The sequence below is a fragment of the bacterium genome, from assembly GCA_004299235.1.
GTDB lineage: Bacteria > Chloroflexota > Dormibacteria > Dormibacterales > Dormibacteraceae > SCQL01.
This window is the reverse complement of sequence record SCQL01000031.1, coordinates 285,650-394,163: the sequence shown is the minus strand read 5'-3', so window position 1 is coordinate 394,163 and position 108,514 is coordinate 285,650. Positions and strand designations below refer to the sequence as shown.

The window sequence follows — 108,514 nt, the reverse complement described above, 5'->3', positions numbered from 1 at the left end:
TCTTCGACGAGCGAGACCGAACACAGATCGCCCGTCAGGCCGTGCGCCGGCTGGAGCGCCTCGGCTACACCGTCGAACTCAGCGAGGGCGCTGCCTAGTCGAACTCACTTTTCGGGTTAAAGAGCGAACCGCCGATGAAGGAGGTGGCGCGCTTGCGGGCGGTCCACGGCGTCGCCGATCGCCGCCGCATCCGCCTGCAGCCGCCGCCCCCGCCCAGGCAGCTGTCGTTGCTGCTGTAGCCCGGGCGGCGAGAGCCTTACGATTCTTCGTGACATGCGGAGCCCGATGGACGTGCTGGCGGGACGGGTCGGCGGCTTCAGCAAGATGGAGATCGCCCGCCGGACGGTGCCGTGCTTCAAGCACGTGGTCGAGAAAGATGGCGAGAAGCTGGCCGTGTGCCTCCTCGTCGATTCGGGCAAGCTCTACCGCTTTCCTTTCGAGGACGCCAAAGGGATCAAGGGCCTCGGGATCAAGGCGCGCTATTTGCGCGGCGAGATGGAGCATCTGCGGCTGCGGGAGTTCCAACCCGGTCTGTGTCGCTATGTCGAAAGAGCCGGCCAAGCCGTCTGAGTCGCTGGTCCAGGAACTGCTTGCGGAACGGCGAGAGCTGAAGGTCGCGGTCGAGCGCTTGCGGATCGAGCTGGCGGAGGCGAAGTCAGGCGCCGACGGCCCCGACCCGCGACTGCGTGAGCTCCAGGCGGAGGTCGAAAGGCTCAGGTATCAGCTGGCGTCGACTCGAGCCGAAGCCGGGTTGATGCGCGAAGAGCGGGACCAGCTGCGCCTGGGAGTTGAGCGCGCGCTCGACCAGATGGCCAAGCTGTAAACCAAGAAAAGGCCCCGCGGAGCGAGGCCTTTGGCGAGCCGCGCGGCGATTACTTGACGGAATTGGCCAGCTGGTCGACGTATGGGTTCAAGAAGCTGCTGAGGCCGGGGGCCGGGATCCGCTGCCCCGTGCCCTGCAGGGACTGAATGAGGAAGATGACCCAGAAGATGAAACCGACCAGCCACAACGGGATCACCAAGAGCTGGACGACTGGGATCAACCCGACGATGAAGATGATGATCGAGAGCCCGCCGAAGATGATGATCGACTGGGCGGCATTCCACTTGACGTCAGGGTCGTCTTTGCCGACGAAAAGGAAGATCAGCCCACCGATCCAGCCCAGGACGTAGGCGAGGATGGTGAAGGTCTTTTTGTTGCTCCCCGCGCCGCCCGGCGTCCCACCCATGGGGGCAGGCTGTCCGGGGGGCGGGGGTGGCATCTGCGACATGGGCTCTCTCCTCCTAATCGGTGGCGGGCTGCGGCCCGATTATGGGTTCAACGTCGCCAAAACACCATAGCCTGGCCAGGTTGTTTGGAGGTCGGCGCTGAGGTCGACCCCAACCCCGCCAGCCGCCCCGGCGCGAGAACCTAGCCGGCAGGCGGCCCCTGGCCGGCCGGCGCCTGCCCGGCAGCCTCGCCGGCGCGGATGTCGCCCGATCCCGAGCTGCCGGCCGCGATGACCGCTTGCTGCGCGTACTGCTGCGTGAACGCCTGGTGTGCCTGGGTCGCCATGTCCGTCGGGAACGGGACCCAGGGCGAGGTCGGGGTCTCGCGGATGGCGGTGACGCGGTAGATCCGGAAGGTCTGGGCCGACTTGCCCTTCAGTTCCACGCCCGGCACCGTGTCGACCGCGATGTGGTCCTGGCACAGGTCGTAGGTGGGCTGGCCGATCAACAGGTGATAGGCCGGGGCGGTGGCGCAGAAGCGGGCGGCGGTGTTGACGGTGTCGCCCAGCGCCGTGTACTGGATGCGGCTGCGCGAGCCCATGTTCCCGACCACCGCGGGTCCGGTGTTGATGCCGATGCCCCAACGAATCGGGGGCAGCCCCTTGGCGAGCAGCCTCTGCTGCAGTTCCGGTGCCCGGTTGATCAGGTCATAGGCGCATCGCACCGCCAGCAGGGCGTGGTTCTCCTGGAGGCGCGGGGCGTTCCAGAAAGCGACGATCTCGTCGCCGACGTATTTATCGACGGTCCCATCCCAGCTGAAGATGATTCCGCTCAGGTGGTCCAGGTACATCTGGACGAGGTTGACCACGTCGCCGGCCGCCATCGACTCCGACATGGAGGTGAAGCCCCGCACGTCGACGAACAGCAGTGTGATGTCGCGGCGCTCGCCGCCACGCATGATGTCCTCCACCCCGCGGCGCTTCCTGGCGAGCTGGGTCACGATCTCGGGCTTCAGGTACTGCCCGAAGATCGCTGTCACCTTGCGCTTCTCGCGATCCTCGTAAAGGAAGCGGTAGGCGGTCACGCCCGTGTAAGCGAGGGCGATCGTGAGCAACGGATGGAAGACGTCGGGCACGAAGCTGTGGTTGGCTGCCAGGTACGCGACCGCGGACGTGAACACCGCCATCGCCACGACGGTGGCGAGAAGGCCCCAGAGGATGGAGAGCCGGGCGACGGCCAGCGCCATCAGCAATCCCAACCCCAGGATGGTCATGAAGATGAGAATCGGCGGCTCCGGGGTCAGGAACGCCGAGCCGGCTGCCGCGGCCGGGACGGCGCCGAGCAGCATCCGGACCACGTTGGCGTGAATCTCAACGCCCGCCATCGGCTGCGTGCCGTTCGAGCCGGCGCTGGTGGTCACCAGCTGCTGGTCGTTGACGCCCGTCAGCTGGTAGTAACCCACCAGGACGATCCGGCCTCTGATCGCGTCGGGTGAGGCGGTGCCGTTCACCACGTCGGCCAACGGGATGTAATGGCCGTACTTCTTGAAGTTGCCGGGCGGTCCCGAGAAGTTGATCCAGATCGATCCGGTCTGGTCGACCGGAATGCTCCAGGCCGCGCCGAACGTGGCCGAGCCACCGGAGTGCTGCAGCGAAGTGCTCTTGAAATCCGTCCCGAGCGAAGCCGCGCCGTAGGCCGCCACGCCGAACGAATTGATGACCTGCGAATCGCAGGCGCCGGTGGCGAAGCAGGCAGGCTGGACGAACAGCGGGATCCTGCGCACGACACCATCGGCATCGAGCACGAGGTCGGTGGAGGCAAGGATGACATTCGGGTCCGGGTGCCGGCAGGGCGCTGAAGGATCGGGGTTGGTGTCCGTGCAGCGGAATTCCTTCAACGGGATCTCGTCAATCCCCGGAGGCTCGCTGTTAGGGCTCGTTTGGATGAGCCTGCCGTCGCCGATGAGCGTGTCCTGGGCGCTGTAGGAGAGGACGACCGGGATCGCGCTGCCGGCCAGGGCCTGGGCGAAGAGGCCGTCGGTGGCCGGGTCCCGCCGGTCAGGAAAGTTGACGTCGAACGCAACCACCGTCGCGCCGTCTATCTCGAGGTTCCGCAGCGCTGTTGCGTACACGTCACGCGGGACGGGGTATTGGCCGATGGTCTGCACGCTCCGGTTGTCGATGCCGACGATGACCACGCCGTTGCCGGGGTCCGTCTGGCCGGCGAAGCGGTCCTCCGGGTGGACGGACACGTTGACCACGCAGCCGGTGTGCGCGTCACAGGCGATTTGCTGGGTGTAGAGCCACGACACGGCGGCGCTGAGGGCGAGCGCAATCACGCCCGCAACCGCGGTCCGGTAGGTGTACCAGTAGCGGAGGTGGCGGCCCACGGGCGGTCGGATCATAACCCTGGCTCAATTGAGTTGTGACACCATCGATTTGAGGTGCGGTGCGGCATTGCCGGCTGGATCGACAAGTCGCTGATCGATTCCAAGCTGTTCTACCCGATGAACGCCAGGTCATCGGAGGAGCGGCTGCACTTCTACGCGACCCAGTTCTCGCTCGTCGAGGTGGATTCCACGTACTACGGGATGCCGAAGCCGGAGAACTCCGAGCTCTGGGTGGCGCGGACGCCCGAGGGATTCACCTTCGACGTCAAGTCGTTCTCGCTCTTCACCCATCACCCGACCAAGCCGGTGGCGCTGCCCAAGGACATTCGGGACGAATTGCCGGAAAAGCTGCGCGACAAGAACATCTACCTCGAGCAGACGCCGGATGAGCTGGTGGACGAGTCGTGGGACCGGTTCCGCGCCGCCCTGGAACCGCTGCGGGCTGCCGGGCGCCTGGGTGCGGTGTTCTTCCAGTTCCCCCCCTGGTTCCTGCCTTCGTCGCGCTCGCTGGCCTACATCGAGCAATGCCAGGAGCGAATGTTCGGCTTCCAGGTCGCGGTGGAGTTCCGGAAACCGGAATGGTTGGATGCCCGGCATCGAGACGGCACGCTGGCCTTCCTCCGTACGCGCGACATCCCCTATGTCGCGGTCGATGTCCCCGCGGGCCACAGGACGAGCATGCCTCCGGTCTTCGAAGTGACCTCGACGAAGCTCGCCGTGGTGCGCTTCCACGGACGCAATCACCAGACGTGGGACCTGAAAGGAGCGCCCCCGAATGTGCGCTTCCGGCACGACTACACGGACGGGGAGCTCCAGGAATGGGTGCCGCGGATCAAGGCGATGGAGCGCTCGGCCGCACAGGTGCACGCGATCATGAACAACAACTACTCGAACTACTCGGTCAAGAACGCGCAGCAGCTCGAAAGGCTGCTCCGGGCCTGGCAGAAGTGAGGCTTACGGGCTGGCCGGCCTCGGCCCGCTGCCGCTGAGATCGGGAGACCGCCGCCGCCGGATCTCGCCCAGGCCGTGGTCGATCAACCCGCCGAAAAACGGCTCGGCAAGCTGGCCCAGGCGCAAGGGCAGCACCATCGCGTCGCGACGCGGGAAGCGCGCGGTGCGAACGATGAGGTTCGCGACCCACCATGCCGGGAACTGCGGCCCGGCGGCTTCCTCCGTCGTGGCGAAGAACTCGGTGCCCGAGGTCACGCCCGGATAGACGACGCAGACCTTGACCCCGGTCCCGGACAGCTCGCCGCGGAGCGCGTGCGACAGGCCGACGACGGCGTGCTTGGTGGCGGAGTAGACCGCCGAGTATGGCGAGGCTCGGAAACCGACCACGGAGGAGACGTTGATGATCACCCCTCGCCGCCGTTCCAACATGGACGGCAGCGCGGCCTGGGTCGTCGCGATCACTGCCTTCAGGTTGGTGGCGACCAGCTCGTCGACCTTCTCGTCGGGCATCTGGTGCAGGCGGCCCATCCAGCCGACGCCCGCGTTGTTGACCAGCACGTCGACGCGCTCGTGGTCGCGAAGCGCCGCGGCGACAAACGCCCGCGCTTCGACCCGGCGGCCGACGTCGAGCCGCCGCACGTTGACCTCGGGCGATCCAACCTGCCGGCATCTCTGCGCCACCGCGTTGAGGCGGTCCAGGCGGCGCGCCCCCAGCTCGAGCCGGGCACCCCGCCGGGCGAAAGCGACGGCGGCCGCGGCCCCGATCCCGCTCGAGGCGCCCGTGATGACCACGACCGCTCCCTTCAGCCGCACTGCCGTAGCTTAGGGGCGGCATAGAATCGCCGAATGAAAGCGCTGACCTTCCAGGGCCAGGGCGACGTCAAGGTGATCGACGTTCCCAAGCCCGTCATCAAAGGCTCCGGCGAAGCGCTGGTCAAGGTTTCGCTCGGGTCCGTGTGCGGCTCCGACCTTCACATCTATCACGGGCATACGCCGATGAACCAGGGAGCCGTGCTCGGCCACGAGTTCGTGGGTGTGGTCGAGGAGGTCGGCTCGGAGGTCAAGCGCTTCCGGCCGGGCGACCGGGTGGTGTCCAGCTTTTTCACCTCCTGCGGCCATTGCGCGCTGTGCCGGAAAGGCTGGTTCAGCCAGTGCGTCGACAAGGCCACGTTCGGGCACGGGGAGTATTTCGGCGATCTCGGCGGCGGCCAGGCCGAATACGTCGTGGTGCCCCTCGCCGACCACTCGATGGAACCCATCCCGGCCGGCATGACCGACGAGCAGGCCATCTTCGTCGGCGACGTCCTGGCCACGGGGTTCTTCGGCGCGGAGCGAGCCGAGATCAAGCCCGGGGACGTCGTCGCCGTGGTCGGAGCCGGTCCGGTCGGGCTCATGGCCACCATGTGCGCCCAGCTCTTCGGCCCGGCGCGCGTCTTCGTCGTCGACATGGTGGACTCCAGACTCGAAACCGCCCGGGACCTCGGCGGCACCCCGATCAACGCCTCTCAGGTCCATCCCGTGGAAGCGATCGAGGGCCACACGGGCGGCATCGGCGCCGATTCCAGCATCGAGTGCGTCGGCCTGCTGTCCGCCGTCGACACGGCCATCCACTGCGTTCGTGGCGGGGGCACGATCTCGATGGTCGGCGTCCCGAGCGCGGTCCTGGGCGACTTCCCCTACATGCGCATGTGGCTGAAATCGCTCAGCTTCCGGTGCGGCTGGTGCAACGTGCAGGCGTACATGAGGCCGCTCCTGGACCTGATCGCCGCCGGTCGGTTGCAGCCGCAGAAGATCATCAGCCATCGGATGCGGCTGGACGAGGGCGAAGAGGCCTACCGCATGTTCGACGCGCGCGAAGCGACGAAGATCGTTCTCAAGCCGTAATCGACCGAGCATCCCGCCTCCTCTGGGGGCAAGGCTCAGGGTGAGTCGCTTGAGCCACCATCCCGATCCAGGGCCATCAGATAGCCCCGGGCTCGCTCCGTGAGCGGGTAGCGGTTGGTCATCTCGTGGAACGCCGGGCCGTGGTCGCTGTGCTCGAGGTGGGCCATCTCGTGCACGAGCAGGTAATCGAGCACCCAGCCCGGCAGCGAGGCGGCGCGCCGGGCGATCCGGATCGCCCCCGTCGTGAAGGTGCAGCTTCCCCACAGGTGAGCCATGTCGGCGAAGGCGATCGAAGTCCAGCGCAGCCGCCCGCCGAAGTGGCGGTCGTTGAGCGTGCGTGCGCGCTCGTCCAGCCGTTGATCCGTCGGCCGCGAACGCTCCATGCGCCGCAGCAGACGCCGCCGCATCTCCTCACCCCACCGCTCGCGCTCGGCACGGGGCATCGATTCGGGGACCAGCAGCTCGAGGACGCCTGAACGGAGGCGGGCCGCGACCGTCCTTCGCCGGCGCCCGGAGGCGACGATTCGAATTGGCGGGCTGAACTGGTTGTGATTCGCTTCCAAGACGCAATGCTCCGATGTTGCTGGATTGGTGTGCTGCGATTGTAGGCAGCCCGTCTCGGGCTGGGAACCCCGCCCGTTAACGCACCAGTAGGGGTGCAGGCCATCCAGACCGCCGCCGTCACCGTCGACTACGATTGGCTCCAGAAGGTGCCTAGAAGCCTGGTCATCGGAAATGGCAACGTGCTCGTGGGCTTCGATGCCACCTACACGGTCCGGGACCTGTATTTCCCGCGGGTCGGCGACGCCAACCAGACGATGGGCAACGACTGCCGCACCGGGTTCTTCATCGACGGCAAATTCGCCTGGCTCGACGACGCGGGCTGGGATCGTCGCCTGGGGTATGCCGTGGACTCGCTGGTCAGCGACGTCACCCTCAAGCACGCCGGCCTGGGCATCACCGTCAGGTTCGAGGACTACGTCGACCTCGCGCGCAACTGGTTCATCCGCAACGTCGAGGTCACATCCGACAGAGGATTCACCACCGGTCGCGCCTTCTTCCACTACGACTGGTTCATCGAGGGTTCGGACATCGGCAACACCGTGGCCTTCGACCCCCGGCACCGCGGGATCATCGCCTACAAGGCCAATCGATACTTCCTCATCGGCGGCCGCTCCGGCCAGGATTTCGGGATCAGCACCTGGGCCAACGGCAAGAAGGGCAACGGCCTGGCCGGGACGTGGGTCGACGCCGAAGACGGCATTCTCGGCAAGAACCCGATCGAGCAGGGCTCCGTCGACTGCACGGTCGGGTTTGACTTCGGCCCCGGCGCCCTCGGCCAACCGAGCTCCCTGACGCATTGGGTCTGCATGGGGACGCGGCTCAGCGAGGTCACGACCTACGGGCAGGACCTGATCGTCGGCCGCGGGCCGGACACCTATCGCGGCCGGACGATCACCTACTGGCGGGTGTGGTCGGAGAAGGACCACCGGCATATCGACGAGGAGCTCGGCCCTGAGGTGACGCAGCTTTACCGCCGCAGCATCCTGACCGCACGCACGCACGTCGACAACCGTGGCGCCATCATCGCCGCGACCGACTTCGACATCACGAAGTTCGCCCGCGACACGTATGCGTATGCATGGCCTCGCGACGGCGCGCTGGTCGCCAACGCGCTCGATCGCGCCGGGCACGAGGACGTGACCCGCCAGTTCTTCACGTTCTGCCAGCAGGCTCTGGTCGAAGAGGGCTTTTTCCTGCACAAGTACACGCCCTATGGACAGCCCGGAAGCTCGTGGCTGCCGTGGATCGACGCGCACGGGATGCGCACGCTGCCGATTCAGGAAGACGAGACGGGGCTGGTGCTGTGGGCGTTGTGGCAGCACTATCGGATTCACCAGAACCTTGACTTCGTGGTCGACCTCTACTCGACGCTCATCGTGCCCGCGGCCGACTGGATGGTCTCCTACGTCGACGAGAGAAACGGCCTCCCGATGCCCTCGTGGGACCTGTGGGAGGAGCGCTGGGGCGTCCACGCGTTCACGGTCGGCGCGCTCTGGGGTGGTCTCGATGCGGCGCGCAACTTCGCCGGCCTCTTCGGCGACACCGCCGCGTTCGCGCGCTATCGGGACGCCGCGGACCGCTTGCGCGAGGCGGCGGACACGCACCTGTACAGCTCCGCGCTGGGACGGTTCGTGCGCCGCATCGCCGTCGAGGACGACGGCACCATGACCGTGGACATGGTCCTCGACAGCGCGATCCATGGGCTGTGGCGATTCGGCATGCTCCCGCCCGACGAACCGCGGATCAGGGACACGATGATCGCGATTCGCGACCAGCTGGCCAACCAGGCGGCCGCCGGCGGGATCGCGCGCTACAAGGACGACTATTACTTCAGGGTCGAACCTGACACCAAGAAGGTGCCGGGCAATCCCTGGTTCATGTGCACGCTGTGGATGGCGCAGTGGTACATCGCGACGGCCACGACCGCCCAGGACCTCAAGCCGGCGCGCGACATCATCAACTGGGTGGTCGCGCACCAGATCGCCAGCGGCCTGCTGTCAGAGCAGCTCGACCCCAACACCGGCGCGCCCCTTTCCGTGTCGCCGCTGACGTGGTCTCACGCCGAGCTGATCGTCACCGTCGACGAGTTCTGCCGCAAGGCCGAACGCGTTCGCCGCTCGGCGAAATCCGCGAGCTCGCCGGCATCGAGCACCGCTTCCTAGCTCAGCGGGCCGGGTCGTACCTCACAACGGGATGTTGCCGTGCTTGCGCGCGGGTCGTTCGATCGTCTTGCGCAGGCAGAGCTGCAGGCCGCGGACCAGCTCGCGCCGGGTCTGGCTCGGCTCGATCACGTCGTCGATGTACCCGCGCTCTGCCGCGACGTATGGGTTGGCGAACCGGGCGGTGTACTCCGCCACCAGCTCCTTGCGCCGGGCGGCGGGATCTTCCGCCGCCGCCAGGTCGCGCTTGTAGATGATGTTCACGGCCGCCTCCGGCCCCATCACCGCGATCTCGGCCGTCGGCCAGGCCAGGTTGAGGTCTGCCCCCATCTGCTTGGGCGACATGACGCAGTACGCCCCGCCGTAGTCCTTGCGGGTGATGACCGTCAGCTTCGGCACCGTCGCCTCCGCGTACGCGTAAAGCAGCTTGGCGCCATGGCGGATGATCCCGCCGTGCTCCTGGTCGCGTCCGGGCAGATAGCCGGGCACGTCGACGAAGGAGACGATCGGGATGCCATACGCGTCGCAGAAGCGGATGAACCGCGCCGCCTTGACCGAGGCGTTGATGTCGATGGCGCCGGCCAGCACCTTGGGCTGGTTGCCGACGATGCCGACGACGTGGCCGCCGAGCCTGCCCAGCCCGACGACGATGTTGGGCGCGAAGAACGGCTGCACCTCGAAGAACTCGCGGCCGTCCAGGGTCCGCGACACCACCTCGCGCATGTCGTAAGGCTTGTTGGGGGACTCCGGGACGATCGTCTGCAGCTCGGGGTCCGCGCGCTCGAGGTCGTCGGTGGTCGGGACGAACGGCGGGCGTTCATTGTTCGAGGAGGGCAGGTAGGACAGCAGCTTGCGCACGCCCGCAGCGCATGCCTCCTCGGTGCGCGGCAGGAAGTGTGCGACGCCTGAGGTCGCGTTGTGGACGTCGCCGCCGCCCAGCTCGTCAAACGTCACGGCTTCGCCGGTGACGACCCGGATGACCTCCGGGCCGGTGATGAACATGTACCCCTGGCCGGCGACGATGAAGATGAAATCGGTGATCGCCGGCGAATAGACGGCTCCCCCGGTGCAGGGGCCGGCGATGACGCTGATCTGCGGGATGACCCCCGATGAGCGGACGTTGCGCAGGAAGATGTCGGCGTAGCCCGCGAGCGCCACGACGCCTTCCTGGATGCGCGCGCCACCTGAATCGTTGATGCCGATGATCGGGACGCGATTGCGCAGGGCGAGCTCCTGGACCTTGACGATCTTTTCGGCGGTGACCTCGCCCAGCGAACCGCCGAACACGGTTGCGTCATACGCGTAGATGGCGACCGGGCGGCGGTCGATCTCGCCGAACCCCGCGACCACCCCGTCACCTGGGATCCGCCGCTCTTCCATGTCGAATCCGTGCGCGCGGTGCGTCGCGAAAACGTCGAGCTCGACAAACGAGCCTCGGTCGAGCAGCATCTCGATGCGCTCGCGGGCGGTCGCCCTGCCGCTCGCGCGCCGCTTGTTGGCAGCCGCCGTTTCCGCGTGCAGCGCCTGGTAGCGGCGCTTGCGGTACTGGTTGATCTTCTGCTCGGAGACGGTGGTCGGCGACCGGACCGGCGCCTCGACCCCTTCGAGCGACGGCGTCGTGCGGCGAACCGGCGTGAGGGACTTTGGCTTACGAGCGGCCATACCGCATATCGTAGGCGCGTGCCCGAATACGGCCCTCCGCTCGACATCGATCGGACGGTGACGCTGCGTCAATTGCGAACGTTCAAAGCGGTCGCCGACCTCAACAGCTTCAGCCTCGCGGCGCAGGAGCTGCGCCTGAGCCAGCCGTCGGTCTCGTATCAGGTCAAGGAGCTGGAGGAGGCGCTTGGCTTACCGCTGCTGGATCGGCTGGGCAAGCGCGTGCGGCTGACCGAAGCAGGTTCCGTCCTCTACACCTACACGCGCCGCACGCTCGACGTCCTGGACGAGGCCGCGCTGGCGCTCGAAGAGATGCGGGGGATCAAGCGCGGCCATCTTCGGGTCGGCGCCAGCACGACCGTGGGCATCTACCTGCTGCCCGCCGCGCTCGGAGCATTCAAGAAGCTCCATCCGGGCATCGTCATATCGCTGGAGATCGGCACGCGCGCGCGCGTCCAGGAACAGGTGCTCCGCAGCGAGCTCGACCTCGCGGTCGTCGGCCCGGCGCTCAAAGACGCCGACCTGGCCATCCTGCCGTTCGTCAGCGACGAGCTGGCGGTGGTCGCGCCCGCCGGCCACCCGATTGCCGGCCGGCAGGGGCTCACGCTGAAGGACCTCGCGGACCAGCCGTTCGTCATGCGGGAGCCGGCGTCGGGCAGCCGCTGGTCGCTGGAGAAGGCGGCGCGCAAGGCGGGAGCCAAGCTGCAGGTGGCGATGGAGCTCGGATCCAACGGCGCCATCAAGCACGCCGTCGAGTCAGGCCTGGGACTCGCCGTCATCTCGCGATACGCATGCGCGCTCGAGCTGTCGAGCGGGCGCCTGGTCGAGCTGGACGTAAGCGGCTTTCCAATCCGCCGCGACTGGCACATCGTTCACCTCCGCCGCCGCCGCCTGCCGGCGTCGGTGCTGGCCTTCATCGAGTTCTTGAAGGACACGAGCTGGCTGTCGCGCGACGGCGCGCGCGGCCGCTTCCGCCCGCCCACGGATTGATCCGCAGATTTCGCCGAGCGGCCGCCGACCTGCTGTCGCGGCCGGCGCTTTACTGGACGATTGCGGCCGCGTTCTGGTTTCGGGTGGCGGTCCTGACCGTGCTCACGCCGCGGCGCCCGGACACGGAGACGATGTGGGAGGGCGCCCACGCGTACCTGACCGAACCCGGGCACATGTACGACGCGGCCGCCGCCTACCTGTCCCGGTTGCACATCATCGCCCCGCCCGGTGGGCTCGATGGGTTCGTGAGCCCGCCGCCCATGGCCGCCCTTGCGCTCCCGGTCGCGCTTTTGCCCAAGAGTATCGGGGTCCAGGCGTGGACGTTGATCGACGCCGCCGCGCTGCTGATCGCGCTCGCGCTCCTGTATCGGGTGCTCGCGACCCGACATCCGCTGGCCCGGCCGATGTTCTGGCTCGTGGCCGGGTACTTTCCACCTCTGTTCGCGGACGTCAGCGCAGGGCAGCGTGGCGGCGTGCTGCTGATCGGCGCGATGGCCTCGATCTGGCTCGAGTCACGCCGACCGGCCCTTGCCGGCGCCGTCGGCGGGCTGACGGCCGCGCTCAAGTACTACCCGGCGGCGATGGTCATCGGGCCGCGTCCGAGCCATCGCGTGCGATACGCCCTCGTGCTCGCTGCCGTGCTGCTGGTGGCGACCACAGCCAGCTTCATCCCGCTCGGTGTCGGTGGCGCCGCCTTTTACTACCAGCACGTGCTGGGGTCGTCGTTGGCTTCGCACAACCCCGACTGCGCTTACGACTCGGTGCGGACGCTGTTCACCCGGACCATCGGGGGCGAGCAGTACGCGCAGCCGTGGGGGACGGGATACGAGCTGGTGACCTCACCGCTGCGGCTGCCTGCGGTCGCGCTGTTCCTCTCCTATCTGAGCGCTGTCCTCTTTGCTTCCGGCGCGGCATGGGGAGCGTGGCGGAGCGGGTGGAATCCGGCCTACGGGATGTCGCTTGGCTTTGCGCTCGGAGCGCTCATCCCCAACGAGGTCTGGCCGTACCAGTGGCTGCCGATGTTGCCGCTGGTCCTGCTGCTGGTGGTACGCGGCATCGAGCGGCGCCGGTTCGGCACGCTCGCGCTCCTGGGCGTCTTGCTGCTGGGTTTCTACCGCCAGCCCTGCGAGCTCGTGTTCCCGAACCTCTGGACGGTGGCCGCCATCGGGGTCTTCGTTTTGGGGCTGTGGGAAAATCGCCTTTTCATCGCATCACGGGAGGGAACACATGGCGCTCGATGCTGAGGTCAGCTTTACCTGGGTGGGCCACGGGACCTGGAAAGCTCGCAGCGCCAGGCAGAAGGAGATCCTGATCGACCCCTGGGTCATGAACAACCCGGTGGCTCCGGAGAACCTAAAGAAGATCGACCGTTGCGACCTGATGCTCATCACGCACGGTCATTTCGACCATCTCCAGGACGCGCTCGAGATCGCCAGGGCGACCAAGCCCACGATCGTGACCAATTTCGAGATCGCATCGTGGCTTGGCTCCAAGGGCATCGAGGCGTCGAGCATCGTCGGCCTGAACCAGGGCGGCACGATCGCGGTCGACGGCGTCAAGGTGACGCTCGTCCACGCCGAGCACTCCAGCGGCATCTCCGACGGCGACAGGACGGTCTACGGCGGCCACGCGTGCGGGATCGTGATCGAGTTCGAGAACGGCTTCACCGTCTACTTCGCGGGCGACACCGACGTGTTCGGGGACATGGCCCTCATCGCCGAGCTGAACCAGTTCGACGTTGCCTTCCTGCCCATTGGCGACTTCTACACCATGGGGCCGAAACGGGCCGCCAAGGCGGTCTCCCTCCTAGGCGTGAAGACCGTCGTGCCCATGCACTTCGGCACGTTCCCGCCGCTGACGGGCCGCCCGAGCGATCTGCAGGCGCTGGTCGGGCCTGGCGTCAAGGTGCTGGACATCAAACCGGGCGACACGGTCTGAGGCGGGAGCCCGCGGCAGCGAGAAGGCGCCGACCGGCTGGCGGCCTGCTAGCGTGGTCGGATGAGGTTCCGCTACTCGCGGTGGGACGGCACTCAGAAGCTGGACGACCTCGACGCCGGGGATGTCCTGGACGCGCTTTCGGACGACCTCATGAACTACGGCGATCTGAACGCCGCGCTCCAGCGCCTGTTGCGCTGGGGGTCGCCGAACATGCCTGGGCTGGAGCAGCTCCTCAAGCAGCTGCGTGAAGCGCGTGAGCGCGAGCTGGGCCGGTACAACCTGGACTCGACGGTCGAGCAGCTGCGCGAGCAGGTGCAGGACGTCATCGACACCGAGAAGGGTGGAATCGAGCGCCGACTGAGCGAGTCGCGGTCACCTGAGGCCCAAAAGCTCATGGAGCGAATCGCGCGTCAGCGCCAGGAACAGCTGGAACGCCTGCCCGACGACCTCGGCGGTCGCGTCAAGGGGCTGCGCGATTACGAGTTCGTCGACGACGCGGCGCGGCAGAAGTTCGAAGAGCTGATGCAGAAGCTGCAGCAGCAGATGGTCGATCAGATGTTCCAGGGCCTGAAGGGCTCGATTCAGTCGATGCGGGGTCAGGACCTTTCCCGTGTACGCGAGATGGTCCGCGAGCTGAACAAGATGCTGGAGCAGCGGATGGAGGGTCGCACACCGGACTTCAACCGCTTCATGGAGCGCTTCGGCGACATGTTCCCGCCCGGCATCAACAGCCTGGACGAGCTGCTCGAGCACCTGCAGCGCCAGATGGCGCAGATGCACTCCCTCCTCCAGAGCCTGAGCCCGGAGGCGCGTGAAGAGCTCCGCCAGATGATGGACGCGCTCCTGCAGGACGACTCCCTCCGCCTGGAGCTCGCGAGGCTGTCGGGTTTCATGCAGGCGATGATGCCGCCCTCTGAGCTCAGCGAGCGGTATCCGTTCTTCGGCGAGGACCCGCTGAGCATGGGCGAGGCGATGGGGCTGATGGAGCGCCTCCAGCAGATGGATCGCCTCGAGTCACAGCTCGAGCGCGGAAGCTTCCGGCCGGACGACGTCGACCGCTCGCTGGCGCAGGAGCTCCTGGGCCACGAGGCCCGCCAGGCGCTCGACCAGCTGCGCAAGTTGACCGAGATGCTCGAAAAGGCGGGCTACGTCGAGCGCAAGGGCCGGCGGATGGAGCTGACCCCGCGCGGCATGAGGCGCATCGGCCAGTCGGCGCTGCGCGACATCTTCGACCAGCTCAAGAAGACTCGCATGGGCCAGCACCAGCTGTGGCGGGGTGGACTCGGCAACGATGCGTCGGATGAGCTCAAGGCCTACGAGTACGGCGACCCCTTCCTCCTTGACTTGAAGGAAACGCTCTTCAACTCCCTGGTCCGTGAAGGCCCGCGGGTGCCGGTTCGGATGGCGGCCAAGGATTTCATCGTTCACCGCACCGAGCACGTGACCCAGGCCTCGACCGTGCTCATGATCGACATGAGCCGGTCGATGTTCCTTCGCGGCTGTTTCCTCGCCGCCAAGAAGGTGGCCATCGCGCTCGACTCGCTGATACGCAGCCAGTACCCGAGGGATTCGCTCTACGTGGTTGGCTTCTCCAACTATGCGGTCGAGCTGAAGCCGCAGACGCTGCCGCAGCTGGCGCTCAACGACTACGTCTACGGGACCAACATGCAGCACGGGTTCCAGGTCGCACGCTCCCTGCTGGCGAAGCACCGAGGCAATCGCCAGATCATCATGATCACCGACGGCGAGCCCACGGCCCATCTCGAGGACAACGGCCGCGCCTACTTCGCCTACCCGCCGACCTTCAAGACCATCCAGCAGACGCTCCGCGAGGTGAGGCGCTGCACGCGCGATCGCATCGTCATCAACACCTTCATGCTCGAGCGCGGCCCCTATCTGACCGAGTTCATCAACCAGATGACCCGGATCAACAGGGGGCGGGCGTTCTTCGTCTCGCCCGACCGCCTGGGGGAGTACATCCTGGTCGACTACGTCAGCGGGAAGCAGCGCCGGCGCGCGAGCAGCCGCCGCTCGCGCATCGCGTAGCCGCGCCCGGCAGCCGTCCGGGCCGGTTCTCTATCCTTGTCGCGATGCCCGCCAGGGACAGGCCTGCGCCCGAACGTCGCAACCTCAGCCCCGCCGCCCTCTACGAGCACGCCATCCGGCGCGGCGAGGCGGCGATCGTTTCGACGGGGGCCCTGACCGCCGCCACCGGCAGACACACCGGCCGCTCGCCGAAGGACAAGTTCTTCGTCGAAGAAGCCACCAGCGAGGGCGCCATCTGGTGGCATGCCGGCAACGTACCCATCTCGCCGGCGAAGTTCGACGGCCTGCTGCGGCGCATGGACGAGTTCTGCGACACGCATGAGGTCTACACCCAGGACGTGTTCGCCTGCGCCGATTCCCAGCACCGCCTCCGCGTGCGAGTGATCACGGAGCTGGCATGGCACAGCCTGTTCGCCCGCAACCTCTTCATCCGCCCCACCGCCGACGAGCTCCTCGGTTTCGAGCCCGATTTCACGGTGATCTCGGCGCCATCGGTGAAGGCCGATCCCAAGGTTGACGGCGTGCACAGTGAGACTTTCATCCTCGTCGACCTGGGCCGCCGCATCGTGATCATCGGCGGCACCGAGTACGCGGGTGAGATCAAGAAGTCGATCTTCACCGCGCTCAACTACCTGCTCCCGGCGCAGGGCGTGTTGCCGATGCACTGCTCGGCCAACCTCGGCAGCGGGGGCTCCGACGTGGCTCTGTTCTTCGGGCTGAGCGGCACCGGCAAGACGACCCTTTCCGCCGACCCTTCGCGCCGGCTCATCGGCGACGACGAGCACGGCTGGAGCGATGCCGGCGTGTTCAACTTCGAGGGCGGCTGCTACGCGAAGACGATCCGAATCCGCGAGGAGTCGGAACCTGAGATCTACGCGGCGACCGAGAGCTTCGGCACCGTCCTCGAGAACGTCGTGTACGACCCCCGCACGCGCGTACCTGACTACGACTCGGCGGAGAAGACTGAGAACACGCGTGCCGCGTATCCGGTCGACCTGATCCCGAATGCGGTCCTGTCCGGGACCGGGAAGCATCCGAGCAACGTGATCTTCCTCTCGGCGGATGCGTACGGCGTGCTGCCGCCGGTCGCCCGCCTTGACGAGGACCAGATCCGCCACTACTTCCTGTCGGGTTACACGGCCAAGGTGGCGGGCACGGAGCGCGGCGTGATCGAGCCGGAGCCGATCTTCAGCACGTGCTTTGCATCGCCCTTCCTCGTCCTGCCGCCTGAGCGGTACGCGGACATGCTGATCGAGCGGGTCAAACGGCACCACGCCGAGGTCTGGATGCTCAATACCGGGTGGGTCGGCGGACCGTACGGGGTGGGACAGAGGATGTCGATCGCGCACACACGCGCCATCGTCCGCGCGGTGGTGCAGGGGAAGCTGCACGGCATCTCGACCCATGCCGACCCGGTGTTCGGGCTGCAGATCCCCGACCACGTGCCCGACGTGCCTCTCGGGGTGCTGGATCCACGCGGCGCCTGGCCCGACCCGGCGGACTACGACCGCCAGGCCGTGAAGCTGCGAGAGATGTTCGAGCAGAACATCCACACCATCGGCAAGAGCGCCTCGACCGCAGGCTAGTTGACATTGCGTGTAGCCATCGTTGGAAGCCGGCGCTTCTCAGAACCCGCGCGAGTCGGCGATTACGTCAGAACGCTGCCGCCTCGGGCTTCGATCATCACGGGGAGCGCCAGCGGCGTCGATGCCGCCGCCACCAAAGCGGGCCGCGACCAGGGCATCCCGGTGCAGGTGATGCCGGCATCGTTTGAGGAGCTGGCGGACGCCGGCAAGTCCGCGGCCCGGAACCAACGCCTGATCGACGCGTGTGACGTGCTCGTCGCGTTCTGGGATGGGAGCTCGAAGGGAACTCGCGCCACGGTGGAGCGAGCCCTGGACTCGGGCAAAGAGGTGCATGTCTTCATCGGTGTTCGAGCGCCCCATCACTAATATGGGGTGATGGCGGTTGCCATCGCCGTCCGCGCCAGGCTCTTCGCCCGGCTGCGCGAGCAGGCCGGAACCGAGAGCCAAACCGTCGAGCTCCCCGCCGGCTCAACCCTGGCTGACGTGTACCAAGCGCTGCGGCGCTCGCACCCTGCCCTCGAGCCCGATCGCGCCGCTGTTCGAGCCGCGCTCAACCAGGAGTTCGCGGACTGGAGCGCGGAGGTCGCGAACGGGGACGAGGTGGCGTTCATTCCGCCGGTGAGCGGAGGTGCGCATGGAGGCGTTCTCTTCGAGCTCACGAACCGTCCCCTCGACGCGCGCCGCATGGAGACGGCCGTCGCGCACAAGGGCGCGGGCGCGATCTGCACATTCACCGGCGTCGTGCGGGACAGCTCGCGCGGCCGCTCGGTGACTCACCTCGACTATGAGGCCTATGCCGAGATGGCGACGTCGCAGATGCGGCGCATCGGCGACGAGATCGCCGAGCGCTGGCCGCAGGCGCGGGTCGCGATGGCCCATCGCACCGGCCGCTTGGAGATCGGAGAGGCGTCGGTGGTCGTGTCGGTGTCGTGCCCGCACCGCGCCGAGGCCATCGCCGCGTGCCGGTGGGGCATCGACCGTCTCAAGGAGACGGTGCCGATCTGGAAGAAGGAGCATGCCGCCGACGGCACGTACTGGATCGAAGGGGACGAAGCCCAGCCGGCGGGTGATTAGTCCTTCACGCGGGCGACGGACAGGCCGTCTCGGATCGGGATGACGACGCTCTCCAGGCGCGGATGCCTCGACACCAGCGCGTTGTAGAAGGCGACGTTGCGCGCCTGCTGGCCCCTCGGCTGCAGCACCTCGCCTTGGCGCAGCGCGTTGTCGGCCATCAGGAGCGCTCCCGCGTCCAGCCGCTCGAGACACAGCTCGACGACCAGGCGTGTCACCTCCTCGGACGGGAATGAGTTCAAGAGGTCGATGAAGCACGCGTCAAACCTGGCGTTCAGCTTCTCCAGGCCGGCGACCACGTCCTGCTCGAGCACCAGGGCCTGCTTCCCCAGTCCGGCGTCGGCGAGGTTGGCACGCGCCCGCTCGGCTCGCCTGTGGTCCACCTCGAAGGTCGTCAGCGACCCGCCGCCGGCGCCGCGCAGCAGCCAGATGCCGCTGTAGCCGGTGGCCGTCCCGAGCTCGAGGATCCGCTTCGCGCCGGACAGCCTGACGAGCAGGCGCAGCAGTGCGCCCTCGTGCGCGTCGACGATGGGGATGTTCTCCCGATGGGCCTCGTCCTCCATGCGTGCGAGCACGGCGTCGCGCGGCGCCAGGAGGCCGTCCAGGTAGGCCTGCAGCTCTTCGGTGACCTGGACCGTCCTCATCGTGACGCCTGCTCCGGCAACAGGGCGCCGAGCAGTGGCTGCAGGGTGGTGATGTACGCGGCCAGGCGTTCCACGGCGGCTGCGAGCACGAAGTCGTCGAGCTCTGGGGCGGGTAGCGTTTCATAGAGTCGCGACCAGCCACGATCCCAGGGTTCCAGCTCGGCGCGGGGCAGCTGCGCTTTGATTTCGACCATGCGCGGCCGGAAGAAATCAAAGGCGGCTCGGTTCTGGTCGGCCGGCCCTTCGAAGTGAAGCCCGATCTCGAGTCTGCCCGCGCCGGTGTGGTGCCAGGCCTCGTAATGGAGCTCCGGATGGCCGTAGTGCACCTTGACGAGCCGGCCGCGTCCGCGGGCGGACTGGAAAGCGCGAAACGGCTGTGGCAAGGTGGATCTCAACTCCTTGCGCAACCCGGCGAAGAAGTCCCCTGAAGTCAGTACGAGGCCGCTTGCCAACGCCCGGAATATAGCCCTTCGAAGCCCTGGTAAAGTGCCTGCAGTGGCCTACATACCGACCGTCACGGAAAACGAGGGCGGCAACCGCGAGCGTACCTTCGACATCTACTCACGGCTCCTCAAGGACCGGATCATCCTCATCGGGCGGCCCATCGATGACGTCGTCGCCAACCTGGTCGTCGCCCAGCTCATCTATCTCTCGGCCGACGACCCCGAGAAGGAGATCCAGATTTACGTCAACTCGCCGGGAGGTGCCGTGAGCGCCGGTTTCGCGATCTACGACACGATGCAGTACGTCCAGTCGCCGATCTCCACGGTGTGCATCGGCCGCGCGGCGAGCTTCGGCACCGTGGTGCTCATGGCGGGCGCCAAGGGCCGCCGGTTCTCGCTGCCGAGCGCGACGATCCACATGCACCAACCGCTCATCGGCGGCCGGGGTCTACAGGGTCAGGCGAGCGACCTGGACATCCACGCTCGAGAGATCGTGCGCATCAAGGGCGTGCTGAACGAGCTCATCGCCAAGCACACCGGCCAGCCGCTTGAGCGCGTCGACCGGGATACCGACCGCGACTTCTTCCTCAACCCGCAGGAGGCGGTCGAGTATGGGTTGATCGACGGGATCATCGAGCAGACGCCGGTACCGGTGCTCGCCGCCACCAGCTGACGCCGGCGATCCGCAGGCACAGCCAACCCACCACCAGCACCCCGACGGCCGCCGGTGCCGGCGCCGGTGTGAGCGCCGCGATCGCCGCGCCGGCTGACAGCAGCAGCCAGTCCGCCCATCCGGCTTCGCCCCAGATCGCCATCGCCACCGCCACGAGCACGAAGTCGGTCGGCAGGGCGTGCGGCGCCACCAGGACACCGCCGGCGACCAGCACGGCGGCGGCGGGCCGGAATTCGGCGCGGCGATGGTTCGCGAGGGCCACGATCGCGACCAGCGTGGCGAGGGACAGCACCGCCACGGCGTAACCCCCAAAGGCGGGCAGCACGGTCCCGAAATGGGGAAGGTCGATCTCGCGGCTGCCCGGTCGCACCGGGCCGTTGAGCGCCGGCAGCCAGTCGAGCACCCACCGTGGGTTGAGGACGGCGGCGGCCGCGCACATCAGGGCTCCGGCCGCCGCCCAGCCCGCCAGGACTCTCCACCGCCGCGTCAGCAAAAGCGCGGCGCCGGCCGGCAGCACCAGCTGCGGCTTGACCAGGGTCAAGCCCAGGCACAGCCCGGCCAGGTAAGGGCGCGACCACAGGGCGATGGCGCCGCCGAAGCCGAGCGCGACCAGGCCGTCCACCTGGGCGTTGAGCAGCAACAGCGCCGTGGGCATGCCGGCAAACGCGGGCAGGATGGCCGACGGAGGTCTCGGCCGGACGGCGAGCAGGAGGCCGAGCGCAAAGCAGCCGAGCCCGAACAGGATCCACAGCCTGCCGCCCAGGTTCGTCCCGAGGAGTTCGAAAGGCACCGCGAAAAACGCGACCCAGGCCGGGGCGACGAAAGGAAGGATGCCGTGGATGCCGAGGCTGACCAGGGTCCGGCCGCCCGTGACTTCGAACTGGACGCGACGCTGCACGTCCAGGTCGTAGAGGTGCGCGGGATCGCTGACCAGCACCCGGGCGCCGGTGGCGAACGCGGGCCAGTCCGAGTTGATGACGTCGTTGCCGGTTTCGATGAGCGGGTAGATGACGAAGCCGACCGCCACCGCCAGCAGCGCCACCTTCCCCCGCCACCGCCAGGCGTTCATGCCGGAATCTCGAGACGAAGGCCGCGCGTGATCGGTGTGATGAGGGCGCCCTGCACGAGGAGCGAGAGCAGGACCACGCCGTAGGCGATCAGCGAGACGCGGCTGTCCACCCCGGTCACGCCTGCGACCGAAAGCGCCAGCGCCACAGAGAGCGCGCCGCGCAGCCCGGACCAGAAGGTGAGATGCCGCCACCGCCAGGGTATGGCCGGCGGCCGCAGGGCCGCCGCTCCGAGCAGCCCGTAAACCGGGATCGCGCGGGTGACGAGCATGATCACGAACGCCACGGCCACCATCCCGGCCACGGGCAGCAGCTTCCACGCCGGCAGCGCGGCCCCGACCAGGATGAAGAGCATCGCGTTGAGGACGAAAGCGAGCAGGTTCCAGAAACCGAGCAGCTGAGGGCCGTGCAGGCGGCCGATCGCCGAGCCGTATCGGGCCACCACGATGCCCGCGACGACGGCGGCGACGATCCCTGACGCGTGCATGACGTCGGCGACGAGGTAGCTGCCGTAGGCGATGACCAGCGTGGCCAGGATCTCCAGCGGCGCGTCCTCCGCGAATCGAAGGAGGGCGAGCCCCAGAAAGCCGGCGCCCAATCCCAGCGCCGTGCCGCCGACGGTGATCTCGAAAAAGCGCAGCGTCGCGTCGCCGGCCGATGGCGCGCCGCTGAGAATGGTGGCCAGCACGGCCGTGAAGACGGCGACCCCGGTGCCGTCGTTGAACAGGCTCTCACCCTCGAGGATGGCAGCCAGGCCGGCCGGCGCCTTGAGGCGGCGCAGCAACGTGATCACGGCAATCGGATCCGTGGCCGCGAGGATCGCCCCCAGCAGCATGCCGCTCGCCCAGCTCAACCCGAGGATGAGGTGAGTCAGGGCGCCGATCAGCAGCACGGTGAGGGCCACGCCGGCGCTGGCCAGGAGGCCGACCGAGACGAACTGCCGGCGCAGCTCGCCCAGGTCGAGCGTGAGCGCGGCTTCGAAGACCAGGCCCGGCACGAACGCCAGCAGGATCACGTCCGCGCCGACGCGCGGGAACCGCCCGCCGGGAAGCAGCCCGATCGCGATGCCGGCCGCCGCCAGCACCACCGGATAGGGCAGCAGCCGGGCGCGCCTCGAAACCAGGCCGAGGACGGTGGCGAGGGCTCCGACCAGGATCAGCAGGAGGAGGAATCGCTGCTGCGGTGTCATCGCTCAGATCTCGACGCGCATCCCGTCACGCGCGGCTTTGACCTCCGTCCCCAGTCTCTGCGTCAGGTCGGCGGCGAGCTCCCACGGATGGGCCCGCCAGACGGTCATCCCGAAGTGCGTGAGGATCGCCAGGCGCGGCTTGGCCTCACGGATGATGCGTTCGGCGTCCTCGAGGCACAGATGCGGCAGCTCGGGCCGGCACTGCATCAGGACGAGGTGGATCACCATCACCTCGGCCCTGTGCTGTTCGGCGATGCCGTCGTAGTAGGCGGAGTCGGTGACCCAACCGAGCTTGTCGCCGAAACGGAACCCATACGTCTCGGCCTGGTGGATGTGTCGCGGGCTCGTGGTGAAGGAGAGGCCGTTGACGGCGTACGAGCTTTCCGGCTGCAGGCGCACCACCTCCTGCGGAAACCGGCGGAGATAGTTGAGCACCACGGGGTCGTCGTCGAGGGCGTCGGACGGGCAGAAAAGCCGGCCGCGGCGGCGGAAGCCGCCCTCGGTCATCGCCTCGATCATCACGTTGACGTCGCCGGAGTGGTCGAGGTGACGGTGGCTGAGGACGATGGCGTCCAACTTGGTCAGGTCGACCTTGCGCTTCGCATACTGCACGATGGCCCCCGGCCCGGGGTCGAGGCTGATGCGCGCGTCCCCGTCTTCGACGTAAAGACCGCCGGACGCCGCGAGCTGCTTGGCGACCATGAACCGGGCGCCGGCCGTGCCCATGAAGGTGAGCTTCATGTCTCTGCGACCTCCGACAGCGAGACCTCGGTCTTCTCCCCGAAATAGCGGTCATACAGCTCGGCGACGCGCTCGAGCGTGTCGATCTCCTCCACCGGCTTGTCGTCGCGGATGCGGACGATGCGCGGAAAGCGAAGCGCATAGCCGCTCAGGTGGCGGCCCGAGTGCTGGATGGAATCGAATGCGACCTCGAGCACGACTTCGGGGCGCACCACGCGCGCTCGGCCGAGGTTTTCGATGGTGAGGGCGAGGAACCGCTCGGTCATGGTGGCGATCTCGGCGTCGGTGAGGCCGGTGTAAGCCTTGCCGACGTTGACGAGGCGGTCGGCGCCGGCGTCCTTGACCGCGAACGTGTAGTCGGAGAGAACCCCCTTGCGTTTGCCGTGTCCCCACTCGACCGCGGTCACGACCACGTCGAGTGTCGCCAGCGGCCGCTTCAGCTTCAGCCAGGCCAGCCCGCGGCGCCCCGGCGTGTAAGGGCTCAGCGGGTCCTTGACCATCAACCCTTCGTTGCCCCGCGCGCGAGTCTCGGCGAAGATCCGCTCGAGGTCTTCGGGGCCGGTCGCCTCCTCCACCCTGGCCAGGAGGAAGGGATGCTCAACCCCCAAGCTCTCGAGCAGCTTGCGGCGCCGGTCGAGCGGCTCGTCCAGCAGTGAGCGGCCGTCGAGCCACAGCAGGTCGAAGATCACCAGCGCCACAGGCACCTCGCGCCTCAGCTCGGCCGCCACCTGCTTGCGGCCCAGGCGGTGCTGGAGCTCGAAGAAGCGCAGCACACGACCGGCGCGGTGTGCCAGCACCTCGCCGTCGAGGAGGACGTCGTGGCCGATGCTCTGAGCCTTCTCCGCCAGCTCCGGGAACGCGGTGGTCGTCTCCTTCAGGTCACGCGAGAAGAGCTCGACCCGAGCGCCCTGGCGATGGAGCTGGCAGCGGACGCCGTCGTACTTCTCCTCCGTCCAAACCCTGTCCGCGCCCATCCGGTCGAAGGCCTCGGCGGCGGTCTCGACGGGGCTGGCGAGCATGAAGCGCACCGGCTGGAACAGGGTGACCGCGGTGGTATCGAGCGTTCCAAGCTTGCACCGCACCGCCGTCTCGCCGATGTCGCCGGTGATGAGATGGACGCGCTTGACCTGCGTGATCGGGACCGCGAACGCTTCGGCGACCGCGGCCTCCACCAGGCCCTCGCTCAAGCCGATGCGCAGCTCGCCCGCGATGATCTTGATCAGGAACCTCGCCGCCTCCGGATCGAGCCGTCGAACGAGGTGCTCGAGAGGCGCGGTTTTCGCCCCCCCGCGCGCGGTCCGGATCGATTCGAGCGTTCCCGCCACCTCCTCCAGCGACACGTGAACCGGCTGAGTCCGGCCGGTGAGCGCCTCGCCCGCCCAGTCACCGAGGTCGGAGTGCTTTTGAAACAGCAAGTCGAGCTCCTCGGGCGCTCGGCCCGAAATCCTCGACACCACCTTGCTCACGGCCGACCAGCCGAGTCCGAGCGTGCGTCGCTGGGATGGGCTGAAAGCACGCCCGGTCAGGAACACCGCGGCCCGTCGGAGGTCGTCGGGGTCGAGGGTTCGCAGGTAGGCGGCGAGGAGGCGTGTCTTCTCGAGCGTGGCGGAGGTGGCTCCGACCGCCGCGGCGGCTCGCGCGAAATCAAGCATGTCCGAGCACGGTGGCCTATCGTAATTCTCGATGCGTCGCTGTCCGTTTCTCGAGGAATACCTGAAGGAACGGCGCTCGGTGCTGCGCATCTATCGATTCGACTGTCATGTCGACCGGCGCTCGAAGCGCAAGTACGCGTTGAGCGACAGCCCGCCCATCTGCGTCCGCAACTTCGAAGACTGCCCCCTGTACCGGTCCGAGAAGCGGCGTGAGGACCAATCGATCACGCGCTACACGGATTGAACTGCTCCGTCTGCGGGGCGCCAACTCTACCGCTCGAGGGCGCCTGCGTCTTCTGCCACGTGCCCACGAGTGAAGAGCGGGATTCGACCGAGCTGCTCGACTACCTCGTCGAGCGGGTCCCGATCGCCAAGGTCAAGCGCGGTCATCTCAACCGCGGCCCGATCACCGAGGTGATGATCGAAGCCGCAGGCAGGAGCTTTCGCGCCAGGGTCAAGAGCGAAGGGTTGGAACTGGTGCCTCCGGTCGACCTGACCGCATGGGTCGACCTGCTGCTGACCGGGCTCAGCGACGCGGCGGCGGTCGACGCCGACCTGCGCCGGGCGGTCCTGCGCTCCGGTTGGGCTTTGCGCTGAGTCTCCGGCCCCTAGAGCGCGAGAGCCAGCTGTTCAGTCGCCTCGAGGGCTGAGGCCCGGATGCCGCGCTTGCGCAGGTGACGCGCGAGGTCCTCGGTGTAGCCGTGCACCGTGTAGACCTGGTCGGCGCCTGAACGCTCGACGACCTCCATCAGCTCATCGAAGTCGCAGTGGTCGGACAAATCGAAGGTGGCGTCCGCGCCGAAGAGGCGGGCGAACTCGGCGTCCTTCGCCCATCCGGACACCAGCGCCGTCCGGTAGCGATCGAGCCTGCGGACCTCGTCTTTGCCCGCGGGCGGTGCGATCACCACACGCCCGGGCTCGGCCTGCCCATCCAGCTCCACCCATTGGGGCAGCGGCCGCCCGGCCGTCGCGTACTCGCGCGCATACGGCGCGCATCGCTTCTCCAGCGCGAACGTGAAGCCATAAGGCGACAGCGCGAGCATGACCTCCTCGGCCTTGCCGAGCGCGTGGCACAGCAGCACCGGCGTCACGCGGCTGTCGATCGCTCGGCGGCACCATCGCGCCATGGCTTCGACAGTCGAGTCCGGGTCGCCAAAGCGGAAGTGCGGCCGCCCGTACGTGCTCTCGAGCACCAGCACGTCCGTCCTGGGCACGAAAGTGGGCGCGTCCCCGCCCGGCTGGCGCAGCTTGATGTCGCCCGTGTACAGCAGGCTCGTCCCGGCGTGCTCGAAGCAAAGCTGTGCCGATCCGAGCATGTGGCCCGCCGGGTAAAGCGTGACGGTGGCCTGTCCGCGCCGCATCGGCTCCCGGTAGCCGAGCATCCGCCACCCGCGCGGCCGGCGGGCTTCGGGGATCAGGGCCAGCGTCTGGGGTGTCAGCAGCGCCTCTTTGTGCCGGCGTGCGTGGTCGGTGTGGGCGTGCGAGATGAAGGCGAACGTGCGCACCACCAGCGGATCGAGCCACAGCCGGTGTCCGGGGAGCGAGACGCCCCGATCCCAAACCACCTCGCGGGTCATCGGATCGCGTCCAAACGCACCCGATCCTGGGCCGAGAAGAGGTGAGGCGGGACATCCAATCCCAGCGCGGCGTAGGCCTCGAACGGAACGCCGATATCCGCCACCCAGACCTCGCCCGCGAGTCCGGGGCCGTCTCCCTTGAGTAGGCCGGGTTTGGGCAGCCCGAGCGTGACCGTCGTCGAAGCCTTCACAGTTGGAGCGTAGGCGACGCCGGAGTCGGCGTCGAGCCCCGACGGCAGGTCGACCGCAAGCACCGGCAGACCCGATGCGTTGATCGCCTCGATGCAGGCGGCAAAACGGCCTTCCGGCGGCCGGGAGAGCCCGGTCCCGAAGATGGCGTCGACGACCATCTCAGCGCCATCGAGCCGGAGCTCGCCGGAGACGGCGACCCCGATCCTGCGCAGGCTTTCGAGCTCCCGGCCGGCGGCCTCGCGCAACCGGCCCGTATCGACGCAGCAGACGCTCGCGAGCCTGCCCCAGCGGTGCAGGTGACGGGCGGCCGCCAGGCCGTCACCGGCGTTGTTGCCGACGCCGCAGACGACGGCCGCCGGCACCGGGCAAGACCGCGCGACCTGCCAGCCGGCCGCCTCCATCAACCAGTCGACCGAGATGCCGAAGCGCTCCCACGCGAGCGCGTCGACCTCCTTGACTTGCCGGCTACTGAGCGCCGGAAGGCCGCTGGACGACAAACGAGCAGTAGGGGTCGTGACGGTGGATGGAGTCCGACTGCGAGACCGCTGTGCCCAGCAGCTGCGACATGAGGTGGGGCGTGATGGCGCAGACCTGGGGGAACTTGAGCGCGGTGTTGCGGAAGGGGCAGTTGTGAATCATCACCTTAACTCCTTCCGCAGTCTCGGTCTGCTCGGCGAGCGTCCCGGCCCGCCCGATCCACGCCACCACCCGGCGCAGCTTCTCGTCAAATTCGAGGCCGTGGAGGTCGGGCGCGATTGCGGCCGCGTGCCGGGTGGCGACGCGCTCGAAGACCTCGTCGAGGGCCGCTGGGCCGCCCATCTCCTGGACCTCCTGCAGCACCATGGTCGCGAGCTGGCCGTAGCGCTTGGGAAAGACCGAGTCGGCGCGCTCCGTCAGCGAGAAGAGGAGGGCCGGCCGCCCGCGGCGGCTCCGCTCGGGGTGGCTGACGACGAAACCGTCTCGCTCGAGGTTGGTCAGGTGCTGGCGCACCGCGTTGGGCGTCACGCCAAGGTCCGCGGCCATGGTCTCGGCGCTACAGCGGCCCCTGCGCCGGAGCAGCTCCAGGACTTCCATGCGGGTCGAATGGCCGGCGATCATGTTGGGCTCATCCGCTCGCTGGCGCGCCATGCTACCACACCCTTGGGCATTTATTACATATGGTCCTTGACAAAAGGCTGTGAGGCCTTAAAATGGCTGAGGAGAAAAGAACCGTGACCATGATCAAGCAGGCCAGCCGCGCCATCGAGCACATGACTGCACGCGAGCGTCGCGTCCAGCGGGCCAAGTATGCGCGGCGGAACAAGATGCACCACATCGACAAGCTCCTGAACGAGCTCGAGATGCTGAATCTCGCCGACCAGCGGCAGATGCCGCCGGTGCTCTCGGTCGCGATCAACAAGGTGATCGAGGACTCGCCGGAGGTCATCGTCCTGGCGCAGGCCAAGCCAGCCTCGGTGATGGAGGCGATGGACGCCCTCTACGAGATCCAGGACAGCCTGATGTTCAACCAGATCGAGGACGAGTAGAAGCCTTACCAGGCCGGATTCGAATACGATTCCGGCCTTTCCTTTGCCTAGATCTGGTTCCCGCTGCATGCTCCAACCAGATCGGTTTGTGGAACCTGGACCGCATGAGGTCGTGTAGTAACCAGATCGGTCTGTAACGGATCTCGTGACAACCAGATCGCTCTCAGGCGCCGCGCAGCCTCAATCCAGGTGCAGTTCGCGTAGTCGTCGGTCGACCTCCTCGAGGGCGGTGTCGAATGGCGGCAGCTGGTTTGGATCAATCCACGAGAGAAGGTTCTCGTCCCAAGCCTTCTCGATGGCGGCGATGTTATTGCGCCACAGTCCAGCGCGCCAACGACGGTATCGAGTAAGTGCGAGTTTGGCATCGACGGCTTTTCGTAGGTCTCCCGCGTCGAGATGCCAACCCGACTGAACCAGGTAGAACCTCAGGTCGAACAGATCCCGAGGTTGAGCCCGCTGGACTACGGTACGGATCTTCTCCGCGACCAGCTCCACTTGGGCCACGGCAGGCACCTCAAACGGCGACAGCCCGAATGCGGACACGTCGAAGAAGGCGTCGCGGACTGCAAAGATGAGGTCCTCGCGAACGCTGACCTCGAGTTTGGCCGAACCCGCATCGGTGATCGAGTCGAATCGAAAGTGGACGATCAGACCTCCAGGGGTGCGCTCCGGCTCCCCGTCCGGTCGCACGTTGAATGCACGACCAGCGCGCCGCAGGTCGCCGATCACCTGATCGGCCTCGAGCCGCTGCATGTGTCCGGTCGTGGCATCGATGTCAGCGGACGATCGTGGCGAATGGAGTTCGCCGGCCATCAGGATTCCGCCCTTGAGTGCGACGCCGTGGATAAAGCTCGATTTCTCGGTGGCGAGGCGCTCGAGGATGGCCAGCAAGACAAAGCACGCTTCTTCGTTCTGAAAGCGCCGCATCGCATTCACATCGCGGGCTGCGCGGGCGCGCCTGTAGTCGGCCGCGATCTGTTCTTGGTCGCGTGAGTCAGCCATACACGCGCCAACGCGTCGAGTACGGTCCACCGGTCCGATGACCGGGCCGTAGCCGGACGGCCCGCACCGGGCGGAGGCTCGCAAGCGAATCGGCCACCGGGCGGCCGGCATCCTCGAGCAGGTAACCCAAGCGTTGCGCGGCTGCCTTAGACCGGGCCGTTGCGGCGGATGCCGTGCGTTCAATCTCATCGACGGTGAATGTGGCCAACACCTCGGCGAGGAGGTCTCCATGCACCATCCAGGCGGGTTCTGTCAGGGCGTCGACCACGGCTTGATCGCGGGTTGCCACCCTGATCTTGAAGCCCTCAGTGGTGGTGTCGTAGGCATCTGAAGTTGTGAATCGATCCGCCCTCATCGTGACCGGTCGAACCACTGCTGGACCGGCGTCGATCGCGCGTCGGCTGTGAGTAAGCACGACCGCGATCTGTCGGATTGGCTGGTCGATAACCCCGTGAAAGGCAAGAGCCGCGTCGGTGGTCACGTAGTGCGGCTCGTCTGCAAACAGAGTGCTGGCTATTGCGATGGGCGGGGTCTCGCGCACCGGATCGATAAGGACATACAGTCCACGGCCGATCCGTCGGACTTTCCCGGCCTTAGCCAGTCGGCGCAAACATTCGTCGGCGGCGTAGCCCGGCGGTACGACCTCAGCTCGGGCCTTGCGCCATGTTGCGGAGCCCAGGTCGACGACGGCGATTCGCCGCGAAAGGTACCAGTCGGGAACTTCGGAGCATGCCATGGTGTCGTCTGTTCGCTGCTACCATACACTTTTGTAGGGTTCCGGGCAATGCACGACACCGCCGATTCATCCCCGGTGACCGGTCAGTCTTCGATGTCGAGCGGCTCCGTTGGCAGTGCGCCAACGTGTTCTGGCCGCGCGGCCTTAACCCTCAGTGGCGTGCAGCGTGCTCACAGTGACTGGGGGCCCGCTTTCTTCTTCTCGTCCAGGAACTCCTGGTAGCGGCGGTACGCTTCCTGCTTGCGGCTGTCGACGATCTTGGTGTAACCCTGCAGGGTGTTGAGGTTGGCGTGGCCCAGGACCTCCTGGACCAGGCGCACATCACCTCCAGTCACCTCGAGCAGGGTCGTGGCGGCAGTGTGTCGCGCCACGTGCGGCGACTTGAACGACCAGGCGCCGAGCTCGCGTCGAATGCGGCGCACGATGTAGCGCGCACCCGCCGCGGTCAGCCGCCGGCCGCCGTCGTCGGCCGCGGACCGGTCGAAGTTGACGAAAAGCGCCAGGCAAGCGTCGTCGCGCACCGCCAGGTAGCCCTCGAGCGCCGTCCGCGCGTCGGCGGTGAGATAGACCGCGCGCTGCTTGGCACCTTTGCCTGTGACCACCAGCCTGTTGCCAGAGCGCGGGAAGTCGGTGCGATCGAGCGCCAGCGCCTCGGAAATACGGCATCCGGTGCTGACCAGGAACTGGACCAGCGCGCGGTCGCGCTTCTCGTGCACGGTCTCGGTCGGCAGGGCCGCGAGCAGCCGTGCCAGCTCATCCGGGTCGATCGGCTTGGGCAGGCGCTGCTCGAGCTTGGGGAGCGTGATGCCGTTGGACAGGTCCCGCTCGATGAGTCCCTCCTTCGCGATCCAGCGCAACCACGAGCGGATGGCGACGAGCGCGCGAGCGCGTGACGCCGGGCTCTTCAACCGGCCCGCCAGGTGGCGCTGATAGGCGCGCAGGTCGTCGTGCCGAAGTTGGTCGAGCGAGAGCGAGTGTTCGTGGCCGGCCAGAAAACCGATCAGCTTTCGCAGCTCGGACCCGTAGGCCCGGACCGTGTTCGGGCTGCGGTTCGCTTCCAGTTGAAGCCAGCCGAGGTATTCAGTGGCGGCGGCCTGCAAATCGAGTGGCATGTCGAGGCCGACTGCATGTTGCCACAACGCCCTTGCCGGAGGTGCACGGCTTCGGTCCGGGCGCTGCTAGCCTTCTTTGATGGTTCGCAAATCCTTCGCCGGACTGGTCGTCGCCCTGATGCTCTTCGCCTGTGGCGGCAAGGGGTCGAACCCGGTCCAGGGGCCGACCCCCTCCAGCGTGTCCGTCCAGCCCGCCGACCTCCCCGCCGGGATACAGAAGTGCGACCTGTCGGGCGACATCGACACCTTCCTCAACAAGGCCAAGGCGAAAGATCCGAACACCTACACATCGACCAAGGGCGAATGGGATGCGGCCAGGAAAAACGGCGCCACCGCCGCCTACACCGCGTTCTACACGGACAGCGCCGCGCACTGTTCGACGATCGAGTCGAACAGCTCCGACATCAGCTCCGCGACCTACAAGCTCGTGGTCAACTTCGCCATCCAGTTCAAAGACGAGGCGACCGCGTCAAAGGGATTTACGAGCGAGTCGATATTCGGCTTCAGCGCGAGCTCGCTGAAGGGGGGAGGGGCGCCGGTGCTCGAAGGCACCCAGACCGGCCTGACCGCCAATTCGATCGTGCTCAGCATCGCCATCGCCACTCAGTCCTTCTACGTGGCGGTGTGGCAGAACAAGGCGTTCATGGTCATCCTGGCGATCCTCAACATCGATCCAGCGGCCTGCAAGAAGGCGGCCCTCGCGGAGAACAGCCGGATCAAGTAGCTATTCGGCCGAGATCCGACTCGGCCTAGAATTGCCGGGCCGATCGCAAACGCCCGCCACGTCCCACTCCGCACTCGGCGCCGGCGGGGCCCTTCGCCCCTGCTTCGCACAGCGCTAGCCGTGGCGCTCTTGGTCGCGCTCGCCATCGTGGCGGTACGCGTGATCGGCGTGACCCGGGCGGCGAGCGCGATCACCGCCAACCTCGGCTCATTGGGCGGCCTGACGCCGTCGCTGGCCGCCAGTCAGGTCCCGTTGAGCGGCCTTGAGTCGGGAGCATGCATCAGCTATCCACCGACTCATGGGAACTCCGTCAGGACGGTCTTCCTCGATGCGGGCCACGGCGGGCTCGACCCGGGTGTCGTCGGTGCGGCCGGAGGTCACCAGGTGTTGGAGAAGGATTCCGCGCTCGCCGTGGCCACGCGCCTGAGCACCCTTTTGCGTGCCGACGGCTATCGCGTGGTCATGGCGCGAACGCAGGATTCAAGCGTGATCAAGCTGTCGGCTTCCGACTCCGCGACCGGCGCCCTCACCGATGACGCCGAGCATCGGGATCTGCTGGCCCGGGCGGCTTGCGCCAACGCCGCCGGTGCGTCCGTTCTGCTGTCGATCCATTTCAACGGCTTTGACGACCCGTCGGTCGGCGGCACGGAGACGTTCTATGACGTTGCACGCCCCTTTGCCGCGGCCAACAAGCAGCTGGCCGCTGACCTGCAGTCGGCGCTGGTCGCTGAGCTGGGGACATCTGATCGCGGCGTGTGGACCGACGACCAGCTGGCGGCGCCCACGCTGACGAACGCCGGCAGCGCTTACGGCCATCTCATCGAGCTCGGTCCGACGGCCTCGGGCTGGGTCGACAACCCAAGCCAGATGCCCGGAGCGTTGGTCGAGCCCTTGTTCGTGACCAACCCGGCGGACGCCCAGCTGGCGGCCGACCCGGCCGGCCAGCAGCGGATCGCGGGGGCGTTGGCGTCCGGCCTCTTGAAGTACCTGAGCGCCGCCGGCTGAGCGGCGGGTGGTCACCTGCTCAGAGCCCGTCACGGGGTGGTGCGCCTGGCAAGAATCGAACTTGCTGCCTCTTGCTCCGCAGGCAAGCGCTCTATCCGGTGAGCTACAGGCGCGCGAGCGGTTCAGCGCAGCGCGCCACTCAGTTTAAGCGAGCATCGACGGCGGCCGTCGCGGTCTTGAATGCGGTCGCGTCGAGGTTGCTCACCGCCACCAGCGCGACAAAGACCGACCGGTGCCAGCAGGCCAGCCGAAGCGGTGCGTGATCGTAAGTCCACGAGCTGAGGCCGAGCCCGGTGACGGTGCCGCGGTTGAGTCCCGGCGGCAGCTCGCCACGGGCCGGTGGGACGAGGCCGAACACACCGGATTCCCAAGCGCGCTCGGCCTGCCCAGCGTCGGCGAAGACGGCGACAAAACTGGCCGCCGCCTTGATGTCGGGCGTCGCGGCGAGCTCGACATTGCAGGCGGAAGGGTTGGCGGCGAAAAGCGAGATCGCCGCATCGAGCGCGCCCGCGGCGCGCAGGTGCAGCCACTGCACCTCCACCCTGGTGGCAAGAGGCGCATCGCCGGCCGCCAGGTTCGTCAGGTACACATCGATCGGCCCCGATCCCAGACAGGCGTTGAGGCCGGTGGGTACGTCGCCTGGTTGAAGGCTGGCGACCGACGGGGATGTGTGAGGCGTCGGGCTCGGACTTGGGGTGGGCACTGGCTGCGCGGCGGCCTCGCAGGCGACGAGGAGCGCGCTCAGGACGATGATGGAGGTCAGCCGGGTCACGGCGGCCCGCAGTTTAGACTGCTGGAGACATCACGCGCCTGTAGCTCACCGGATAGAGCGTTCGGCTCCGGACCGAAAGGCAGCAGGTTCAATTCCTGCCAGGCGCACCACTCTTGACAGAACGCGAACCTTTTGGGTGGGCACGATGAACGACGGCTGGATCGAGTGCCGGCCCTCTACCCGTGTCGGCCCGACAAGGACTGAGGTGACAGCCTCATGGTCCTCTCTGGTTCCCGACGCGATCATGTCGCAGACTTCGGCAAGAATGGTCTCGATCTCGTCGCGAGACGGAAGGCTTGTCCAGGTCGATCGCATTCTGCAGTCCGACCCGATCGCATCGCAGGTCGCTGAGCTGCCTTGTGAGGGCCTCGGTATTCAAAGGGGTCAACCCTGTGCGCGTGGCCATGTGAAAGTACGCGTCTGTGGCCAGCGAAAGTCCGCACCTTCGACCGTCTGATTTAGCCATCGGGGGTGTCCCCCGGGCCGGGCAAAGTGGAGACGTCTCAATCCCACCAGCCCAGCCGGAGGACCCACCTATTGAAGACGACGAGGGAGCACTTGAACATCATCGATGCGTTTCACCAACTAGGGAGCTACCGGGCGGCCGCGCGGGCCTGCGGCACCACCGACAAGACGGTCAAGCGTGCAGTCGAGCGACACCAGGCCGGCGGTCCGTGGATCCGGCGGCCGCGTCCGCTGACCAAGAACACGGATGCCGTGATGGCAGTCATCGCCAAGAAGGTAGAAGCCACCGACGGTCGCATCTCGGCGAAGCGATTAGTGCCGGTGGCGAGGGCGGCCGGCTACAGCGGCTCGGCGCGCAACCTGCGCCGCGCGGTGGCGAAGATGAAATCGGACTGGCGACAGAAGCGCCGCCTGTACCGGCCCTGGGTGGCCACGCCGGGCCAGCACCTGGTCATCGACTGGACCAAGATCACGGCCCGGCTGCACATGTTCTGTGCGGTGTTGGCCTGGAGCCGATATCGGTTCGTGCGCTTCGCCAACAACGAGACCAGGGAAACCACGTTGGGGCTGCTGGCCGAGTGCTTCGAGGAGCTCGGGGCGGTGACGGCGGTGGTGCTCAGCGACCGCATGGCCTGCCTGAAGAACGGAATTGTCGCCAACGTCGTGGTGCCGCATCCCGAGTACGTCCGCTTCGCCGCTCACTACGGTTTCCGGCCCGACTTCTGTGAGGGCGGCGACCCCGAATCCAAGGGCGTGGTCGAAAACCTGGTCGGCTATGCCCAGCGCGACCTGGTGGTCCCGGAAGGCAACTTCGGCGGCGACATCGCCAAGGGCAACCGTCAGGCCAAGCTGTGGGGAATCGAGGTCAACGGCCGACTTCACAGCGAGACCCAGGCGGTGCCGGCTGAGCGCCTCGAGCAGGAGCGTCAGCTGATGCGACCGCTGCCGTCACTGCGGCCGGCGCTCTGCCGCGGCGAGCTGCGCAAGGTGAACAAGACCCAGACGATTCGCTTCGGCTCGGCGCGCTACTCGCTGCCGACCGAGTGGGTCGGCAAGGTGGTCGAGGTTTCGGTCGTCGACCACGAGATGGTGTTGGCGTATGACGGTCACCAGATCGACCGCCATCCGCTGATGGCGCCAGGCGAGGTCTCTATCAAGGACGAGCACTACAAGGGCAAGCCCAGAGTGCCGGCGCGGGCGATTCGTGTCCGCACCGGAACCGAGCCGGCGTTCATCGCGTTCGGCCCTGCAGCCGAAGCCTTCCTCCGCTCAGCAGCGGCGACTGGCAGCTCGCGCCTGGCCGCTGAGCTGGCCGACATCGTCAGCCTGGAGCAGAGCTGGGGCCGCGACCAGCTGCTCACCGCCTTGGAACGAGCGACGCGCTTTCGCCGCTTCAAGGCCAAGGACGTGCGCGACATCCTGGCCGCGGGTTGGCTCGCACCCAACCCCGCACCTCCGGGCAAGACCTTGAAGCTGAATCTGCCTGAAGTTCCCGTGCGACCTCTGAGCGCCTATGCCTTGGAGGAGGTTCGATGACCGCGCCGGCGGCCGCTCTGGCGCCCGACTTGGTCGCCGGACTGCGTCGACTCAAGCTTGCCCGCGTCAGGGTCATCGCGCCCGAGGTCTGCCAGACGGCCAAGACTCAACGCTGGGCGCTGGATGAGTTCTTGCGCACGCTCATCGAGGCCGAGATTGTCGCCCGCGACGAGTCCAACCTGCGCGGCCGCATCAAGCAGGCCGGCTTTCCGGTGCTCAAAAGCCTGGACGACTTCAAGGTCCAGGCCTCGTCGGTGCCGCAGGCAACATTCAACTACATCGCCAGTCTGGAATGGATCCGCGCCAAGGAGAACCTCTGCCTGGTCGGTCCCGCCGGCACCGGTAAGTCTCACCTTCTGGTTGGCGTCGGTCACGCCGCCGTGCAGGCCGGACTGCGTGTTCGCTATTTCACCGCATCCGACCTCGTCGAGACGCTCTACCGCGGTCTGGCCGACAACTCGGTCGGTCGGGTAATCGACAACCTGCTCCGCGTCGACCTGGTCATCCTCGACGAGCTCGGCTTCGCACCGCTCGACCCGACTGGAAGTCAGCTCTTCTTCCGCTTCATTGCCGCCGCCTATGAGCGACGCAGCCTGGGCCTCGCTAGTCACTGGCCCTTCGACCAGTGGGGCCACTTCCTGCCTGACGAGACCACGGCCGTTTCCATGATTGACCGCATCCTCCACCACGCGGTCGTGGTCGTCACCGAGGGCGAGTCCTTCCGCATGAAAGAGGCCAAGACCAGGGGGGGTGAGCTGGCTAAAAAGAAGGCCTGAGAAGCCTCACAGGGTGCGGACTTTCAGTTGGCCAAAACCGCGGACTTTGAGATGGCCATTGACACCCTGTGGCAACAACCACCGGCCGGATCATCGCAGTATTCAAAATCGTCGATTCCAGGGGTTGTCTTGAGTCGACGGCGCACAGCCGGGTCACAATTTCCCGCGCAGAGTCGCCAAAGTAGGAGGTTCCGTGCCGTCTTGAGCGTTGATCAATTCGGTCGGTCAACCGGACGCAACGCGGACTTTGGCCGTCTTTACTAAAGTTCATTGCCCGCTGTTGAATGACAGGCAACTATCACTTAACATACCGGACGGCTGCGGCGGTAAGGGCGAGGCATCTTGGCCTCGAACAAAGTGTTGGACAGAAACGTCTTGAAACCAGGGTGGTGACCACATGACCTTAAGGCTCTCGGGCCGACAGCGCGAAGTCCTTGCTCTCATCATTCAGGGCCTATCGGACAAGGAAATCGCGGGACAGCTCGGCCTTTAGACTTCAACCGTCAAGACGTACCTCGGCCGAATTTACCGGCAACATGGCTTCAAGAATCGAGCGGAGGCGGCAGCGGCCTGTGCGATCGCCGACGTGGTGATTTCCCTAGCGACTGGGATCGCTCCAGGATCGGGGGGATAGGCAGGTGTCAATCGATCAATTGACAGCCCAACGATCGACTTGTCGCTTTGGTTTCGCGCTGACAGACTTCGCCGGAAGCGGATTCCGGAATGCGGAGGCATAACTGCGATGAGATTCGAGACCGCCCGGCCGGGCGCTCGGAGCCCGAAATGATCCCAACGAGCGCTAAACACATGCTTCTCGGCCTGACGCTGATTGTCGTGGCTATTTTGAGTTTGGCTCAGACCGGGATTTCCGGTGCGGCAGCCCAAAGCCAGCCGCCAACCGATTGGTCTTTCTACGTCAGAACGACAAATACCACGACGCTCTATAACCTCGGCTGCAACCAGGGCAACGCTGACCGCAACGCAGGCAATGTGAACAGCGAAGTCATCCTGGACTTCGGTGGTCAGGCCTACTACAACAACGGGACTTACCTCACGGGCAGCAATGCATTCGTGTCATACGCCACAATCGAAAGCCTCGCCGAGAACTTTGCCCTCGGCTATTACTACTGCACGGGGAGTGATTTCACGTCAGTGGTCACGATTGGGATCGGCACCAATAACTCCGCCTATCACATCGATTCGGCCGGTGGATCGGCATGGGCGGGGGTCGCAAACACGGTCAAGAATTGGGTCAGCAGCAACAACTACCAAAGCCAGGTAAACGTTGACGGTGCGAATGACATGGAGCCCTCGTGGGACACATATTCGGCGACGAAATCATGGGTGGACGCCTACACGTCAGCCGGTGGGCCCGCATATGAGGATTACGGATCCGCAGACGGTTGTCCTCAGACCACACACACGAACGGCGGTTGCAACAACGGTTGGACCCAGGACGACGTTTGGTACGTTAGTTACGGAGCAGCTCCCGCCCTGGCAGCTCCCGAAATCTACATTCAGGCCCAGGCTAATCAATGGGGCCAGATCAAGCTCTGGAAGTACATGTTCTTTGAGGGTCCGCTGGACGAATACGACCTCAACACTGGGACGTTCACAGCCTCCCAAGCCTGGACCGCGCTAGGAAATGCTCAAAGTTGGTCGACCTATATGTACTTCTCTCTTGAAATACACGTGGCCTCTTGAGGTGATTGATATGAAGGTACGTCTTTTCGTCGGGCTGGTTGCACTTCTAGTGGGCGCAGCGACAATGATTTCGGTTGTATCAGCGGCGTCAAACGGAGATTCGTCGCTGAAGAGCGCGTTCATGCAGCAGCAAGCGAAGGAGCGAGCTGCTGCGGTCGCCGGTCCACGCGCTCCGAAGATCCAGAAGCTCGGCCCGCAGACTAACCAACGAGCATCGCGCCAGCAGGGCATCCTCGATGTAAGGCAAGGCCCGGTTTCGGCGAGCGAGTTTCTCGTGGTTAACTCATGGCAGGGCCCCGTCAGCGGAGAAGGTTCTACGTGGTACGTCGTGTGGGCCGGTTCCACTGGCAGCATCAGTGCTGCTCCAGGGACGCCCGGCATAATCGTCCACCTTCAGACTCCGTCCCCGGATGGCACCACCTTCACCGACACGGTGATAGGAACATTCACCGATGAGAGTGCCGATGGTCCTTTGTCGATTGTGGCGGTGGAAGGCAGTAGCGTCGAGCTCGTCTCGCCTTCTGGTCGCGCATTCCACTTTGATCTCCGGGTAAATAGGTTTTCTTGATCGCTACCGCAATTGGGCTGACCCGGTGGGCTGTGGGGGTCCACCGGGTCTCCCATCAAATGGCCGTGGCCGTTCCACTGTCTGTGGTGTTCCTCGTCGCTTGCACGTCTTCTCCCACCGCGACGACGTCCTCCCCATCTCCCGGTCTTAACGGTGTAGTCCATGTCGTTCGGATGCTCCCGATAGCGGCGTCGACACAGGTCACTGGTCTGGCCGTAGGTGCCGGGGAGGTCTGGGTCGCGAGTCCAGCGGCGGCGCCTTATCTCGGCGGCACGCCCGCGGTCGGCAGCATTCTCCGGTTCGACGTTACGAATGGGACGCATCGGTCGAGCTTTAGCACCGCGGGAGATCCTGTAGGCCTCGCCGTCAGCGGATCATTCCTTTGGGTCGCCGGCGGTTCTGGTGACCACACTGTCAGTCTTGCCGACGCCGATACAGTTGTTCAGTCGGATGCCGCGACCGGACAGGTGTTGTTTACGTATGTAGTCGGCCAACCTCAGGCGCTCGCCGCCGACAAAGACACCGCCTGGGTGGTGGCAGGCGGAATAGGCGCGGTACCGACGACGTTGCTGCGGCTCCAAGGGGGTCGGGTGACTCGGATCACAGACTTGCCTGGCCAGACAGCATCGAACCCGGGTTTCACCGGTAACGTCCTCGCGGTATGCACCAATGGGATCTACGTAGCAACCATCGAGGATTCGTCCAGAACGGTGGTATCGCGTGTCTCGATTGAAACGGGTGCCACGACACAGGTGTCAAGTGTTTTGAGCGCGGGAGGGACGAGCATCGCCTGCGACGAGCGTGGCGTCTTTTTCATGATCAACGATCCTGGTCGCGGCGGGGTGTACCGAGCGGCCCCGACGGTTGATGTAAATCCCTTCGGATCAAAATCGGCGAGTGACCTGGCGATGGTGTCGGCACAGTTATGGGTCGTCGACCAGGTCTATGGCGACGGTGCGGGCCGTGTGAGCCTATTTGATACTGCAACCGAGGTGGAGCGGGCCCAGACGAGCCTACCGGCCGGAGACGCGCGATTGATAGCGGCGGACGCCAATGGGGCTTGGGTCATAGCCGGCGATCGGCTGATGGAACTGCGCGCTTCAGGGTGATGGTTTGTGGTTCGGGAGCCTCCCAGCCCAACACGTGAAAGCCGCAAGGAGTTGATTCCCAACAAGCGGAAAGAGGTCGCAAGCATTTAGTTGCTCCGCCGATGTGACCTTCGCCGGGTCAAGCCGGGTCACAAGATCCCGGCACTGGGAGGCTCCAGAAGGTCATGTCAGGACACCAAGGACCGGCAAATTTGGGTTCAGCGGGCCTTGGAGGAGTCGGACGGATAAGCCGAGGACACTACGATGCCCGCTGCCAGCGTGGCGAACCCGACGCCAATGGCAGCAGCCGCCATCTGCGCTGGCAGCTGTCCGTCCGGGGGAGACCAATGCCAGGGCAGTCAACGAGGCGTAGACGAGGTTGGGGGCGTTCGCGCGCGATGGGCGATTCTCCAAGACCTCCTAGGGTCGGGGTTCATGGTCGGCAGTCAGCCGGCTTGGCGCTTGCGTGCGGATACTGCTCTGCTACTTCGAGCCGCTCGTTCCTGCGAGGCCAGGGTGGGCGGTAGATCGATATCCGTCGCGGCGGACCTTCGCGTGAGTTGCGGCCAGGCTGATCTCGCCCCAGTTAAGAATTGCTAAAAGGTTCTTATTGTGGAAGGCTGGGTGCACCATCAGACCCGCTGCCACGAGCCGCTGATTCGTCGATGACGGCGGACTTCACGCTGACGTCGGCAGCGGCTTCTCACCCAGGTACAGGGTTTGCTTGCCCAGCACCCACCACGCCGGCGGGAACGCGAGGTACGCTCGCACCAGCATCGGGTGCTGAGGTATCCGGCTCTTGGTCGTGTACGGAAGAAAGCGGGCGATCACCTGCTTGGTCTTGAACCCGGCCATGGTCGCGGCCTCGGCCAGGCTTTTTTCCGTGAGCGCGGTCTGATGGTCGATGAAATCCCAGTAGGCGCCGCCGATCAGCCGGATGTTCGGCTGCAGGATGAGCACACGACCGCCGGGCTTCAGCAGCGAAAAGGTGACGCGAAGCTGCTGCAGCACCGCTTCTGTCGACGGCAGGTGCTCGAGGTAGTTGCTGAAAAAGGCGAGGTCGAAATGATCGTTGGGCATGACTTCGGCGAGATCCAGCCCGCTGGCGCGCACGAAGTGCACAGCTTTTGGTAGCGCTCCCTCGACGTCGCGGATGTCCGTGGCCCACCGATCCGCGGCTTTGATGTTGCGGATGAAATAGCCAAGATCGCAGGCGATGTCCACCACGCGCGCGCCCGGGTCGATGTAACGCTGCAGGAACGCCCCGAGCTCGCGCCAGATGGCCTCCTTGGCGGCCCGGTCGGCCGCGTCGAACCGTTGCTCGTAGACCTCCTTGAGGATGATCGGCGGCAGCTTGCCGGCCATGCCGGCCGGCCGTTGCTGAGCCGCATCTTTCGGCTGTTTGAAGCGAGCGCCCACCGTGAACGTCAACGATAGCGGGCGGGAGATCGGCGGCCCCCCGGCGGGTCGGGATCAGCGGTAGGCGAGCTTGGCGCCGAACCTCGTGAACCCCAGCCGCTCGTAGACCCTCGCGGCCCCTTCGTTGGCGGCGTCGAGGAAGACGAAGTCCCCTCCCGCGGCGAAATGCCGTGACACCAGCTCGGAGGTGACGGTCGCGGCCACTCCTCGCCGCCTCACGTCCGCTCGGGTGGCGACGCCGACGACCTCCGCGGCGCCCTTGAGCGCATGCGACACCCCCGTGCCGGCGGGCTCCCAGTCGAGCCATGCGAGCAGAAAGACGCTGCTCGAGACGGCCAGCTCCTGTTGCAGCCGTTCCACGGGCGGCGCTGGTCGATCGCTGTCGCCCCCACTGGTCCATCTCATCGTCTGGAAGGCCTGCAGCTCGGCGGGCTTCGAGGTCGGCGTGAGCCGGGTGAGGACGACGTCCGGCGCCGCGAAGGGCTTGAAACGAGCTGGCCGGCATGACATCAGCGGGTTCCGCTCCTCCACCTTGAGGCCCGCCGCCTCCAGCCAGGGCCCGACCTGCGGAAAGGCCGCCTCGTTGTACTCGATCTCCAGAGCCGCCCCGCGCTTCTTGAACGTGGCCCGTAGCTTCGAGACGCCCTTGGCAGTCTCCGCCTGCGTGATCTCGCCATCCACGAGCGTCACCCAGCCGCTGGGCTCTCCGGCGGTGGACAGGAGGGCTCGAAACGGGCCGATGGAAAGCAGCTCGGTGTCGGCACGATGGGCCTCGAGCGCGTCCGCCTGCCAGGCCACGAGACGCTCGGAATCCTGTTCAGGACCGAGCGTCATCGGTGCCTGCGGGCCCGGTTGCCGAGGTGCCGACCGTATCCGCCCAACATTCCGCTAGTGTGGGCCAACAAGGGCGGCGAAACCGTACCCTGGAGTCCGAGTGAGGCGCGCAGGTTCGCCGTCTGCGGCTGCCGAGAACGATTTCGCGGTCGGTCTGTTCGAGGGCCTGCCCCGGCGCTACGACCTGCTGGCCGAGGTCTTGTCGTTCGGCCAGAACGCGCGCTGGCGCCGAGAGCTGGTGAAACGCATCGCGTCGAGTCGGCCGGGAAAGATCCTCGACGTCGCCACCGGCACCGCCGCCGTGGCTCTCGCGCTGGCCGGGGAAACCGAGGCGGAGGTCATCGGAGTCGATCTCAGTGAGGCGATGCTCGAGAGAGGCCGCGAGCGCGTGCGCGCGGCGGGCAGGGCCGGGCGCATCCGGCTCCAGGCCGGCCGGGCGGAGGAGCTTGGTTTCGCGGCTGAGGCGTTTGACGCCGTCAGCTTCACGTACCTGTTGCGCTATGTCGCCGACCCTCAGGCGACCGTCGCCGAGCTCGCGCGCGTCCTCCGACCTGGTGGCGTCATGGCCAGCCTCGATTTCTTCGTCCCGCCTCACATGGTGTGGCGGGCGGCCTGGTGGCTCTACACGCGATCGCTGCTGCCCGTCGCCGGCTGGCTGTTCGGCGGCCCGGCCTGGTGGCGCGTCGGTCGATTTCTCGGCCCCAACATCCAGGCGCACTACCGCCGCGTGCCCCTGACGCGACTCGTCGAAGCCTGGCGGTCGGCGGGGATGGAGGACGTAGGGTGCCGCGTCATGAGTCTCGGCGGCGGCGTCGTGATGTGGGGCACCAAGCGGTAGAGAGTGCCTTCTGCCAGCACCCAGCCGTCGGAGCCCCTGGCTCCCGCCTTCTACGCCGCTCGCACGCGCGGCCGGCGCCGGGACGCCTGGGCGGTGCTCCACCCGCCCTACACGCTCTGGCACCTGTCCTACGTCGTCATCGGCGCGAGCCTCGCGCCGTCGGTGAGCGCCGTGCGCCTGGCCGCCACACTGCTGGCCTTCTTCCTGGCGGTCGGCATCTCCGCCCATGCGCTGGATGAGCTGAAGGGCCGTCCGCTGCGGACCGAGATCCCGAGCGCCGTCCTGTGGACGGCCGCCGCCATCGGGCTCGCCGGCGCCGTCGGCCTCGGCATCGCGGGCGTGCCGGTTGCCGGCCTGGGGCTGGTGCCGTTCATTGCCGCCGGCGTCGTGTTCGTCTTCGCCTACAGCCTCGAGCTGCTGGGCGGGCGGCTGCATGGAGACTTCTGGTTCGCCGTCTCATGGGGCGCGTTCCCGGTGCTGACCGCCTACTTCGCGCAGACCGGGCGAGTGTCAATCGGCGCCGTGGCGGCTGCCGGCGGCGCCTACGCGCTCTCGTACGGCCAGCGGATGCTCAGCACGCCCGCCCGGCTGGTGCGCCGGCGCAGCCGGTCGGTGAGGGGCACCATGACCATGAGCGACGGCTCGGAAGTGGCCGTCGACGAGTCAACCTTGCTTCGACCGCTGGAGCAGGCCCTGCGAGCTTTCTCCTGGGGAGTGGTCGCGCTGGCGGTCGGGTTGGCGGCGTCGCGCTTGATCTGACCAGTACGATGCAACGTGTCATGAAGCTGCAGCAGCCGGCCAAGCCGTTGATGCGAGGATGGTCCCACGCCGCCGCGGCACTGGTCGCGGTGGCCGGCCTGGTGGCTTTGATCGTCATCACCCGCCATGACGCCGCCAAGCTCGTCTCCATGGCGGTGTACGGGGCGGGCCTGGTGCTCCTGTTCGCGGTCAGCGCGACGTACCACGTCTTCAACTGGCCGCCCAGGGTGAAGGACTGGCTGCGCCGGGCGGACCACGCCACGATCTTCGTTTGCATCGCCGCGACCTACACGCCCCTGGTCTTCAACGTCATGAGGGGCTGGTGGCGCGCCGCGGCGCTGGCCGCGATCTGGACCTGCGCCGCCGCCGGCGTGGTGGGCGCGGCGCCATTCCTGCGCATCCCGCGGCTGCTCCTGGCTTCGCTTTACCTCGCGATGGGCTGGCTGGCCGTCATCGTGCTGGTCCCGCTGACCGCCGCGCTGGGTTGGGTGGCGGCGCTGCTCATGGCCCTCGGTGGCCTGCAGTACTCGCTGGGTGCCGCGGCCTATGCGTTCAAGAAGCCGCGCCTATGGCCGCGAGTGTTCGGCTACCACGAGCTGTTCCACCTGGCGGTGATCACCGCCAGCGTGACCTTCTACGTGATCGTGGTGCACTACGCCGTCCCCTTTCACCGGGCCTAGCGCTTTTCCGGCGCCTCTAAACGGGCGGGACTCCGTGCTTGCGCTCCGGCCGGGCTGACACCCGGGTCGAGTACGCCTTGAAGCGGGCGATCAGCGCGCCGCGCAGCTGCTCCGGCTCGACGACGTCGTCGACGATGAGGTTGGCGGCCAGCTTGTAGAGGTCGACGTCCTGGCGGTACTCGTCCTCGAGCTGCTTGCGGTGCGCGGCCCGCTCCGCCTCCGGAAGCTCGGCCAGCTTGTTGTAGAAGACGGCGTTGACGGCGGGCTCGGGGCCCATGACCGCGATCTGCGCCGACGGCAGCGCGATGACGCAGTCGGAATCAAACGCGGGGCCGGCCATCGCGTAAAGACCCGCGCCGTACGCCTTGCGCACGATCACCGAGATCTTGGGCACGGTCGCCTCGGAGACCGCGCTGATCATCTTCGCGCCGTGGCGGATGATGCCCCGGCGCTCGACGTCGGTGCCGATCATGAAACCGGGGACGTCGGCCATGAAGAGGAGCGGGATCTCGAACGCGTCGCAGAGCAGGATGAAGCGCGCGGCCTTGTCGGCCGAGTCGTTGAAGAGCACTCCGCCCTTCTGCATCGGCTGGTTGGCCAGGATGCCGACGGCGTGGCCGTCGAGGCGCGCGAAGCCGGTGAGCAGCTCTTTGGCGAAGAGCTTCTTCATCTCCAGCCAGCTGCCCTCGTCGACGATGGCGTTGATCACCTTGCGCATGTCGTAGCCGCGATTGGCCTCGGCGGGGATCAGCTCCTCGATCGGTTTCGACCCCGCCAGCGCCGCTCTTGCCGTGCAGGCCGCCGGCTTCTCACCCGAGTGCTGCGGCATGAACCTGAGATAGGCACGGGCGAAGTCGATCGCCTCCTTGTCGTCGGCGACGAGCACGTCGCCGCATCCACTGTCGGTGCAGTGCATGCGCGCTCCGCCCAGCTCCTCCAGGGTCACCTTCTCACCCACCACGACCTCGACCATGCGGGGCGAGCCGAGATACATCGAAGCGTTGCCCTCGACCATGACGACCACGTCACAGAACGCTGGGATGTAGGCGCCGCCGGCGGCCGAAGGGCCGAAGAGCAGGCAGATCTGCGGCACGAGGCCCGACAGTTGGACCTCGTTGAAGAAGATGCGCCCGGCGTGACGGCGCCCCGGAAACATGTCGATCTGGTCGGTGATCCGGGCGCCGGCCGAGTCGACGAGATAGAACAGCGGCACGCGGAGCCGGGCGGCGGTCTCCTGGATGCGCACGATCTTTTCGACCGTGCGCGCGCCCCAGCTCCCGGCCTTCACGGTCGGATCGTTGGCCATGACCGTGACCTGACGGCCGTCGATGGTACCGAGGCCGGTCACCACGCCGTCCGCGGGCAGCTCCTCCGCCAGGACGTTGGCGTAGAGCCCGTCCTCGACGAACGAGTCCCTGTCCAGCAGCAGGTCGAGCCGCTCGCGGGCGGTCAGCTTGTGCTGCGCGCGCAGCTTGGGCAGGTAGCGCGTCCCGCCCTTGAGCGCCCGCTCGCGCAGCTCGCGATGCCGCGTATCGCCCATCCGGGTCACCGCCCCTTGAAGTCCGGCTCGCGCTTCTCGAAGAAGGCCTTGATCCCTTCTTTCGAGTCTTCGGTCAGCGTCACCAGCGTCAGCTGGCCCTGCAGGTAATCGAGGGCGGCGTGGAACTCCATGTCCTGCTGACGGTAGAACGAATCGCGGCCGAGCCGCATCACCGCCGGCGACTTCCGGGCCAGCTTCTCGGTGATCTCTCGAACCGCGCTGTCCAGCTGGTCGTGCGTCACGACCCGGTTGACCAGGCCCAGCGACTGCATCTGCGTCGCCGTCCAGCGGTCGCCCAGCATCATCATCTCCAGGAGCGTCTTGCGCGGGAGGTTTCGGGCTAGGACCGCCTGGATCATCATCGGCCAGACGCCCACGTTGACCTCCGGCGTGCCGAAGGTGGCGGTGTCGACCGCGACCAGCAGATCGCACGAGCCGGCGAGGCCCAGCCCGCCGGCGAGCGCATGGCCGTTGATCCGGCCGACGATCGGCTTGCCGAGGCTGGCCATCAGAGCGAACAGCTCGACGAACAGGTCGCGGCCGCGATGGCGCTCCAGCTCCGAGGCATCGGCCTCGAAACTGGTGAGGTCGGCGCCGGCACAGAAGGCACGGTCGCCCGCACCCGTGACGACCACGACCCGCACCTCCGGCTCCCCCTGGCACCATCGAAATGCCGTCACGAGCTCGCGGAGCATGGCCGCCGACAGCGGGTTGCGCTGCTCGGGGCGGTTGAGGGTGAGCGTGACGACGTGACTGTCCACCGCGAGCGCTACCTGGTCCAGGGCGGGGCTCTCAGTCACGTCGATATCGTAGGTCGCTAGCCCAGCAGCCCGGCCGCGACGGCGGCGCCGACGGCGATGAGCACCGCCCCGCTCAACTCTTCGCTCCACGCTTCCACGCGGGCGCCGAGCCGGTTGCCGAGCTCAAGCCCGACCAGCGACATGCCGACGCTGACCACGCCCATCGTCGCCGCGGCCAGGACGATCTGGATGTGATAGATGGCGAGGGCAAAGCCGACGGCGAGATTGTCGATGCTCAGCGCGAGCGCGGTGACGATCAGGCGATGGGTGCCCAGATCCCGGGATGGTGGCTCCGCGGCGACCGTGTGGCGGCCCTGCCAGATCGTGTACAGGCCGGTGAGGATCAGGATGGCGCCCCCGGCGTACTTCGCGTAGTGGCCGAAGAAGCCGGCCACCGCTTGACCCAGGAGCAGGCCGAGGATCGGCATTGTCGCCTCGAACAGACCGAAGGCGACGCCGACCCGGATGCGGGTCCGCGCGTCGATCCCGCTCAACCCGATGCCGATCGCCCCCGCAAAGTTGCTGAGGCCGACCGAAGCGCTGACGAGCAGGAGGCTGGCGAGTCCGGGCACGCCGGTAACTATATGGAGGCGCGGGAAGCGCCTCGCGTGTAGTCAGGTGGCTCATACGCCTTAACAAAAATACTTTGCAGGGAGTGTTAACTGGCTTCAGAATTGAAACAACCTGCAACCGCCCCTGTAACCCAAAGTTAGGATGACAATCGTTCAAACGATATAATCCGGCCCGTCGAGAAGCATATGAAGGTCAAGCAGCGCGATCCTGTCGCGGCTTCAACCGTGGCTTCTCACGAAGCGGGCATCGATCTGGACAAGCCCATCTTCACCCTCAGCGTGGCGTCCGAGATCCTGGAGACGCACCCGCGCACTCTGATGATGTACGAGCACTTGGACATGATCCATCCCAAGCGGACGGTGACCAATCGCCGGCGCTACTCGCGTCGAGACGTGATGAAGCTGCAGGCGATCCAAACGCTCACGAGGAAGCACGGCGTCAACCTCGCGGGCGTCCGCTTCATCCTGGCGCTGCTGAAGCGGTTGCAAAACGCCGGAGTCGACCCACCCGAAGGGCTCAAGAACCTCGACGTGTCCCTGCTCGACGTCTAAGTAACAGCCCGGAAACGGGTTGATGGAAGGCAACGAATAAGCAGATGTCAAAGAAAAGAAGGCGCTTGGAGATCAAGGTCGACCCGCTGCCCAGCCCATTCCAGGACGAAACCGCGTCCTGCCCCGTGTGCGGCCGCGACGCCGCGGCGATCGGGAGGCGGCACCTGCAGATCGTGTTCCGGTGCGAAGGCTGCAAGGTCGTCTTCAAGCGCAACCGCAGCTGGCCTTACATCTACTAGCGCCGCACAGCTAGAACCCGCGCGTCGCGGCCTTCTCTCTACTGTGAAGGCATGAGGCGCTCGGCCCGCAGAGCCGCCGTCTACGGGGTCCTGGCGGGACTCGCGACCGCGGCCGTCGCCGAGGCCGTCAGGCCGCGTGGCGGCAGCACCGTGCTGGTCGACTGGGATCGGGTGCGCAGTGCCGCCCGAGCGCGGCTTGCGGTGTCGGCGGTCGACGCCGCGACGCTGGCCGCGGCGGCCAAGGGCTACCGCGCCATGGCGGCCGAGCTGGAAGGCCCTCTGCTGGACTTCGTCGGCGGCCTGCCCAAGGGCGCCGGGCTCCCGCGGTTCGAAGCCCTGGATCGGGCGGGCTGGCTCGATCTCAACCTGGGCATCCTTCGCCGCGTGGTCGACCCCGTCCTCGAGGCCGGGCGCGTGCCGAGCTCGCTGATCGTCGAGGCCGGACGCGCCGGCGTCGACCATTACGTGGCGTTCATGCTCGCCTTTCTCGGCCGGCGGGTCCTCGGCCAGTACGACCCGCAGCTGCTGGGGGCGGAGCCCCTCGGCGGCGAGGGCCTCTACCTGGTCGAGACGAACGTCGAGGAGTGGGGGCGCGGGGCGGAGCTGCCCGGACCGGACCTTGAGCGGTGGCTGATCCTCCATGAGATGACGCATGCGTGGCAGTTCGCGGCGCATCTCTGGCTGCGGCCGCACATGGAGCAGGCGATGAGGGTGCTGCTCGATTCCGTGACCGGCAAGGAGGCGCCGGTGGCCCGGATCGCGGCCTTTGCCGGCGTCCTGCCTGCCCAATGGCGGGTGATGAGACAGGTGCAGGGCACGATGTCGGTCGTCGAGGGATACAGCAACCTGGTGATGAACGAGCTCGGTCGCAGGCTGCTGCCGGGCTTCGAGCGGCTCGAGCGGGCCTACCGCGCGCGGAGCACCGGCAGGAGCGCTTTGGCAATCCTGACCTGGAAGCTGACCGGCCTGGACCTGAAGCTGCAGCAGTACCGGCGGGGAGAAGCGTTCTGCAAGGCGGTGTACGACCGGCATGGGCTGAGGGTCCTCAATCGCGTGTGGACCGCCCCGGAGCAGATGCCCCACCTGGACGAGCTGGCGGCGCCGGACCGCTGGCTGCGGCGCGTCGTCTTTCCCCGCTAGTCCTTCAGCTCCTCCTGCGCCGTCTCCTCGCTGATCGGCATCACGGCCACGGGCAGGTCGCCGATGTCGAAGTAGCGCACCGGTTTGTTCATTCGCTTCGCGATCCCGACCTGCACCTTGACTCCGAGCGAGATCCGGCCGAAGACCCACACCTCATCGCAGCGAGCCAGCAGGTTGTTCATGGCCTCACGCACCACGTCCTTGGACACGGTGTGCATGAGGTAGTAGTCGAAGAGCATGAAGGGGCTCACAGGCACCATCCCGGAATCCAGCACGAACTTCTGGATGTGGGCCCGCCAGTAGAAGACCTTGTTCGACATGGCGACGTAGACGAGGCGCTTGGGATGGCGCAGCGTCTCCTCGGCCTGGTCTCGCGCGCTTGGCTTGGTCGCCGGTTGAAAGATCCGCTCGAGGATGTCCTCGGCCGCCTTCCCCGAGATCGTCGCCACTGCTCGGCCTATCCTATCAGCCGTGTCCGCAGGGTCCCGATTCGACGCCGGGCGCGCGGCCGGGCGCGCGCCGGACGCGGCCAAGGGTCAGACCTCACGCTTCGACCTCGAGGGTCGTGTCGCGCTGGTGACCGGGGCGAGCCGCGGAATCGGCAGCGCGATCGCGCGTGCGCTGGCGGAGCAGGGCGCGCAGGTGGTCATCTCGAGCCGCAAGCAGGCCGACCTCGACGAACAGGCCGAGCGGATCAACTCGCTTTACCCGCAAAGGGCGACCGCCATCGCGGCTCACAACGGCAGGCCGGACGAGCTCGAGCGGCTGGTCAAAGCCGTGATGGAGCGGTTCTCCCGCATCGACATCCTGGTCAACAACGCCGCCACCAACCCGTACTTCGGTCCGGTGCTCAACGCCGAGCTGGCGGCCTGGGACAAGACGTTCGAGGTCAACCTGCGCGGTGTCTTCATTCTCACCAAGCTCGTCTATGAGGCGTCGATGGAAGCGCACGGCGGCAACGTGGTCAATGTCGCGAGCGTCGGCGGCTTGCGGCCGGGCCTGGGCCTGGGCGTCTACAACATCACCAAGGCGGGCGTGATCATGCTCACCCGCCAGCTCGCGCGCGAGCTGGGCGGCAAGGTCCGCGTCAACGCGGTTGCGCCCGGCCTGGTCAGGACGCGCTTCGCCGAGGCGCTGTGGGCCAACGAGGCGATCCTGGAGCGTGTCCTGAGCGCGAATCCGATGGGCCGCATCGGCACGCCGGAGGAGATCGCCGGGGCGGTGGTTTTCCTGGTCTCCGATGCCGCCAGCTACATCAACGGAGAGGTCATCGTCATCGACGGCGGGGGCGGGGAGCCTTAGACCCCGGTTCCGGCGCCGTCACCGCGGCGCCGTTGCCTTCGCCGTCGCCGCTTTCGGCCGCCATCTGGCGGCTGTGGATGAAGTCCTCGAGCTCCTTCTCGTACTGGTAGGCGTGACGGTCCGGCTCGAAGCGCAGGACGCGGCGCTGCTGGACGAAGTCCTCGAAGGCGGCACATGTGTCACGGGCGGCGCGGAAGCCCAGCTCGCGAGCCGCCTTGGCGGTCGAGAGCGAACGCCCCCACCGGAGCAGGTCCAGCAGCTGCGGTGAGAGAAACCCGAGGCCGGCGCGGCGGAAGGCGAAGGCGGCCAGCTCCAGCCCGAAGGGCGGCAGCAGCGGTGCATGCAGCTTGCCGGCGGAGTCGAGCAGCTTGGACAAGGTCTCGGCTCCCGGCGGGGCGATGTTGTAGGCGCCCGCCGGGCCGCGCTTGGCGGCGAGTGCCATGGCTTCGATGCAGTCGTCGCGGTGGATGAGCTGCAGCGCCGGGTCGTAGCCGGCGACCGTCGGCACCACCTCGAGGTCGAGATACCGCGCCAGGGGTTGGGGTTCCTGCGGATTGAGGCTGTTGCTGAACCGCAGCACCAGGATGGCGATGCTCGGGTTGCGAACCGCGAAGTCGCTCACATACGACTCGACCTCGACGATGTCACGAACGAACTGGTGGCGCGAGCCGCTGTCGAGGCGGTGGTCTTCGCGCAGCGCCGCCGGCAGATCGAAACGCGAGCCGTAGACGTGGCCCGACGACTTGAGCACGAAGCGCCGGACCGGGCTCCCTTCGCCGGCGCAGCCCGCGAGCAGGTTGAGCGTGCCGATGACGTTCGTCTCGTGCGCGCGGCGCGGATCCATGTCGAAGGAATCGATGCGTGTCAGCGTGTGCACGACGGTGTCGATCCCGACCGAGCGCACCAGCTTGCCGATGAGAGAGTGCCGGATGTCGAGCTTCAGGTAGTCGGCGCGGCCCAGGTCATAACGGGGCTCGCGGGTGTCGATGCCGATGACCTCGGCGACGTCGGGATCCTCGACGAGTCGCTGCACGACCAGCGCGCCCCACCAGCGGGCGACGCCGGTGACGAGGACGCGGCGCTTCTTGGACCTCACGTCGGCGCCCAGTCTAGCCCGGGCACTTCGCGCCATCCAACCGGTGCGCTAGGTGCGCTTGATCACGTCGCGTTCCATCTGCGCCACGGCGCGCGAGACGGTGCCGGCCAGGGGGGACTTGGCCTGGCGAAGCGCCCACTCCAGCTGGCGCACCAGCGAGTACAGGCTCTTCATCGCTTTGACGGCGTCGCCGATGTCCACGCCGGCGGGGAGGGGGATCTGGTCCAGCGGCTCGCCCGAGGACCAGCGGAAGGCGAAATCGATGTAATCGTGCGAAGGCGGTCGCAGGTTCGGCTCGTCGAGATCGGACTCCATGTCGGCGAAACGGAAGTACAGGGAGCGGAACAGCCTCGCGGTCTGCGCGACGGCGGGCGTCGGATAGCGGCGAGGCGCGCGAGCCTGGCCGCTGGGCTCGCCGCGTCGATGGCGCGGGCCGTTGCGGTCCTCGGCGGCGAGCATGACCAGCACGGCACAGAGCTCTTCCGGGGTGAGGCCTTCCAGCCAACCCTGCCACACCGCCTCCGCGACCAGCAGCGTGTTGTCACCGTAGACGCGCGAGGCGAACAGGCCCTTGTCGGTGGGCCGGTCCTGGGCCAGGAATCCGGCCTCAGTGAGGATCTTGCACAGGCGGCGGAGCTTGCGCGCGTATTCATCCATCTGGCCCGTCACCTCGCGCTCGCCTCCCTCGAGCTCCTTCTGCAGGGCGCGGATCTCGCCGTACTTCTGCAGCAGCTCGCCAAACCGCGGCGAGCGGACCACCTTGAGCTTCCGCTGGCGCTCCAGCAATCCCTTCGCCTCGACCTCGAGCCGCTGCACCAGTCGGCCGGCCGAGCCGAGGGCGCGCGTGTGCCGTCCGACATGACCGCGACGCCCCCTGCGCTCGGCCCCGGCCTCGCGGCGCAGGCGCCTGAGTTCGATCCGGATCGCGCGACGCCGGTCCTCGAGCTTGAAGTACTGGGCCACATCCTCGATCGAGACCTCGCGCTCGCCCCACATCTGCCGGATGTCCGCCAGGCGTGAGCGCACGTTGACCAGCCGTTCCTTCGTCTGCTCGGCCGCGAGCCGCTTCTGGAACTGCCCGAACGAGCGCTGCATCAAGGCCTCCGCCGCCTCGGGCGTGTACACGCGCAGGAGGTTCAGCGCCATGTTGTAGCTCGGCAGGAATTTCGACTCGACGACCAGGGTCGGCCCCATGGCGACCTCGTAGATCGTGCCCACCTCGACGTCGGACTCCTTGAGGATCACGCCGTGGCCGATGACGTCGATGCCACGCCGGCCGGCTCGTCCCATCAGCTGTGTGAGCTCACCGGTCGTCAGGTTGGAGAAGCTGACGCCGTCGAATTTGGTGAACGAGGAGACGACGACGCCGCGGGCCGGCATGTTGATGCCGAGCGACAGCGTCTCGGTCGCGAACACCACCTTGATCAGGCCGCGCTGAAAAAGCTCCTCGACCATCTCCTTGTGGTAGGGCAACAGGCCCGCATGGTGCTCGGCCATTCCCCGCCGGAGCAGGCGAGCGTCGACCATGCGCCGGAACAGCGCCTCCTCGTCGTGGTCCTTGAGTCTCTGGAGCCGCTCGGCCGCGACGCGGTCGATCGCCTCCTTCTCGGCCGCCGTCGTCAGGTCCAGCTCGTGGTACGAGCAGCGCTGGAGGGCTTCGCGGCAGCCGCGCCGCGAGAAGATGAAGTAGATCGCGGGCAGCATGTCGAGGCCGCGCAGCCCTTCGATCACGTGCAGCAGATCGTTCGAGGGCAGCCCGCGGTAACCCCCGATGCGATAGGACGCTTCCTCTTCCTGTGCGGCCTTGCTCCAGGTTCGCTGGTCGATGCCGCCGTCCTCTTTGAACAGGGGGAGGAACCGGTTGTTGATGGCGAGCCACATCTTCAGCTCGACCGGGCGCACGTCGTGGAAGACGGTCTCCATGCCGCCGCGGTTCTCCGCCATCCAGTCCGCGATCTCCTGGTAGTTGCCGATGGTGGCGGAGAGCCCGACGAGCTTGAGGGTCGATGGCGCCTGGATGACGATCTCCTCCCAGACCGAACCGCGCGGGAAGTCGTCGATGTAGTGGACCTCGTCGAGGACGACGTAACGGACGAGGTCGAGCCGCTTGGGGTCCTCGTAGATGAGGTTGCGAAGGATCTCGGTCGTCATCACCACCACCGGCGCCTCGTCGTTGATGGTGTTCTCGCCCGTCACCAGTCCCACCATCGATTCGCCGTACGCGCGGACGAAGTCGTGGTATTTCTGGTTGCTGAGGGCTTTCAGCGGGGTCGTGTAGAGGACCTTCGAGCCGTCTGTCAGGGCGCGAAAGATCGCATACTCCGCGACGATCGTCTTGCCGCTCGAAGTCGGCGCGCTGACCAGCACGCCGCCGCGACCAAGGTCCAGCTTGTCGATGGCCTCACGTTGGAAACCGTCGAGCTTGAAAGGCAGGCCGGCCTCGAACTCATCGACCAGCGAATCGACGGTTTTCACAGCCGGATCAGTTCGGTGGAGACGTTGGTGATGCGAGCGCCGTCACTGTGCGACTCGATGTAGGACAACGACGCCGCCAGCACCTCATCAGCGTGACGGCCGTCGCCGCTCACCGTGGCGACGGCCAGCTCCGCGAGCTGCCAGCGGTCGAGCTCGCCCACCTCGGCGGCGGCGACCTTCAGCTCCTGGCGCAGTCGCCGGAGCAGGCCGCTCACGATCTGGCGCTTCGACTTGAGCGACCCGCTTTCGGGCAGGTGCAGGACGACGCGCAGCAGGCCGATGGTCAAGGGGGAGGACATCCATCGGCTAGATTACGTTTCGTGAAGGCGGGAGCATCCGAGTTGGGCGAGCTCGGGCGCGACCTGGTCAAGGCCTCCTATCTGAAGGGCGATTTCGTTCTTCGGTCGGGGAAGCGCTCGAATCGCTACTTCGACAAGTTCCTGTTCGAGACCGATCCCGTGCTGCTTCGCCGGCTCGGCCGGCATCTCGGCGCCCTGGTGCCCAAGGAAACGCAGCTGCTCGCGGCGCCAGAGCTCGGCGCCGTGCTGCTCGGGGGTGCGGTCTCGATGGAGACGGGCCTCCCGCTGGTTCTCGTCCGCAAGGAACCCAAGGGGTACGGGACCTCCAAGCAGATCGAAGGACGTTTCGCACCGGGCCAGAAGGTCACGGTCATCGAAGACGTGGTCACGACCGGTGGCGATTCGCTGCGGTCGGCGCAGGTTCTGCGTGACGCCGGTGTCGAAGTCATCCACCTGGTCGTCGTCCTCGACCGGGGCGAGGGCGGCGAGGAGAACATCGGCGGCGCCGGCATCCCTTACTCGCCCCTGTTCCGAATCCAGGACCTGGAACTTGACTGACCTCCTGATCAAGGGGGGCACGGTCTACACGCCTGAGGGTCCACGCGAGGTGGACGTGCATGTCACGGGCGGCGTGATCACGAGCGTCGAGGCCGGCCTCCCGGCGGGCGCCGGTGCGACCGTCGTGGACGTGCGCGGGATGTACGTGCTGCCGGGGGCGATCGACGTCCACGTCCACAGCCGCGATCCGGGATTCCCGGAGAAAGAGGATTTCGGCACGCTGACCGCAGCCGCCGCCGCGGGCGGCGTGACCACCGTGATCGACATGCCCAACACCGTGCCGGCCGTCGATGCCGCCGGCGTGCTCGAGTCGAAAGCGGCCCTCGCCCGCCCCAAGGCTCGGGTCGATTTCGGCCTCTGGGGCCTGATCCGCTCGAGCTCGACGCCGGACCAGCTGGAGAGCCTGGCGGCCGCGGGCGCAACGGGCTTCAAGGCGTACCTCGGCTATGCGTTCAGCCTCAGCCGCAAGCAGGTGCTCTACTCGCCCGACGGCGGCGATCCGGACCTGGAGGCGCCTCCCGACTACGGAACGCTGGCGCGTCTGGCGCCGGAGGTGGCCCGGCTCGGCCTGCCGCTGGTGATCCACGCGGAGGATCCGACCATCCTGGCCGCCTTTCGGCGGCCGCTGGCGACGTATGCGGACGTGCTCGATTCGCGCCCGCCCGACGCCGAGGCGGTGGCGATCTCGGCCGCGGCCGCCATCGCGAAGGAAGCCGGCGTGCGCCTGCATGTCGCCCACCTGTCGAGTGCGCTGGGGTTGAGCGCGGCCGAGGACGCGATCAGGGCCGGCAGCCCGCTGAGCCTGGAGACCTGCCCGCAGTACCTGTGGTTGTCGGATCAGGACTACGGCCGGCTCGGCACGGCGATGAAGGTGTTCCCTCCCATCCGCACCGCCGCGGATCGCGCCGCCCTCGTGGAGGCGGCGTCGAAAGGGGTCATCGGCATCATCGGCACCGACCACGCACCGCATACCGATGAGGAGAAGGCGCGGACGCTCGACGCGGCGCCGGCCGGCAGCCCGGGCGTCCAGACCCTGTACGTGAGCTGTCTCGAGCTGGCGAAGCAACTCGGCGACGTGTGGCTCGCCCCTCGCTGGATCTGCGAAGGGCCGGCGGCTCTCGCCGGCCTGGGCGAGAGCAAGGGCGCGATCGCGCCCGGATACGACGCCGACCTGGCGATCGTCGACCCCAGGCGCAAGACGGTGGTGCGCCCGGCGCAGATGCGCTCGCGCCAGCGACACGGGGCCCTGGACGGCAAAGAGTTCAGCTTCGCGATCAAGGACGTGTACGTGCGGGGCGTGGCGGTGGCGCGGGACGGTCGCAGGGTCGGCCGCGCCGCGGGTCGCATGGTGAGGCCCGCGCGCCGCAGCCGCTGACGGCTCCCGGCAGGCTCTGTCCGGAAGATCAGGCCTGGGCCCCGGCGCCTCGGAAGATCGGGTTCTGGGCCAGCTCGCGTTCCAGGCTCGTCGCCGGTCCGTGGCCTGGATAAACGGCGGTGGCCAGCGGCAGCCGGAACAGCTTGGTGCCGATGCTCATCATCTGGCGGCGGAGGTCGGTCTCAGGCCTCTGCCGGCCGATGCCCCCGGCCAGTATCGTGTCGCCGACGAAGGCGTGGTTGGCGACCACGAAGCACAGGCTGCCGGGCGTGTGGCCGGGCGTGTGCATGACCGCGAGCTTGAACTCTCCGAATTCGAGCTCGTCGCCGTCGACCAGGTAGCGGTCCGCCGAGCGCAGGAACTGCTTGGCGTCAGCCGAATGAATCGCTGTCAGGCCGCCCGCGAGCTCCTTGACCGCGTCCTTGCCCGCGACGTGACCGGGATGGCAGTGGGTGGCCAGGATGTACCGCACCGTCAGGCCCGTGAGCTGGTCGGCGATCTTGTCCGCCGGCAGGCCGGGGTCGACCACGACCGCCTCCTTCGTCGCCGAGCAGGAGACGATGTAGGCGTTGACCTCGCGTTCGAGCTTGACCTTGACGATGGCCAGTTTCGGCATCGATCAGTATTTACCTCAATGGAGCACGCCGCTGCAGTCGGGTTCGCCGCCGCACTCTTGCTGGTGTGCCTTTTCTGGATCTATGGCTACGTCAGGCGACGTGCTCGCAAGAAGTACTGAGCGCTGGGCGGAGGGCCTAGTCGTGGGCCTCGCCCTGCACCTTGATGCGCAGGGCGTCGAGCGAGTCGAATTTGTCCAGCGCCGGCTTGGAGCGCGCCCGGTCGGGATACTTGGCCGTCTGGATCGCCTCCACCAGAAGCTCGATCTCGTCGGGGGTGAAGTTCAGGGTTCGATAGACGACTTCTTTCACCGGCTTCGCGTGCCGGTCGACCGCGTCCCGGATCACATCGTCGGTGTCGGTGACGACCTGTGGCCGGGTCGGCCGGAAGAGCTCCTCGGAGCCGGCAAGCGACACGCGTTTGAAAGTCGGCATCACCTGTGATTCTCCAACACCCTGGCCGCCAGCGCACGGTACGCCTTCGCTCCGTCCGAGTCGCGGGCGTACTTCAGGATCGATTGTCCCGCGAGCGGAGTCTCGGCGAACCGGATGGAATCTGTCACGCCGAACTCGTACACCTTGTCTCCGTATTTCTGCCTCACCGCCGCCAGCACCTCCTGGGAGTGGAGGGCGCGGTGCTTGTAGAGGGTCGGCAGGATGCCGATGAGCTCGAGGCGCGGGTTGAGACGCCGCTTGACGCGTTCCATCGTGACCAGGAGCTCCTGCATGCCCCTCAGGGCAAGGAACTCAGCCTGCAGCGGCACCAGGACCTCGTCGGCGGCGACCATGGCGTTGATGACGATGAGATCCAGCGACGGCGGGCAGTCGATGATGATGAAGTCGTACCGCCTCTGCGCCGGCTCGAGCTTGTCCCGCAGGATGCTCTCGCGGCCGATCTCGTTGATCAGCTGGTTTTCGGCCCCGGCCAGCTCGATGTCCGCCGGCACGTAGTGGACGCCCATCTGGGGGGCCTCCTGCACGACGTCGGTCACCGTCGTGTCGGGGTCGACCAGCAGGTGGTACACGGTCTTCTCGATATCGCCGGGCGGCTTCATGTACAGGGTGAGGTGGCCCTGAGCGTCGAGGTCGATGAGAAGCACCCTCTGGCCCAACTCCGCCAGGGCGGCGCCGAGATTGACGGCGGTGGTGGTCTTGCCCACACCCCCCTTTTGCATGGCGACGGCGATCGTTCGGGACAAGAGTGGTTGGAGTCTAACGGAAGATGGGCTTTTCGGCCGTCCCCAACCCGGGGCTGCAGCCCGCGAGTCTAGAATGGCCGCGGTGTTCGTGATCCCCCTGATCGCTGCGGCGGTCGGCGGCGCCTTCGCCGCCGCTGTCGGCCGCCAGTATCTGAACCGCCGCAAACCCTACCAGGCGATCTGGGCGCTCGCCCTCGCCATGTTCGCCGCCGCGGCCCTCTTCGAAACCGCCGGCCAAGCGGCCGGGTGGTCCGACGCCACCTACAAGGGCTACTACCTGTTCGGCGGCGTGCTCAACGTGGGCTGGCTCGGCCTCGGTTCACTGCTCCTTCTGACATCGGCCCGCCCGGGCCGGTACGCCATCGGGGTGATGGCCCTGATCTCGATCGTCGGGTTGGTCCTGGTGATCGCCGCACACACCGACAGCGCCCTGCTGAGGGCACCGGTGCCGGCGCGCGGGGCGATCGACGTCCCAGCCGTGCTGCCGCTGGTCACCAACCTCGGGGGGTCGCTGCTGCTCATCGGCGGCGCCGCGTGGTCGGCGTGGAAGGCGGCTCGGGGCGGAGCCCCTCGAAACCGGGTGGTCGGGCTGGGCATCCTGGCGGCGGGCGCATTCATCGTCGCCGGCGGCCACAGCTACGCCCAGACCAGGGGCGTCTACGTCGCGCAACCGTTGAGCGAAGCCCTGGGCATCGTCGCGATGTTCACGGGCTATCTCGTGGTGGAGGCTCGGCGCCGGGTGACGAACCCGACGGCGGCGTAACCGGATTGATCATCGACATCATCGTCGTGCTCGTCCTGGTGGTGGCCCTTTTCGTCGGCTACCAGAAGGGTGTGATCCAGCCCCTGCTGGCCGAGATCTTCTTCTTCGGCACCCTCCTCGCCGTGTTCCGCTTCCACGACCAGTACACGGCCGAGGCGGCCAAGCTCCTGCACCTCAATGCCGTCCTGAGCGTCTTCGTCGCCCTCATCCTGGCCGTGGTCATGGGTGCGATCGGTGGCGGGATCGGCGGCGCCTTCCACCGCATGGAGGCGATTCGCGGCATCGACGGGCTCCTCGGCGTGTTCGTCCACGTCGTCGTGACCGGGGTGGTGGTCTACCTGGCCGTCTCCGCCCTGGTCACCCTCGACAACGCCTTTGAGCCGGCGTTGAAGAGCGCGAGCCTCACTCTGACGCAGGTCAACCAGCTCGAGTCGGAGATCCTCTCGAACCCGATCACCTCGGCGATGGTCTCCAAGCAGGACCTGGCGACCCTCAAGGCCGCGGGGGCCAAGGCCTCGGGAGCCCATCTCGACTCGGTGGCCGGTATCCACCAGCTGCAGCAGATCTACACCGACTTCCTCCAGCCTCAGCTGCACAGCTCGCGCGTGGTGCCGATCATCTTGCGTATCGGCCACCATCTCCCCTTCATCGGTCATGTCGGGCCGGGCGACCTGAAACCGCTGCCTTCGCCGTCGCCCACTCCGAAGGTGACCCCGACACCCACCCCGCACACGTAATGCTCGACCTGGCGCTGACCGAGGAACAGGAGCAGCTCGTCGCCACGGTCCGCGATTTCTGTGCCCGGGAATTCGCTCCCAGCATCCAGGCCAACGACCGCGCGGGCCGGCACGATCCCGAGATCTTCGCCAAGCTCGCCTCGATCGGCCTGCCCGGTGTCTGCTTCCCCGAGCGCTACGGCGGCCATGGGCTTGACTATTTGTCGCTGGGACTGGTCTGTGAGGAGCTCGAGTACGTCGACACCGTCTACCGGACGGTGCTCTCAGTCCATGTCGGGCTGGTCGGGATGGGGCTTTACACCTGGGCGACCGAGGCGCAGAAGCAGCGGTGGCTGGTGCCGATGGCCTCCGGCGAGAAGCTTGCCTGCTACGGCCTGACCGAGCCCAACGCCGGCTCCGACGTGGCGTCGATGCAGGCGACCGCGCGGCGGGCGGGCGACGCCTACGTCCTCAACGGGCAGAAGGTGTGGGTCTCCGACGCCGACACCGCCGACTTCCTGCTCATCTTCGCGAAGACCGACCCCAAGGGAGGTTCTCGAGGCGTGTCCGCCTTCATGCTCGAGCGCGCCGCATGCGGTCAATCGCTGCGCACCGAGCCGATCGAGGACCGTCTCGGCATCCGAGCGGGAGACGTCGGCTCGATCTTCATGACCGACGTCGAGGTGCCCGAGGCGAACCGGATCGGCGACGAGGGCGATGGCTTCAAGATCGCCATGAGCTGCCTCGACAACGGCCGCTTCACGGTGGCCGCCGGGGCGACCGGCACGGTTCGCGCCTGCCTCGATGCGTCGGTGAAGTACGCGCGCGAGCGCAAGACCTTCGGCCAGGAGATCGGTCGCTACCAGCTGGTGCAGCAGATGATCGCCCGCATGGCCCGCGACTACGAGATCTGCCGGCTCCTGTACTTCAAGGTCGCGTGGATGAAGAACACCGGAGTGCGCCACACCCGCGACGTTTCGATGGCCAAGCAGTACGCGACCGACGCCGCTTTCAACGCCGCTCACGACGCGATCGAGGTGCACGGCGCGTACGGATACTCCGCCGAGTACCCGGTCGAGCGCTTTCTGCGCAATGCGCGCGCTCCGATCATCTATGAAGGCACGCGCGAGGTGCACACCATCCTCCAGGGTGAGTACGCGCTCGGTTACCGCCAGGACCGCCCGGTCAAGAAGTCCCTGCCGCCCTACTCAGCCTGATCGGCCGGATGGCCACGCTGACCGCAGCCGCCCGGCCGTTCGGGCGCCGGCTCGGGCATCTCGACCTCGCCCTCCTATCCGTTTACTGGATCGCGATCGGCTACCTGTGGACGAGTCTCGGCGGTCTGATCATCCCCGACCTCGTCCTGCAGCTGGCGGGCAGGGAGCACGAGGGCGTCGCATTGGGCTTCCTGGAGGGCATCGGGTCGCTCATGGCGGTGATCTGGCAGCCGGTCGTGGGAGCGGTCTCCGACCGGACCCGCAGCCGCTTCGGGCGCCGCCGCCCGTTCATCGCCGTCGGCACGGCGGGCGACGTCGTCTTTCTCATCGGGCTCGCGCTTTCAGGCAGCTACTGGATCGTCGTCATCTTCTACTTCCTCCTGCAGACCGCCTCCAACACCAGCCAGGGCCCATACCAGGGGTTGATGCCCGATGTCGTGTCCGAGCCCCAGCGCGGGACGGCCTCGGGCTACTACGGCGTCGCCAACGTCGCCGGCCTGCTTTGCGGCACGGTCGGCGCCGGCTTCATCCTGGCCCAGGCCGGACGCACGGTGGCGATCCTCAGCATCTGCGGCCTGCTCCTCGTCACCATGCTGCCCACCGTGCTGCTGATCCCCGACCGCGTGCCACCCAGCGAGGCCCAGTTCGGCGGCATCAGGCACGCGCTCTTCACGACGTTCGCGCGCCCGCTGCGCCTGCCGAGCTTCCTGTGGCTGATGGCGTCGCGGCTGCTCATCCTCATGGGGCTGGTCGGGGTCCAGAGCTTCGTCTTCTTCTATTTCAGCAACGTCTTCTTTCAGGGCAATCGCCACGCCACCATCACCGCCAGCTACACGCTCCAGGGCCTCGTGATCGCGTGCGCCTTTCTCGTCTCCCTGCCCGCCGCGCGGGCCTCAGACCGCTTGGGCCGGCGCCCCTTCATCCTGGTCGGCGGCCTCCTCGGCGCCGCCGGCGTCCTGATGCTGGTCTTCAGCCACTTCGAGCTCTTGCCCGTCCAGGCGGTGGAGCCGCTGGCGGACGCCCTGAACGTCCCCGACCTCGCCGCCCAGGCCTCGCTGGTGGGAATCCTGATCGGGGTCGGTTACGGCTTGTTCTTCGCCGTCGATTGGGCTTTCATCCAGGACGTGATTCCGTCCGGTGAGGCAGGGCTGTTCATGGGCTTCAGCAACATCGCGACCGCGGGATCCGGGGTCATCGCCCGCTTTGTGGGAGGATTCCTCCTCGACCCGTTCAACGCCGGTCCACACCTGCTGGGCCTGCCGGGCGGCTACCCCGTCATCTTTTCGGTTTTCTGCGCCTGGTTGCTGATCGGTGCGTTGTTGATCCTCAAAGTGCCCGAAAGGAGAAAGCAGTGAACCTCGATGGATTGCAGCCGTGGGGCGGTCTGGCCGGAGGCTCGCCGGAATCCGCGGACGTCGTCATCACCGGCATCGCGTACGACGGATCCGCGGTTTACCGCAAAGGCGCGGCGCTTGCGCCTGGCCGGATGCGCAGCCTGTCGGCGGCGATGCCGCCGGTGACCGAGGACGGTCGCCTGCTGACCGGACTCCACGTCCACGACCTGGGGGATCTGGACGCGGGAGCCGACATCGAGGCCGGGTGGGCGCGAGTGGCGGCGGCCCTGGCTCAGATCCCGACGGCCGCGCTGCTCACCGTGCTTGGCGGGGACCACTGCACCGCCATCGCCACCCTCGCGGCGCAGGTGAAGCGCCACCCGGACCTCTCGGTGCTGTGGGTCGATGCGCATCCCGACCTGTGCGATTTCTCGCGCGGGGGCCGTTGGACCTGCGGTTGCGCTCTGCGTCGGGCCCTCGACGTTTCCGGGCTGGATCCGGCCCGCGTGGTGATCGCCGGCGGCCGGGACTACGACGCCGAGGAGCTCGAATTCATCGCCGCGCACGGCATGCTGCTGGTCCATGCAACTGAGCTGGCGGGCGATTGGGCGCGATCGGTGCAGCGCATCGCCGACCGCCTCGCCGGGACCACCCTGCACATCTCGCTCGACATCGACGTGCTGGACCCTGCGTTCGCCCCCGGGACCGAGATCCCATCTTCAGGCGGACTGACGACCAGGCAGGCGCTCGACCTGCTCAGGGCGGTCACGGACCGCTCGAGCCTGGTCGGCTTGGACGTCGTCGAGGTGTCGCCCCCGTTCGACAATGGGGACATCACCACGTTCGCTGCGCTCAAGCTCATCTTCGAGGCCTGGGGGATGTCCCGCGCCGCCGGGCGCGCCCAGCGCGCACAGCCTGCCCATGGAAAGCGCTGACGTAGTCATCGCCGGCGGCGGCATCATGGGCTGCGCGCTGGCCTATCAGCTGGCCAAGCGGCGCCTGGACGTGATCGTGCTCGAGCGCGAAACCCTTGGTTCGCAGTCCACCGGCAAATGCGCGGGCGGGGTGCGGCAGCAGTTCTCGATGGAGGCCAACGTCCGGCTGCAGCGCATGTCGGTGCGGATGCTGCAGGCGTTCGAGCAGGAGACCGGCCACCCGGCCGACTTTCGCCAGATCGGCTATCTGTTCGTGCTCACGCTGCCGCAGCAGGTCGAGGACTTCCGCCACAACATGGACATGTGGCATCGCGTCGGCCTCAACGAGGCGCGTTGGGTCGACGCCGCCGAGGCGGCGCGAATGGTGCCCGTGCTGAACGTCGACGATGTACTCGGCTGCACGTTCTGCCCGAGTGACGGAATCGCGAGCCCGGCCGACGTCACATCGGGTTACGCCGTTGCCGCGAGGCGCCACGGCGCCCGGCTGAAAGAGGGCGTGGAGGTCATCGGCGTCGATGTCGCCTCAGGCCGCGTCCAGGGAGTGCGTACGTCCAAGGGCGACATCGCGACCCGGCTCGTCGTCAACTGCGCCGGCGCCTGGTCGGCCTCGATCGGCCGCATGGCCGGCCTCGAGATCCCAGTGCTGCCCTTCCGCCGGCACATCGCGGTCACGGGCGCCTTCCCCGCCGTACCGCGCACGATGCCGATGACGGTCGACTTCCGGACCTCGCTTTACTTCCATCCCGAAGGCGATGGCGTCCTGATCGGCATGAGCGATCGGGAGGAGCCGCCGGGGTTTGTCACGGACGTCAACTGGGATTTCCTCGAGAAGATGTTCGAGCAGGCCGCGCGCCGGGCGCCGGCTCTCGCTGGAGCGGGAGTCAAGACCGCGTGGGCGGGCCTCTACGAGACGACGCCCGACCACCAGGCGATCCTGGGGCCGGTGCCGGAGCTGGAGGGGTTCTGGTGCGCGGCGGGGTTCAGCGGCCACGGTTTCATGCAGGCGCCGGCGGCGGCGCTGCTGCTCACCCAACTGCTGCTCGACCATCGATCCGAGATCGACATCGCGCCGTTCGCCTTCACGCGCTTCGCCAAGGGCTCCTTGGTCAAAGAGAAGAACGTCATCTAGATCGCAAGCGCTTCCCCATGGCGGCCGGAGTCCCCCGGCGCCGGGGGATCGGGAAGTCAGCCGCCAACCGGCCGGACTACCGCTTGAAGGCCAGCGCCAGGATCATCAGGCCGACGCCGCCCAGGAGCAGCACCCCGGAGCAGCCGATCTGGACCACCGTGTAGACCAGGCCGCCGGTGGACGCATACGTGGCGGCGATCTGGGCTCTCCGGCGGCGGGTGCGAAGGGCGGCGGCGATTCCGGCCACGCCCAGCAGCACGGCGAGCAGCCCGAGGCCGAAGCCGCCGGCGGCTTGTCCAACCATCAATGGGCTCTCAGTATGGCCTCAGCTAGCATTCTGACCCTATGGCCAGCATTCTCCTGCTCGGCTCGACCGGCTTTTTCGGACGTGGCGTCGGGCACAAGCTGATCGACGGCGGCCACCAGCTCCGGGTGCTGGTCCGCGACCCGCTGAAGGCGGCCGCGTTCAAGGTGCGGGGCGCCCAGGTGGTCGTCGGCGACGCCCTGAACCCCTCCGCGGTCATGGAGGCCGCCCAGGGCATGGAGCACATCATCAGCCTCGTCGCCGTGCGCCGGAACCGCCCGCAGTCCTACCTCGCGGTGAATGTCGACGGCCCCCGCATCCTGGGCGAGGCGGCGAAAGCGGCGGGGGTGAGGTCGGTCGTCTTCGTCAGCGCGATCGGTGCCCGGCTCGACCCGCACTACCGCTACCTCACCTCGCGCTGGATGGGCGAGCAGGAACTGGCCAAGACCGGCGTCGCGGGCACGATCCTCCGCTTCTCCTTCGTCCTGGCCGAAGAGGGCGGAGTGCTCAGCGTCTTCGAGCGCGCGGCCGGCTTCGGACCGGTCCTGATCATCCCCGGCACGGGTCAGGCGCGCTTTCAACCGATCCTGCGTGAGGACGCCGCGCGCTGCGTCGTCGAGGCGGTCTCCCGGCCGGAGCTGCTGGGCAAGATCATCGAGCTCGGCGGGCCTGAGGTCGTCACTTACGAGGCCATGCTGGACTGGTTCATCCAGGCGCGGGAGATCAAGAAGCCCAAGCTCAAGCTGCCGACCGCGCTGCTGCTGCCTGGCGCCATCGTCATGGAAACGCTGCTCACCGATCCGATCGCGACACCGGACGAGATCAACACCATCCAGCTGGACAACGTCGCCGACGGTCTCGACTCGGTCACCGCGCATTTCGGCTGGCGGCCCACCGCGCCCAGCTCTTGGGTGCCGGCGCACTGGAAGAAGCGGGCTCGCTGAGGGTTCGCGCGTTCTTCGGGCTGCGGTTGCCCGACGCACAGCGCGAGGCCCTGGACCGCTACCTCGCCACGTGCTCGGCGGCGGCGCCCGATTTTCGATGGACGCCGGCGGCCAACCTGCACCTGACCGTGCGCTTCATCGGCGGTGCCGATCGCGCATTGGTGGACGGCATCGCCGACCGGCTCGGGCAGACCGCGCTGGCTGGTTTCGAGGTCGAGCTTGGCGAGCTCGGCACGTTCAAGCGGGGTCGGTTGACGCGGGTGGTCTGGCTTGGGCTGCGCGCCGGCGCGGCCGCGGCGCAGACGCTGGCGGCGCAGGTCGAGGACGAGTGCTCCAGGGCGGGGCTGGCTCCCGAACAGCGACCGTTTCAACCGCACCTGACACTGGCTCGCGCCCGGCGTCGGGACGGCGCGGTGCTGCCCGCCGTGGCGGCGGCGCCTGAGCTCGAGCCCTGGCGCGCGGAGGAGCTGATCCTGTACGCGAGCCACCTGAGCCGATCCGGGGCGGTCTACGAGCCGCTGCGCCTGCTGCGGCTAGGTTGAGAGGGCTCCCGCTTCGGCGCATTCCAGGTCTTGCTCGGGACGGGCACCGCTGACTCCGATCGCCCCCACGACCTTGCCCTCGCGCTGGATCGTCACGGATCCCGGTCCTGGGATCAAAGGCGTTCGGACCAGGCGGTCGACCGCGTGGAAAAATCCCGGGCGGTCCTGAGCGGTCTGCGCCAGCCAGCCGCCATCGCGCTGGAACATCGCCGCGCCGACAGCCTTCGCCTCCGCGATCTGCGGTGACAGCGGCACCGCGCCGTCCATCCGGCCCAGGGCGACGAGAAACCCGCCTTCGTCAACGACCACCGCCGTCACCTTGACGCCGAGGGCGGCCGCCTTCGCATGCGCTCTTTCGATGGCCTCTTGCGCGTCGTCGAAACTCAGAGGCATGGCTTGGGCTAAGTCTCGCATGGACCGCGGTGACGGCGTCGCCGCCTCGCTGGAACCGGCTACGAATTACGGGTTGGCGGCGAACTGACTTTCGGGCTTGCGCATCGCCGTGGCCGACCTTAGTGTTGACCACGGCCCCGAGGGACACGTTCAAGGGGGCAGGAACAGGCCGCAAGGCCGGTACCCGCTCTCAAGAGGCGATCCGTCGGGGTCATTGCTTTTTCAGCCGCCCCGCAAGCTGATCGCGCCGCCCGGCGTTAGGCTGAGCGCGATGACGGTCGCACAGCGTTCACCCAGGCGCCATCAGGCCGCGACCACGACGGCGGTCGAGGTTTCGATCGTCATGCCCTGCCTCAACGAGGCCGAGACGCTTGCCGCCTGCATCCACAAGGCGCAGCGGGCGATCGAGAAAGACGGGCTCGCGGCGGAGATCATCGTCGCCGACAACGGCAGCACCGATGGATCGCAGGTCGTCGCGAGGGAGCTTGGGGTTCGCGTGGTCGACGTCGCCGGGAAGGGCTATGGCAGCGCGCTGATCGGCGGCATCGACGCTGCTCGAGGCCGGTTGGTCATCATGGGCGACGCCGACGACAGCTACGACTTCACGGCCATCGGGCCGCTGATCGACAAGCTGCGCGAAGGGTTTGACCTGGTGGTCGGCAATCGCTTCCTGGGCGGTATCGAGCCGGGCGCCATGCCCTGGTCGCATCGCTGGGTCGGCAATCCGGTGCTCACCCTGATCAGCCGGCTGTTCTTCCACGCGCCGGTCGGCGACACGCACTGCGGTCTCCGGGGATTTCGCCTGGACGCTTACGAGAAGATGCGGCTGCGGGCGACCGGGATGGAGTTCGCCAGCGAGATGGTGATCAAAGCTTCGCTGAAGGGCATGCGGATCGCCGAGGTGCCGGTGACGCTGCGGCCCGACGGCCGCTCGCGCCCGCCGCATCTGCGCACCTGGCGCGATGGCTGGCGGCATCTGCGCTTCATGCTTCTGTTCAGCCCGCGGTGGCTGTTCCTCTATCCGGGCCTTGCGCTCTTCGCCATCGGTATCGGCCTGTCAGCGCTCCTGGTCGCGGGTCCGCTGCGAGTCGGCAGTGTGCGGCTCGACATCCACACGTTGCTCGTGGCCGGCTTTTTCGCCCTGCTCGGCTATCAGCTGGTGCTCTTCGCCGTCTTCACCAAGATCTTTGCCATCCGGGCCGGCTTCCACCCGCCCTACCCGCCGCTGCAGAGCGTGTCTCGCTACGTGACGCTCGAGGTCGGGCTCGGCGCCGGCGCGCTGATGGCGATCGTCGGCCTGGTCGCGCTCGTCGTGGCGGTCGCGAGCTGGGGCGCGGTCGGCTTCGGCAGCCTCAACCCGTCGCTGACGATGCGAGAGGTGATCCCCGCTCTGGTCCTACTGGCGCTGGGGACTCAAACCGTCTTCGCCAGCTTCCTGATCAGTATTCTCTCGATCGATCGCGACTAATAGACCGGCGACTCCGCCGTCACCGCCTCCAGCCACTTGCGGCAGGAGGTCAAGAAGCGCGCCGCCATCAGGCCGTCGAGCACGCGATGGTCGAAGGAGAAGCAGAGGTACATCATCGGCTTGATGCCGATCATCCCGTTGACCGCGACCGGACGCTCGACGATCGCCTCCATCGTCAGGATCCCCGCCTGGCCCGGGTTGATCACCGAGTAGCTGAACAGGGTCCCGAAGGTCCCGGAGTTGTTCACCGTGAACGTCCCGCCGGTGAGGTCGTCCGCCTTCAGCTGCTTGTTGCGGGCACGGGTGGCAAGGTCGTTGACCGCGCGGGCCAGGCCGGCGATCGACAGGCCGTCGGCGCGGCGGACGACCGGGACGACCAGCGTGCCCTCCAGGCCGACCGAGACGCCAAGGTTGATGTCGCGATGGACGATGAGCTCCGTCTCGTTGAAGGTCGCGTTCACGTCCGGATGCTCGCGGAGGGCTGAGACCGCGGCCGCCATCACGTACGGCAGGTAGGTCAGCGAGAACCCTTCCTGCTTCTGGAACGCCGATTTGTTGGCGGCCCGGTTCGCGACCACGCCCGACATGTCAGCCTCCTGGGTCTGCCAGGCGTGGGGGATGGTGGTCTTGGAACGGGTCATGTTCTCGGCGATCAGCCGGCGGACGCGGGTGAGCTGCACCACCTGGTCGCCCTCGCCCGGCGCGAACCTGGGCGCGGGGGCGGGAGCCGCGGGGGCGGCTTTGGCCGCGGCCGAAAACTCCCGCACGTCCTTCTTGGTCACACGCCCGCCGATGCCGGTCCCGGTCACCCTGGAGAGCTCGATCTTCAGCTCCGAGGCCAGCAGCAGCACCGCCGGCGAGTAGCGGTGCTCGCCGGTCTCGAGCTCCGCCGGTGGTGATGCGGGCGCGGCCGGCGCCGCGACGGCGGGCGGCGGCGGCGGCGCCGGTGGCTTGGGGGCGGCGGCCGTCACCTGGGCGGGCGCGGGCGCCTGGGCGGCCTCACCGTCGGCTCCGACCTCCACCACCGCGATCTCGGCCCCGGCCTGGACCGTCTCGCCCTCTTGGGCCAGGATCTCGCGCAGGATGCCGGTCACCGGTGCGGGCACCTCGGCGTTGACCTTGTCGGTGTCGACCTCGAGCATCGGCTCGAACTCGACCACCCTTTCCCCTGGCTTGACGAGCCACTTGGAGATGGTCCCCTCGTGGACTGACTCGCCGAGCTGGGGCATGACGACTCTTTGGGTGGCCATCTAGAACGCCGCCAGCTCTCTCAGCGCCTGGGTGATCTTCTCCGGGTTCGGCATGAAGAACTCCTCCATGGGCGCGGCGTAGGGCATGGACGGCACGTCAAGGCCGCCGAACCGCTTGACTGGGGCATCGAGCCAGCCCCAGGCCTGATCCGCGATGAGCGCCGCGATCTCAGACCCGATCGAGACGCTGAAGTTGTCCTCGTACAGGACCAGGCACTTGCCTGTCTTGCGTGCGGAGGCGATGATCGCGTCCTTGTCCAGCGGATAGACCGTCCGCAGGTCGACGATCTCGACGCTGACGCCGTCGGCCTCGAGGTTCTTGGCCGCCTCGAGCGCGTAGTGGACCATCAGTCCATAGCAGAAGACCGAGATGTCGCTTCCCTCTCGCACGGTACGGGCGACCTGCAGCGGGATGAGGTACTCGCCCTTCGGCACCGCCTCTTTGAACATGCGGTAGAGCCGCTTGTGCTCGAAGAAGAGGACGGGATCGGGGTCGCGCATCGCCGCCAGCAGCAGGCCCTTGGCCTCGTAAGGGCTGGACGGGATCACGATCTTCAGCCCGGGGGTGGCAAAGCGCGCCTCGATCGACTGGGAGTGGTAGAGCGCGCCATGCGCGTGGCCGCCCATCGGCGCCCGCACGACCATCGGCACGCTCCAATCGCCGTTGCTGCGATATCGAAACTTGGCGATCTCGTTGGTGATCTGGTTGAACGCCATGTGCGTGAAGTCGGTGAACTGCATCTCGGCCACCGGCCTCTTGCCGGCGATGGCCAGGCCGAGCGCGACACCCGCGATCGATGACTCGGCCAGCGGCGTGTCGATGACGCGTGCCTCGCCGAAGCGCTTCCGCAGACCGTCGGTGACCAGGAACACGCCGCCCTTCTGGCCGACGTCCTCGCCGAGGACCATGACACGGTCGTCGCGCTCCATCTCCTCGGTCAGCGCCGAGCGCAGAGCCGCGACCATGTTCATGTCCTCGGTCTCGATTCCGGCCGCGGGTTCGATCGCCTCGGGCACGTCGAGCCCGTAGACGTGCGTCAGAGCGTCCTCGGGGGCCGGGTCCGGCGACTGCATGCCGTCGCGGGTCGCCTTGGCGACCTCTTCCTTGACCCGCTCTTCGTACTCGCCGATCTCCTTGGCGGTCAGCACGCCCTCTTCGAGCAGCCGCTTCTTGAACTGCTCCAGGCAGTCGTTCTGCGCGAGCTGGTCGATCTCCTCCTGCGTGCGGTAGCGCCGCTGATCGTCCTCCGACGAGTGCGCGCCCAGGCGGTCGACCAGGCATTCGATGAGCGTCGGGCCGTGGCCGGCGCGGGCCCGGGCGACGGCTTCCGAGGCGACGACGTAGCACGTGACCGGGTCGCGGCCGTCAACCGTGACACCGGGAAATCCGTAGCCGGCGGCGCGCTGCGCCACGTGGTCGAGCGCGTACTCCTTGCGGAACGGGGTCGAGATCGCGAAGCCGTTGTTCTGGCAGACGAAGATCTCAGGCAGCTTGTAGACGGCGGCGAAGTTGAAGGCCTCGTGGGTGTCGCCCTCGGAGCCGGAGCCCTCGCCGTAGCAGGTCATGACGACCTTGTCGGTGCCGTCCATCTTGAGCGCGTAGGCGGCACCGGCCGCATGCACCATCTGCGTCGCCACCGGCGAACCGCCGGAGATGATGTTGAGCCGGGTGTCGGAGAAGTGCCCGGGTGTCTGCTTACCGCCGGACGCCGGGTCGGAGGCTTTGGCCAGCACCGACAGCATCAGGTCGAGCGCTGTCATGCCCATGCGCATGTTGAGCACGACGTCGCGGTAGTAAGGAGAGATCCAGTCGTACTTGGGCTTCAGCGGCCAGCCGACACCGATCTGCGCCGCCTCATGACCCGCGCACGAGATGATGAACGGCGCCCGTCCCTGGCGGTTCAGAACCTGGAAGCGGTAGTCGACCTGCCGGCCCAGCAGGATGTAGTTGAACCATTCCTTGAGGGTCTTCTCGTCGAGGTCCGTGTCACGCCATGCCACCGGCTCCTGGAAGCGCCACTCAGGCTTGAACGTCGAGCCCTTCGTCTTCACCGCCTGGGCCACCTGATGTCCCGCGTGGGCGCTGCGCAGGGGCGCCCCTGGCGTTTCGGTCGAACTCTCGGGCCGGGACACTAGATGTGGATGGCGTGGCCGTCCACGGCCAGCGCTGCCTCCATCACGGCCTCGCTCAGGGTCGGGTGGGGGTGGATGTTGCGGCCGAGCTCCCAGGCGTCGCCCTGAAACAGCTGAGTCAGGGCCGGCTCGGCGATGAGCTCCGTCGCGCTGGGCCCGACGATGTGCGCGCCGAGCATCTGGCCGGTCTTGGAGTCGGCGACCAGCTTGACGAAGCCGGCCGTCTCGCCGTGGATGATCGCCCGGCCGAGCGCCGAGAACGGGAAGCGGCCGATCTTCACCTCGTGCCCTTTCTGGGTTGCCTGCTTTTCGGTCAAGCCCACCGACGCGATCTGGGGGTGCGAGTAGGTGCAGCGGGTGACGAGCTCCTGCTCCATCGGGGCGACCCGCCGGCCGGCGATGTCTTCGACCGCCGTCATCCCCTCATGCGCCGCCGCGTGGGCGAGGAGGTAGCCGCCGACGACGTCGCCGATGGCGTGGATCCCCTCCGCCGAAGTGCGCATCCACTCGTCGACTTTGATGAACCCGTTGGGGTGGGTCGTCACGCCGGCCTGCTCGAGGCCGATCTCCTTCGACCTCGGCGCCCGGCCGACAGCCACCAGGAGCTGACGCGCCCACACCTCTCCCTGGTCGGTGTCGACGCTGACGCCGTCGCGCGCCTTCTTGGCGCCCTTGACCTTGACGCCGAGACGGCAGTCGATGCCCGCCTTCTTGAACGCCGCCAGCATCTCCTTGGAGATCTCCTCGTCCTCGAGCGGCACCAGGCGGTCGAGGGCCTCCAGCAGCGTGACCTTCACCCCCAGCTGGTTGTACAGCGTCGCGAACTCGACCCCGACCGCGCCCGCCCCGATGATGCAGATGGACTCGGGCACCCTGGCCGCGAGCGTCGCGTGGTCGGACGAGATGATGCAGTCGCCGTCGAATTCGATCCCGGGCAGGGACTTGACGTCCGACCCGGTCGCGACGATGAGGCTCCTGGCCTTGAGCTGCTTGCCTCCGACCTCGATCGTGTTGCGGTCGCGCACGCGGCCGCGACCTTCGACCACCTCGATCTTGTTCTTCTTCATCAGGTACTGGACGCCCTTGTGCAGCTGGCTGACGATCGCGTCACGCCGGGTGGCGATGCGGGCATAGTCGAACCGCACCTTTTCGGCTTCGATCCCAAACTCCTGGCCTCGCGCCGCAACGCGGTGATAGAGCTCCGATGACTCGAGCAGGGCCTTGGTCGGGATGCACCCAACGTGCAGGCAGGTGCCTCCGAGCTTGTTCGCTTCGACCAGTGCGACCTTCAAGCCAAGCTGGGAGGCTCGGATCGCGGCGGGGTATCCACCCATCCCTCCTCCGAGGATCAGCACGTCGAAATCAGCAGCGGGCACTTCGAATAAGTCTAGAAGCCGCCGCGAATCGACTTCAGCATCCGAGCTTGTGGAGGTTCTTTCGCGCCCGCTCGAAGTCGGCCTGATCCGAGATCGGAAGCGAGGCGCTCGGGTCGCCATAGCGATCGATCGCGCGGTAGTAAAGCGAGGGGTTGGTGACCTGAGGCATCACCAGCAGGTCGACGGCGCCGGACGGGTTGAGGCACGGGTCGGTGCGCTCGGCGGACAGGGCCTGCAGGTCGGCAACCTCGCGCTGCATCTGCTCCGTCTTGGCCGCTGAGTACGCGAACAGAAGGACGCCGCTGTTGAAACCGGCGAGGAACAGGCACGCGACGAGGGCGGGACGCCAGGTGCCGCGCCAGGGCAAATGACCCGCGGCATCGGCCAGCAGGATCAGCCAGAACACCGCGCCGACGTAGACGTAGCGGCCGGCGGCTGACTGCTGGTATCCGAGCTGAGCCCGGCTCAGGCTGGTGACGAGGTACAGCGCCACCAGGGCCGCCAGGACGCTCCACGCGTACGGATCCGTGCCGTGCCGCCACCAGGTCCAACCCACCGTTCCGGCGGCCGCGACCAGCACTGCCGGGCCCCAGGACCCGCCCTCTCCGACCAGGCCCGCCGCACTCGCGCCAAGGCCCCAGAGCGTGTACAGGGGGGCCAGGACGACATTGCCTGCCGTCGGTGGTGGATTGGGCAGCGCTCCGCTTCGTCCCAACGCGACATACCAGAGGCCGACCGCGAATCCCAGCGGCAGGAAGCAGAGCAGGCGGCGGCGGCGGCTCGGGTTCGCGGCGAGCTGAACGACCGCGGCCACGGCGAAGAACAGACCGATGCCGGAAAACATCAGCGATGCGCCCACGAGGACGGTGGCGGGGAGCATGCGCGGCTCGTGGCGCGAGCCGTTCAGCGCCAGCAGCGCCCCGAGGCCACAGGCGACGGAGCCCACCCACGCCATCTGAAAGGCCCAGAGCAGGTCTTCCCAGCCGGCGCCGAGGACCAGGAGCACGGCGGCGCAGGCGATGCCGGCAAGGTCGCCCGACCGCCGGCGCACGAGCTCGAACAGCAGGACCGCGCTGGTGCCGTGAAGGGCGACCAGCACGGCCATGTAGGGCAGGTAGCTGCGAAGCCCAACCGTCGCCAAGAGGGCGGAGTAGACGGCGCGATGGAGCATCGCCGGATGCTCGTTGTGTGGCTGCAGGTAGCTGACCCACTGCCAGTCCGGCGCGTGGAGGATGAAGTCCCACTCGTCGAAGTAGAAGGTGAAACCTCGCGCGAGCCACAGGATCGCCGCGCCGGCCGCCAGCGCACCGGCGACGACCAGAAGCCGGGCGTGCGGAACCCGGACTTCGGATGCGGTCATCCGGTCAGGCCGGCGCCAGCGCGCGAGTCCGGGCCTGGGGGCGCCGCGGCACCGCCAGGCATGCCAACCAGACTGCCAGGCCGATGAGGACCGGCAGCGGGCGCAGGGGCCAGGCCAGCTCGCCGCCCACGACCACGACCAGCAGCCACCAGCGCTGCCAGCGCGGCGGGTCGCCGCGCCAGAAGAGCCAGGCCGCGGCTACTAGCATCGTGTAATCCTGGAGGTGCCAGTACGTCGCGCTCGATGCGCTGGCGACCAGGCCCAGGGCGAACAGGCGCGCCAGGCCGGCGCCGCGGTTCATGTACGCGCCGGCGAGGCCGGCCAGGATCACCGCGGCCTGCGCCGCGTAGCTGAGCGCGCCCGGCCCGACGAAGTACGCCAGGGTGAAGTAGCGATTGTTCGCGACCAGCTGGGCGTCGCCGAGCAGGCTTCGATAATCGGCCGCTCCCTGCCCGCCGACGGCGATCAGCGAGGCCGCCGCGAGCACGCCCGCGGTCAGCGCCCAGGCGGCGGCGAGCCTCCAGTGGCCGGCCGCCAGCAGCACGGCTGGCAGGACGAGGGTCAGCTGGGGCTTGATCGTGGCGAGGCCCAGCACCAGGCCCGCGAGCAGGGGGCGGCCGGCTTCAGCCAGCTTCCAGCTTGCGATCGCGACCAGCAGGACGAGCAGCACGGGCTGGCCCAGGCTGAGGCCGTACTGCAGCGGGTACCATGCCAGCGCGCCGATCAGCCAGAGCCAGCGCCGCGGTCCGGCGCCTGGCGCCGCGAGCCACCAGGCGGCGGCGAGGGCGGCCAGCGAGGCCGCCGTCCACACGTAGAAGGCCGCGGCGCCGCCGAGGAGGCTGAGCGGGAGGGCGAGCCAGACGAGCGGCGGGGGAGACAGGAAACGCTCGCCGCTGCCGAACAGGGCGCCCGGCCGGAGTTGCTCGAACGCCTGGCGCTGTAGGTCGAGCGAGTAGATGTGCGTCCAGCCGTGGTCGAGGCCGATGCGGATGCCGACCAGGACGAGGGTGAGGTCGCTGTCTAGGGCGTCATGCCGGATGGGCTGAAAGACGAACCATGCGGTGATCGCGCCGGCGAGCACTCCGAACCACGCGAGGGCGGCGGCGCCCAGGTTGCGGCGTGCGCGGGCGTCGAGCGCGAGCCGCCCCACGGTTGAGAGGCGACTACCCCCGCTCGGCGAGCGGTACCGGTTTTCGGGGTTCGGGTCCGATGTACTCCGACTGGGGCCGGATCAAGCGGTTGTGGGCGCTCTGCTCGAGGACGTGTGCGGTCCAGCCCGCCACGCGCGACACGGCAAAGGTGGGGGGGAAGTACTCCTTGGGCAGTCCGATGGCCTGCAGCACGCCGGCCGAGTAGAACTCGACGTTGGTCGCTTGAGGACGCTCGGGGTGCTCCTCGTGCAGGATGGCCAGGGCGGTCTCCTCGACTTTGGAGGCCAGCTCGTAGAACTTGGGGTTCAGTCGAGCGCACATCGCCTTGAGGATCTTCGCGCGCGGGTCGTACGTGCGGTAGACGCGGTGGCCGAAACCCATGAAACGGATCTTTCGCTTGCGTGCTTCGCGCATCCAGTGCTCGGCGTTGTCCGCCGTCCCGATCTGCTCGAGCTGGTCCATCACCGCCGACGGCGCTCCGCCGTGGGCCGGGCCCTTGAGCGCGCCGATCGCGCCGACGAGGCAGGACGCGATGTCGGAGTCGGTGGAGGCGATGACGCGAGCCGTGAAGGTCGACGCGTTCATGCCGTGGTCGGCGAGCAGCACCAGGTAGGTGTTGAGGGCGCGCACGAGCTCAGGGCTCGACTCCTTGCCGTGCAGCATGTAGAGGTAGTTGGCGGCATGGCCCAGGTCGGCCCGCGGCTTGATTGGTTCCAGGCCCTGCTGGCGGCGGTGGAAGGCGGCCAGGATGGTCGGGAACGAAGCGGTCGCGTGAATCGCCAGCGGAATCGTCGGCTTTTCGAGCTTGTGCTCGATGCCCTGCACCGAGACGACGCAGCGCAGCACGTCCATCGGATCGGTGTCCGCGGGCAGCGCGTTCAGGGTCGCCGTCGACGCCGGGGTCAGCGTTCGCGAGGCGGCCAACTCCAGCGTGAGCGCGTCCAGTTCCGCCCGGGTCGGCAGGCGGCCGTACCACAGCAGATGGGCGACCTCCCCAAAAGCCATGTCCTCGGCGAGGTCGGCGATGACGTAACCGCGATAGACGAGCCGGCCGTTGACGCCGTCGACCATGGAGATGGCGGTCTGGGCGGCGACGATCCCCTCGAGGCCTGGGACGTACGCGCCGGTCATCGCTGGGCGATCGCCGGCGGCTTCCGGCCGGCTTCAGGCCCAACCCACCTTGAGGCGGGCCGGATGATGCGCAGGTCGGCAAGCGATTCCAGCACGTGCGCCGTCCAACCGGTGACGCGTGAGGTGGCGAAGAGGCAGGTGAACATCTCCTTGGGGATGCCCGCGCCGGTCAGCACCACCGATGCCCAGAAGTCGACGTTGGTCGCATTGGGCCGCTCGGGGTGCGCCTCGTGGAGGATCTGGAGAGCCAGCTCCTCCGTGCGCGCCGCGGTCCGATACAGGTCCGGCGCCGCGGTCTTGGCCAGCTCGCGAAGGATCGTGGCGCGGGGATCGTAGGTTCGGTACACGCGGTGGCCGAAGCCCGCGAACCGCTCGTGATGGGCGTGGGCTTCCTCGAGCCACCTGGCGGCATTCTCGGCCGACCCGATCTTGTCGAGCATGGTGCGGGCGGCAAACGTGGCGCCGCCGTGGGCCGGCCCTTTCAGGGCGCCGATCGCGCCCACAACGCTGGAGGTCAGGTCACTGCCCGTGGACGCGACCACGCGGGCGGCGAAGGTCGATGCGTTCAGCCCGTGGTCGGCGAGAAGGACCAGGTAGGACTCGATCCAGCGCACCCGGTCCGCGGCGGGCTCTTCGCCCTCCATCATCCACAGGAGGTTCGCCGCGTGCGGGAGGTCGTCGCGCGGCTCGATGACGTCCTTGCTCTGGCGGCGGCGGTATGCAGCCGCGACGATCGTGGGGAAGGCCGCGGTCAAAGCGACGGCCTCGTCCAGCGTTGGCTTGGTCAGGGTCTTGGCCGCACCCTGGGCCGAGACGATCGTCCTCAGCGTGTCCATGGGGTTGGTCGCCGGGTCCATCGCCATCAGCGCACCGCGCGCGCCATCGTTGAGCCGCCGGGCCGACGCCATCTGCCGGCACAGGGCCTCGAGCTCGCTTCTGCTCGGCAGGTCGCCGTGCCACAGCAGGTACGCGACCTCCTCGTAGCCGGCGACAGGGGCGAGATCCTCTATCAGGTACCCGCCGCGATAGATAAGCCTGCCGTTGGCTCCGTCGACTTCACTGATCGCCGTTTCGGCGGCAACCACACCTTCCAGCCCTGGGCTGAATTCCGCCACGACACGTAAGTTTACGTAGACCTGATGAACGACCGTTTCCAAGCGCTGCGCGACGGTTGGAGTTCAGTCGATGATCAGCCGAGAAACCGCGGCTTGCGCAACCTCGGCGGTGGACCGTCTCCGACGGCACCGTGAGGCCGGCGGCGGGCGGCTAGACCAGCCCCAACTCCCAGCGCGCCTCTTCGCTCATGCGCTCCGGCGTCCACATCGGCTCGTAAACGATGTCGACGCCGGCGTCATCGACGCCGGGGAGCGTGAGCAGGTGATCGCGCACGTCCGCCACGACCTCGGCCGCCATCGGGCACCCGAGCGCGGTCAGCGTCATCTTGATGTCGACCCGAGCGGGCTTGATCGCGATGTCGTAGATCAGGCCCAGGTCGACGATGTTGACCGGGATCTCGGGGTCGAAGCACTGGCGCAGGACCTCGATCACGTCCTCGGGGTTGACCGTCGAATCCGGCGCCACCGCGGTGGTCGGAGAAAAGTCGCTCATGGCGTCTCCAGCGGCAGGCCCGCCTCGCGCCAAGCGTTGGTGCCGCCGCGGAAGCTGACGACGTCGTTCACCCCCAGCGCCACCGCCATTTCGGCCGCGACGGCGGATCGCTCCCCGACGGCGCAGACGAAGATCGTCTGGTCGCGGAACTTCTGCCCGGTGGGGTTGGCCAGGATCGAGCTCAGCACGACGTGGCGCGCCCCGGGGAGATGGCCCTTCTTCCATTCCCAATCCTCGCGTACGTCGACGACCTCATAGCCGTCATCGATCAGCTTGCGAATGTCGTCCAGCTTCAAGTCGCGAAACGGCGTCACCTGGTTGCTCATCGGTCACTCCTCATTTTCATCGTCCGCCAGCCCGTAGGCACCAACCTTCAATACCTTCAGCGACAGGAGCGCGCACTTGATGCGCGCGGGCGAGATCTGAATCCCCAGCTCCTCGAGCACGTCCGCTTTGCCGATCTTCTTCGCCTCATCGAGGGAAAGGCCCTTCAGCCGCTCGGTGAGCAGGGACGCCGACGCCTGCGAGATGGCGCAGCCCCGGCCGTGGAAGCGGACGTCCTCGATCACGCCGTCATGGACCTGGAAGTCCATGCCGATCACGTCTCCGCAAAGCGGGTTGTCCTCTTCGTGGCTGATGTCGGGATGCTCGAGGCGTCCGAAGTTCCGAGGGTTCTTGTAGTGGTCGAGGATGTACTCGCGGTAAAACTGGTCGTCAGCCGCCGTACTCATGCGCTCTCCCCTCCAGGGAGGAGTTGGGGTGGGGGGCTGAAGGCTGGGTCAAGTCTCACGCGAATATTCTCTGCGCCTCTTTGATGGCACCTACCAGCCGGTCGACCTCAGCCTTCTGCGTGTACACGTAAAACGAGGCGCGGGCGGTCGCCGCGAGGCCCAGACGGGTCATCAGCGGCATCGCGCAGTGATGGCCGGCTCGCAAGCAGACCTGGTCGCGGTCGGCGATGGTCGCGAGGTCATGCGGATGGACGCCGGCCAGCGTGAACGAGATGACGCCCGCGCGGCGCGAGGGCGGCGGGCCGTAGAGCGTGAGGCCTTCGATGTCGCTGAGCGCCTCGTAGGCGTACTCGGTGATCTCGCGCTCGTGCGCCCGGACCGCTTCCATCCCCAGGCCGCTGATGTAGTCGATGGCCGCCCCCAGGCCGATGACCTCGGCGATGGCCTGCGTCCCGGCTTCGAACTTCCAGGGCAGCTCGTGGTACGTGGTGCCCTCGATGCGCACGGCTTTGATCATGTCTCCGCCCGACATGAAGGGGTCCATCGATTCGAGCAGCTCCCGGCGGCCGTAGAGGATGCCGGCGCCCGTCGGCCCCAGCAGCTTGTGGCCGCTGAAGGCATAGAAGTCGCAACCCAGCGCCCGGACGTCGACGCCCTGGTGGGGCGCGCCCTGGGCTCCGTCCACGAGCACGGTTGCGCCGGCCGCCTTCGCCGCCGCCACCATCTCCTGGGCCGGGTTGATGGTGCCGAGGGCGTTGCTGACCTGTCCGAACGCGACCAGCTTCGGTGCCCGCTCGAGCAGCTTGTGAAACGCCTCGAGCCGCAGCTCGCCCCGCTCGTCGACGTCGACGTACTCGATGTGCGCGCCCTTGTCCGCGGCGAGGATCTGCCACGGCACGATGTTGGAGTGGTGGTCGAGGATGGTCAGCACGATCAGGTCGCCTGCGCCGATGTGCTTGCGGCCCCATGAGTAGGCGACGAGATTGATGGCCTCGGTGGTGCCCCGCGTGTAGATGATCTCCTTGGTCGAGGCGGCGTTGATGAAGTCACGGACCTTTTGGCGCGTGGCCTCGTAGCGCGCGGTCGCCTCCTCGGCGATGGCGTAGGCCGAGCGGTGGATGTTCGAGTTGAAGTGCTCGAAGTAATCCATCATCGCGCCGGTCACCTGGCGCGGCCGCTGCGAGGTGTTCGCCGAGTCCAGGTACGCGATCCCGCTCTCGAAGATCGGGAAATCCTTCCTGATCGCCGCGACGTCGAGCCGCGAAGGCTTCACCTGGTCGGCCTGCGCGCGCCTGGCGGTGGCCATCGTCAGTCCGGTACCTCGACGAAAACATCGCCGTTCTCGACCGTCACCGGGAAGGTCCTCGCCGGGATCACGGCCGGGAGCCCGGTCACCTTGCCGGTGGCCAGGTTGAAGCGCGAACCGTGCTGCGGGCACTCCACGTCCATCCCCCACAGCTCGCCGTCGCTGAGCGAGAACTCCTCGTGCGTGCAGATGTCGTCGAGGGCGTAGAAGTTGCCGTCCTCCGCGTGCGCCAGGCAGATCGGCGTGCGGCCGGCGTCAACTCTTTTGGTGGCCTCCTCGGGGACCTCGTCGACCGAAGCCACCCGAAACCTAGCCAAGGCGCGCCTCCAGCTCGGTCTCGATGAGCGTGCGAGCGTGCTCGAAGGGGATGCGGTCGAGCACATCGCCGAAGAATCCCTGCACGATCATCCGCTTGGCGGTCGCCTCCGGGATGCCGCGCGAACGCAGGTAGAAAAGATGCTGCGGGTCGACGGGCCCGACCGTGGCGCCATGCGTGCAGCGCACGTCGTTGTTGTCGATCTCGAGCATGGGGATCGACGTCGCCTTGGCGTGGTCGGAAAGCACGAGGTTGCGATTCGCCTGGTAAGAGTCAGATCGCGCGGCGCCCTTCTCGATGCGGATCAGGCCCGCGTACACGGTGCGCGCGTTGTCCTGCAGCGCGCCCTTGAACAGAAGGTCCGACCTGGTGTTGCCCACCTGGTGGTCCTGCAGCGTGTGGAAGTCGAAGAACTGGTCGCCGGAGGCGAAGTAGATCGCCTTGAGCTCCGCGTCGGCGCCCGTGCCTTGGAGCGAGGCCTCGACGCGAGTCTTGGAGAAGCGTGCGCCCAGCGTGACGTTGAACAGGCGCAGCGACGCATCCTTCGCCAGCCTCGCGCTCTGGTCGGCCAGGTGCCACGCGTTGCGTCCCCACTTCTGGAGGGCGACGTAGCCGACCTGCGAGCCCTCGCCCAGGAAAAGCTCGGCGGAGCCGCTCTTGTAGCCGGCCGCCTCGTCCGCGGGCGAGAGGTATTCGTCGAGGTAGTTGAATCGCGCGCCTCGCCCCGCGACGACGAGACTGTGCGGCAGGATCGCCGTGCCGCCTTCGGAGGAGAAGAACTGGCCGACGATCGGACGGTCGATGACAAGGCCGTCCGGCACATAGAGGAAGGCGCCGCCACTGAAGAAGGCGGCGTGGAGCGCCGCAAAGCGGTCACGGTCCGCCCGTGTCAGCGTGAACAGAAGCGGTTCGATCAGCTCGGGGTGCCTCTTGGCCGCGACGCTGAGCGGCTCGAAGATCACGCCCGCGCTGGCGAGCCCGGGGTCGAGGCGCACCGCCTCGTGCTGCGAGCCGCGCTGCGTCAGCGACCCGGCCACATCACGCAGCGGTTCCGCCGGGGCGGCTCCGTTCCGGTGTTCGAACTGCGAGAACGCGGAGGGGTCCAGGTGGCTGATGTCGGTGCGGCGCCACTCCTCGTCGGTCCTGCTCGGGGCGGGAAGGCGCTCGAACGTCTCGAGCGCGGTGCGACGACGGTCGCGCAGCCAGTCGGGTTCCTCGTGGATGGAGGCGATCTCCTCCACGGTTTTGGCATTGAAGGGCATGTTTAGCCTACCGAGCCCTCCATCTCGAGCTGGATGAGCCGGTTCAGCTCCACCGCGTACTCGAGCGGGAGCTCCTTGGTGAAGGGCTCGATGAAGCCGTTGACGATCATCGTCTCCGCCTCGCTGCGCGCGATGCCGCGGCTCATCAGATAGAAGAGCTGTTCGTCGGAGACCTTGCTCACGGTCGCCTCGTGGCCGAGGGTGACGTTGTCGGCGTCGACGTCGTTGTAAGGGTAGGTGTCGGAGCGCGACTCGTCATCGAGCAGCAAGGCATCGCACTTGACGAACGACTTGCAGTTGTTGGCGCCGGGATAGACCTTGATATGGCCGCGGTATGAGGCGCGGCCGCCGGCCTTGGAGATCGACTTCGAGGTGATGGTCGATGTCGTGTTGGGCGCGACGTGGACCATCTTGCCCCCCGCGTCCTGGTGCTGGCCCTTGCCGGCGAATGCCACCGAGAGCACGTCGCCTTTGGCGCCGGGTTCCATCAGGTAGACACTCGGGTACTTCATCGTGATCTGCGAGCCCAGGTTCCCGTCGACCCATTCCATGGTCGCGTCGGCGTAGGCCAGCGCGCGCTTGGTCACCAGGTTGAAGACGTTGGTCGACCAGTTCTGGATGGTCGTGTACCGGCACCGCGCGTTCTTCTTGACGATGATCTCGACCACCGCCGAGTGCAGTGAGTCGGTGGTGTAGATGGGGGCCGTGCAGCCCTCGATGTAATGGACGAAGGAGCCCTCGTCGCAGATGATCAGCGTCCGCTCGAACTGGCCCATGTTCTCCGCGTTGATGCGGAAGTAAGCCTGCAGCGGGATGTCCACGCGCACGCCCTTCGGCACGTAGATGAAGGAGCCGCCCGACCAGACCGCGCTGTTCAGCGCCGCGAACTTGTTGTCCGCCGGCGGGATGACGGTGCCGAAGTACTCCTTGAACAGCTCAGGATGGTCGCGCAGCGCGGAGTCGGTGTCGGTGAAGATGACGCCCTTCTTCGTCAGCTCTTCCTGCAGCGAGTGGTAGACGACCTCGGACTCGTACTGCGCGGAGACCCCGGCGAGGAACTTGCGCTCCGCCTCCGGCACTCCCAGGCGGTCGTACGTCGCCTTGATGTCAGGCGGCAGCTCTTCCCAGCTCGTCGACTGCTTCGCGGAGGCCTTGAGGTAGTAAAAGATGTTCTCGAAGTCGATCACCGAGAGATCCGCGCCCCACGTGGGCATCGGCTTCTTGCGGAAGATCTCCAGCGAGCGAAGCCGGAACTTCAGCATCCACTCCGGTTCCTTCTTCATCCACGAGATCTCGTTGACGATCTCCGGGTTCAGACCGCGCTTGGCCTTGAACACGTAGTCCTCGGGGACGAAGAAGCCGTACTTCTCCTTGTAATCGGTGCCGACGTCGAGCTTGGGTACTGTGGCCATCAGGCAACCTCCTGGGGCGGCGCTTCGGTGTCCCCCCACTCTGCGTATCCGGTCTTCTCCAGCCGGCTGGCGACCTCGGGGCCGCCGGACATGACGAACCTCCCATCGACCAGGACGTGGACGAAGTCGGGCTTGATGAATTCGAGGATGCGGGTGTAGTGGGTGATGATCAGGACGCCGAGCTCAGGGCCGCGCATGCGGTTCACGGCCTCGGCGACGAACTTGATCGAGTCGATGTCCAGCCCGGAGTCGGTCTCGTCGAGGATCGCGATCTGGGGCTTGAGCATCGCCATCTGCAGGATCTCCGCGCGCTTCTTCTCACCGCCGGAGAACCCGTCGTTGATGTAGCGCGGCAAAAACGAGTCGTCCATGTGCAGCACCTCGAGCTCGCTCTTCAACAGGGCGCGGAACTCCTTCGGCGAGATCTGCTTCGACTTGTCCTTGCCGTCGTAGCCGCGCTTGGCGTTGAGCGCGGTGCGCAGGAAGTTGGTCATCGAGATCCCAGGCACGACCACCGGGTACTGGAAGGCGAGGAACATGCCCAGTCGCGCGCGCTCATCGGGCTCGAGAGCGAGCACGTTCTGACCCATGAAGAGGACCTCCCCGCCGTCGACCGTGTAGCCGGGGTGGCCCATCAGGGTGTGGGAGAGGGTTGACTTGCCCGAGCCGTTGGGGCCCATGACCGCGTGCACCTCGCCCTTGGAAATGGCGAGCGTCACGCCTTTGAGGATCTCTTTGCCTTCGACGCTGGCCCGCAGGTCTTTGATCTCGAAATCAGCCAACTCTCTTCTTGCGCTCCTTTATCACTTCATATGTGCAGTCGCTGGCCGTCTCGGCCATCCATGTCGACCGGGTCACCGCCGTGCCCAGGAGCCGCTCGTACATCTGCAGCTCGTGCAGGCAGGGCAGCCCGGTGCGGGCGGCGACGTCCTGGATCGGGCAGTTGCAGTGGCGGATGGCGAGCCCACCCTCGGCACGCTCGACCACCTCGGCCATGTGACCGTGTTCGGTGGCGAGCCTGGCCAGCTCGCGGACGCGCGCTTCCAAGTCTAGCCCCGCCAATCGGGCGGCGTATTCGACCTCGAGGCGTGCGGCGCGCTGCTCGAAGAAACGCTTCAGCTGCGCTTTGGACAGGAATTCGACCAGCTGCCCGGCCAGCTCACGGTGGCCGTCCGGGAAGCGGTCGGCCGCGGCGGGGGTGAGCTGGTAGACGTTCTCCGGCCGGCCGGGCCGGTGGGACTCGGCCGTGGCGGCCGTGGTGAGCCCGGCGGTGGCCAGCGCTTCCAGGTGGCGCAGGGCGCCCTGCTTGGACACCTCGAGGTGGGCGGCGATCTCACCGAGGGTCGCGTGCCCACGGCTCTTCAGGAAGGCGAGGATGGTCTCGCGCCGGGAGTCCACGAGCCGGATTCTACGGGTTTTTCAACTCCGAGGTTGAAATACTCCCTTATGGTTGCGGTCGTGGACCGGCTGCTCCTCCTCGCCGCTCGGGGGCTGCGCGCGTTCGGATTCGGGTTTTCGGCCGTTCTGATCGGGGTCCATCTGGAGCGGCGCGGCGTGTCGCCCGCGCTCATCGGGCTGACTCTCGGCGCGGGGCTCGCCGCGGCGTCACTTTCGGGTCTGGGCGCGGCCGCGCTGTCGGCCCGCCTTGGGCGCCGGCGCACGCTGGCGGTGGCCGGGGCGCTGATGGCCGCCACCGGGCTGGACCTCGCTTTGGCGACCCAGCCCTGGCTCCTCGCCGCGTCCGGGGTGACGGGCATGCTCGGGGCCGCCAGCATCGACCTGGGCCCGTTCGCCTCGGTCGAGCAGGCGGTGCTCGCGGAGGCGGTGCCCGCGCGGCAGCGCAACGTCGCCTTTGCCCGCTACTCCCTGAGCGGCGGTCTCTTCAATGCCACAGGAGGCTTGGCGGCGGCGCTCGCGACGGGTCCGGATCGCATGCGGGACTTCTTCTTCGTCTATGCCGGAATCGGCGTCGCGACCGCACTGCTGCCGCTGATGATGAGCGAGCGCGTGGCAGCCCCCGCCGCCGCGCCCGCCTTCGGCTCGTTCCGACCCCTGGCTGGGCTGGCCGCTCTCTTCGCGCTGGACGCGCTGGGCGGCGGGTTCGTGGCCAACGCGGTGATCGCGTACTGGCTGCACGTCCGGTTTGGCGCGAGCGCCGCGTCACTCGGGCCGGTGTTCGCGGCGATCGCGATCACGCAGGCCCTGTCGTACGAAGCGTCCGGACGCCTGGGAGACCGCTTCGGCCTGGTCAACACGATGGTCTTCACCCATCTTCCCAGCAACCTCCTCCTGCTGCTCGTCCCGCTCAGCCCCAGCCTGCCGTGGGCGGTCGCGGCCCTGCTCGCGCGCTTCGCGCTCTCCCAGATGGACGTGCCCGCGCGCCAGGCCTACGTCGTTTCGATCGTGCCGGCGGCGGAGCGTGCCGGGGCCGTGGCGATGACCGGGGCGGTGCGCGGGGTGGCGCAGTCGTTCGGTCCCACCCTGGCCGGGCTGGCGATCGGCGCCGCCGCGTTCGGAGTCCCCTTCTTCGCCGGCGGCGGCTTGAAGATCGCCTACGACCTCGCCCTGTTCGCCGGCTTTCGCCACCGCCGCGCCGAGCACGAGGCTCAACGGCGCGGGTGAGGACGAAAGTCCATCCATCGATTGAGTAAGGTCACATCTGTGGCTGACGACCTCAGCGCACTGGACGGGGCCGAGCTGGAGCGGCGTGTCGCCGCGGTTCGGGAGCGGATGCGACCGCTGGAGCGGGACCTGGCGGCCCTCCGGGGTCAGCGCGACCTGCTCTTGACCGAGTTCCGCCGGCGCGAGCGCACCGCCCATCGAAGCTCCAGGGCGGACCTCAAAGCGGCGATGAGAGACGGCCGGTTGCCCACCGTCGCGGAGCTGGTCGCCGGGACCGAGGTGGGATCCCTAGACGGCTACCTGTTCAACCTCAAGACCGGCGGCGAGGTGAGGTTGGGGTTCCCGGGAGCCCGCGCGCAGAGCCTGTCGTTCACCGACGGGGTCAACGTCGCCCAGGCCAAGGACCTGGCGGAAGCGGCGGACCTTTACGCCGCCGGCTGGGAGCTGGGAAGCCCCGGGCGCCCCGGGGTCAGAGTCCATTTCCCGGGCACCCGCCAGGAGCGGGTGGTCGGGCACGACGAAGTGTTCGCGCGGCCTCGTGAACAGGCCCAGGGCCGCGACTCCGCTCCGTGACGTAACGCGCCGGCCGGCGTAACCCGCACCGTCCTCGGGCCGTTGGTGGAGATGGGAAACCGTAGAATCTACGCGCCCCCAGACATGTCTCGAAACGTTCCTGAGAAGATCAAAACGAAGGGGGGCCATCGCCCCCGAGCGCGCATCCATGCCGCCTGGTCGCCGATCGGGCAGCGGACGCGTCGCACTGCTTTGGTGCGGGGCCTCGGCGTGGTGCTGGCCGTGCTGCTCCTGGTCGGCTTCGCCGCCGATGCCTACGCCCAGACCTTCTTCGACGGCCTGCCTTCGATCCAGGGCCTGGACAGCGCCGCCTTCGCCGGCGACACGATCGTCACCGACCGCAACGGCGCCCTGCTGGCCGATGTCGGCAACCACGGTGACCACCGGCTCGCGGTCAAGCTCAAGAGCGTCGCGCCGGTGATGATCCAAGCCACCGTGGCGATCGAGGACAGGGGCTTCTACACCAACCCCGGCTTCGACATCCAGGGCATCGTCCGCGCCGTTTTCGACAACCTCCGAGCGGGCCACATCGTCGGCGGCGGCAGCACCATCACGCAGCAGCTGGCCAAGCAGCAGTTCCTGACGCCCGACCAGACGGTCAGCCGGAAGATCAAGGAGCTGGCGCTGGCCTACGAGCTGAGCCAGGCCTACAGCAAGGACCAGATCATGGAGCTCTATCTGAACAAGAGCTTCTACGGCTCGCAGTCGTACGGCGTCGAGGCGGCGGCCGAAAGCTACTTTCACATACCGGCTTCCAAGCTCGACCTCGCGCAGGCCGCCGTGCTCGCGGGCTTGCCGCAGGCGCCGACCGAGTGGAACCCCGTCCTGCACCCGGAAGCGGCCAAGCTGCGCCAGACCGAAGTCCTCCACGCGATGGTCCGCTCCAACTACATCACGCAGGCGGACATGGACAAAGCGCTGGCCGAACAGCTCACCTACCAGGCGCCGGTCAACAGCTTCACGGCGCCGCACTTCGTCGACTACGTGCTGGCGGAGCTCCGCCAGCTCGGCTTCAAGCCCGGGGTCCAGCAGCTGAACGTGAAGACCACCCTGGACCTCCACATGCAGCAGATCGGCGAATCGGTCGTCAACTACAACCTGGCCTCGAAGCCCGGCCGCTCCTGCTACAACAGCGGCGCCCCGGACGGGTGGCCTTACCTGTCCGAAGCCGGAGCCGCGTGCTGGGACCCGAAGGGCCAGCTCTCGTCCGGCTTGATCGCGGAGGACCCGCAGACCGGGGAGATCCTGGTCATGGTCGGCTCGCCCAACTACAACTCACCCGGCGGCCAGATCAACTTCACCACGATCCCACGCAACATGGGTTCTTCGATGAAGCCGTACACCTACGGGGCGGTCGTCAACGCTCGTGCGGCGACGGTTGACACCCCGGTCTACGACGGCCCGAGCCCGCTGGTCTACAAGGACGCGTACAGCACGACCGATTTCTACAACTACGACCACAAGACGCACGGCGTGCTGCCGCTGAAGAAGGCGATGGGCAACTCGCTCAACATCGCCGCGGTCAAGGTCGAGCTCTCGATCGGAGTGCCGGCGGTGCTCGCGTACATGCGCAACCTCGGCGTCATGCCGCGCTTCGTCAACCCCGACGGCACCTACAACGCGAATGCGCCCGCCGACGAGTACGGGCCGTCTCTGACGCTCGGCGGCTACCCGATCACGCTGCTCGAGCACGTCGGCGGGATCGCCACCTACGCCGACATGGGCGTGTACCACTCACCCGAGGCCATCCTTTCGGTGACCGACTCGCGCGGCCAGGTCCTGTACCAGACGCACCCCGACCAGCGCGCGCGCCAGGCGCTGGATCCGGGGGTCGCCTTCATCATGGCCCAGATCATGGCCGACGACCAGAACCGCTGCATGATCTTCGGCTGCAACAGCGCCCTGCACTGGAGGGACCGCACGGTCGCCGCCAAGACGGGCACCACCGACAACTTCAAGGACGCGGTGACGGTGGCCTTCACGCCTTCCCTGGCCGCGGTCATCTGGGTGGGCGACATAGGCCCCAACCAGAACACGATGATCGCCGGCGCTGACGGGGTCTTCGTCGCCTCGCCGGGGATGCACAGTTTCATCTCGCGGGCGCTCGCCGGCGTGCCCGGCAACCAGTGGTACACGCCGCCGCCGGACGTCGTCGCCGGCGCCAACAACAGCTGGTTTTTGAGCGACACGAAGAACATCTCCAAGCTGCCCGGCGACAACCCGCCGAGCCCGACGCCGACGCCGATCAACATCGACGTCCCACCGGACCCTGGCACCGGCCCCGTGCTGGCGAGCCCGGCGCCGTGTCCGACTCCGCTCATCCTGCCGCCCTGCCCCTGACCGCGCACGGCTCGTCGCCGGCGCGGTCGTGGTCGCCGGCCAACGTAAAATCGCGCCCATGCCTTCCCCATCCGTAGACCGCCCTGCCGGCAGCAGGCCGCTCGCCGTGGTGACCGAGCAACTGCCGAAGAGCCAGGTCGGCCTGACCATCGAGGTCCCCACCGAAGTCGTCGACGCGCTCTATGAGCGGGTCCTCAACCGGCTTGTCTCGCGCGCCAAGATCGAAGGCTTCCGTCCCGGCCGCGCCCCGCGGGCGCTGGTCGAAGCGCGACTGGGCCCCGCCGCCGTCCGCGAAGAGGTGGTCGAGTCGATGGTGCCCGAGGTCATGCGGCAAGCCCTGGTGGAGGGCTCGATCGACCCGATCGACAATCCCGACGTCGAGGTGCTCGAGCTGGAGCGCGGCCGGCCCGCGCGTCTCAAGGCCACGATCAGCGTGATGCCCGAGGTGACCCTTGCCGATGCCACCAGCCTGAGGGCGGAGGCGACATCGATCGAGGTGACTGAGGAGATGTTCCAGCGCCGGCTCGAGGTCCTGCGTGAGCCCCTGGCCGAGATCACGCCTGTCGAGCGCGAGGCTCGGCTCGGCGACGTCGCCGTCATCGACGTCGAGGTCGAGGTGGACGGCGGGCTCGTCGAGTCGGAGTCGCAAAAAGCGATGGAGGCGGAGCTGAAAGAGGGCGTGCTGCTGCCAGAACTGCTCGCGGTCCTGCCGGGCGCGTTCGTCGACGAGACGCGTTCCGCGACGGTGAAATTTCCCGACGACTACAGCGAGCCGAAGCTGGCGGGCAAGGAGGCGACGATCCGCGTCACCGTCCGCGGGGTCAAGGAGAAGGTCCTGCCGGCCCTGGACGACGCCCTGGCCAAGACCCTGAGCAACAACACCCACGAGACCGCCGCGGCGTACCGGGACGCGGTGCGGGCCGAGCTCGAAGAGTCGGCGCAGGCGATGGCCAAGCTCGAGCGCGAGCAGAACCTGGTCAAGGCGCTGGTGGAGGCATCGTCGGTCGAAGTCCCCGAAACCCTGGTCGACCGGGAGCTGACCAGCCAGCTCGAATCGATGGAGCGCACCATGAACCGGCAGGGCCTCCGGCTCGACCGCTACCTCGAGTACACGGGCAAGACCCTGGACCAGTGGATGGCGGAGCAGCGGCCGGATGCGGAGCAGCGGCTGAAGATCGACCTGGTGCTGGCGGAGTTCGCCAAGCGCGAGAGCCTGGAGCCCTCCGATGAGGACTTGATCCAGTTCATGGAGGAGCAGGCGGCGGGCGACGAAGAGCTGAAGGGACAGGTGGCGGAGCTGAAAAAGAGCGCCAGCGCTCGCCGGTACTTCGGGTCACGGCTGCGCCGCAGACGCGTGCTGGCACGGCTGGTGGAAGTGGCGCCCGCGGGCACGCCGAAAGCCGGCTGATCCGAGAGTTGACGGAACCCCCAGACGGCGTGTCTAGAATGACGTTGTGCACGACATGAACTCAGTCCAGCGTCCGTCCGGCTACCTGGTGCCGATGGTGGTCGAGAACACAGGGCGCGGCGAGCGCGCCTTCGACATCTACTCGCGGTTGCTCAAGGACCGCATCGTCTTCATCGGCACCCCGATCGACGACCAGGTGGCGAACCTGGTCGTGGCGCAGCTCCTCTTCCTGCAGTCCGAGGACCCCGAGAAGGAGATCGCGCTTTACATCAACAGCCCAGGCGGCCAGGTCACGGCCGGGCTGGCGATCTACGACACCATGCAGTACATCCGGCCGCCGGTCTCGACGATCTGCATCGGCATGGCCTACTCGATGGCCGCGGTGCTGCTCGCGGGCGGCGCCCACGGACAGCGCTACGCGCTGCCCCACGCCAACATCCTCATCCACCAGCCGTGGGGCGGGATGCAGGGGCAGGCGACCGACATCCAGATCCACGCCAAGGAGATTCTGCGCACCCGCGAGCAGTTGAACCAGATCCTGGCGCGGCACACGAGCCAGAAGATCGAGAAGGTGACCCAGGACACCGAGCGGGACTACTTCCTGACCTCGGAGGCGGCGAAGGAGTACGGGCTGATCGACGACATCATCCTCACGCCCACCAAGCCCGGCGACAAAGAGAAAGAGAAGGAAAAGGAGAAGGTCGCCGCCACCCCATGATCTTCCGACGCAAGGGCAAGAGCGGCGAGGTCAAACGGCACCGGCCGAAGTGCTCCTTCTGCGGCAAGGCGCAGGGTGAGCGAGGCATCCGGCTCGTCGCGGGCTCAGGCGTCTACATCTGCAGCGAATGCATAAGCGTTGCCAACGAGATGCTGTGGGGCCATAATCCCCCGGCGCCGGCCTCGTCCTGATGGACACGGGCCGGGTCACCGAATCAAAGAACCGATGAACGAAAGAGAAGACCGCCGCCGTTACACACGCTGCAGCTTCTGTGGCAAGGGTCAGGACCAGGTCCGCAAGCTGGTCGCGGGGCCGGGTGTCTTCATCTGCGACCAGTGCATCGACCTCTGCCAGGAGGTCCTCGAGGACGACACCCGCTCAACCGGTCAGAAAAAGCAGAAGACCGGCTTCATTCCGAACCCGAAGACCATAAGCGCGGCACTGGACCAGTATGTGATCGGCCAGGACCGCGCCAAGAAGGTGCTGTCGGTCCAGGTCTACAACCACTACAAGCGCATCTCCGCGTCCAAGTCGGTGGGCGACGTCGAGCTGACGAAATCGAACGTGCTGCTGGTCGGCCCCACCGGCTGCGGCAAGACCTACCTCGCCCAGACCCTGGCCAAGATCCTGGACGTGCCGTTTGCGATCGCCGACGCCACGAGCCTCACCGAGGCCGGCTACGTCGGCGAGGACGTCGAGAACATCCTGCTCCGCCTGATCCAGGCCGCCGACTTCGACATCAGCCGCGCCGAGCGCGGGATCATCTACATCGACGAGATCGACAAGATCGCGCGCAAGTCGGACAACCCGTCGATCACTCGAGACGTCAGCGGCGAAGGTGTGCAACAGGCCCTGCTGAAGATCCTGGAAGGCACCGTCGCCAACGTCCCGCCCCAGGGCGGGCGCAAGCACCCGCACCAGGATTTCATCCAGATCAACACCACCAACATCCTGTTCATCTGCGGCGGCGCGTTCGATGGACTGGAGAAGGTCGTCGAGCAGCGCATCGGCCGGCGGGCCATCGGGTTTGGCGCGCCGCACACCAAGGTCGAGCGCAAGGCGATCACCGAGACGCTGAAGCACATGCAGCCTCAGGACCTGCTGAAGTACGGGTTCATCCCGGAGTTCATCGGCCGCCTGCCGATCATCGTCACGCTGCACCACCTGGACCAGCAGGACATCGTGCGCATCCTCACCGAGCCGAAGAACGCGCTGGTCAAGCAGTACCAGAAGTTCTTCTCGCTCGACAACGTCGAGCTGGTTTTCCAGAAGGGCAGCCTTGACGCCATCGCCGAGCTGGCCCTGCACCGCGGCACCGGGGCACGGGCGCTGAAGTCGATCATCGAGGAGGCGCTGCTCAACTCGATGTTCGAGATTCCGTCACGTCCGGAGATCAAGCGCTGTCTCATCTCAGAGCGGGCGATTCGCGAAGCCCTCGAGCCGGAGTTCGAGCTCGGCGAGGAAGGCGAGGCCCCGGCGCGGCTGGTCGGAGAGTCCGCCTAGCCCTAGCCCGGACGGCCGCCACCGTCAGGTGGGTCAGAGCAGGGGTGTGCCGTCCGGCTGAACGGCGTCTCACCCCACCGTCCCGAGCGCGTTAAGCTTTCTCAGACCATGAGCCGGACCGAGAACGTATCCGTACCCTCGCCGGCCCAGTCGCGCTAAGCGACCCTCCGCCGGCACCGTCGACCTTCAATCGCATGATCGGAACACGCCCACATGAGTGAAACCACCAGCGCCATGGCGAAAGCCTTCGATCCGCAGGCCATCGAGGCCGGCTGGTACGCGCGCTGGGAGTCCGAAGGGCTTTTCATCGCCGACGCCAAGAGCGCGAAGCCGAAGTTCACCATCTGCCTGCCGCCGCCCAACATCACCGGCGAGCTGCACATGGGGCACGCGCTCAACCACACGCTGCAGGACATCTGCGCGCGCTACCGGCGCATGGCCGGCTTCGAGGTGCTGTTCCTGCCGGGCACCGACCACGCCGCCATCGCCACGCAGAACGTGATCGAGAAGCAGCTCGCGGCCGAAGGCATGACCAAAGAGCAGCTGGGTCGCGACGCGTTCACCTCGCGGGTTGACGAGTGGTATCGCGACGTCGGCGAGACCATCGTCAGCCAGGACCGGATCCTGGGCGTCTCGCTCGACTGGTCCCGCCAACGCTTCACCATGGACGCGCGCTACGTGCGCGCCGTCATGACGGCGTTCGTCGCGTTTTACGAACGCGGCTGGATCTACCGGGCGCCGCGCATCGTCAACTGGTGCCCCCGCGATCGCTCCGCCATCTCCGACCTCGAGGTGAAGTGGCAGGAGCACCACGACACGCTGTACTTCATCCGCTACCCGATCGAGGGCGGCGGAGACGTGGTCATCGCCACGGTCCGGCCGGAGACGATGCTCGCCGACACCGGCGTGGCCGTCAACCCGGCCGATGATCGCTACCGGGCGATCATCGGCAAGACCGCCGTCCTGCCGCTGGTGGGTCGCCGGCTGCCCATTGTCGGCGACGCCGCGGTCGAGAAGGATTTCGGCACCGGAGCGTTGAAGGTCACGCCCGGCCACGACCCCATGGACTACGAGATCGGTCAGCGCCATTCGCTCGAGCTCGTCAACGGCATGCACCCCGACGGCCGCATGAACGTGCCCGGGCTGCCTTACGACGGCCTGTCCGCGCTGGAGGCCCGCAGGCGGGTCGTGGCCGACCTGAAGTCCCAGGGCCTGCTGCTCAAGGAGGAACCGTATACGCACGAGGTCGGCCACTGCGACCGCTGCGACGCGGTGATCGAACCGCTGGTCAGCGATCAGTGGTGGCTGCGCATGGAGGTGATGCGGGACAAGGCGCTGGCGGCCTCAGCGGCGGGTAAGGTGCGATGGCATCCCGAGCGCTACGAGCGGACGTACATCGACTGGCTGCGCGGCTTGCGCGACTGGAACATCGGCCGGCAGCTCTGGCTGGGCCACCGGGTCCCCGTCTATCACTGCGAGAACGGACATCAGCTGGTCGCGATCGAGCGGCCGCGCGAGTGCACCGAGTGCGGGAGCACGGAGCTGACCCAGGATCCCGACGTCCTCGACACCTGGTTCTCGTCGGCGCTCTGGCCTTTCGCGACCCTCGGCTGGCCGGATCGCACCGACGACCTGAAGGCCTTCTATGCCAACGACATGAACAGCACGGCGCGGGAGATCATCAATCTGTGGGTGAGCCGGATGATCATGACCGGCCTCGAGTTCATGGGCGAGGTGCCTTTCGGTGACGTCGCCATCCACTGCCAGGTGCAGGCTGCCGACGGGCGGCGGATGTCGAAATCGCTCGGCACCGGGGTGGACCCGCGCGAGCTGATCGACAGATACGGCACCGATGCGGTTCGAGCCTGGGCGGCATCGGTGGCTATGTCGAGCCAGGACGTGCGCTTCGACGAGAGCCGGGTCGAGGGCTACCGGCGCTTCTGCAACAAGCTCTGGAACGCGACGCGCCTGGTGCTGAGTTCGCCTGGGACGGCGCCCGCCGAAGCCCCGGGAGCGCTCGAGAGTCATCTGGAGGACCGCTGGGTGCTGTCCCGGCTGTCCGGGGCATGCGCGGCGGTCACGGCGGGGATCGAAGGCTTCACGTTCCAGGACTCGATGGTCGCGGCCTACGGCTTTGCGTGGAATGAGTTCTGCGACTGGTATCTCGAGGCGGCGAAGGAGCGGCTGCGCGAAGGCGAAGCGGGGGCCCGAGGCGTTGCCTTTTTCTGCCTCGACAACCTGCTCCGGCTGCTGCATCCCTTCATGCCGTTCGTGACCGAGGAGCTTTGGTCGCGCCTGCCCGGGAATCGCGATTTCGTCATGCGTGCGCCATGGCCGCAGCCGCAAGACACGTTGGTCGACCCGGCGGCGGAGGACTCCTTCGGCCAGGTGATGCGCATCGTCGAGGAGGTGCGCGGCCACCGGCAGGGGGCCGGCGCCCCGCCCCGCGGAGGGAAGCTGCAGCTCGATGGTGCGGATCGAACGATCGCCGGCCTGGTGGCGAGGCTGGCCTGGGTGGACCTGGTCGAGGCGCTGGACGAGGGCACGCCGCTGGGCGCGGTGGCCGGCCGGGTGAGCTTCCCCGCGGGCACGGGCGACAGCCGCCGCCAGGCCGAGCTCAGAAGGCTCCGATCGGAGCTCGAGAAGACGGGAACCAAGCTGGCCAACCCCGACCTGCTGGCCAAGGCCCCGGCCGAGATCGTCAAGAAGCTGGAGGAGCGCGCGGCCGAACTTCGGGCCGCAATCGACCGCCTAGAGTAGACGGGCGCATGCCGCCAATCGCCCTACTCGCGCCCATTCTCCTGCCGCTCATCGCCGCGGCCGTGACCGCCGCATGCGGCCTGATCAATGTCAGGCCGGGCCGGATGATGGCCGGCATCGGGGCCTGGAGCGCGGTGCTGGCGCTTCTCATCCTGTGGCTGCCCGTGCGTGCGACCCAGGAGCTGAACCTGGGGCCCCTGGGCTTCGGGACCGCGCTCGCGCTTCGAATCGACGCCGTCGCATTCGCCTTTGGGCTCATCGTCCTGGCGCCCGCCGCCATCCTGCTGACCCTGCAACCCCGAACCTGGCAGGAGTCGACCGTCGCGGCGCTCGGCGTCGCGGCGGCGATGGCGGCGATCGAAGCGGGCGGTGTCGTCCTGACGGCGATCGCCGGCGGCACCGCGGCGACCTTGGCGGTCGTGCAGCTGGATACCGAGGACATCCGCGCACCCCGACCCCCCTGGGGCATGCTGCTCGCCGCGTGGCTGGCCCTGAGCTGGGCCGGCGTCATCCTGCAGGTGCGTGGAGGCACCGCGGCCTACGCCGCCATCCCGGTCTCGTCCATGACCGTTCCGGTTTTCTCCCTCGTCGCGGTGGCCGCCCTGATGGCATCGGGCCTGTTCCCGTGGCGCTCATGGCCGGCGCAGCTGTGGTCGCGACCCTCGCTTCGCGCCGCCGGCATGACCGTGGCGACGCTGTATCCGCTGGGCCTGTACCTGCTGGTCCGCGCGTACGAGATGGGGGGCGGCCGGTATCCGCAGCCGCTTCTCAACGCCGGCCTCGCACTGCTCGGCATGCTGGTCGCGCTCGGTGCGGCAGCGCGAGCCCAAGCGGCGGCGACCCGGCGCGAGTTCTTCGGCGAGGTGATCCCGGGACTCGGCGGCTTCGCTCTGATGACCATCGCGCTCGGCACCCCGCTCGGCCTGGTGGCGGGCCTCATCACCCTCGCGACCGCCGGCGCGTTGACCGCCTGCCTGTCATTGCTCCCCGACCGCGCGGGACCCGCATCGCTGATCACGATCGCGGCCGCCGTCGGGCTGCCGCCAGGTCTGACGTTCGGAGCGCGCGTCATCGGCATCGAGGCGACCTTCGAAGGCGGAGACTTCATCGGCCTCATCGGCATCGCCGGCGCGGCCGCCTGGGTCGTCTGGATGGTGGCGGCCGCGCGCGCGGTCGGCCTGCCGGCAGGCCGTGGGCATGCGGCGAGGGAGACGCATCCCCGCGTGGCGATGGCCATCGCCGCTCTGACCCTGGTCGCCGGTCCCGCACTCGCGGCGCTCCAGTCGGTGTTCGCGAACCCGGCGCAGGCGAACGTCATGCCGCTGGCCGGCGCTCTGAGCGGAAGTCTCACGTCGGTGGTGACCGTCTCCACCGTCCTCCCGGCGCTGACGCTTTTGGCGCCGCTGCTCGTGCTCGGCGTCCTGGCTTACGGCTTCGCCGGCGCGGCCCAGGTGCGCGGGCAAGCCCGGCCGCCCCTTTTTGCGGTCCCGGGCGCCGGCGGGATCGCGCGCGCCAGGGAGCTGGTCCGGTCGGCGGCGGTGCCGGAGCAGTACCGCTCGATTCTCAACCTGCGCGCGCTCGAGGCGGCGGCGACGGGCGGCCGGCCCGTGCTGTGGCTCGCGGCCCTGGTCGCGCTGGCTTTCGCGGTCAGTCGCTGATGTGGCTGTGATCGAGGCGGCGGCAGCGCTCCTCGCCTGGTCGGGCGCCGCGGTGATCGTGCTTTCGGATGGCCGTCGTGGGCTGGCGTTGGGACTCGGGCTGCTGACGGTTGGCCTGGCGGCGCTCGAGTGGGGAGACTGGCTTGCCGTCATCGCGATTTTCGGCGGCGGCACGCTGGCCGCATGGCGGCGGTTGCGGTCAGGCCGCCCGGGTTGGGGCTTGATGCCGCCGGGCTCGACGCCGCGCATGGTGCTGTGCGTCGCGGCCGGATTGGTCGCACTGTGGGTTGCGGTCTCCGTCACCACCGGGCCCGGCGTGGCAGTTCGCTTTGCCACCCTGACCGTCATCGGACTGATGACGGCGCGAGTGCTGGCCGGCAGCCACACCACGGTCGTGCTGACGGCGGTCTCGGCCTTGGCGCTGGCGATGGCCGCGGCGACCGGCCTCGGCGCGATGACGCCGGGGCCCGCGCCGTTCATCATCGGCGCCTTGATCGCAGCCGGGGTCACGGTCGTACCTCTGACAGAGCCGCGTGCAGCCTGAGCTGGCGGTCGGCCTGCCGGCTGTGGGCGCGGTCTGCACCGCGGCGCTGCGCAGGCGACCACAGGCCGCCCTGGCCGCCGGAGGGGCGCTCGGCCTGGCGGGTGTGGCCATGATCGTGCTGGCCACGCCGGGCCTTGCGTCGCAGCAGCTCGGCATCTCGCTCGCCCTGTCTGCTCCGAGCCGCGCCCTGCTCATCGCCGCCGCCGCGGCGCTGGCGCTGGCCGTCGCGCTGGCACCGTCGCGAGTGCCGCGAGCGGCAGTGCTCACCCGGGGACTTGCCGGTCTGGCCGGCATGGCCGCCATCGCGGCCGCCCCCAGCGTGGACGTGGTGGTCCTCGTCCTACTCGCGCTGGCCGCGCTGCACGCGGGGCTGTCCGGGAGGCGGGCATTTGCGTCCCGGCTGCGGGCGCCCATCCTGGCGGTGGCGCTGCTCGCGCTGGCCCTCGCCTTCGCGCGCTTCGAGGGGCCGGCAATCCTGCAACGGTTCGCCGCGGTCGGGTTGGTGGCGGGGCTGGTGGCCGGCATCGGACTGCTGCCATACATCCACGAGTTCGACCCGGAAGAGGCCGCGGCCGCGTCGCCAATCGCTTGGATCGCGTTTGTCGGTCCCCTCCTGGCCTCGGTCGTGCTTTCGCGCGCGCAAGAGGTCTTGCCCGCGGAGGCCGGCGCGGCGTTCGGCGCCATGCTCATCGGCCTGGGGTTGCTCAACATGGCGTGGGGGAGCGTGGCCTCGTGGCGAACCGAAAACGGCGCGGCCGCGTGGCATTACTCGTTCATGGCCGATTGGGGCCTCGCGCTGTGCGGGTTCGGACTCGCCGTCGCCGACGGACAGGCGGCGGCCCTGCTCGTGCTCTACGGCATCATGCTCAGCCGCCTGCCGCTTTATCTCTGGTCGCGGCCGGCGCTTCGAGAGAAGGCGCCGACCGATCGCCCCGTCAACCTTCTGGTCGCCGCCGTGCTTGCTGGGTCGGCGCCGTTTGCCGGCTTTACGGCTCGCGTGCTGCTGCTGCGCGGCGCGACCCAGATCTACTGGCCGCTGGCGCTGGTGCTCGCGATCGGCATGCTGCTGTGGCTTCCGCCCTCGCTGCGGCTCGGCCGGAGCCTGGGATTGCCGCGCGGGCGGCAAGCGCTGGGAGTCGGCATCGTGCTCGCCCTCAACGTCGCCATCGGTCTTTATCCGCAGCCGGTCCTCAGCTTAGCGGGGCTCCAGTGATCCAGGTCCTGTCGGCGCTGGCGTCGCACTCGGCGGCGCTGCTGCTGTACCCGGGGCTGCTCACCGTGATCGCCTTCGGCGCCCTCGTGGAGATCGCCTGGACGGCGATCACGCGCCGTCGGTGGGCCCTGCCCGATTGGCTGCGGCGGCGCCCCACCCCTGTGCTGGCGACGGTCGCGCTGTGCTCGATCCTCGCCGCGGTCCAGGTGTCGGCTCCGTTCAACCCGATGATGTCGGATGAACGCAACCTCGTCGTTGCGGCGATCGCGCTCGCCTTCACGGCCTGGGCCGAGCTGGCGCTGACCGTCGACCTCGTCCCGGAACCAGGCTCTCTGCTCGTGATCCAGTTCTGCTGGCTGCTCGCCGTGCTCGGCCCCGCCGTGCAGCCTGAGAGCCTGCGACCTCAGGTGTTGGGCAACGTCTTGGTGCCCGCCCTCCTACCCCTCAAGGTGGCGTGCGGTTTTCTCTTCCTGGTCTGCTTGCCCGCGTTGCTGCGCCTGTGGCCCCTTCCACCGCCTGGCGACCGGCACCCCGGCGAGCGGCTGGATGCCGCACGCGCGTGGTGCTGGTTGCCTTACTGCGCGCTGTTCACGACGTTGTTTTTTCCGCCGTCCGGCGACGACCCGGCCGGCGTGCTGCGTTTTTTCGGCATCAGCTTGCTCGTCGCCGCGGTGGTGCTGGGGTCGGGAGCCCTGATGAACCGGCGCGGCGCGGCGATCGCGCGCAGACTCTACATGCGGGCGGTGCCACCTTATGCGGCGGTGGTTCTGGGGCTCGTCCTGGTGACCTCGATGGTGTCGCGCTAGTTACAACCGGGCCCCGTATGTGGGGTGCGCCTGTGGAAAACACCGCAAGGGGGTGTATGATCCGGCGCGACCCACCACATTTGCCTCACGCCTTCCAAGCGCCTTGAACCTGCTGACTTCCGTGTTGGGGATCTGGTCGGCCGACGTCGGCATCGACCTCGGGACCGCCAACACCCTCGTCCACGTGCGCGGCCGCGGCATCGTCCTCAACGAACCGTCGGTCGTGGCCGTGAGCAAGCGCACCGGCCAGGTGCTCAGCGTCGGCACCGAAGCCCGGCGCATGCTCGGTCGCACGCCCGCCGACATCGTCGCGATGCGTCCCGTGCGCAATGGCGTGATCGCGGACTTCGATCACACCGAGCAGATGATCCGGCACTTCATCGCGCGCGCCCACAACCGTGCCTGGCACGTGAGCCATCCCCGCATGGTGCTCGGCATCCCGTCAGGGGTGACCGAGGTGGAAAAGCGTGCGGTGACCGACGCCGCGACGATGGCTGGCGCGCGCGAGGCCCACCTCATCGAGGAGCCGATGGCGGCCGCGATCGGCGCCGGTCTTCCGATCCAGGCTGCGGGCGGATCGATGATCGTGGACATCGGGGGCGGCACGACGGAAGTCGCGGTGATCTCGCTGGGGGGCGTCGTCGCCGCGACATCGGCGCGCGTCGGCGGTGACGGGATGGACGAGGCGATCATCCAGTACGTCCGGCGCACCACGGGACTGCTCATCGGTGAGCGGACCGCCGAAGACATCAAGATCGCGATGGGCTCCGCCTTTCCGATCCTGGAGGAACGGTCGTTCCTGGTCCGGGGTCGCGACCTGGTCACCGGCCTTCCGAAAACGGTGGAGATGACGACGGCGCATATTCGCGAGGCGCTTGCGGGCGTGCTGATCGACATCGTTCGGGCGGTCAGATCGACGCTCGACGCGACGCCGCCCGAGCTGGTCGACGACATCATGGAGCGCGGCATCGTCGTCTGCGGTGGAGGCGCGCTGCTCGCCGGCCTGGACAAGCTGATCGCGCACGAGACGCTGATGCCCGTGCGGATCGCCGAGGATCCGCTCACCTGTGTCGTGCGCGGCACGGGCATCGTCCTCGAGGAGATCGACACTTTGAACCGGGTCCTGCTGCGGACGCGCCGCGTACGGGCGCTCAGGTACTGAGGCACACGCCATGCACGGAGGGACCCGGTCCAGGTCGACGGGGCTCTTCCTGACTCTAGGGGCCGCGATGCTGCTGCTGGCCATGCTGAGCCAGCAATCGTGGGCCACGGGCGCACGGGGCGAGGCCAAGAGCCTGCTCGCACCGCTTGAGTCCGGAATGACGGTGGCGGCGGGCCAGGTCGACCGGGTCGTGTCAGGTTTCGGAGATGTCCTGGCGCTGCGTGCCGAGAACCGGCGCCTGCAGTCCGAGAACGAAGTCCTGCGGCGCGAGGTCGCCGAGCTCAGCGCGGCGGGGCGGGACAACGCCGCGCTCCGCAAGGCGCTTGACTTCGAGCGCTCGTATGGCCGCCACCTGGTCGCGGCGCAGGTGGTCGGCCGCGGCCCGGACGGTTTCAGCCGCACGCTCGAGATCGACCGCGGGACGGCGGACGGCGTCCAGCCCGGCATGATCGTCGCCAGCGGCGCGGGTTTGGTCGGACGTGTGCGCGAAGCGGGTCCCCACGCCGCCATCGTCCAGACGCTCGCGGATCCCCAAAGCCGCGTCAATGTCTTTCTCTCGAGGTCCGAGCTCGAGGGCACGGTCACGGGCGGACCCGCCGCGCTCCAGCTCCAGATCGAGCACCGCTTGGGCGTGATCCCGGCCAGCGGCGAGTGGGCCATCACCAGCGGGGTCGGCGGCGGCTATCCGCGCGGGCTGGTGGTGGGCGAGGTGGCGGGTGTCGACCACCGCGACTCGGCGACCGCAGACCAGGCGTCGGTGGCCTGGGTCAACGATCCCGCGAGCCTCAGCCTGGTGCTCGTGGTCACCGACTTCATCCCGGCATGAGACGGCTGCTGGGGGCCGGCCTTTTGGTCGCCGCCGTGCTGGTGCAGGTGACCTGGGCGCCGCGCCTCGAGGTCGCGGGGGCGTTTCCCAACCTCGCGCTGCTGGCGGTGATCGGCGTCACCTGGACGACGGGCGTCCGCGCGGGGCTCCTCTGGGCATGCGTCGCGGGCGTGCTCCTCGATCTCACCGCCCCCGGTCCGCTCGGACCCCATGCGCTGGCCCTCCTCGCCGGTGCGTACCTCACCGGGTTCTGGACGCGCAACCTCGACCGCGAAAGCCCGGTGCACCCGGCCCTGTCGGCCGCGCTGAGCACGGCTCTCTACTCGTTCATCCTGATCGGCGTCGACGACACGCTCGGCCTCCCCGTGCCGCCGCTCGGCGTCGCGCTGCAGCTGGCGATCGCGGCGTCCGTCTACAACGCTCTCCTGATGCCCGCGGCCCTGCTCCTCATCCGCCGGCTCCAGGCGCCCATCGCGGGAGGGGTGGAGTCCGCTTGATCGATCCGGGCAGGTGGGTCGAGCTCGGCGGCGCCACCCCCCGGGCGCGCTGGTCGGCGCGGCTTGTCGCGGCCGCGGCGCTCGCGGTGCTCGCGGTCGGCGTGCTCTCGGTCAAGCTGGCGCTGCTGCAGGTCCACGACGGGGCGCGATTGGCCGGCCTCGCGCGCGCCAACACCGTGCACCGCGTCGTCCTCGAGGCCGACCGCGGCATCATCTACGACCGCCACGGCGTGCCCCTGGTCGCGAACAGCCCGGTCTGGGAGCTGCGGGTGGTGCCGGCGCAGCTGCCGGTGGACGCGGTCGCGCGGACGGCCGAGCTGGCCGAGCTCGCGCGCATCATCGGAGTGCCGGAGGAAAGGCTGGCCGGGACGCTGGCCGCCGCCGACCCATATGGAGCCGCGCGGGTCGGAACCGACCTCACCCAGGCGCAGGAGCTGGCAATCAACGAGCGGCTGCCCGAGCTGGCGGGCGTCGCCATCCAGCGGCGCGAGGTCAGGACGTATGTCGACCCGCTGATCTTCGGCCACGTGGTCGGATACGTCGGCCCGCTCGATGACTCAGAGGTCAGGGAGCTCGGGCGGCTCGGCTACCAGCCCGACGAGGTCACCGGCAAGGTCGGGGTCGAGGCCGGCCTCGAATCGCAGCTGCGCGGCAAGGACGGTTGGGCCGATGTCGAGGTCGACGCCCGCGGCCAGGTCGTGAAGACGCTTGCCACCCAAGCCGCCGTCCCGGGCCTCTCCGTCTATCTCAGCCTCGACGCCGCGCTGCAGAGGGCGACCGCACAGGCGCTGGCCGCGGGATTGGTCCGCGACCACAAGGCCGCGGGCGCCTCGGTGGTGATTGATCCCAGGACGGGCGAGGTGCTCGCGCTCGTGAGCCTGCCCGGATACGACACCAACCTGTTCACCCATGGGATCAGCAAAGCGGATTACAGCCGGCTCATCTCGGACCCCAACCGGCCGCTTTTGAACCGTGCCATCGCGGGCCAGTACGCGCCGGGATCCACGTTCAAGATGGTCACCGCGACCGCGGGCCTGCAGGAAGGCAAGATCACCGCCCAGACGCTGCTGAGCTGTCCGAGCTACATCAACGTCGGCGGCTGGATCTACCACAACTGGGCCAGCTACAGCCTTGGAGACATGAACGTCGCCAAGGCCCTCGCGACGTCGTGCGACACGTTCTTCTACCAGGTCGCGGCGATGGTCGGCGACGTGACGCTGGCCCGATACGCGCGGGCTTATGGGTTTGGCGAGACGAAGGGCATCGAGATGCCCGGGGTGATGCCGGGACTGGTGCCGGATCGGATCTGGAAGCAATTGCGGTGCGGCGTCCCCGACCTGAATGCCGACGCGTGCCGGTGGACCGAGGGCGACACGATCACGCTGGGCATCGGCCAGTCCTACCTGCTGACGACACCGCTCAACCAGGCCGTCTATGCCGCCGCGCTGGCCAACGGCGGACAGGTGCTTCGACCGACGTTGGTGCATGCGGTCCGCGACGCGTCCGGCCGCGTCGTCCAGTCGGAGCATGCGGAGGTCACCGGCATGGTGCCCGCGTCCGCCGCGAACATCCAGGCGGTGCGCGAGGGCATGCGAGAGGAGATCAACCGCCCGTACAACATGAATTACTGGTTCCGCGCGGCCGGCGTGCCGGCCGACGGCGGCGGCAAGACCGGGACCGCGCAGTGGGGCGGGAGCGGTCTGGATCTGCCGACCCATGCCTGGTTCGTTTTCTTCGCCCCCTTCGCCCAGCCGGAGATTGCGATGTCGGTCTTCGTCGAGCGGGGCGAGCTCTCCGAGGTGGAGGCGGCCCCCATCGCCGTGCAGATCATGAAGTTCTACCGCGCCGACCGCGACGCGATAAGAGCTTCGTAATGCGATGAGGCCATCGACATGGCACCGGCTGGACCATCTGCAGCCGGTGCTGGTCGGGATGCTTGCGGCCCTGGGAGGGATGACGCTCTACAGCGCTCACGCCGACTGGGGCCGCCAGGCGCTGTGGGTGGTGCTCGGCGCGGGCGCATATGCCGCCGCGTCGGCTTTCGACTACCGCCGTCTGCGCGCCCTCGCACCCGGCCTGTACGTCACGATGCTCCTGCTTCTCGTTGCCGTGCATCTGGTCGGCCGCACCGCCCTGGGCGCGCGGCGCTGGCTTTCGGTGGCGGGCTTTCCCTTGGAGCCGTCGGAGCTTTCCAAGCTGATGATCGTGCTCGTCCTGGCCGGGTACCTGGCGCGGCACGAGAAGCTTTCCTGGCGCACGTTCGCCGGCGCGCTGCTGCTGGTGGTTCCGCCTGCCTGCCTGATCCTCACGCAGCCCGACCTGGGCACGGCCATGGTCTTCGTCGCCGTGCTCCTGGGCATGCTGTTCCTGGGCGGCGCGCGCGTGTCGCAGCTGGGTTTGCTCGCTGCGGCAGGGGCGGTGGCGGTGCCATTGCTTCCGCACCTGTTGCACGGCTATCAGCGGCGCCGGCTCGAGATCTTTCTCGACCCGAACCAGGACCCGCTGGGGGCGGGGTACAACCTGCTGCAGGCCCGCATCGCGGTCGGCGCGGGCGGCCTTTTCGGCCAGGGCTGGCTGCATGGCTTGCAGGGCCAGCTGGGATTCGTGCCCGAGCGGGCGACGGACTTCGTTTTCGCCATCTTCGCCGAGGAGTTCGGGCTTCTCGGCAGCCTCGTCCTGCTGGCCCTCTTCGGCGCGCTGCTCATCCGTCTGCTGCGCTCTGCCGCCGTAGCGCCAGATCGGTTTGGCGAGCTGGTCGCGGGCGGGGTGTTGGCGATGCTCGCGGTCCAGGTGGTCGAGAACGTGGGCATGAACATCGGCCTGCTGCCGATCGCGGGCATCCCGCTGCCGCTCATCTCGTATGGCGGCTCGGCGACGATCACCACGCTTGCCGCGCTCGGCCTGGTCCAGTCGGTGATGCTGCGCCGCCGGCTCGTCGTCCACCAGGACCGGCTCCAGTACGGCGATGCGGCCGCGCCGGTGGCGGGGGTGGTCCGCCTGCAGCCCTAGGTCGGGCGAATCATGCGGATGGAGGGGAGCCGGTCCCCTTTCATCGCTCTTGGTACAATTGCTCGCCGTGCCCAAACCTGATGCTTCGTTGTCGGCCGTCGTCGTCAGCGGTGGAAAGCAGTACCGGGTGGCGCCGGGCGACCAGATCCTGGTCGACCGCCTTGCCGCCGAGCCGGGTTCATCGCTGAAACTCGACCGCGTCCTGCTGCTTCGAGATGGAGATGACATCAAGGTCGGGTCGCCGGCCGTCGACGGCCTCGAGGTCGAAGCCAAGGTGCTCGCTCACCGGCGCGGACCGCGCATCGAGAGCCTGCGCTACAAGTCCAAGAAGCGGGTCCGCGTTCACCGGGGTGGGCGCGCCGACCTGACCGCCCTTCAGATCCTGGCCGTCGGTGGCTTGACCGTCGCGACCGGGACCGAGCTCAAGGTGGAAGGTGATCACCCCGCATCCGGCCTCGCCCCTAAAGTGGTGAAGGCGAAGGTCGCGCCGAAGAAGAAGGCCGTGGCCGAGCTCAAGGCTCAAGCGGCCGAAACCGTTCAAGAAGTTAAGGCGCAGGACGCCGCGGCGCCGGCCAAGCGCGTGACGCGAACGGCGAAGAAGGCGCCGACCCCGGCCAAGGAGACCAAATAGTTGGCGCATAAGAAAGGCGGCGGCTCATCCCGCAACGGGCGCGACTCCAAACCGCAGATGCTGGGCGTCAAGATCTACGGCGGCCAGGCGGTCGACGCCGGCGCGATCCTGGTCAGGCAGCGCGGGACTCGGATCGCTCCGGGCACGGGCGTGGGCCTGGGACGCGACCACACCCTGTTCGCCCTCGTCGCCGGCCAGGTCCGCTACGAGCGCGTGGGCAAGGACGGCAAGCGCGTCAACATCGAGCAGAACGACCAGAACTAACGGTCGCCGTCAGTTCGTCGATTCCGCTCGCGTCGTCGTGCGTGGCGGGCATGGCGGCAAGGGCTCGGCATCTTTTCGACATGAGCCGTTCGTGCCCCGCGGAGGGCCTGACGGCGGTGACGGCGGGCGGGGCGGGTCGGTCTCGCTGCGCGCGACCACCGAGGTTTCAGACCTGTCGCTCTACGTACGGCGCTCACGCTGGCAGGCCGAGGCCGGCGCCGACGGCGCGGGCGGCCGCAAGACCGGGCGCCGAGGCGCTGACGTCGTGTTGGAGGTGCCGGTCGGGACCCTTGCGCTCGACGCGGATGGCGCCCTGATCGCCGATCTCGACCATCCGGGCGCTGAAAGCGTCGTCGCCAAAGGTGGCGACGGGGGAAGAGGCAACGTCCATTTCAAGAGCTCGACCCGGCGTGCCCCTGATTACGCGGAGCCGGGCCTCAAGGGCGAGGAGTGCTCGCTCACGCTCGACCTCAAGCTCATCGCCGACGTCGGGTTGGTGGGCCCGCCCAACGCCGGCAAGTCCTCCCTCCTCAGCTCCCTGACCGCCGCCCGCCCAAGAGTCGCCGCGTTTCCGTTCACGACGCTCGACCCTGAGCTGGGTGTGGCTGAGTCGTCCGGTGGGCGAATGGTGATCGCCGACATCCCCGGCCTCATCGAGGGGGCGGCCACCGGCGCCGGACTGGGGATGCGGTTCCTCCGCCACGTCGAGCGGACCAAGATCCTGGTTTACGTCCTCGACGGCTCTTCGCCGAATCCCTGGAAGGATTTGGAGACCGTGCGCCGGGAGGTGGAGCAGTTTTCAGCCGACCTGGCCCGCCGCCCATCGCTCGTCGCGCTCAACAAGCTCGACCTCGAACCGACGCGGCGCCTTCGAGCCCGCTCGCGCCGCAAGGGGGTGCGGTTCATCTCGGCCTTGACCGGTGAAGGCTTGCCGGAGCTTTTGGACGCGATCGTGGCCACGCTGGCGAGCGCGCCCGAGCCCCCGGTGCCGGGCCGGGCGCCGGCCATCAAGCTGCCGGTCGGCGAGAGCAGCGCCGCCCTGGTGGTGGAGCGCCAGCCGGACGGTTTCGCGGTGCGCGGCCATCGCGTCGAGCGGCTGGTCGAACGCACCGACCTCGAGTCGGAGGGCGCGCTGGCTCGCTTCCAGGCCGAGCTGGACCGCCTTGGGGTCAACGCCGCGCTGGAGTCGGCGGGCGTCCAGCCCGGTGACACGGTGCGAATCGCGGGCGTCGAGTTCGAGTATCAGCCCTGATCCGATGAAGATCGGACTTCTGGGCGGCACCTTCGACCCGATCCATTTCGGGCACCTGGCCGCGGCGGGATCCGCGATGGAGTGCGCGGGCCTCGACGGCGTCATCTTCGTCCCCAGCGCGGCGCCGCCCCATCGCGCCGCGGCGGTGGCGCCGGCGGAGCGGCGCCTTGCGATGTGCGAGCTGGCAATCGAAGGCCACTCCGGCTTTGCCGTCTCCGACGTCGAGTTCCGCCGGCAGGGACCGTCGTACACGGTGGACACGCTGTCCGAGCTGGGCCGGCTCCACCCGCGGGACGAGCTGTTCCTCATCCTGGGTTGGGACGCCGCGAAGCTCTTTCGCACCTGGCACGAACCCGGCCGGGTGCTCACCCTGGCGAGGGTGGTCGTGGTGAGCCGGCCCGGGACCAGCTCCCCCCAGGCCGCCGACCTCGAGGCCGCGGGCCTCGATGCCGATCGTGTCGTCCTCTGCCTTCGCGCCACGCCGGACATCTCGGGGAGCTCGCTTCGGCGCGCGATCGCGGCCGGTGAGCCGGTCGAGGGCAAGGTGCCGGCGGCGGTCGCCCGCTACATCACCACCCACCGCCTGTACACGGATAATCGATAGGTTGAATGCCCGGACCAGAGGATTGACATCATTGCAGCTGGCTCGCCTGCTGCGTGATGCGGCAGTCGAGAAGAAGGCGTGGGACCCTGTCGTCCTCGACGTGCGGGACAAGACTTCGGTCGCCGATTACTTCGTCGTGTGCGAAGGGGAGACCGACCGCCAGGTCCGAGCCATCGCCGATGCCATGGTCGAGGCGGCCCGGGCCAAGCAGCTGAAAGCGATCGCGGTCGACGGCTACGGCGACGCCACGTGGGTCCTGCTCGACTTCGACGCCGTGCTCGCGCACGTGTTCCTGCCGGGCGAGCGGTCGTACTACGACCTCGAAAGCCTGTGGGCGCCCGCCGCGAAAAGGCGCAGGAACGCCGCCAGCGGCTAGTGCACTGTCCCGGAAATACGTTGTGGGATCGCCACCAGAGTGGTCCAGATGATAGGCGTCGGCGACCACCGGAGCGGGGGCACTTGCCGTGCGTGAGCGAGGAGCGGAGCCGACAACGACGCAGATGGGCCGCTATGGGGGATGAGTTTCGGCGCAGCCGAAATTGCACCGGCCCGCAGGGGCGCTGCAACCCGCAAGGTATTTCTGGGTCGGTGCACTAGATGATCTGAGCGTACCGGTCGAAGATTTCGCGCAGGTCGGCCGGCGGTTCCACCCGGTGACTCTTCATCACTTCGAACAGGCTCAGAATGTGCCGCACACCCGCCAGCGTGACCCCCTTCTCGCGCGTCAGGTGCTGGATGACCTGAACCTTGCTGATGTCCCGCTGTGAGTAGCGGCGCCGGTTCGTGCTGGTGCGATGCGGGTCGATCAGGTGCGCGTCTTCGTAGAGCATCAGCGTGCGTGGATGGGTCTCGAGGATCTCGGCCGCGACGCTGATCGTGTACAGCGGCTTGTCGAGATCGTTGAACGACGGTTGCGGGGCGTGCGGCCCGAGTCGGTGGCTCATCAATGGACGGACTTCAGGATCTGGATGATCGCCGGCCCGAGCAGGACGATCCACAGCACCGGGAAGATGCATCCGACCATCGGGAACACCATGCGCGACGACGCCTGTGCCGCGCGCTCCTGCGCGGTCTGGCGCTGGCGTCTTCGCATCTCGGTCGCCTGAACCCTCAGGAGTCGCGCGATCGGAACCCCCATCTGGTCTGACTGGACGATCGATTCGACCAGGTGATGCAGGTCGCCAACGCCGGTGGCCTCGGCCATGTGCTCCAAGGCGCTCATCCGGGGGCGGCCGAGCCGTATCTCCCGCAGCACCTTGCCAATCTCATCTCCCAAAGCGTTGTGGAACCGCTCCGTGATGCTGAGCAGACCTTCGTCCAGGCTCATGCCCGACTCGACGACCAGGGTCAACAGGTCTGTCGCCTCAGCCAGGGAGCGCTGGACCTGCTGCCGGCGCTCGGCGATTCTCTGCTC

The 108,514-nt window shown here is 67.7% G+C and carries 112 protein-coding genes and 2 tRNA genes (1 of these 114 only partly in view); 62 read left to right on the top strand and 52 right to left on the bottom strand.

The features are described 5' to 3' along the window. Positions 1–273: 273 nt before the first annotated feature. Together EPN29_12335 and EPN29_12330 are read left to right on the top strand one after the other, a co-directional pair. On the top strand, positions 274–570 hold the full coding sequence (locus tag EPN29_12335; GenBank protein TAN31981.1) for a hypothetical protein: 297 nt from the start codon (positions 274–276) through the stop codon (positions 568–570). Further along, on the top strand, positions 542–823 hold the full coding sequence (locus EPN29_12330) for a hypothetical protein (GenBank protein TAN31980.1): 282 nt from the start codon (positions 542–544) through the stop codon (positions 821–823). Before EPN29_12335 ends, EPN29_12330 begins: the two co-directional genes overlap by 29 nt. A gap of 49 nt (positions 824–872) precedes the next feature. Here EPN29_12330 and EPN29_12325 read toward each other — a convergent pair whose 3' ends face one another. After that, positions 873–1,229 (bottom strand): hypothetical protein, encoded by a 357-nt coding sequence (locus tag EPN29_12325; GenBank protein ID TAN31979.1) that lies wholly within the window; start codon positions 1,227–1,229, stop codon positions 873–875. Positions 1,230–1,411: 182 nt separating this feature from the next. Next, the gene (locus EPN29_12320; protein TAN31978.1) at positions 1,412–3,613 is read right to left on the bottom strand and encodes an adenylate/guanylate cyclase domain-containing protein; all 2,202 of its coding nucleotides are present in this window, start codon (positions 3,611–3,613) and stop codon (positions 1,412–1,414) included. A gap of 39 nt (positions 3,614–3,652) precedes the next feature. On the opposite strand from EPN29_12320, the gene EPN29_12315 reads away from it, so the two are divergent. Continuing rightward, the gene (locus EPN29_12315; protein ID TAN31977.1) at positions 3,653–4,549 is read left to right on the top strand and encodes a DUF72 domain-containing protein; all 897 of its coding nucleotides are present in this window, start codon (positions 3,653–3,655) and stop codon (positions 4,547–4,549) included. A gap of 3 nt (positions 4,550–4,552) precedes the next feature. On the opposite strand, the gene EPN29_12310 is transcribed toward EPN29_12315, so the two are convergent. Further along, on the bottom strand, positions 4,553–5,362 hold the full coding sequence (locus EPN29_12310) for an SDR family NAD(P)-dependent oxidoreductase (protein ID TAN31976.1): 810 nt from the start codon (positions 5,360–5,362) through the stop codon (positions 4,553–4,555). Between the two features lie 33 nt (positions 5,363–5,395). Between EPN29_12310 and EPN29_12305 the strand changes: the two genes are divergently transcribed. Next, positions 5,396–6,433 (top strand): alcohol dehydrogenase, encoded by a 1,038-nt coding sequence (locus tag EPN29_12305; GenBank protein TAN31975.1) that lies wholly within the window; start codon positions 5,396–5,398, stop codon positions 6,431–6,433. A 35-nt stretch (positions 6,434–6,468) separates the two neighbouring features. Here the strand turns inward: EPN29_12305 and EPN29_12300 are convergent, their stop codons facing one another. Beyond that, on the bottom strand, positions 6,469–7,929 hold the full coding sequence (locus EPN29_12300) for a M48 family peptidase (protein TAN32012.1): 1,461 nt from the start codon (positions 7,927–7,929) through the stop codon (positions 6,469–6,471). Here EPN29_12300 and EPN29_12295 point away from each other — a divergent pair. Next, complete coding sequence (locus tag EPN29_12295) at positions 7,090–9,159, top strand: glycoside hydrolase family 15 protein (GenBank protein ID TAN31974.1); 2,070 nt, start codon at positions 7,090–7,092, stop codon at positions 9,157–9,159. The two genes, EPN29_12300 and EPN29_12295, sit on opposite strands and share 840 nt — an antisense overlap. Positions 9,160–9,180: 21 nt before the next feature. Here EPN29_12295 and EPN29_12290 read toward each other — a convergent pair whose 3' ends face one another. Continuing rightward, on the bottom strand, positions 9,181–10,818 hold the full coding sequence (locus tag EPN29_12290) for an acyl-CoA carboxylase subunit beta (protein ID TAN31973.1): 1,638 nt from the start codon (positions 10,816–10,818) through the stop codon (positions 9,181–9,183). Here EPN29_12290 and EPN29_12285 point away from each other — a divergent pair. The 7 genes from EPN29_12285 to moaD are packed head-to-tail and all read left to right on the top strand — an operon-like array spanning position 10,672 to position 18,449. Further along, on the top strand, positions 10,672–11,805 hold the full coding sequence (locus EPN29_12285; GenBank protein TAN31972.1) for a LysR family transcriptional regulator: 1,134 nt from the start codon (positions 10,672–10,674) through the stop codon (positions 11,803–11,805). The genes EPN29_12290 and EPN29_12285 overlap by 147 nt on opposite strands. Further along, positions 11,802–13,049 (top strand): DUF2029 domain-containing protein, encoded by a 1,248-nt coding sequence (locus tag EPN29_12280; protein TAN31971.1) that lies wholly within the window; start codon positions 11,802–11,804, stop codon positions 13,047–13,049. Before EPN29_12285 ends, EPN29_12280 begins: the two co-directional genes overlap by 4 nt. After that, positions 13,033–13,743 carry a metal-dependent hydrolase gene (locus EPN29_12275; GenBank protein TAN31970.1) on the top strand — a complete coding sequence of 237 codons (711 nt, stop codon included), beginning with the start codon at positions 13,033–13,035 and terminating at the stop codon, positions 13,741–13,743. Before EPN29_12280 ends, EPN29_12275 begins: the two co-directional genes overlap by 17 nt. A 60-nt stretch (positions 13,744–13,803) precedes the next feature. Continuing rightward, a complete protein-coding gene (locus EPN29_12270) occupies positions 13,804–15,789 on the top strand; it encodes a VWA domain-containing protein (GenBank protein TAN31969.1) in 1,986 nt (661 codons plus the stop codon). 44 nt (positions 15,790–15,833) lie between these two features. Then, entirely contained in the window at positions 15,834–17,375 is a 1,542-nt protein-coding gene (gene pckA, locus EPN29_12265) for a phosphoenolpyruvate carboxykinase (ATP) (protein TAN31968.1), read from the top strand. 6 nt (positions 17,376–17,381) lie between these two features. Then, the gene (locus tag EPN29_12260) at positions 17,382–17,741 is read left to right on the top strand and encodes a hypothetical protein (GenBank protein ID TAN31967.1); all 360 of its coding nucleotides are present in this window, start codon (positions 17,382–17,384) and stop codon (positions 17,739–17,741) included. Between the two features lie 9 nt (positions 17,742–17,750). Next, a complete protein-coding gene (gene moaD, locus EPN29_12255; GenBank protein TAN31966.1) occupies positions 17,751–18,449 on the top strand; it encodes a molybdopterin converting factor subunit 1 in 699 nt (232 codons plus the stop codon). Here the strand turns inward: moaD and EPN29_12250 are convergent. Both EPN29_12250 and EPN29_12245 read right to left on the bottom strand, forming a co-directional pair. Further along, on the bottom strand, positions 18,446–19,090 hold the full coding sequence (locus EPN29_12250) for an O-methyltransferase (protein TAN31965.1): 645 nt from the start codon (positions 19,088–19,090) through the stop codon (positions 18,446–18,448). The genes moaD and EPN29_12250 overlap by 4 nt on opposite strands. Continuing rightward, a complete protein-coding gene (locus EPN29_12245) occupies positions 19,087–19,542 on the bottom strand; it encodes a hypothetical protein (GenBank protein ID TAN31964.1) in 456 nt (151 codons plus the stop codon). Before EPN29_12245 ends, EPN29_12250 begins: the two co-directional genes overlap by 4 nt. A 34-nt stretch (positions 19,543–19,576) precedes the next feature. Here EPN29_12245 and EPN29_12240 point away from each other — a divergent pair, with 34 nt between their 5' ends. After that, on the top strand, positions 19,577–20,206 hold the full coding sequence (locus tag EPN29_12240; protein ID TAN31963.1) for an ATP-dependent Clp protease proteolytic subunit: 630 nt from the start codon (positions 19,577–19,579) through the stop codon (positions 20,204–20,206). Here the strand turns inward: EPN29_12240 and EPN29_12235 are convergent. From EPN29_12235 to EPN29_12220, 4 genes are read right to left on the bottom strand one after another with little or no spacing between them, the layout of a single operon-like run. Continuing rightward, positions 20,163–21,275, bottom strand: a complete 1,113-nt coding sequence (locus EPN29_12235) for a DUF2029 domain-containing protein (protein TAN31962.1) — start codon at positions 21,273–21,275, stop codon at positions 20,163–20,165. The two genes, EPN29_12240 and EPN29_12235, sit on opposite strands and share 44 nt — an antisense overlap. Beyond that, a complete protein-coding gene (locus EPN29_12230; GenBank protein TAN31961.1) occupies positions 21,272–22,462 on the bottom strand; it encodes a sodium:proton antiporter in 1,191 nt (396 codons plus the stop codon). Before EPN29_12230 ends, EPN29_12235 begins: the two co-directional genes overlap by 4 nt. A 3-nt stretch (positions 22,463–22,465) precedes the next feature. Further along, complete coding sequence (locus tag EPN29_12225; protein ID TAN31960.1) at positions 22,466–23,203, bottom strand: MBL fold metallo-hydrolase; 738 nt, start codon at positions 23,201–23,203, stop codon at positions 22,466–22,468. Continuing rightward, the gene (locus EPN29_12220) at positions 23,200–24,945 is read right to left on the bottom strand and encodes an ATP-dependent DNA ligase (protein ID TAN31959.1); all 1,746 of its coding nucleotides are present in this window, start codon (positions 24,943–24,945) and stop codon (positions 23,200–23,202) included. Before EPN29_12220 ends, EPN29_12225 begins: the two co-directional genes overlap by 4 nt. 150 nt (positions 24,946–25,095) lie before the next feature. Between EPN29_12220 and EPN29_12215 the strand changes: the two genes are divergently transcribed. After that, positions 25,096–25,452, top strand: coding sequence for a hypothetical protein (locus EPN29_12215; protein ID TAN31958.1), 357 nt, complete (start codon positions 25,096–25,098; stop codon positions 25,450–25,452). Positions 25,453–25,463: 11 nt separating this feature from the next. Here EPN29_12215 and EPN29_12210 read toward each other — a convergent pair whose 3' ends face one another. Genes EPN29_12210 through EPN29_12200 form a run of 3 tightly spaced genes read right to left on the bottom strand, consistent with a single transcriptional unit; the run spans position 25,464 to position 27,752 of the window. Then, positions 25,464–26,432 (bottom strand): hypothetical protein, encoded by a 969-nt coding sequence (locus EPN29_12210; protein TAN31957.1) that lies wholly within the window; start codon positions 26,430–26,432, stop codon positions 25,464–25,466. After that, on the bottom strand, positions 26,429–27,121 hold the full coding sequence (locus EPN29_12205; protein TAN31956.1) for an NAD(P)H-hydrate epimerase: 693 nt from the start codon (positions 27,119–27,121) through the stop codon (positions 26,429–26,431). Before EPN29_12205 ends, EPN29_12210 begins: the two co-directional genes overlap by 4 nt. Beyond that, positions 27,090–27,752 carry a winged helix-turn-helix transcriptional regulator gene (locus EPN29_12200; GenBank protein ID TAN31955.1) on the bottom strand — a complete coding sequence of 221 codons (663 nt, stop codon included), beginning with the start codon at positions 27,750–27,752 and terminating at the stop codon, positions 27,090–27,092. The genes EPN29_12205 and EPN29_12200 overlap by 32 nt, the downstream gene beginning before the upstream one ends. A gap of 62 nt (positions 27,753–27,814) precedes the next feature. Here EPN29_12200 and EPN29_12195 point away from each other — a divergent pair, with 62 nt between their 5' ends. Then, a complete protein-coding gene (locus EPN29_12195; protein ID TAN31954.1) occupies positions 27,815–28,150 on the top strand; it encodes a hypothetical protein in 336 nt (111 codons plus the stop codon). Between the two features lie 180 nt (positions 28,151–28,330). Here EPN29_12195 and EPN29_12190 read toward each other — a convergent pair whose 3' ends face one another. From EPN29_12190 to EPN29_12180, 3 genes are all read right to left on the bottom strand, one after another. Beyond that, positions 28,331–29,383: a hypothetical protein gene (locus tag EPN29_12190; GenBank protein ID TAN31953.1), complete on the bottom strand. Its 1,053-nt coding sequence runs from the start codon at positions 29,381–29,383 to the stop codon at positions 28,331–28,333. After that, positions 29,145–29,888, bottom strand: coding sequence for a hypothetical protein (locus EPN29_12185; GenBank protein ID TAN31952.1), 744 nt, complete (start codon positions 29,886–29,888; stop codon positions 29,145–29,147). Before EPN29_12185 ends, EPN29_12190 begins: the two co-directional genes overlap by 239 nt. Before the next feature lie 170 nt (positions 29,889–30,058). Continuing rightward, complete coding sequence (locus EPN29_12180; GenBank protein TAN31951.1) at positions 30,059–31,000, bottom strand: hypothetical protein; 942 nt, start codon at positions 30,998–31,000, stop codon at positions 30,059–30,061. 79 nt (positions 31,001–31,079) lie between these two features. On the opposite strand from EPN29_12180, the gene EPN29_12175 reads away from it, so the two are divergent. Both EPN29_12175 and EPN29_12170 read left to right on the top strand, forming a co-directional pair. Further along, positions 31,080–31,724, top strand: a complete 645-nt coding sequence (locus EPN29_12175; protein TAN31950.1) for a hypothetical protein — start codon at positions 31,080–31,082, stop codon at positions 31,722–31,724. A 30-nt stretch (positions 31,725–31,754) separates the two neighbouring features. Continuing rightward, positions 31,755–32,729, top strand: a complete 975-nt coding sequence (locus EPN29_12170; GenBank protein TAN31949.1) for an N-acetylmuramoyl-L-alanine amidase — start codon at positions 31,755–31,757, stop codon at positions 32,727–32,729. A gap of 37 nt (positions 32,730–32,766) precedes the next feature. Here the strand turns inward: EPN29_12170 and EPN29_12165 are convergent. Both EPN29_12165 and EPN29_12160 read right to left on the bottom strand, forming a co-directional pair. After that, positions 32,767–32,842, bottom strand: a tRNA-Arg gene (locus tag EPN29_12165). A gap of 26 nt (positions 32,843–32,868) precedes the next feature. Beyond that, positions 32,869–33,501 (bottom strand): hypothetical protein, encoded by a 633-nt coding sequence (locus EPN29_12160; GenBank protein ID TAN31948.1) that lies wholly within the window; start codon positions 33,499–33,501, stop codon positions 32,869–32,871. A gap of 34 nt (positions 33,502–33,535) precedes the next feature. Between EPN29_12160 and EPN29_12155 the strand changes: the two genes are divergently transcribed. The 7 genes from EPN29_12155 (at position 33,536) to EPN29_12125 (ending at position 39,659) form a co-directional block, all read left to right on the top strand. Then, positions 33,536–33,611, top strand: a tRNA-Arg gene (locus tag EPN29_12155). Between the two features lie 427 nt (positions 33,612–34,038). Then, positions 34,039–35,502, top strand: a complete 1,464-nt coding sequence (locus tag EPN29_12150) for an IS21 family transposase (GenBank protein ID TAN31947.1) — start codon at positions 34,039–34,041, stop codon at positions 35,500–35,502. Continuing rightward, positions 35,499–36,278, top strand: a complete 780-nt coding sequence (locus EPN29_12145; GenBank protein ID TAN31946.1) for an ATP-binding protein — start codon at positions 35,499–35,501, stop codon at positions 36,276–36,278. Before EPN29_12150 ends, EPN29_12145 begins: the two co-directional genes overlap by 4 nt. A 397-nt stretch (positions 36,279–36,675) precedes the next feature. Then, the gene (locus EPN29_12140; protein ID TAN31945.1) at positions 36,676–36,771 is read left to right on the top strand and encodes a hypothetical protein; all 96 of its coding nucleotides are present in this window, start codon (positions 36,676–36,678) and stop codon (positions 36,769–36,771) included. Between the two features lie 314 nt (positions 36,772–37,085). Continuing rightward, a complete protein-coding gene (locus EPN29_12135; protein TAN31944.1) occupies positions 37,086–37,982 on the top strand; it encodes a hypothetical protein in 897 nt (298 codons plus the stop codon). Then, entirely contained in the window at positions 37,960–38,550 is a 591-nt protein-coding gene (locus EPN29_12130; GenBank protein ID TAN31943.1) for a hypothetical protein, read from the top strand. The genes EPN29_12135 and EPN29_12130 overlap by 23 nt, the downstream gene beginning before the upstream one ends. A gap of 65 nt (positions 38,551–38,615) precedes the next feature. Further along, on the top strand, positions 38,616–39,659 hold the full coding sequence (locus EPN29_12125; GenBank protein ID TAN31942.1) for a hypothetical protein: 1,044 nt from the start codon (positions 38,616–38,618) through the stop codon (positions 39,657–39,659). Positions 39,660–40,316: 657 nt separating this feature from the next. Here EPN29_12125 and EPN29_12120 read toward each other — a convergent pair. Both EPN29_12120 and EPN29_12115 read right to left on the bottom strand, forming a co-directional pair. Beyond that, complete coding sequence (locus EPN29_12120) at positions 40,317–41,057, bottom strand: class I SAM-dependent methyltransferase (protein TAN31941.1); 741 nt, start codon at positions 41,055–41,057, stop codon at positions 40,317–40,319. 54 nt (positions 41,058–41,111) lie between these two features. Next, positions 41,112–41,891, bottom strand: coding sequence for a GNAT family N-acetyltransferase (locus EPN29_12115; protein TAN31940.1), 780 nt, complete (start codon positions 41,889–41,891; stop codon positions 41,112–41,114). A gap of 100 nt (positions 41,892–41,991) precedes the next feature. Here EPN29_12115 and EPN29_12110 point away from each other — a divergent pair, with 100 nt between their 5' ends. Beyond that, a complete protein-coding gene (locus EPN29_12110) occupies positions 41,992–42,729 on the top strand; it encodes a methyltransferase domain-containing protein (GenBank protein ID TAN31939.1) in 738 nt (245 codons plus the stop codon). 128 nt (positions 42,730–42,857) lie between these two features. Here the strand turns inward: EPN29_12110 and EPN29_12105 are convergent, their stop codons facing one another. Next, positions 42,858–43,103, bottom strand: a complete 246-nt coding sequence (locus EPN29_12105) for a hypothetical protein (GenBank protein ID TAN31938.1) — start codon at positions 43,101–43,103, stop codon at positions 42,858–42,860. A gap of 84 nt (positions 43,104–43,187) precedes the next feature. Between EPN29_12105 and EPN29_12100 the strand changes: the two genes are divergently transcribed. Further along, complete coding sequence (locus EPN29_12100) at positions 43,188–44,168, top strand: hemolysin III family protein (protein ID TAN31937.1); 981 nt, start codon at positions 43,188–43,190, stop codon at positions 44,166–44,168. Between the two features lie 16 nt (positions 44,169–44,184). Here the strand turns inward: EPN29_12100 and EPN29_12095 are convergent, their stop codons facing one another. The 3 genes from EPN29_12095 to EPN29_12085 are packed head-to-tail and all read right to left on the bottom strand — an operon-like array spanning position 44,185 to position 47,092. Next, positions 44,185–45,708 (bottom strand): acyl-CoA carboxylase subunit beta, encoded by a 1,524-nt coding sequence (locus EPN29_12095; GenBank protein TAN31936.1) that lies wholly within the window; start codon positions 45,706–45,708, stop codon positions 44,185–44,187. 5 nt (positions 45,709–45,713) lie between these two features. Then, on the bottom strand, positions 45,714–46,490 hold the full coding sequence (locus EPN29_12090; protein TAN32011.1) for a hypothetical protein: 777 nt from the start codon (positions 46,488–46,490) through the stop codon (positions 45,714–45,716). Between the two features lie 35 nt (positions 46,491–46,525). Then, positions 46,526–47,092, bottom strand: a complete 567-nt coding sequence (locus EPN29_12085; GenBank protein ID TAN31935.1) for a hypothetical protein — start codon at positions 47,090–47,092, stop codon at positions 46,526–46,528. Positions 47,093–47,266: 174 nt separating this feature from the next. On the opposite strand from EPN29_12085, the gene EPN29_12080 reads away from it, so the two are divergent. From EPN29_12080 to EPN29_12070, 3 genes are read left to right on the top strand one after another with little or no spacing between them, the layout of a single operon-like run. After that, positions 47,267–47,632 carry a MerR family transcriptional regulator gene (locus tag EPN29_12080; protein TAN31934.1) on the top strand — a complete coding sequence of 122 codons (366 nt, stop codon included), beginning with the start codon at positions 47,267–47,269 and terminating at the stop codon, positions 47,630–47,632. Positions 47,633–47,676: 44 nt separating this feature from the next. Then, entirely contained in the window at positions 47,677–47,871 is a 195-nt protein-coding gene (locus tag EPN29_12075) for a hypothetical protein (protein TAN31933.1), read from the top strand. A gap of 51 nt (positions 47,872–47,922) precedes the next feature. Beyond that, positions 47,923–49,011 carry a hypothetical protein gene (locus tag EPN29_12070; GenBank protein TAN31932.1) on the top strand — a complete coding sequence of 363 codons (1,089 nt, stop codon included), beginning with the start codon at positions 47,923–47,925 and terminating at the stop codon, positions 49,009–49,011. Here the strand turns inward: EPN29_12070 and EPN29_12065 are convergent. Next, on the bottom strand, positions 49,008–49,460 hold the full coding sequence (locus tag EPN29_12065; protein TAN31931.1) for a hypothetical protein: 453 nt from the start codon (positions 49,458–49,460) through the stop codon (positions 49,008–49,010). The two genes, EPN29_12070 and EPN29_12065, sit on opposite strands and share 4 nt — an antisense overlap. Between EPN29_12065 and EPN29_12060 the strand changes: the two genes are divergently transcribed. Continuing rightward, positions 49,426–50,313, top strand: coding sequence for a glucose 1-dehydrogenase (locus EPN29_12060; GenBank protein TAN31930.1), 888 nt, complete (start codon positions 49,426–49,428; stop codon positions 50,311–50,313). The two genes, EPN29_12065 and EPN29_12060, sit on opposite strands and share 35 nt — an antisense overlap. Here the strand turns inward: EPN29_12060 and EPN29_12055 are convergent. The 3 genes from EPN29_12055 to EPN29_12045 are packed head-to-tail and all read right to left on the bottom strand — an operon-like array spanning position 50,285 to position 54,171. Continuing rightward, the gene (locus EPN29_12055) at positions 50,285–51,445 is read right to left on the bottom strand and encodes an NAD-dependent epimerase/dehydratase family protein (GenBank protein TAN31929.1); all 1,161 of its coding nucleotides are present in this window, start codon (positions 51,443–51,445) and stop codon (positions 50,285–50,287) included. The genes EPN29_12060 and EPN29_12055 overlap by 29 nt on opposite strands. A 12-nt stretch (positions 51,446–51,457) precedes the next feature. After that, entirely contained in the window at positions 51,458–53,884 is a 2,427-nt protein-coding gene (locus EPN29_12050) for a DEAD/DEAH box helicase (GenBank protein TAN31928.1), read from the bottom strand. Further along, positions 53,881–54,171, bottom strand: a complete 291-nt coding sequence (locus EPN29_12045) for a DUF503 domain-containing protein (GenBank protein ID TAN31927.1) — start codon at positions 54,169–54,171, stop codon at positions 53,881–53,883. The genes EPN29_12050 and EPN29_12045 overlap by 4 nt, the downstream gene beginning before the upstream one ends. Between EPN29_12045 and pyrE the strand changes: the two genes are divergently transcribed. Both pyrE and EPN29_12035 read left to right on the top strand, forming a co-directional pair. Further along, the gene (gene pyrE / locus EPN29_12040; protein TAN31926.1) at positions 53,977–54,741 is read left to right on the top strand and encodes an orotate phosphoribosyltransferase; all 765 of its coding nucleotides are present in this window, start codon (positions 53,977–53,979) and stop codon (positions 54,739–54,741) included. The two genes, EPN29_12045 and pyrE, sit on opposite strands and share 195 nt — an antisense overlap. After that, positions 54,734–56,116 (top strand): allantoinase, encoded by a 1,383-nt coding sequence (locus EPN29_12035; GenBank protein TAN31925.1) that lies wholly within the window; start codon positions 54,734–54,736, stop codon positions 56,114–56,116. The genes pyrE and EPN29_12035 overlap by 8 nt, the downstream gene beginning before the upstream one ends. Positions 56,117–56,144: 28 nt before the next feature. Here the strand turns inward: EPN29_12035 and EPN29_12030 are convergent, their stop codons facing one another. The 3 genes from EPN29_12030 to EPN29_12020 all read right to left on the bottom strand — a co-directional run bounded on the left by EPN29_12030 (position 56,145) and on the right by EPN29_12020 (position 57,929). Beyond that, positions 56,145–56,732 carry an MBL fold metallo-hydrolase gene (locus tag EPN29_12030; GenBank protein TAN31924.1) on the bottom strand — a complete coding sequence of 196 codons (588 nt, stop codon included), beginning with the start codon at positions 56,730–56,732 and terminating at the stop codon, positions 56,145–56,147. 136 nt (positions 56,733–56,868) lie between these two features. After that, positions 56,869–57,165 carry a hypothetical protein gene (locus EPN29_12025; GenBank protein TAN31923.1) on the bottom strand — a complete coding sequence of 99 codons (297 nt, stop codon included), beginning with the start codon at positions 57,163–57,165 and terminating at the stop codon, positions 56,869–56,871. Beyond that, entirely contained in the window at positions 57,165–57,929 is a 765-nt protein-coding gene (locus EPN29_12020) for a ParA family protein (GenBank protein TAN31922.1), read from the bottom strand. The genes EPN29_12025 and EPN29_12020 overlap by 1 nt, the downstream gene beginning before the upstream one ends. Before the next feature lie 180 nt (positions 57,930–58,109). On the opposite strand from EPN29_12020, the gene EPN29_12015 reads away from it, so the two are divergent. From EPN29_12015 to EPN29_11995, 5 genes are read left to right on the top strand one after another with little or no spacing between them, the layout of a single operon-like run. Next, a complete protein-coding gene (locus tag EPN29_12015) occupies positions 58,110–59,429 on the top strand; it encodes a hypothetical protein (GenBank protein ID TAN31921.1) in 1,320 nt (439 codons plus the stop codon). Then, positions 59,429–60,625, top strand: coding sequence for a butyryl-CoA dehydrogenase (locus EPN29_12010; GenBank protein TAN31920.1), 1,197 nt, complete (start codon positions 59,429–59,431; stop codon positions 60,623–60,625). The genes EPN29_12015 and EPN29_12010 overlap by 1 nt, the downstream gene beginning before the upstream one ends. Before the next feature lie 8 nt (positions 60,626–60,633). Then, positions 60,634–61,980 (top strand): MFS transporter, encoded by a 1,347-nt coding sequence (locus tag EPN29_12005; protein TAN31919.1) that lies wholly within the window; start codon positions 60,634–60,636, stop codon positions 61,978–61,980. Beyond that, on the top strand, positions 61,917–62,894 hold the full coding sequence (locus EPN29_12000) for an arginase family protein (GenBank protein TAN31918.1): 978 nt from the start codon (positions 61,917–61,919) through the stop codon (positions 62,892–62,894). Before EPN29_12005 ends, EPN29_12000 begins: the two co-directional genes overlap by 64 nt. Next, positions 62,785–64,023: an FAD-binding oxidoreductase gene (locus EPN29_11995; GenBank protein TAN31917.1), complete on the top strand. Its 1,239-nt coding sequence runs from the start codon at positions 62,785–62,787 to the stop codon at positions 64,021–64,023. The genes EPN29_12000 and EPN29_11995 overlap by 110 nt, the downstream gene beginning before the upstream one ends. A gap of 76 nt (positions 64,024–64,099) precedes the next feature. On the opposite strand, the gene EPN29_11990 is transcribed toward EPN29_11995, so the two are convergent. Continuing rightward, positions 64,100–64,327, bottom strand: a complete 228-nt coding sequence (locus tag EPN29_11990; GenBank protein TAN31916.1) for a hypothetical protein — start codon at positions 64,325–64,327, stop codon at positions 64,100–64,102. A 41-nt stretch (positions 64,328–64,368) separates the two neighbouring features. Here EPN29_11990 and EPN29_11985 point away from each other — a divergent pair, with 41 nt between their 5' ends. Beyond that, on the top strand, positions 64,369–65,271 hold the full coding sequence (locus EPN29_11985) for an NAD-dependent epimerase/dehydratase family protein (GenBank protein TAN31915.1): 903 nt from the start codon (positions 64,369–64,371) through the stop codon (positions 65,269–65,271). Then, complete coding sequence (gene thpR / locus EPN29_11980) at positions 65,028–65,813, top strand: RNA 2',3'-cyclic phosphodiesterase (protein TAN31914.1); 786 nt, start codon at positions 65,028–65,030, stop codon at positions 65,811–65,813. The genes EPN29_11985 and thpR overlap by 244 nt, the downstream gene beginning before the upstream one ends. Here thpR and EPN29_11975 read toward each other — a convergent pair. Then, on the bottom strand, positions 65,805–66,227 hold the full coding sequence (locus EPN29_11975; GenBank protein ID TAN31913.1) for a heme-binding protein: 423 nt from the start codon (positions 66,225–66,227) through the stop codon (positions 65,805–65,807). The two genes, thpR and EPN29_11975, sit on opposite strands and share 9 nt — an antisense overlap. Before the next feature lie 250 nt (positions 66,228–66,477). On the opposite strand from EPN29_11975, the gene EPN29_11970 reads away from it, so the two are divergent. Further along, complete coding sequence (locus EPN29_11970; GenBank protein TAN31912.1) at positions 66,478–67,674, top strand: glycosyltransferase family 2 protein; 1,197 nt, start codon at positions 66,478–66,480, stop codon at positions 67,672–67,674. On the opposite strand, the gene EPN29_11965 is transcribed toward EPN29_11970, so the two are convergent. The 16 genes from EPN29_11965 to EPN29_11890 all read right to left on the bottom strand — a co-directional run bounded on the left by EPN29_11965 (position 67,671) and on the right by EPN29_11890 (position 84,117). Then, entirely contained in the window at positions 67,671–68,924 is a 1,254-nt protein-coding gene (locus EPN29_11965; protein ID TAN31911.1) for a 2-oxo acid dehydrogenase subunit E2, read from the bottom strand. The genes EPN29_11970 and EPN29_11965 overlap by 4 nt on opposite strands. Continuing rightward, positions 68,925–70,976 (bottom strand): tungsten formylmethanofuran dehydrogenase, encoded by a 2,052-nt coding sequence (locus tag EPN29_11960; protein TAN31910.1) that lies wholly within the window; start codon positions 70,974–70,976, stop codon positions 68,925–68,927. Between the two features lie 80 nt (positions 70,977–71,056). After that, positions 71,057–72,433, bottom strand: coding sequence for a dihydrolipoyl dehydrogenase (gene lpdA, locus EPN29_11955; GenBank protein ID TAN31909.1), 1,377 nt, complete (start codon positions 72,431–72,433; stop codon positions 71,057–71,059). A 34-nt stretch (positions 72,434–72,467) separates the two neighbouring features. Continuing rightward, positions 72,468–73,793 carry a hypothetical protein gene (locus EPN29_11950; protein ID TAN31908.1) on the bottom strand — a complete coding sequence of 442 codons (1,326 nt, stop codon included), beginning with the start codon at positions 73,791–73,793 and terminating at the stop codon, positions 72,468–72,470. A gap of 4 nt (positions 73,794–73,797) precedes the next feature. Beyond that, complete coding sequence (locus tag EPN29_11945) at positions 73,798–74,943, bottom strand: DUF2029 domain-containing protein (GenBank protein TAN31907.1); 1,146 nt, start codon at positions 74,941–74,943, stop codon at positions 73,798–73,800. A 13-nt stretch (positions 74,944–74,956) separates the two neighbouring features. Further along, positions 74,957–76,075 carry a citrate/2-methylcitrate synthase gene (locus EPN29_11940; GenBank protein ID TAN31906.1) on the bottom strand — a complete coding sequence of 373 codons (1,119 nt, stop codon included), beginning with the start codon at positions 76,073–76,075 and terminating at the stop codon, positions 74,957–74,959. After that, complete coding sequence (locus EPN29_11935; GenBank protein ID TAN31905.1) at positions 76,072–77,232, bottom strand: citrate/2-methylcitrate synthase; 1,161 nt, start codon at positions 77,230–77,232, stop codon at positions 76,072–76,074. Before EPN29_11935 ends, EPN29_11940 begins: the two co-directional genes overlap by 4 nt. Before the next feature lie 109 nt (positions 77,233–77,341). Further along, positions 77,342–77,683 (bottom strand): DUF59 domain-containing protein, encoded by a 342-nt coding sequence (locus tag EPN29_11930; protein TAN31904.1) that lies wholly within the window; start codon positions 77,681–77,683, stop codon positions 77,342–77,344. Then, positions 77,680–78,009 (bottom strand): rhodanese-like domain-containing protein, encoded by a 330-nt coding sequence (locus EPN29_11925; protein ID TAN31903.1) that lies wholly within the window; start codon positions 78,007–78,009, stop codon positions 77,680–77,682. Before EPN29_11925 ends, EPN29_11930 begins: the two co-directional genes overlap by 4 nt. Before the next feature lie 3 nt (positions 78,010–78,012). Continuing rightward, complete coding sequence (locus EPN29_11920; GenBank protein ID TAN31902.1) at positions 78,013–78,414, bottom strand: SUF system NifU family Fe-S cluster assembly protein; 402 nt, start codon at positions 78,412–78,414, stop codon at positions 78,013–78,015. A gap of 55 nt (positions 78,415–78,469) precedes the next feature. After that, the gene (sufS, locus tag EPN29_11915) at positions 78,470–79,687 is read right to left on the bottom strand and encodes a SufS family cysteine desulfurase (protein ID TAN32010.1); all 1,218 of its coding nucleotides are present in this window, start codon (positions 79,685–79,687) and stop codon (positions 78,470–78,472) included. A 35-nt stretch (positions 79,688–79,722) separates the two neighbouring features. Next, entirely contained in the window at positions 79,723–80,037 is a 315-nt protein-coding gene (locus tag EPN29_11910) for a non-heme iron oxygenase ferredoxin subunit (protein ID TAN31901.1), read from the bottom strand. Then, positions 80,030–81,298, bottom strand: coding sequence for a Fe-S cluster assembly protein SufD (gene sufD, locus EPN29_11905; GenBank protein ID TAN31900.1), 1,269 nt, complete (start codon positions 81,296–81,298; stop codon positions 80,030–80,032). Before sufD ends, EPN29_11910 begins: the two co-directional genes overlap by 8 nt. Positions 81,299–81,300: 2 nt before the next feature. Next, positions 81,301–82,710, bottom strand: coding sequence for a Fe-S cluster assembly protein SufB (gene sufB, locus EPN29_11900; protein TAN31899.1), 1,410 nt, complete (start codon positions 82,708–82,710; stop codon positions 81,301–81,303). Next, entirely contained in the window at positions 82,710–83,492 is a 783-nt protein-coding gene (gene sufC / locus EPN29_11895; GenBank protein ID TAN31898.1) for a Fe-S cluster assembly ATPase SufC, read from the bottom strand. The genes sufB and sufC overlap by 1 nt, the downstream gene beginning before the upstream one ends. Further along, on the bottom strand, positions 83,485–84,117 hold the full coding sequence (locus tag EPN29_11890; protein ID TAN31897.1) for an HTH domain-containing protein: 633 nt from the start codon (positions 84,115–84,117) through the stop codon (positions 83,485–83,487). Before EPN29_11890 ends, sufC begins: the two co-directional genes overlap by 8 nt. 51 nt (positions 84,118–84,168) lie before the next feature. Between EPN29_11890 and EPN29_11885 the strand changes: the two genes are divergently transcribed. The 22 genes from EPN29_11885 to rsfS all read left to right on the top strand — a co-directional run bounded on the left by EPN29_11885 (position 84,169) and on the right by rsfS (position 107,476). Further along, on the top strand, positions 84,169–85,332 hold the full coding sequence (locus EPN29_11885) for an MFS transporter (protein ID TAN31896.1): 1,164 nt from the start codon (positions 84,169–84,171) through the stop codon (positions 85,330–85,332). A gap of 39 nt (positions 85,333–85,371) precedes the next feature. Further along, positions 85,372–85,905, top strand: coding sequence for a hypothetical protein (locus EPN29_11880; protein TAN31895.1), 534 nt, complete (start codon positions 85,372–85,374; stop codon positions 85,903–85,905). Between the two features lie 51 nt (positions 85,906–85,956). Continuing rightward, on the top strand, positions 85,957–88,245 hold the full coding sequence (locus tag EPN29_11875; GenBank protein TAN31894.1) for a hypothetical protein: 2,289 nt from the start codon (positions 85,957–85,959) through the stop codon (positions 88,243–88,245). Positions 88,246–88,303: 58 nt separating this feature from the next. Continuing rightward, positions 88,304–89,653, top strand: coding sequence for a trigger factor (gene tig / locus EPN29_11870; protein ID TAN31893.1), 1,350 nt, complete (start codon positions 88,304–88,306; stop codon positions 89,651–89,653). A gap of 55 nt (positions 89,654–89,708) precedes the next feature. Then, positions 89,709–90,371, top strand: a complete 663-nt coding sequence (gene clpP, locus EPN29_11865) for an ATP-dependent Clp endopeptidase proteolytic subunit ClpP (protein TAN31892.1) — start codon at positions 89,709–89,711, stop codon at positions 90,369–90,371. Further along, the gene (locus EPN29_11860) at positions 90,368–90,562 is read left to right on the top strand and encodes a hypothetical protein (GenBank protein TAN31891.1); all 195 of its coding nucleotides are present in this window, start codon (positions 90,368–90,370) and stop codon (positions 90,560–90,562) included. The genes clpP and EPN29_11860 overlap by 4 nt, the downstream gene beginning before the upstream one ends. 34 nt (positions 90,563–90,596) lie before the next feature. Then, a complete protein-coding gene (clpX, locus tag EPN29_11855; GenBank protein ID TAN31890.1) occupies positions 90,597–91,874 on the top strand; it encodes an ATP-dependent Clp protease ATP-binding subunit ClpX in 1,278 nt (425 codons plus the stop codon). Positions 91,875–92,087: 213 nt separating this feature from the next. Further along, the gene (locus tag EPN29_11850) at positions 92,088–94,634 is read left to right on the top strand and encodes a valine--tRNA ligase (protein TAN31889.1); all 2,547 of its coding nucleotides are present in this window, start codon (positions 92,088–92,090) and stop codon (positions 94,632–94,634) included. Between the two features lie 8 nt (positions 94,635–94,642). Beyond that, the gene (locus EPN29_11845) at positions 94,643–96,292 is read left to right on the top strand and encodes a hypothetical protein (GenBank protein TAN31888.1); all 1,650 of its coding nucleotides are present in this window, start codon (positions 94,643–94,645) and stop codon (positions 96,290–96,292) included. Between the two features lies 1 nt (position 96,293). Next, positions 96,294–96,836, top strand: coding sequence for a hypothetical protein (locus tag EPN29_11840; protein TAN31887.1), 543 nt, complete (start codon positions 96,294–96,296; stop codon positions 96,834–96,836). Continuing rightward, positions 96,826–98,049, top strand: coding sequence for a hypothetical protein (locus EPN29_11835; GenBank protein ID TAN31886.1), 1,224 nt, complete (start codon positions 96,826–96,828; stop codon positions 98,047–98,049). Before EPN29_11840 ends, EPN29_11835 begins: the two co-directional genes overlap by 11 nt. Further along, a complete protein-coding gene (locus tag EPN29_11830; GenBank protein ID TAN31885.1) occupies positions 98,046–98,855 on the top strand; it encodes a hypothetical protein in 810 nt (269 codons plus the stop codon). The genes EPN29_11835 and EPN29_11830 overlap by 4 nt, the downstream gene beginning before the upstream one ends. Before the next feature lie 121 nt (positions 98,856–98,976). After that, complete coding sequence (locus EPN29_11825; protein ID TAN32009.1) at positions 98,977–100,017, top strand: rod shape-determining protein; 1,041 nt, start codon at positions 98,977–98,979, stop codon at positions 100,015–100,017. Positions 100,018–100,027: 10 nt separating this feature from the next. Then, positions 100,028–100,843, top strand: coding sequence for a rod shape-determining protein MreC (locus tag EPN29_11820; GenBank protein ID TAN31884.1), 816 nt, complete (start codon positions 100,028–100,030; stop codon positions 100,841–100,843). After that, positions 100,840–101,340: a rod shape-determining protein MreD gene (gene mreD, locus EPN29_11815; protein ID TAN31883.1), complete on the top strand. Its 501-nt coding sequence runs from the start codon at positions 100,840–100,842 to the stop codon at positions 101,338–101,340. The genes EPN29_11820 and mreD overlap by 4 nt, the downstream gene beginning before the upstream one ends. Next, complete coding sequence (gene mrdA / locus EPN29_11810; GenBank protein TAN31882.1) at positions 101,337–103,214, top strand: penicillin-binding protein 2; 1,878 nt, start codon at positions 101,337–101,339, stop codon at positions 103,212–103,214. Before mreD ends, mrdA begins: the two co-directional genes overlap by 4 nt. Positions 103,215–103,218: 4 nt before the next feature. Beyond that, the gene (rodA, locus tag EPN29_11805; GenBank protein ID TAN31881.1) at positions 103,219–104,349 is read left to right on the top strand and encodes a rod shape-determining protein RodA; all 1,131 of its coding nucleotides are present in this window, start codon (positions 103,219–103,221) and stop codon (positions 104,347–104,349) included. Beyond that, on the top strand, positions 104,306–104,980 hold the full coding sequence (rplU, locus tag EPN29_11800) for a 50S ribosomal protein L21 (protein ID TAN31880.1): 675 nt from the start codon (positions 104,306–104,308) through the stop codon (positions 104,978–104,980). Before rodA ends, rplU begins: the two co-directional genes overlap by 44 nt. Further along, a complete protein-coding gene (locus EPN29_11795) occupies positions 104,981–105,244 on the top strand; it encodes a 50S ribosomal protein L27 (protein TAN31879.1) in 264 nt (87 codons plus the stop codon). Between the two features lie 37 nt (positions 105,245–105,281). Then, positions 105,282–106,496, top strand: coding sequence for a GTPase ObgE (gene obgE / locus EPN29_11790; protein TAN31878.1), 1,215 nt, complete (start codon positions 105,282–105,284; stop codon positions 106,494–106,496). A 4-nt stretch (positions 106,497–106,500) separates the two neighbouring features. Then, positions 106,501–107,100, top strand: coding sequence for a nicotinate (nicotinamide) nucleotide adenylyltransferase (gene nadD / locus EPN29_11785; protein TAN31877.1), 600 nt, complete (start codon positions 106,501–106,503; stop codon positions 107,098–107,100). Beyond that, the gene (rsfS, locus tag EPN29_11780) at positions 107,021–107,476 is read left to right on the top strand and encodes a ribosome silencing factor (protein TAN31876.1); all 456 of its coding nucleotides are present in this window, start codon (positions 107,021–107,023) and stop codon (positions 107,474–107,476) included. Before nadD ends, rsfS begins: the two co-directional genes overlap by 80 nt. Positions 107,477–107,693: 217 nt before the next feature. Here rsfS and EPN29_11775 read toward each other — a convergent pair whose 3' ends face one another. After that, positions 107,694–108,116, bottom strand: a complete 423-nt coding sequence (locus EPN29_11775) for a MerR family transcriptional regulator (protein TAN31875.1) — start codon at positions 108,114–108,116, stop codon at positions 107,694–107,696. Further along, positions 108,044–108,514, bottom strand: the 3' portion of a protein-coding gene (locus EPN29_11770) for a type II secretion system F family protein (GenBank protein TAN31874.1). Its footprint extends 414 nt past the window's final position; 471 of the gene's 885 nt are visible here — the last part of the coding sequence; its start codon lies off the right edge, out of view; the stop codon is at positions 108,044–108,046. The genes EPN29_11775 and EPN29_11770 overlap by 73 nt, the downstream gene beginning before the upstream one ends.

Excerpts from the sequence above, each read along its gene's own strand:
- EPN29_12175 (TAN31950.1), top strand. The coding sequence starts at position 31,080 with ATGGTTCGCAAATCCTTCGCCGGACTGGTCGTCGCCCTGATGCTCTTC.
- mreD (TAN31883.1), top strand. The coding sequence starts at position 100,840 with ATGAGACGGCTGCTGGGGGCCGGCCTTTTGGTCGCCGCCGTGCTGGTG.
- EPN29_11950 (TAN31908.1), bottom strand. The coding sequence starts at position 73,793 with ATGACCGCATCCGAAGTCCGGGTTCCGCACGCCCGGCTTCTGGTCGTC.
- EPN29_12220 (TAN31959.1), bottom strand. The coding sequence starts at position 24,945 with ATGCGCAGCACCGAGCGCCGTTCCTTCAGGTATTCCTCGAGAAACGGA.
- EPN29_11930 (TAN31904.1), bottom strand. The coding sequence starts at position 77,683 with ATGAGCGACTTTTCTCCGACCACCGCGGTGGCGCCGGATTCGACGGTC.
- EPN29_11775 (TAN31875.1), bottom strand. The coding sequence starts at position 108,116 with ATGCATCTTCCCGGTGCTGTGGATCGTCCTGCTCGGGCCGGCGATCAT.
- EPN29_12210 (TAN31957.1), bottom strand. The coding sequence starts at position 26,432 with ATGACCCGCGAGGTGGTTTGGGATCGGGGCGTCTCGCTCCCCGGACAC.
- clpP (TAN31892.1), top strand. The coding sequence starts at position 89,709 with ATGAACTCAGTCCAGCGTCCGTCCGGCTACCTGGTGCCGATGGTGGTC.
- EPN29_11995 (TAN31917.1), top strand. The coding sequence starts at position 62,785 with ATGGGGACATCACCACGTTCGCTGCGCTCAAGCTCATCTTCGAGGCCT.
- EPN29_11985 (TAN31915.1), top strand. The coding sequence starts at position 64,369 with ATGGCCAGCATTCTCCTGCTCGGCTCGACCGGCTTTTTCGGACGTGGC.
- EPN29_12080 (TAN31934.1), top strand. The coding sequence starts at position 47,267 with ATGAAGGTCAAGCAGCGCGATCCTGTCGCGGCTTCAACCGTGGCTTCT.
- EPN29_12195 (TAN31954.1), top strand. The coding sequence starts at position 27,815 with ATGGCTGAGGAGAAAAGAACCGTGACCATGATCAAGCAGGCCAGCCGC.
- EPN29_12095 (TAN31936.1), bottom strand. The coding sequence starts at position 45,708 with ATGGGCGATACGCGGCATCGCGAGCTGCGCGAGCGGGCGCTCAAGGGC.
- EPN29_12140 (TAN31945.1), top strand. The coding sequence starts at position 36,676 with ATGACCTTAAGGCTCTCGGGCCGACAGCGCGAAGTCCTTGCTCTCATC.
- EPN29_12145 (TAN31946.1), top strand. The coding sequence starts at position 35,499 with ATGACCGCGCCGGCGGCCGCTCTGGCGCCCGACTTGGTCGCCGGACTG.
- EPN29_12250 (TAN31965.1), bottom strand. The coding sequence starts at position 19,090 with ATGAGGACGGTCCAGGTCACCGAAGAGCTGCAGGCCTACCTGGACGGC.
- EPN29_12335 (TAN31981.1), top strand. The coding sequence starts at position 274 with ATGCGGAGCCCGATGGACGTGCTGGCGGGACGGGTCGGCGGCTTCAGC.
- EPN29_12200 (TAN31955.1), bottom strand. The coding sequence starts at position 27,752 with ATGGCGCGCCAGCGAGCGGATGAGCCCAACATGATCGCCGGCCATTCG.
- EPN29_11975 (TAN31913.1), bottom strand. The coding sequence starts at position 66,227 with ATGCGAGACTTAGCCCAAGCCATGCCTCTGAGTTTCGACGACGCGCAA.
- EPN29_12290 (TAN31973.1), bottom strand. The coding sequence starts at position 10,818 with ATGGCCGCTCGTAAGCCAAAGTCCCTCACGCCGGTTCGCCGCACGACG.
- clpX (TAN31890.1), top strand. The coding sequence starts at position 90,597 with ATGAACGAAAGAGAAGACCGCCGCCGTTACACACGCTGCAGCTTCTGT.
- EPN29_11850 (TAN31889.1), top strand. The coding sequence starts at position 92,088 with ATGAGTGAAACCACCAGCGCCATGGCGAAAGCCTTCGATCCGCAGGCC.
- moaD (TAN31966.1), top strand. The coding sequence starts at position 17,751 with ATGGCGGTTGCCATCGCCGTCCGCGCCAGGCTCTTCGCCCGGCTGCGC.
- EPN29_12060 (TAN31930.1), top strand. The coding sequence starts at position 49,426 with ATGTCCTCGGCCGCCTTCCCCGAGATCGTCGCCACTGCTCGGCCTATC.
- nadD (TAN31877.1), top strand. The coding sequence starts at position 106,501 with ATGAAGATCGGACTTCTGGGCGGCACCTTCGACCCGATCCATTTCGGG.
- EPN29_12135 (TAN31944.1), top strand. The coding sequence starts at position 37,086 with ATGCTTCTCGGCCTGACGCTGATTGTCGTGGCTATTTTGAGTTTGGCT.
- EPN29_12305 (TAN31975.1), top strand. The coding sequence starts at position 5,396 with ATGAAAGCGCTGACCTTCCAGGGCCAGGGCGACGTCAAGGTGATCGAC.
- EPN29_12320 (TAN31978.1), bottom strand. The coding sequence starts at position 3,613 with ATGATCCGACCGCCCGTGGGCCGCCACCTCCGCTACTGGTACACCTAC.
- rodA (TAN31881.1), top strand. The coding sequence starts at position 103,219 with ATGAGGCCATCGACATGGCACCGGCTGGACCATCTGCAGCCGGTGCTG.
- EPN29_12230 (TAN31961.1), bottom strand. The coding sequence starts at position 22,462 with ATGACACCGCAGCAGCGATTCCTCCTCCTGCTGATCCTGGTCGGAGCC.
- rplU (TAN31880.1), top strand. The coding sequence starts at position 104,306 with ATGCGGCCGCGCCGGTGGCGGGGGTGGTCCGCCTGCAGCCCTAGGTCG.
- EPN29_11860 (TAN31891.1), top strand. The coding sequence starts at position 90,368 with ATGATCTTCCGACGCAAGGGCAAGAGCGGCGAGGTCAAACGGCACCGG.
- EPN29_12070 (TAN31932.1), top strand. The coding sequence starts at position 47,923 with ATGAGGCGCTCGGCCCGCAGAGCCGCCGTCTACGGGGTCCTGGCGGGA.
- EPN29_11965 (TAN31911.1), bottom strand. The coding sequence starts at position 68,924 with ATGGCCACCCAAAGAGTCGTCATGCCCCAGCTCGGCGAGTCAGTCCAC.
- EPN29_12270 (TAN31969.1), top strand. The coding sequence starts at position 13,804 with ATGAGGTTCCGCTACTCGCGGTGGGACGGCACTCAGAAGCTGGACGAC.
- EPN29_12190 (TAN31953.1), bottom strand. The coding sequence starts at position 29,383 with ATGGAGACCTCCTCGCCGAGGTGTTGGCCACATTCACCGTCGATGAGA.
- EPN29_12025 (TAN31923.1), bottom strand. The coding sequence starts at position 57,165 with ATGCCGACTTTCAAACGCGTGTCGCTTGCCGGCTCCGAGGAGCTCTTC.
- sufD (TAN31900.1), bottom strand. The coding sequence starts at position 81,298 with ATGCCCTTCAATGCCAAAACCGTGGAGGAGATCGCCTCCATCCACGAG.
- pckA (TAN31968.1), top strand. The coding sequence starts at position 15,834 with ATGCCCGCCAGGGACAGGCCTGCGCCCGAACGTCGCAACCTCAGCCCC.
- EPN29_12330 (TAN31980.1), top strand. The coding sequence starts at position 542 with ATGTCGAAAGAGCCGGCCAAGCCGTCTGAGTCGCTGGTCCAGGAACTG.
- EPN29_12005 (TAN31919.1), top strand. The coding sequence starts at position 60,634 with ATGGCCACGCTGACCGCAGCCGCCCGGCCGTTCGGGCGCCGGCTCGGG.
- EPN29_11970 (TAN31912.1), top strand. The coding sequence starts at position 66,478 with ATGACGGTCGCACAGCGTTCACCCAGGCGCCATCAGGCCGCGACCACG.
- EPN29_12300 (TAN32012.1), bottom strand. The coding sequence starts at position 7,929 with ATGCCGGTGGTCCTTCTCCGACCACACCCGCCAGTAGGTGATCGTCCG.
- EPN29_11990 (TAN31916.1), bottom strand. The coding sequence starts at position 64,327 with ATGGTTGGACAAGCCGCCGGCGGCTTCGGCCTCGGGCTGCTCGCCGTG.
- EPN29_11875 (TAN31894.1), top strand. The coding sequence starts at position 85,957 with ATGGGAAACCGTAGAATCTACGCGCCCCCAGACATGTCTCGAAACGTT.
- EPN29_11925 (TAN31903.1), bottom strand. The coding sequence starts at position 78,009 with ATGAGCAACCAGGTGACGCCGTTTCGCGACTTGAAGCTGGACGACATT.
- EPN29_12100 (TAN31937.1), top strand. The coding sequence starts at position 43,188 with ATGGGGCGCGTTCCCGGTGCTGACCGCCTACTTCGCGCAGACCGGGCG.
- EPN29_12185 (TAN31952.1), bottom strand. The coding sequence starts at position 29,888 with ATGGCATGCTCCGAAGTTCCCGACTGGTACCTTTCGCGGCGAATCGCC.
- EPN29_12325 (TAN31979.1), bottom strand. The coding sequence starts at position 1,229 with ATGGGTGGGACGCCGGGCGGCGCGGGGAGCAACAAAAAGACCTTCACC.
- EPN29_12235 (TAN31962.1), bottom strand. The coding sequence starts at position 21,275 with ATGAACGCCTGGCGGTGGCGGGGGAAGGTGGCGCTGCTGGCGGTGGCG.
- EPN29_11820 (TAN31884.1), top strand. The coding sequence starts at position 100,028 with ATGCACGGAGGGACCCGGTCCAGGTCGACGGGGCTCTTCCTGACTCTA.
- EPN29_12115 (TAN31940.1), bottom strand. The coding sequence starts at position 41,891 with ATGACGCTCGGTCCTGAACAGGATTCCGAGCGTCTCGTGGCCTGGCAG.
- EPN29_12075 (TAN31933.1), top strand. The coding sequence starts at position 47,677 with ATGTCAAAGAAAAGAAGGCGCTTGGAGATCAAGGTCGACCCGCTGCCC.
- EPN29_12275 (TAN31970.1), top strand. The coding sequence starts at position 13,033 with ATGGCGCTCGATGCTGAGGTCAGCTTTACCTGGGTGGGCCACGGGACC.
- EPN29_12055 (TAN31929.1), bottom strand. The coding sequence starts at position 51,445 with ATGGCGCGAAGTGCCCGGGCTAGACTGGGCGCCGACGTGAGGTCCAAG.
- EPN29_12030 (TAN31924.1), bottom strand. The coding sequence starts at position 56,732 with ATGCCGAAACTGGCCATCGTCAAGGTCAAGCTCGAACGCGAGGTCAAC.
- tig (TAN31893.1), top strand. The coding sequence starts at position 88,304 with ATGCCTTCCCCATCCGTAGACCGCCCTGCCGGCAGCAGGCCGCTCGCC.
- EPN29_11940 (TAN31906.1), bottom strand. The coding sequence starts at position 76,075 with ATGACCGGCGCGTACGTCCCAGGCCTCGAGGGGATCGTCGCCGCCCAG.
- EPN29_11920 (TAN31902.1), bottom strand. The coding sequence starts at position 78,414 with ATGAGTACGGCGGCTGACGACCAGTTTTACCGCGAGTACATCCTCGAC.
- EPN29_12105 (TAN31938.1), bottom strand. The coding sequence starts at position 43,103 with ATGAACGGCACCAGCCCCAGGCCGGCAACCGGCACGCCCGCGATGCCG.
- EPN29_11845 (TAN31888.1), top strand. The coding sequence starts at position 94,643 with ATGCCGCCAATCGCCCTACTCGCGCCCATTCTCCTGCCGCTCATCGCC.
- EPN29_12010 (TAN31920.1), top strand. The coding sequence starts at position 59,429 with ATGCTCGACCTGGCGCTGACCGAGGAACAGGAGCAGCTCGTCGCCACG.
- EPN29_12180 (TAN31951.1), bottom strand. The coding sequence starts at position 31,000 with ATGCCACTCGATTTGCAGGCCGCCGCCACTGAATACCTCGGCTGGCTT.
- sufB (TAN31899.1), bottom strand. The coding sequence starts at position 82,710 with ATGGCCACAGTACCCAAGCTCGACGTCGGCACCGATTACAAGGAGAAG.
- EPN29_12225 (TAN31960.1), bottom strand. The coding sequence starts at position 23,203 with ATGAAGCTCACCTTCATGGGCACGGCCGGCGCCCGGTTCATGGTCGCC.